General features: G+C 69.7%; 108 protein-coding genes, 2 pseudogenes and 1 riboswitch (1 of these 111 only partly in view). Of the genes and pseudogenes, 57 read left to right on the top strand and 53 right to left on the bottom strand.

Features of this window, described 5'->3' with window-relative positions; translation table 11 throughout:
* The 3 genes in view from ACYVO6_RS12055 to ACYVO6_RS12045 are tightly spaced (at most 50 nt apart) and all read right to left on the bottom strand, a layout consistent with a single transcriptional unit that may run on beyond the window.
* Positions 1 to 297: the 5' portion of an MFS transporter gene (locus ACYVO6_RS12055; RefSeq protein WP_461060229.1), read on the bottom strand. The gene continues 966 nt to the left of window position 1, outside the view; only the first 297 of its 1263 coding nucleotides appear in the window; its start codon is at positions 295 to 297; its stop codon lies beyond the left edge, outside the window.
* Between the two features lie 50 nt (positions 298 to 347).
* A complete protein-coding gene (locus tag ACYVO6_RS12050; RefSeq protein WP_461060227.1) occupies positions 348 to 1694 on the bottom strand; it encodes an MFS transporter in 1347 nt (448 codons plus the stop codon).
* Positions 1695 to 1700: 6 nt separating this feature from the next.
* A complete protein-coding gene (locus ACYVO6_RS12045; protein WP_461060225.1) occupies positions 1701 to 2030 on the bottom strand; it encodes a hypothetical protein in 330 nt (109 codons plus the stop codon).
* Between the two features lie 96 nt (positions 2031 to 2126).
* On the opposite strand from ACYVO6_RS12045, the gene ACYVO6_RS12040 reads away from it, so the two are divergent.
* Complete coding sequence (locus tag ACYVO6_RS12040; protein ID WP_461060223.1) at positions 2127 to 3380, top strand: ATP-binding protein; 1254 nt, start codon at positions 2127 to 2129, stop codon at positions 3378 to 3380.
* A 190-nt stretch (positions 3381 to 3570) separates the two neighbouring features.
* On the opposite strand, the gene ACYVO6_RS12035 is transcribed toward ACYVO6_RS12040, so the two are convergent.
* Positions 3571 to 4185: a dihydrofolate reductase family protein gene (locus tag ACYVO6_RS12035; RefSeq protein WP_461060221.1), complete on the bottom strand. Its 615-nt coding sequence runs from the start codon at positions 4183 to 4185 to the stop codon at positions 3571 to 3573.
* 103 nt (positions 4186 to 4288) lie between these two features.
* Positions 4289 to 4816, bottom strand: coding sequence for a DinB family protein (locus ACYVO6_RS12030; RefSeq protein WP_461060219.1), 528 nt, complete (start codon positions 4814 to 4816; stop codon positions 4289 to 4291).
* A 58-nt stretch (positions 4817 to 4874) separates the two neighbouring features.
* Here ACYVO6_RS12030 and ACYVO6_RS12025 point away from each other — a divergent pair.
* The 3 genes and pseudogenes from ACYVO6_RS12025 to ACYVO6_RS12015 all read left to right on the top strand — a co-directional run.
* Positions 4875 to 4979 (top strand): annotated as a pseudogene (locus tag ACYVO6_RS12025) (NUDIX hydrolase); the annotation flags it as partial.
* A gap of 320 nt (positions 4980 to 5299) precedes the next feature.
* Positions 5300 to 5845, top strand: coding sequence for an ATP/GTP-binding protein (locus tag ACYVO6_RS12020; RefSeq protein ID WP_461060217.1), 546 nt, complete (start codon positions 5300 to 5302; stop codon positions 5843 to 5845).
* A 208-nt stretch (positions 5846 to 6053) separates the two neighbouring features.
* A complete protein-coding gene (locus ACYVO6_RS12015) occupies positions 6054 to 6590 on the top strand; it encodes a GrpB family protein (RefSeq protein ID WP_461061360.1) in 537 nt (178 codons plus the stop codon).
* Between the two features lie 170 nt (positions 6591 to 6760).
* Here the strand turns inward: ACYVO6_RS12015 and ACYVO6_RS12010 are convergent, their stop codons facing one another.
* Complete coding sequence (locus ACYVO6_RS12010) at positions 6761 to 7618, bottom strand: oxidoreductase (protein WP_461060214.1); 858 nt, start codon at positions 7616 to 7618, stop codon at positions 6761 to 6763.
* 74 nt (positions 7619 to 7692) lie between these two features.
* Here ACYVO6_RS12010 and ACYVO6_RS12005 point away from each other — a divergent pair, with 74 nt between their 5' ends.
* Positions 7693 to 8346 (top strand): DNA-binding response regulator, encoded by a 654-nt coding sequence (locus tag ACYVO6_RS12005; protein ID WP_461060212.1) that lies wholly within the window; start codon positions 7693 to 7695, stop codon positions 8344 to 8346.
* A gap of 45 nt (positions 8347 to 8391) precedes the next feature.
* Here ACYVO6_RS12005 and ACYVO6_RS12000 read toward each other — a convergent pair whose 3' ends face one another.
* Positions 8392 to 9360, bottom strand: a complete 969-nt coding sequence (locus ACYVO6_RS12000; protein WP_461060210.1) for an NAD(P)-dependent alcohol dehydrogenase — start codon at positions 9358 to 9360, stop codon at positions 8392 to 8394.
* Between the two features lie 208 nt (positions 9361 to 9568).
* Here ACYVO6_RS12000 and ACYVO6_RS11995 point away from each other — a divergent pair, with 208 nt between their 5' ends.
* From ACYVO6_RS11995 to ACYVO6_RS11925, 15 genes and pseudogenes are all read left to right on the top strand, one after another.
* A complete protein-coding gene (locus tag ACYVO6_RS11995) occupies positions 9569 to 10168 on the top strand; it encodes a TIGR03086 family metal-binding protein (protein WP_461060208.1) in 600 nt (199 codons plus the stop codon).
* Positions 10169 to 10426: 258 nt separating this feature from the next.
* On the top strand, positions 10427 to 11083 hold the full coding sequence (locus ACYVO6_RS11990; protein WP_393415311.1) for a GntR family transcriptional regulator: 657 nt from the start codon (positions 10427 to 10429) through the stop codon (positions 11081 to 11083).
* Positions 11080 to 11991, top strand: coding sequence for a dihydrodipicolinate synthase family protein (locus ACYVO6_RS11985; protein WP_461060206.1), 912 nt, complete (start codon positions 11080 to 11082; stop codon positions 11989 to 11991). The genes ACYVO6_RS11990 and ACYVO6_RS11985 overlap by 4 nt, the downstream gene beginning before the upstream one ends.
* The gene (gene araD, locus ACYVO6_RS11980) at positions 11988 to 13748 is read left to right on the top strand and encodes an L-arabinonate dehydratase (RefSeq protein WP_461060204.1); all 1761 of its coding nucleotides are present in this window, start codon (positions 11988 to 11990) and stop codon (positions 13746 to 13748) included. Before ACYVO6_RS11985 ends, araD begins: the two co-directional genes overlap by 4 nt.
* A gap of 114 nt (positions 13749 to 13862) precedes the next feature.
* Positions 13863 to 14798, top strand: a complete 936-nt coding sequence (locus tag ACYVO6_RS11975; RefSeq protein WP_461060202.1) for a carbohydrate ABC transporter permease — start codon at positions 13863 to 13865, stop codon at positions 14796 to 14798.
* A gap of 17 nt (positions 14799 to 14815) precedes the next feature.
* A complete protein-coding gene (locus tag ACYVO6_RS11970; protein WP_461061358.1) occupies positions 14816 to 15691 on the top strand; it encodes a carbohydrate ABC transporter permease in 876 nt (291 codons plus the stop codon).
* Between the two features lie 115 nt (positions 15692 to 15806).
* Positions 15807 to 16964 carry a Gfo/Idh/MocA family protein gene (locus tag ACYVO6_RS11965; RefSeq protein ID WP_461060200.1) on the top strand — a complete coding sequence of 386 codons (1158 nt, stop codon included), beginning with the start codon at positions 15807 to 15809 and terminating at the stop codon, positions 16962 to 16964.
* Positions 16961 to 17803, top strand: coding sequence for a DUF6807 domain-containing protein (locus ACYVO6_RS11960; RefSeq protein ID WP_461060198.1), 843 nt, complete (start codon positions 16961 to 16963; stop codon positions 17801 to 17803). Before ACYVO6_RS11965 ends, ACYVO6_RS11960 begins: the two co-directional genes overlap by 4 nt.
* Entirely contained in the window at positions 17800 to 19353 is a 1554-nt protein-coding gene (locus ACYVO6_RS11955) for a glycoside hydrolase family 43 protein (protein WP_461060196.1), read from the top strand. Before ACYVO6_RS11960 ends, ACYVO6_RS11955 begins: the two co-directional genes overlap by 4 nt.
* Positions 19354 to 19387: 34 nt before the next feature.
* Positions 19388 to 20464, top strand: a pseudogene (locus tag ACYVO6_RS11950) (pectate lyase family protein); the annotation flags it as partial.
* Positions 20465 to 20582: 118 nt separating this feature from the next.
* The gene (locus ACYVO6_RS11945) at positions 20583 to 21944 is read left to right on the top strand and encodes an ABC transporter substrate-binding protein (RefSeq protein ID WP_461060194.1); all 1362 of its coding nucleotides are present in this window, start codon (positions 20583 to 20585) and stop codon (positions 21942 to 21944) included.
* A gap of 108 nt (positions 21945 to 22052) precedes the next feature.
* The gene (locus tag ACYVO6_RS11940; RefSeq protein ID WP_461060192.1) at positions 22053 to 22853 is read left to right on the top strand and encodes a rhamnogalacturonan acetylesterase; all 801 of its coding nucleotides are present in this window, start codon (positions 22053 to 22055) and stop codon (positions 22851 to 22853) included.
* A gap of 154 nt (positions 22854 to 23007) precedes the next feature.
* Entirely contained in the window at positions 23008 to 24312 is a 1305-nt protein-coding gene (locus ACYVO6_RS11935; RefSeq protein WP_461060190.1) for a pectate lyase family protein, read from the top strand.
* 102 nt (positions 24313 to 24414) lie between these two features.
* On the top strand, positions 24415 to 25542 hold the full coding sequence (locus ACYVO6_RS11930) for a pectinesterase family protein (RefSeq protein WP_461060188.1): 1128 nt from the start codon (positions 24415 to 24417) through the stop codon (positions 25540 to 25542).
* Positions 25526 to 26755 carry a dienelactone hydrolase family protein gene (locus tag ACYVO6_RS11925; RefSeq protein WP_461060186.1) on the top strand — a complete coding sequence of 410 codons (1230 nt, stop codon included), beginning with the start codon at positions 25526 to 25528 and terminating at the stop codon, positions 26753 to 26755. Before ACYVO6_RS11930 ends, ACYVO6_RS11925 begins: the two co-directional genes overlap by 17 nt.
* Before the next feature lie 142 nt (positions 26756 to 26897).
* On the opposite strand, the gene ACYVO6_RS11920 is transcribed toward ACYVO6_RS11925, so the two are convergent.
* Positions 26898 to 29132, bottom strand: coding sequence for a family 43 glycosylhydrolase (locus ACYVO6_RS11920; protein WP_461060184.1), 2235 nt, complete (start codon positions 29130 to 29132; stop codon positions 26898 to 26900).
* Positions 29133 to 29356: 224 nt separating this feature from the next.
* On the opposite strand from ACYVO6_RS11920, the gene ACYVO6_RS11915 reads away from it, so the two are divergent.
* The gene (locus tag ACYVO6_RS11915; RefSeq protein ID WP_461060182.1) at positions 29357 to 30517 is read left to right on the top strand and encodes a right-handed parallel beta-helix repeat-containing protein; all 1161 of its coding nucleotides are present in this window, start codon (positions 29357 to 29359) and stop codon (positions 30515 to 30517) included.
* A 96-nt stretch (positions 30518 to 30613) separates the two neighbouring features.
* Here ACYVO6_RS11915 and ACYVO6_RS11910 read toward each other — a convergent pair whose 3' ends face one another.
* From ACYVO6_RS11910 to ACYVO6_RS11895, 4 genes are all read right to left on the bottom strand, one after another.
* Positions 30614 to 32296: a rhamnogalacturonan lyase B N-terminal domain-containing protein gene (locus ACYVO6_RS11910; RefSeq protein WP_461060180.1), complete on the bottom strand. Its 1683-nt coding sequence runs from the start codon at positions 32294 to 32296 to the stop codon at positions 30614 to 30616.
* A 30-nt stretch (positions 32297 to 32326) separates the two neighbouring features.
* Positions 32327 to 33154 (bottom strand): pectate lyase, encoded by an 828-nt coding sequence (locus tag ACYVO6_RS11905; RefSeq protein ID WP_461060178.1) that lies wholly within the window; start codon positions 33152 to 33154, stop codon positions 32327 to 32329.
* Positions 33155 to 33316: 162 nt separating this feature from the next.
* Positions 33317 to 34165, bottom strand: coding sequence for a hypothetical protein (locus tag ACYVO6_RS11900; RefSeq protein WP_461060176.1), 849 nt, complete (start codon positions 34163 to 34165; stop codon positions 33317 to 33319).
* A complete protein-coding gene (locus ACYVO6_RS11895) occupies positions 34162 to 34728 on the bottom strand; it encodes a SigE family RNA polymerase sigma factor (RefSeq protein WP_461060174.1) in 567 nt (188 codons plus the stop codon). The genes ACYVO6_RS11900 and ACYVO6_RS11895 overlap by 4 nt, the downstream gene beginning before the upstream one ends.
* A 276-nt stretch (positions 34729 to 35004) precedes the next feature.
* Between ACYVO6_RS11895 and ACYVO6_RS11890 the strand changes: the two genes are divergently transcribed.
* On the top strand, positions 35005 to 36453 hold the full coding sequence (locus ACYVO6_RS11890; protein ID WP_461060172.1) for an NCS2 family permease: 1449 nt from the start codon (positions 35005 to 35007) through the stop codon (positions 36451 to 36453).
* A gap of 73 nt (positions 36454 to 36526) precedes the next feature.
* On the opposite strand, the gene ACYVO6_RS11885 is transcribed toward ACYVO6_RS11890, so the two are convergent.
* The 3 genes from ACYVO6_RS11885 to ACYVO6_RS11875 all read right to left on the bottom strand — a co-directional run bounded on the left by ACYVO6_RS11885 (position 36527) and on the right by ACYVO6_RS11875 (position 39325).
* Positions 36527 to 37984 carry a peptidoglycan D,D-transpeptidase FtsI family protein gene (locus ACYVO6_RS11885; RefSeq protein WP_461060170.1) on the bottom strand — a complete coding sequence of 486 codons (1458 nt, stop codon included), beginning with the start codon at positions 37982 to 37984 and terminating at the stop codon, positions 36527 to 36529.
* 92 nt (positions 37985 to 38076) lie between these two features.
* Positions 38077 to 38550 (bottom strand): GNAT family N-acetyltransferase, encoded by a 474-nt coding sequence (locus ACYVO6_RS11880; protein ID WP_461060168.1) that lies wholly within the window; start codon positions 38548 to 38550, stop codon positions 38077 to 38079.
* A 1-nt stretch (position 38551) separates the two neighbouring features.
* Positions 38552 to 39325 carry an IclR family transcriptional regulator gene (locus ACYVO6_RS11875; protein WP_033317827.1) on the bottom strand — a complete coding sequence of 258 codons (774 nt, stop codon included), beginning with the start codon at positions 39323 to 39325 and terminating at the stop codon, positions 38552 to 38554.
* A gap of 152 nt (positions 39326 to 39477) precedes the next feature.
* Between ACYVO6_RS11875 and ACYVO6_RS11870 the strand changes: the two genes are divergently transcribed.
* From ACYVO6_RS11870 to thpD, 7 genes are all read left to right on the top strand, one after another.
* Complete coding sequence (locus ACYVO6_RS11870; RefSeq protein WP_461060166.1) at positions 39478 to 41007, top strand: aldehyde dehydrogenase (NADP(+)); 1530 nt, start codon at positions 39478 to 39480, stop codon at positions 41005 to 41007.
* 249 nt (positions 41008 to 41256) lie between these two features.
* Positions 41257 to 41865: a DUF1349 domain-containing protein gene (locus tag ACYVO6_RS11865; protein WP_461060164.1), complete on the top strand. Its 609-nt coding sequence runs from the start codon at positions 41257 to 41259 to the stop codon at positions 41863 to 41865.
* Between the two features lie 61 nt (positions 41866 to 41926).
* Entirely contained in the window at positions 41927 to 42475 is a 549-nt protein-coding gene (locus ACYVO6_RS11860) for a DinB family protein (protein WP_461060162.1), read from the top strand.
* Between the two features lie 326 nt (positions 42476 to 42801).
* A complete protein-coding gene (ectA, locus tag ACYVO6_RS11855) occupies positions 42802 to 43380 on the top strand; it encodes a diaminobutyrate acetyltransferase (protein WP_461060160.1) in 579 nt (192 codons plus the stop codon).
* A 140-nt stretch (positions 43381 to 43520) separates the two neighbouring features.
* A complete protein-coding gene (gene ectB / locus ACYVO6_RS11850; protein WP_461060158.1) occupies positions 43521 to 44792 on the top strand; it encodes a diaminobutyrate--2-oxoglutarate transaminase in 1272 nt (423 codons plus the stop codon).
* Between the two features lie 39 nt (positions 44793 to 44831).
* On the top strand, positions 44832 to 45230 hold the full coding sequence (locus ACYVO6_RS11845) for an ectoine synthase (RefSeq protein WP_033317823.1): 399 nt from the start codon (positions 44832 to 44834) through the stop codon (positions 45228 to 45230).
* A gap of 5 nt (positions 45231 to 45235) precedes the next feature.
* Positions 45236 to 46123: an ectoine hydroxylase gene (gene thpD / locus ACYVO6_RS11840; RefSeq protein WP_461060156.1), complete on the top strand. Its 888-nt coding sequence runs from the start codon at positions 45236 to 45238 to the stop codon at positions 46121 to 46123.
* 68 nt (positions 46124 to 46191) lie between these two features.
* Here the strand turns inward: thpD and ACYVO6_RS11835 are convergent, their stop codons facing one another.
* The 5 genes from ACYVO6_RS11835 to ACYVO6_RS11815 all read right to left on the bottom strand — a co-directional run bounded on the left by ACYVO6_RS11835 (position 46192) and on the right by ACYVO6_RS11815 (position 50384).
* Entirely contained in the window at positions 46192 to 47208 is a 1017-nt protein-coding gene (locus tag ACYVO6_RS11835; RefSeq protein ID WP_461060154.1) for a maleylpyruvate isomerase family mycothiol-dependent enzyme, read from the bottom strand.
* 48 nt (positions 47209 to 47256) lie between these two features.
* Positions 47257 to 47859, bottom strand: a complete 603-nt coding sequence (locus ACYVO6_RS11830; RefSeq protein ID WP_461060152.1) for an RNA polymerase sigma factor — start codon at positions 47857 to 47859, stop codon at positions 47257 to 47259.
* Positions 47860 to 47914: 55 nt separating this feature from the next.
* Positions 47915 to 48967 carry an aminotransferase class V-fold PLP-dependent enzyme gene (locus tag ACYVO6_RS11825; RefSeq protein ID WP_461060150.1) on the bottom strand — a complete coding sequence of 351 codons (1053 nt, stop codon included), beginning with the start codon at positions 48965 to 48967 and terminating at the stop codon, positions 47915 to 47917.
* 118 nt (positions 48968 to 49085) lie between these two features.
* Entirely contained in the window at positions 49086 to 49802 is a 717-nt protein-coding gene (locus tag ACYVO6_RS11820; RefSeq protein ID WP_461060148.1) for a DsbA family oxidoreductase, read from the bottom strand.
* Positions 49803 to 49877: 75 nt separating this feature from the next.
* Complete coding sequence (locus ACYVO6_RS11815) at positions 49878 to 50384, bottom strand: GNAT family N-acetyltransferase (protein WP_461060146.1); 507 nt, start codon at positions 50382 to 50384, stop codon at positions 49878 to 49880.
* Between the two features lie 316 nt (positions 50385 to 50700).
* On the opposite strand from ACYVO6_RS11815, the gene ACYVO6_RS11810 reads away from it, so the two are divergent.
* Positions 50701 to 51387, top strand: a complete 687-nt coding sequence (locus ACYVO6_RS11810; RefSeq protein ID WP_461060144.1) for an SMI1/KNR4 family protein — start codon at positions 50701 to 50703, stop codon at positions 51385 to 51387.
* 69 nt (positions 51388 to 51456) lie between these two features.
* Here the strand turns inward: ACYVO6_RS11810 and ACYVO6_RS11805 are convergent, their stop codons facing one another.
* Complete coding sequence (locus ACYVO6_RS11805) at positions 51457 to 52557, bottom strand: pyridoxal-phosphate-dependent aminotransferase family protein (protein WP_461061356.1); 1101 nt, start codon at positions 52555 to 52557, stop codon at positions 51457 to 51459.
* Positions 52558 to 52728: 171 nt separating this feature from the next.
* Here ACYVO6_RS11805 and ACYVO6_RS11800 point away from each other — a divergent pair, with 171 nt between their 5' ends.
* From ACYVO6_RS11800 to ACYVO6_RS11780, 5 genes are all read left to right on the top strand, one after another.
* Positions 52729 to 53571, top strand: coding sequence for a transporter substrate-binding domain-containing protein (locus tag ACYVO6_RS11800; protein ID WP_461060142.1), 843 nt, complete (start codon positions 52729 to 52731; stop codon positions 53569 to 53571).
* Positions 53568 to 54401, top strand: a complete 834-nt coding sequence (locus ACYVO6_RS11795; RefSeq protein ID WP_461060140.1) for an amino acid ABC transporter permease — start codon at positions 53568 to 53570, stop codon at positions 54399 to 54401. Before ACYVO6_RS11800 ends, ACYVO6_RS11795 begins: the two co-directional genes overlap by 4 nt.
* Entirely contained in the window at positions 54398 to 55210 is an 813-nt protein-coding gene (locus ACYVO6_RS11790; protein WP_461060138.1) for an amino acid ABC transporter ATP-binding protein, read from the top strand. Before ACYVO6_RS11795 ends, ACYVO6_RS11790 begins: the two co-directional genes overlap by 4 nt.
* Positions 55211 to 55235: 25 nt before the next feature.
* Positions 55236 to 56327, top strand: coding sequence for an amidohydrolase family protein (locus ACYVO6_RS11785; RefSeq protein ID WP_461060136.1), 1092 nt, complete (start codon positions 55236 to 55238; stop codon positions 56325 to 56327).
* Between the two features lie 88 nt (positions 56328 to 56415).
* Entirely contained in the window at positions 56416 to 57048 is a 633-nt protein-coding gene (locus tag ACYVO6_RS11780) for a mycothiol-dependent nitroreductase Rv2466c family protein (RefSeq protein ID WP_461060134.1), read from the top strand.
* 14 nt (positions 57049 to 57062) lie between these two features.
* On the opposite strand, the gene cobC is transcribed toward ACYVO6_RS11780, so the two are convergent.
* The 16 genes from cobC to ACYVO6_RS11700 form a co-directional block, all read right to left on the bottom strand.
* A complete protein-coding gene (gene cobC / locus ACYVO6_RS11775) occupies positions 57063 to 58139 on the bottom strand; it encodes an Rv2231c family pyridoxal phosphate-dependent protein CobC (protein ID WP_461060132.1) in 1077 nt (358 codons plus the stop codon).
* Positions 58129 to 59058: a sirohydrochlorin chelatase gene (locus ACYVO6_RS11770; RefSeq protein WP_461060130.1), complete on the bottom strand. Its 930-nt coding sequence runs from the start codon at positions 59056 to 59058 to the stop codon at positions 58129 to 58131. Before ACYVO6_RS11770 ends, cobC begins: the two co-directional genes overlap by 11 nt.
* The gene (locus tag ACYVO6_RS11765) at positions 59055 to 59684 is read right to left on the bottom strand and encodes a precorrin-8X methylmutase (RefSeq protein WP_461060128.1); all 630 of its coding nucleotides are present in this window, start codon (positions 59682 to 59684) and stop codon (positions 59055 to 59057) included. The genes ACYVO6_RS11770 and ACYVO6_RS11765 overlap by 4 nt, the downstream gene beginning before the upstream one ends.
* Complete coding sequence (gene cobJ / locus ACYVO6_RS11760) at positions 59681 to 61372, bottom strand: precorrin-3B C(17)-methyltransferase (protein WP_461060126.1); 1692 nt, start codon at positions 61370 to 61372, stop codon at positions 59681 to 59683. Before cobJ ends, ACYVO6_RS11765 begins: the two co-directional genes overlap by 4 nt.
* Entirely contained in the window at positions 61369 to 62637 is a 1269-nt protein-coding gene (gene cbiE, locus ACYVO6_RS11755; protein ID WP_461060125.1) for a precorrin-6y C5,15-methyltransferase (decarboxylating) subunit CbiE, read from the bottom strand. Before cbiE ends, cobJ begins: the two co-directional genes overlap by 4 nt.
* A complete protein-coding gene (gene cobM, locus ACYVO6_RS11750) occupies positions 62634 to 63452 on the bottom strand; it encodes a precorrin-4 C(11)-methyltransferase (protein ID WP_461060123.1) in 819 nt (272 codons plus the stop codon). Before cobM ends, cbiE begins: the two co-directional genes overlap by 4 nt.
* A 67-nt stretch (positions 63453 to 63519) precedes the next feature.
* Positions 63520 to 64269: a precorrin-2 C(20)-methyltransferase gene (cobI, locus tag ACYVO6_RS11745; RefSeq protein WP_461060121.1), complete on the bottom strand. Its 750-nt coding sequence runs from the start codon at positions 64267 to 64269 to the stop codon at positions 63520 to 63522.
* Positions 64266 to 65756, bottom strand: coding sequence for a cobyrinate a,c-diamide synthase (locus ACYVO6_RS11740; protein WP_461060119.1), 1491 nt, complete (start codon positions 65754 to 65756; stop codon positions 64266 to 64268). Before ACYVO6_RS11740 ends, cobI begins: the two co-directional genes overlap by 4 nt.
* On the bottom strand, positions 65750 to 66349 hold the full coding sequence (gene cobO / locus ACYVO6_RS11735; protein ID WP_461060117.1) for a cob(I)yrinic acid a,c-diamide adenosyltransferase: 600 nt from the start codon (positions 66347 to 66349) through the stop codon (positions 65750 to 65752). The genes ACYVO6_RS11740 and cobO overlap by 7 nt, the downstream gene beginning before the upstream one ends.
* Positions 66349 to 68373 (bottom strand): putative cobaltochelatase, encoded by a 2025-nt coding sequence (locus tag ACYVO6_RS11730; RefSeq protein WP_461060116.1) that lies wholly within the window; start codon positions 68371 to 68373, stop codon positions 66349 to 66351. The genes cobO and ACYVO6_RS11730 overlap by 1 nt, the downstream gene beginning before the upstream one ends.
* A 169-nt stretch (positions 68374 to 68542) precedes the next feature.
* Positions 68543 to 72196, bottom strand: coding sequence for a cobaltochelatase subunit CobN (gene cobN, locus ACYVO6_RS11725; RefSeq protein ID WP_461060114.1), 3654 nt, complete (start codon positions 72194 to 72196; stop codon positions 68543 to 68545).
* Complete coding sequence (locus ACYVO6_RS11720) at positions 72193 to 73704, bottom strand: cobyric acid synthase (RefSeq protein ID WP_461060112.1); 1512 nt, start codon at positions 73702 to 73704, stop codon at positions 72193 to 72195. Before ACYVO6_RS11720 ends, cobN begins: the two co-directional genes overlap by 4 nt.
* Positions 73701 to 74672 (bottom strand): cobalamin biosynthesis protein, encoded by a 972-nt coding sequence (locus tag ACYVO6_RS11715; RefSeq protein WP_461060110.1) that lies wholly within the window; start codon positions 74670 to 74672, stop codon positions 73701 to 73703. The genes ACYVO6_RS11720 and ACYVO6_RS11715 overlap by 4 nt, the downstream gene beginning before the upstream one ends.
* A 125-nt stretch (positions 74673 to 74797) precedes the next feature.
* Positions 74798 to 74940, bottom strand: a riboswitch (cobalamin riboswitch).
* 70 nt (positions 74941 to 75010) lie between these two features.
* Complete coding sequence (locus tag ACYVO6_RS11710; RefSeq protein WP_461060108.1) at positions 75011 to 75232, bottom strand: hypothetical protein; 222 nt, start codon at positions 75230 to 75232, stop codon at positions 75011 to 75013.
* Between the two features lie 12 nt (positions 75233 to 75244).
* Positions 75245 to 76450: an inorganic phosphate transporter gene (locus ACYVO6_RS11705; RefSeq protein WP_461060106.1), complete on the bottom strand. Its 1206-nt coding sequence runs from the start codon at positions 76448 to 76450 to the stop codon at positions 75245 to 75247.
* Between the two features lie 181 nt (positions 76451 to 76631).
* Positions 76632 to 77393 carry a lysozyme gene (locus ACYVO6_RS11700; protein ID WP_461061354.1) on the bottom strand — a complete coding sequence of 254 codons (762 nt, stop codon included), beginning with the start codon at positions 77391 to 77393 and terminating at the stop codon, positions 76632 to 76634.
* Positions 77394 to 77589: 196 nt separating this feature from the next.
* Here ACYVO6_RS11700 and ACYVO6_RS11695 point away from each other — a divergent pair, with 196 nt between their 5' ends.
* The 3 genes from ACYVO6_RS11695 (at position 77590) to ACYVO6_RS11685 (ending at position 81071) form a co-directional block, all read left to right on the top strand.
* A complete protein-coding gene (locus tag ACYVO6_RS11695; RefSeq protein WP_461060104.1) occupies positions 77590 to 78288 on the top strand; it encodes a class II aldolase/adducin family protein in 699 nt (232 codons plus the stop codon).
* A 72-nt stretch (positions 78289 to 78360) separates the two neighbouring features.
* Positions 78361 to 79488, top strand: coding sequence for an alpha/beta hydrolase family protein (locus ACYVO6_RS11690; protein ID WP_461060102.1), 1128 nt, complete (start codon positions 78361 to 78363; stop codon positions 79486 to 79488).
* A gap of 179 nt (positions 79489 to 79667) precedes the next feature.
* A complete protein-coding gene (locus ACYVO6_RS11685) occupies positions 79668 to 81071 on the top strand; it encodes a hypothetical protein (protein WP_461060100.1) in 1404 nt (467 codons plus the stop codon).
* A 28-nt stretch (positions 81072 to 81099) separates the two neighbouring features.
* Here ACYVO6_RS11685 and ACYVO6_RS11680 read toward each other — a convergent pair whose 3' ends face one another.
* A complete protein-coding gene (locus ACYVO6_RS11680; RefSeq protein ID WP_461060098.1) occupies positions 81100 to 81513 on the bottom strand; it encodes a VOC family protein in 414 nt (137 codons plus the stop codon).
* A gap of 336 nt (positions 81514 to 81849) precedes the next feature.
* Here ACYVO6_RS11680 and ACYVO6_RS11675 point away from each other — a divergent pair, with 336 nt between their 5' ends.
* The 3 genes from ACYVO6_RS11675 to ACYVO6_RS11665 all read left to right on the top strand — a co-directional run bounded on the left by ACYVO6_RS11675 (position 81850) and on the right by ACYVO6_RS11665 (position 84999).
* Positions 81850 to 83448, top strand: coding sequence for an ABC-F family ATP-binding cassette domain-containing protein (locus ACYVO6_RS11675; RefSeq protein ID WP_461060096.1), 1599 nt, complete (start codon positions 81850 to 81852; stop codon positions 83446 to 83448).
* A gap of 406 nt (positions 83449 to 83854) precedes the next feature.
* Entirely contained in the window at positions 83855 to 84076 is a 222-nt protein-coding gene (locus ACYVO6_RS11670; protein WP_006123601.1) for a helix-turn-helix domain-containing protein, read from the top strand.
* A gap of 131 nt (positions 84077 to 84207) precedes the next feature.
* A complete protein-coding gene (locus tag ACYVO6_RS11665; RefSeq protein ID WP_461060094.1) occupies positions 84208 to 84999 on the top strand; it encodes an enoyl-CoA hydratase/isomerase family protein in 792 nt (263 codons plus the stop codon).
* Between the two features lie 345 nt (positions 85000 to 85344).
* On the opposite strand, the gene ACYVO6_RS11660 is transcribed toward ACYVO6_RS11665, so the two are convergent.
* Positions 85345 to 86064 carry a nucleopolyhedrovirus P10 family protein gene (locus tag ACYVO6_RS11660; RefSeq protein ID WP_461060092.1) on the bottom strand — a complete coding sequence of 240 codons (720 nt, stop codon included), beginning with the start codon at positions 86062 to 86064 and terminating at the stop codon, positions 85345 to 85347.
* Positions 86065 to 86231: 167 nt separating this feature from the next.
* Between ACYVO6_RS11660 and ACYVO6_RS11655 the strand changes: the two genes are divergently transcribed.
* The 5 genes from ACYVO6_RS11655 (at position 86232) to amaP (ending at position 88630) form a co-directional block, all read left to right on the top strand.
* Positions 86232 to 86723: an Asp23/Gls24 family envelope stress response protein gene (locus ACYVO6_RS11655; RefSeq protein WP_461060090.1), complete on the top strand. Its 492-nt coding sequence runs from the start codon at positions 86232 to 86234 to the stop codon at positions 86721 to 86723.
* Positions 86724 to 86784: 61 nt separating this feature from the next.
* A complete protein-coding gene (locus tag ACYVO6_RS11650) occupies positions 86785 to 86970 on the top strand; it encodes a hypothetical protein (protein WP_461060088.1) in 186 nt (61 codons plus the stop codon).
* A 5-nt stretch (positions 86971 to 86975) separates the two neighbouring features.
* On the top strand, positions 86976 to 87368 hold the full coding sequence (locus ACYVO6_RS11645) for an Asp23/Gls24 family envelope stress response protein (RefSeq protein WP_461060086.1): 393 nt from the start codon (positions 86976 to 86978) through the stop codon (positions 87366 to 87368).
* Entirely contained in the window at positions 87365 to 88045 is a 681-nt protein-coding gene (locus tag ACYVO6_RS11640; protein WP_461060084.1) for a DUF6286 domain-containing protein, read from the top strand. Before ACYVO6_RS11645 ends, ACYVO6_RS11640 begins: the two co-directional genes overlap by 4 nt.
* A gap of 6 nt (positions 88046 to 88051) precedes the next feature.
* The gene (gene amaP / locus ACYVO6_RS11635; RefSeq protein WP_461060082.1) at positions 88052 to 88630 is read left to right on the top strand and encodes an alkaline shock response membrane anchor protein AmaP; all 579 of its coding nucleotides are present in this window, start codon (positions 88052 to 88054) and stop codon (positions 88628 to 88630) included.
* Between the two features lie 37 nt (positions 88631 to 88667).
* On the opposite strand, the gene ACYVO6_RS11630 is transcribed toward amaP, so the two are convergent.
* From ACYVO6_RS11630 to ACYVO6_RS11595, 8 genes are all read right to left on the bottom strand, one after another.
* The gene (locus ACYVO6_RS11630) at positions 88668 to 89423 is read right to left on the bottom strand and encodes an SDR family oxidoreductase (protein ID WP_461060080.1); all 756 of its coding nucleotides are present in this window, start codon (positions 89421 to 89423) and stop codon (positions 88668 to 88670) included.
* Positions 89424 to 89427: 4 nt separating this feature from the next.
* The gene (locus ACYVO6_RS11625) at positions 89428 to 91242 is read right to left on the bottom strand and encodes a glycoside hydrolase family 15 protein (RefSeq protein WP_461061352.1); all 1815 of its coding nucleotides are present in this window, start codon (positions 91240 to 91242) and stop codon (positions 89428 to 89430) included.
* A gap of 108 nt (positions 91243 to 91350) precedes the next feature.
* The gene (locus ACYVO6_RS11620; RefSeq protein ID WP_461061350.1) at positions 91351 to 92142 is read right to left on the bottom strand and encodes an SURF1 family cytochrome oxidase biogenesis protein; all 792 of its coding nucleotides are present in this window, start codon (positions 92140 to 92142) and stop codon (positions 91351 to 91353) included.
* Between the two features lie 226 nt (positions 92143 to 92368).
* Positions 92369 to 92602: a hypothetical protein gene (locus tag ACYVO6_RS11615; RefSeq protein ID WP_461060078.1), complete on the bottom strand. Its 234-nt coding sequence runs from the start codon at positions 92600 to 92602 to the stop codon at positions 92369 to 92371.
* An 86-nt stretch (positions 92603 to 92688) separates the two neighbouring features.
* Positions 92689 to 93675, bottom strand: a complete 987-nt coding sequence (locus ACYVO6_RS11610; protein WP_461060076.1) for a DEDDh family exonuclease — start codon at positions 93673 to 93675, stop codon at positions 92689 to 92691.
* Between the two features lie 175 nt (positions 93676 to 93850).
* A complete protein-coding gene (locus ACYVO6_RS11605; protein ID WP_461060074.1) occupies positions 93851 to 94867 on the bottom strand; it encodes a CopD family protein in 1017 nt (338 codons plus the stop codon).
* A 215-nt stretch (positions 94868 to 95082) separates the two neighbouring features.
* Entirely contained in the window at positions 95083 to 96621 is a 1539-nt protein-coding gene (locus ACYVO6_RS11600) for a S8 family serine peptidase (RefSeq protein ID WP_461060072.1), read from the bottom strand.
* Positions 96622 to 96727: 106 nt separating this feature from the next.
* Complete coding sequence (locus tag ACYVO6_RS11595) at positions 96728 to 98251, bottom strand: S8 family peptidase (RefSeq protein WP_461060070.1); 1524 nt, start codon at positions 98249 to 98251, stop codon at positions 96728 to 96730.
* Between the two features lie 375 nt (positions 98252 to 98626).
* Between ACYVO6_RS11595 and ACYVO6_RS11590 the strand changes: the two genes are divergently transcribed.
* The 3 genes from ACYVO6_RS11590 to moaA all read left to right on the top strand — a co-directional run bounded on the left by ACYVO6_RS11590 (position 98627) and on the right by moaA (position 101780).
* Positions 98627 to 98983 carry a DUF485 domain-containing protein gene (locus ACYVO6_RS11590; RefSeq protein WP_461060068.1) on the top strand — a complete coding sequence of 119 codons (357 nt, stop codon included), beginning with the start codon at positions 98627 to 98629 and terminating at the stop codon, positions 98981 to 98983.
* Positions 98980 to 100629, top strand: coding sequence for a solute symporter family protein (locus ACYVO6_RS11585; protein ID WP_461060067.1), 1650 nt, complete (start codon positions 98980 to 98982; stop codon positions 100627 to 100629). Before ACYVO6_RS11590 ends, ACYVO6_RS11585 begins: the two co-directional genes overlap by 4 nt.
* 161 nt (positions 100630 to 100790) lie before the next feature.
* Complete coding sequence (moaA, locus tag ACYVO6_RS11580; RefSeq protein WP_461060065.1) at positions 100791 to 101780, top strand: GTP 3',8-cyclase MoaA; 990 nt, start codon at positions 100791 to 100793, stop codon at positions 101778 to 101780.
* Positions 101781 to 101901: 121 nt separating this feature from the next.
* Here moaA and ACYVO6_RS11575 read toward each other — a convergent pair whose 3' ends face one another.
* Together ACYVO6_RS11575 and ACYVO6_RS11570 are read right to left on the bottom strand one after the other, a co-directional pair.
* The gene (locus tag ACYVO6_RS11575) at positions 101902 to 102147 is read right to left on the bottom strand and encodes a hypothetical protein (RefSeq protein WP_461060063.1); all 246 of its coding nucleotides are present in this window, start codon (positions 102145 to 102147) and stop codon (positions 101902 to 101904) included.
* 230 nt (positions 102148 to 102377) lie between these two features.
* Positions 102378 to 102764 (bottom strand): DUF3099 domain-containing protein, encoded by a 387-nt coding sequence (locus ACYVO6_RS11570; protein ID WP_461060061.1) that lies wholly within the window; start codon positions 102762 to 102764, stop codon positions 102378 to 102380.
* 212 nt (positions 102765 to 102976) lie between these two features.
* On the opposite strand from ACYVO6_RS11570, the gene ACYVO6_RS11565 reads away from it, so the two are divergent.
* On the top strand, positions 102977 to 103252 hold the full coding sequence (locus ACYVO6_RS11565; protein ID WP_461060059.1) for a GlsB/YeaQ/YmgE family stress response membrane protein: 276 nt from the start codon (positions 102977 to 102979) through the stop codon (positions 103250 to 103252).
* Between the two features lie 53 nt (positions 103253 to 103305).
* Here ACYVO6_RS11565 and tyrS read toward each other — a convergent pair whose 3' ends face one another.
* From tyrS to ACYVO6_RS11550, 3 genes are all read right to left on the bottom strand, one after another.
* Complete coding sequence (gene tyrS, locus ACYVO6_RS11560; RefSeq protein ID WP_461060057.1) at positions 103306 to 104574, bottom strand: tyrosine--tRNA ligase; 1269 nt, start codon at positions 104572 to 104574, stop codon at positions 103306 to 103308.
* Between the two features lie 114 nt (positions 104575 to 104688).
* Complete coding sequence (locus tag ACYVO6_RS11555) at positions 104689 to 106083, bottom strand: metallopeptidase TldD-related protein (RefSeq protein WP_461060055.1); 1395 nt, start codon at positions 106081 to 106083, stop codon at positions 104689 to 104691.
* On the bottom strand, positions 106080 to 107603 hold the full coding sequence (locus tag ACYVO6_RS11550) for a TldD/PmbA family protein (RefSeq protein ID WP_461060053.1): 1524 nt from the start codon (positions 107601 to 107603) through the stop codon (positions 106080 to 106082). Before ACYVO6_RS11550 ends, ACYVO6_RS11555 begins: the two co-directional genes overlap by 4 nt.
* A 187-nt stretch (positions 107604 to 107790) precedes the next feature.
* On the opposite strand from ACYVO6_RS11550, the gene fabG reads away from it, so the two are divergent.
* The 3 genes from fabG (at position 107791) to ACYVO6_RS11535 (ending at position 109810) form a co-directional block, all read left to right on the top strand.
* Positions 107791 to 108495: a 3-oxoacyl-[acyl-carrier-protein] reductase gene (gene fabG, locus ACYVO6_RS11545; protein ID WP_461060051.1), complete on the top strand. Its 705-nt coding sequence runs from the start codon at positions 107791 to 107793 to the stop codon at positions 108493 to 108495.
* A 3-nt stretch (positions 108496 to 108498) separates the two neighbouring features.
* Positions 108499 to 109266, top strand: coding sequence for an enoyl-ACP reductase FabI (gene fabI / locus ACYVO6_RS11540; protein ID WP_461060049.1), 768 nt, complete (start codon positions 108499 to 108501; stop codon positions 109264 to 109266).
* 193 nt (positions 109267 to 109459) lie between these two features.
* Positions 109460 to 109810 carry a hypothetical protein gene (locus ACYVO6_RS11535; protein WP_461060047.1) on the top strand — a complete coding sequence of 117 codons (351 nt, stop codon included), beginning with the start codon at positions 109460 to 109462 and terminating at the stop codon, positions 109808 to 109810.
* Positions 109811 to 109814: 4 nt separating this feature from the next.
* On the opposite strand, the gene ACYVO6_RS11530 is transcribed toward ACYVO6_RS11535, so the two are convergent.
* A complete protein-coding gene (locus ACYVO6_RS11530; RefSeq protein ID WP_461060045.1) occupies positions 109815 to 110504 on the bottom strand; it encodes a FadR/GntR family transcriptional regulator in 690 nt (229 codons plus the stop codon).
* Positions 110505 to 110553: 49 nt separating this feature from the next.
* Between ACYVO6_RS11530 and ACYVO6_RS11525 the strand changes: the two genes are divergently transcribed.
* The 4 genes from ACYVO6_RS11525 to ACYVO6_RS11510 all read left to right on the top strand — a co-directional run bounded on the left by ACYVO6_RS11525 (position 110554) and on the right by ACYVO6_RS11510 (position 113085).
* Positions 110554 to 111927: a CynX/NimT family MFS transporter gene (locus ACYVO6_RS11525; protein ID WP_461060043.1), complete on the top strand. Its 1374-nt coding sequence runs from the start codon at positions 110554 to 110556 to the stop codon at positions 111925 to 111927.
* A 51-nt stretch (positions 111928 to 111978) separates the two neighbouring features.
* Positions 111979 to 112095 (top strand): SGM_5486 family transporter-associated protein, encoded by a 117-nt coding sequence (locus ACYVO6_RS11520; RefSeq protein WP_106972257.1) that lies wholly within the window; start codon positions 111979 to 111981, stop codon positions 112093 to 112095.
* 178 nt (positions 112096 to 112273) lie between these two features.
* On the top strand, positions 112274 to 112489 hold the full coding sequence (locus ACYVO6_RS11515; protein ID WP_189324530.1) for a hypothetical protein: 216 nt from the start codon (positions 112274 to 112276) through the stop codon (positions 112487 to 112489).
* Positions 112490 to 112566: 77 nt separating this feature from the next.
* Positions 112567 to 113085 carry a SixA phosphatase family protein gene (locus ACYVO6_RS11510; protein WP_461060040.1) on the top strand — a complete coding sequence of 173 codons (519 nt, stop codon included), beginning with the start codon at positions 112567 to 112569 and terminating at the stop codon, positions 113083 to 113085.
* The last annotated feature ends 177 nt before the right edge of the window (positions 113086 to 113262 follow it).

The following is a 113262-nucleotide window of genomic DNA, read 5'->3' as shown; positions in this document are numbered from 1 at the left end:
GGACAGAAGGAGCGCGGCCAGCCCCAGGTTCGTCCACACCAGCAGCGGTCTGCGGCGGGTGCGGTCGGCGAGCGTGCCCAGGAGGGGACCGATCAGTGTGGGCGCCCAGAGCGCGAAGACACAGAGGGCGGCCAGCCCGTCCGAGCCGGTCAGCTCCTTCACCCAGATCCCGGCCACCAGCCACATCGCCGACGTGCCGAACCCGGAGACCACGACTCCGCCCAGGTAGAGGCCCGCGTTGCGGTCCCTCAGGACACGGGTCACCGTCCATGGCGCATTCGATGCCGATGTCGTCATGGCTCGTCATCTTGGGGCTAAGGACCCGTGCAAGGGATCGGGCGACTGCCTTAATTGGGCAGCGATGGCGACTGAGCGCGCCCCGCGGGCGTGGCTGCCTCACGGGTCTGTCTCAGCCTTGCCGCGTGCTCGTTCGTTCGTACGTCGTAGGTCATGAGCTTCGGGAGGCACAGGGCCAGAGCCCCTACCGCTGCCACGCACAACACGCCGCCGGACCAGATCGAGGTTCGTACGGTCGTCCAGGCGGCCATGGTGCCTGCCCGGACCTGCCCCAGCTGGGGGCCGACCGAGTAGGAGAGGAGTTCGATGCCGGCCAGGCGGCCGCGCAGCTCGTCCGGGATCGTCTGGTTCCACATGGCCGCGCGGAAGATTCCGCTGATCATGTCGAAGCCGCCGGCCAGGGTGAGGAAGCCGAGCACCAGCCAGACGTTGGGGGCCGCGCCCGCGGCCACCATCGCCAGGCCCCAGCATGCCGCCGCCAGGACCACCATCCGGCCGTGGCGGTGGATCCGTGAGGTCCAGCCGCTGGTGAGGCTGACCAGGAGCGAGCCGGCCGGGAGCGACGCGTACATGAGGCCCAGGGACCACTCGGCGCCCAGGTCGTCCGCGAGGAAGGGGAGCACGGCGAGGGGGAAGGCCAGGAACATGGCGGCCAGGTCGATCGTGTAGGTGCCCAGGAGCTCCTTGCGGCTCCACGCGTAGCGTGCGCCCTCCGCGATGGACCGCAGGGAGGGTTTGGCCGCCTCGTGAGCGGCCGGTGACGCGGCCAGGCCGATGGCCAGGACGACCGAGATCGCGAAGGTGGCGAGGTCCGCGGCGTAGGCCCAGCCGAGCCCCGCGTACGCCACGACGAGGCCCGCGACGGCCGGGCCCGCGACGCCGCCGACCGTCCAGCGCAGGGAGTTGAGTGCGGCGGCCGCCGGGAGGTGCTCGTGCGCGACGATGCGCGGCACGAGCGCGTCCAGCGCGGGCCGCTGGACCGCGACGAGCGCGGCGGACAGTGCGGCCACCGCGTACAGCGGCCACACCATCGGATGCGGCAGCAGCGCGTTGAGCAGCAGACCGGCGCTGAGCAGTGCCTGCCCCGCCTCCGTCCAGAGGATCAGCTTGCGTTTGTCCAGGGCGTCGGCCAGAGCGCCGCCGTACAGACCGAAGACGATCAGCGGTACGAGTTCCGCGGCGCCGATCGCGCCGACGGCCACCGCGGATCCCGTGAGCTCTTTCATCTGCACCGGAAGCGCCACGAAGGTCAGGAAGCTGCCGAAGTTGGTGACGATTCCGGCGACCCAGAGCCGTCGGAAGTCGGGGGAGGTCCGCCATGGGGCCAGGTCCGGCAGCAGCGCGCGTAAGCGTCCGGCGGCGGACGGGGGAGAGGGAGCGTCGTCGGGAGTCGTCACGACCTGTCATGTTCCGGCGCGACTCCCCGCGGAGACAAACGCTTTTCCCGTGTGCGGCACGGGTAGGGAACCCGTCGAGGGTGCGGTGGCCGGATCGAACCGGGATCCGCACAGGGTGGTCGTCCGCAGGGCGCCGTCGGTCGGCGAGGTGTCGGCGTGCAGGCGGACTGCGGCCCGGGCGAGACCGAGTTGGCGCAGGTCCATGGTGAGGTGCTGGGCTTTGCCGGTGGAAGCGGTATGGCCGGATGCCGAGGAGTCCAGGCCTGGCCAGATGGGCGTCGTACGGCCGTTGACGCCGACGACGCACCAAGTGCGGTCGATTGATCGATGGGCCATCGCCCGTCCGAATGCCCATCACTCATCCGACTACATGTCCATCAGTAATCCGTCTAAGTGACCATTGATCTTGATGGTGGTGGCACTCTGTGATGCATGGCAACTCGCAATGATCTGGTTCGGCGCCATGCCGAGAACCTCGTCGCGGAAGCGCTCGACGACACTCGCGTGGTGCTGGTCAACGGCGCCCGTCAAGCGGGGAAGTCGACCTTGACCCGCCTGACCGCCGCGCACCGGGACGACCCCGTCCTGCGTCTGCTCGACGACGCAGCGACCCTGCGTGCCGCGAAGGATGATCCCACCGGATTCGTCGAGCACGACTCGATGATGCTCATCGACGAAATCCAGTTCGCGCCGGAGCTCCTCAGTGCGATCAAGGTGGCCGTCGACCTCGATCCGACACCGGGGCGCTTCCTGCTGACCGGATCCTCACGGATCCTTGCCATGCGGACGCTGCCGGACGCGCTGCCCGGCCGTATGGAGATCATCGAACTGTGGCCGTTCTCGCAGGGGGAGCTCAGCGGCGGGCCGGACCGGTTCGTCGACGCGGCGTTCACCCACGGCCCCGGCCTCAGCCGCACATCCCCTCTGCGTAAGCGCGACTATCTGGACCGTGCGGTCGTCGGCGGATTCCCCGAGGCCGTCAAGCGCACGCCCCGCCGCCGGACCGCGTTCTTCAACGCCTACCTTTCGACACTGATCGAACGTGATGTCCTGGAGCTCGCCAGCATCGAGCGGCACGGCGAGATCCTGAAACTCCTCGGTCTCCTTGCCGGGCGCACGGGAGGGTTGTTGGTTCCCGCAGCGCTCGCCAGCGCCTCCGGTATTCCCCGCACCACGCTGGTGCGCTACCTGGAACTGCTCGCCTCGGTCTTCCTGATCAAGACCATTCCCGCCTGGACCTCCGAGCTGACGGGAAGGGCTGTGGGTACGGGCAAACTTGCCTTCGTCGACACAGGGATTGCCTGCCATCTGACGGGCCAGGACGCTTCCCGGCTCGCCGAGCCCGACGGCGCCGCCGGTGCCATGCTGGAGAACCTCGTCGTCATGGAGCTCGCCCGCCAGCTGACCTGGTCCGAGCAGGAAGGCCGCCTCTTCCACTACCGGACCAAGGACAAGGTAGAGGTGGACGCGGTCATCGAGACGCCGCGAGGCGATGTGATCGGCGTCGAGGTCAAGGCAGGCGCCACCGTACGCACCGAGGACCTTTCGGGGCTGCGCAATCTCGCCAACCTGCTCGGAGACCGGTTCGTAGCCGGCTACGTCCTCTACACGGGACAGCAGACCCTGCCGTTCGGTGACCGGATCCGGGCTCTGCCCATGGATGCACTGTGGCAGCTGAGCCCCTGACGGACGGCGGAGGGCGGTGGGCGGCCCAGCGATCCCGTGCCCGTTGCTGGATCGACCCTGGAGCGTCCGGCCCGGATTCCGGGTTTCCGTAGGGGACTTGACCAACATCCAGAAACGGCCGGGACCGCCGAAAGCCCTCGGCCCCGGCAGCAGTAGCGGGCTGCCGGGGCCGAACCTCATCCGTGCCGGGTCACTTCACGAAGCGGTACTTCAGGTGGGTGGCGAGGGGCGTGTCGACCACCCTGACCGGCTCGAGGTTCCGCCGCCCGCCGCCCAGTCCCTCGAAGAGCCGCAGTCCCGCGCCGAGGAGCGCGGGCACCACGTGTAGCTGCAGCTCGTCGATGAGCCCCTCCCCGAGGTACTGCTGCACCGTGCTCGCCCCGCCCGCGATGTCGACGTTCCTGTCCCCGGCGGCGGCCTTCGCCTGGTCGAGGGCGCTGTGGATGCCGTCGGTGACGAAGGTGAAGGTGGTGCCGCCCTCCTTGACCAGGGTCGGCCGGGGGCGGTGGGTGAGCACGAAGACCGGGGCTCTGAACGGCGGGTTGTCGCCCCAGAACTCCTCGCCCGTGTCGTACATCATCCGACCCATGACCACCGCTCCGGTGGCATCGAACCACTCGCGCATCAGCTCGGAGTCGCGGTTCTCCTCCCCGCCGGTCATGCCCTGGCGCTCCCGCCAGCTCGCCAGGTTGTGGATCCACTCGAAGATCGCCTCGGCGCCGTCGCCTCCGGGGTTGTCAAGGGCGACGTTGGGGCCGGCGACGTAGCCGTCGAGGGAGATGGCCATATCCGCGGTTACGGTCACGATCGGGTGCTCCTCAAGTCCTGGGATGTGCTGCCTTCACACTCACGTCGATCGGGAACCGCCGTATTCGACATCCCCAGCAAGATTGGTGGCTCCTGCGGACTCAGGCGCCCACGGTCCCGTCGACACCCTCACGCAGAAAGTCCGCGTGCCCATTGTGGCGGCCGTACTCCAGGAGCACGTGCACCATCACCATCCGCAGCGACACCTCCTCGCCCCATCTCGGCTGATACCCGGCCTGGTCCAGGGACTCGGCCTCCCGCTCGATACGGCGCGAGTTCTCCACCTCGGCCTCCCAGGCCCCGAACGCCTCGTCCCTGGTCGACGAGCTCGCGTCGTACGCCGCCTGGAAGTCGATCTTGTCGGACCACACCATGGGCGCGTCGTTGTCCTCGAACACCCGCCGGAACCAGGCACGCTCCACCTCCGCCATGTGCCGCACCAGCCCGAGCAGCGAAAGCGTGGACGGCGGCATCGACTGCTGCCGCAACTCCTCGTCGGTCAGCCCCTCGCACTTCACGGCGAGGGTCGCGCGGTGATAGTCGAGGAAAGCCCGCAACATGTCGCGTTCGCTTCCAAACTTGGGCGGTCCTATGCGATTGCCGCTGGTCACTGGTCGTGTTCTCCTCATCCGAGACCGATCGAGAGGGGCCGCAGGCATGGAGTGGAAAACCCACGGTGAGTGACAGATCTACACGAACCCTTGGGTGAATCTCTGTCTGGTGGACGTCCAGCAGCCGGATGGGCGTCGCTGGGAGTACCACGTCGTTCGCCTCCGGCACCTGGCCGTGGCCCCTCAGACCCCGCCTCTGCGCGAACATATGTGGACGCCTACGTCTGATTCTGAACCGTTCGTACTGACCGGTCGCCGAGAGGTGGTTGCCGAGACCGTGGTCAGCAGGCTGTACTGAAGGCACGCATGACGTTGAGCAACCTGGCCATGGCCGCCTTGCTCAACGCCTCGGGTATCAGGCATCTCCGGCATGTGAGCCGTTCGAGGATCCGCCTCTGCCCCACCCTCCATCCCCAGGGCTCCACTGGCTCGACGCCTCCACCTGAGACCCGGTCGGGGACCAGTGGGGCCTGTCTCGACACGCACGAAAGGCTTTCGATCATGCGGCGGTACGTTCTCACCGGCACGCCGGGCGCGGGCAAGACATCGATCCTGCGGCGCCTGGCCGAGCTCGGCCACGGGGTCGTCGAGGAGGCGGCAACCGCGGTCATCGCACAAGCACAGGGGCAGGGCGAGGACGAGCCATGGACACGGGCGTCCTTCATCGACGAGATCGTCGCTCTGCAGCGACAGCGACAACTGGAGGCCACCGCCACCGACTCTGTCCAGGTGTTCGATCGGTCACCGGTCTGCACCCACGCACTCGCCACCTACTTGGGGTGGCCGGTGTCCCGGGCACTGGCCGCGGAGCTCGAACGGATCACCTCGGAAGGGGTCTACGAGCGACAGGTGCTCTTCGTCCGCAATCTGGGGTTCTGCGAGCCCACCACGGCCCGGCGGATCAGTTTCCAGGAGTCGCTGGTCTTCGAAAAGATCCACGAACAGAGCTACCGCACGTTCGGCTACGAGCTCATCGACATCCCCGCCGGCGACCTGGCCCACCGCATCGCCGCAGTCAGCTCAGTGATCTCGCGACCCGCTTCGTGAACGACGCCTGCCGCCACTCATCCGCCGGAGTCACCTCATGTCGCCTGCGCGAGCAGTTCCGGTGTCACGGTCGGCTGCGCGGGACGCTTCCGCTGACCGTGACGTTTTGCGGTGGCCCCGGCCAGGACTGGATCGCGATCTCTTTTCAGCTTCCAGAGGGCAGCGCGGGGGCCGGAGTCTGCGCGGTTAGGTTCTGGGCGTGGCTGACATGGCGGTTGGGATTGTCGATCACGATCCACGGTGGACAGAGCTGTTCGAGGTACAGCGCGGCAGGGTCTCCAGGGTGCTCGCGCGGTGGCTGGTGGCACCGGTGGAGCACATCGGGTCGACGGCGGTCCCCGGGCTGCGGGCGAAGCCCATCGTGGACATCCTCGCGCCCGTTGGCTCGCTCGGTGAGCGTGAGGCGATGGTGCAGGTTCTCTCTGCGGACGGGTGGCTCGCCTGGCCGGACGATCCGAGAGGAGACAGCCGGTTGTGGTTCCTGCGACCACGACCTGAACTACGGACGCACCACCTCCACGTGGTCCCGCACGGCCATCCACACGCTCGTGCCCTGACCGCCTTCCGAGACGCGTTGCGACGGGATCCTGAGTTGGCCACCGAGTACCAAGAGCTCAAGGAGCGTCTCGCCCGGGAGAACCCCACAAACCGGAACGCCTATACCAACGGGAAGGCCATGTTCGTTACGCGAGTACTGCGAGACGCAGGGATGAAGGACCCTGCCACAGAAGATCTGCCTGAGTGACTCGACCTGCACGTTCTCGTGCGTCCACGGGCGGAGCCGCAGCAAGCCAATACCCGAGGCCACTTCAACTGGTGCCGAATCCGGCCGGTGGCGCGCGGTCCGGGCATGCGCGGCCCGGAAAGGGCGTGGCGGCATCCTGCGGAGCCGAGGAGGGTGGAGTGGTCCTCGCGTCAGGTGAGGTCGGAGAGATCCTCTTGGGTCAGGGAGATCGACCCGGCGGCGGTGTTCTCCTCCAGGTGGGCGAGGGAGCCGGTGCCGGGGATGGCCAGGGTGACGGGGGAGGAGGCGAGCAGCCAGGCCAGGGCGATCTGAGGGACCGTGGCGCCATGCCGTTCCGCGACCTTAGCGATGCGGTCATCGGCGAGGTCGCTCAGGCCGCCGCCCAGCGGGAAGAACGGTACGTAGGCGATGCCGGCCTCCTCGCAGGCGTTCAGGACCTCCGTGTCATCGCGCTTGGCGGTGTGGAAGTGGTTCTGGACGGCTGTCACGGGTGCGATCGCACGGGCCTCGGCGAGGTGGCCGGTGTCGACGTTGCTCAGGCCGAGGTGGCGGATCAGGCCCTCCTCGCGCATCGCGGCCAGCGCCTCGAAGCGTTCGGCGACGGATTCGCCGTGCGGCGGCGGCGCTATGCCCCCGATGCGCAGGTAGACCAGATCGAGACGGTCCACGCCGAGGGTTTCGAGGTTCTCTTCGACCAGCGGTCGCAGGCCTGCGGGGTCGGTGGTCTCGGCCAGGCCGCCGTCGGGGGTGCGGGCCGGACCGACCTTGGTGGCGATGACCAGGTCAGCCGGGTAGGGGTGAAGGGTTTCTCGGATCAGGGCGTTGGCGCGAACGGTGCCGTCGCCGCTGGTGTAGAAGGCGGCGGTGTCGATGTGGTTGACGCTGAGTGCAACGGCTCGGCGCAGGACGGCGCGACCGGTCTCGGGATCGCGGGCCGGGCCACGGAAGCTGTTCGTGGGCAGGCGCATGGCCCCGAAGCCGATCCGGTTGGTCAGAAGATCGCCACCAAGGCGGAAGTCATTGCTCATGAACTCAGCCTGGGTGGCGGGGCGTTCGGGCTGCGAGCCCGTGGCAGCTTGCTGCCATCGGGCAGAATGGCGGCGTGGCAGAGATCGTGACGATCCGCGGTGAACTGGAGCTCCTCGCTCGCACCGAGCACCTGTTCTCCTCGGTCCGCGAGGAGTTCATCTGTGCCGCCCGCGATCTCAACACCTGGCCTCGCCCGGACGCCCGGCAGGCCGCCCGCGCCCGGATGCGGAACGGTGGCACACGGCAGATCCGCAAGTTGTTGAGTCCGGCCGCGCTGGCTGACGAGCGCAGCCGCGAGCACTTGGGCGAGCTCGTCGGCAAGGGCGCCCTGGTGCGGATCGCCGTCACCGCTCTCCCGCACGAGACGATCATCATCGACCGTCGGTTCGCGATCCTCGCCGGCCTGAACGCCCCTGGCGGCCGTGAGTACACCATGACCACCGCACCCACCCTGGTCGGCGGGGTGTACGCGCTGTTCGAAGCAGCCTGGGAGACGGCCACCGACCTCAAGGCCTTCCTGCGCGGCGAGCAGCCCCAGCTCGATGTTGAGAGCCGGGCGGTCCTGCGCGCGCTGGGATCGGGCGCCACCGACGAGACGGCCGCGCGAGAGCTCGGCATGTCCGTGCGGACCTACCGTCGCCGCGTCGCCGAACTGCTCAACGCCCTCGACGCGGGCTCGCGGTTCCAGGCCGGGGTGCGCGCGGGTGAGCTGGGCCTGAGCGGCTGAGAGCCGGCCAGGCATCCGTGCAGGAGCGACCTTCTGATCGGGCCGTCAGACGGTGACGACCAGCTTGCCCCGAGGATGCCCCTTCTCCAGGTGGCGAAGGGCAGCAGCCGCCTCGGACAGCGGATACGTGCGGTCGATCGCCGGAGTGATCTTGCCCTTCTCGGCGAGGTCCTTCAGGGTCAGGAGGTCCTCGCGGCGGGCGATGGAGATGAGGTTGCGGAGGTTCTGGGCGATGAAGGGGGAGAGCAGGACGGCCCGGAGGCCGCGGCTCATGCCGCCGAAGAAGCCGGTGCCGCCCTCGCCGCCGACGATGACGAGGGTGCCGCGTGGGGTGAGGGCGCGGCGGAGGACAGGCAGGGGGCGGAGGCCCGCGTTGTCGATGATGACGTCGTAGCGGTGGGGGCTGTCGGTGATGTCCTCGTGGGTGTAGTCGATGACGTGGGCGGCGCCCTGGGAGCGGACGAAGTCCGCGGCTGTGGGGCCGCAGACGCCGGTGACCTCGGCGCCGTACATCGTGGCGAGCTGGACGGCGTACGTTCCCACGCCGCCGGAGGCGCCGATGACCAGGACCCGTTGGCCGGGCTGCGGGCGGGACTTGCCGCTCAGGGCCTGGAGGGCGGTCATGCCGGAGACGGGGAGGGCGGCGGCCTGCTCGAAGCTGAGGTTGGCGGGCTTGAGCGCGAGCTTTTCGGCCTTGGCGCACGCGTACTCGGCGAACGAGCCCTCGCAGTTGCCGAAGACCTCGTCGCCCGGCTTGAAGTCGGTCACCTTCGCACCGACCGCCTCGACCCGTCCGGCGCCGTCCCAGCCCCGTACGGGATTCTTGGGCTTACGGACTCCCAGGGCGACGCGGGCCACATAGGGCCGACCCGTCATGAGGTGCCACACCTCGGGGCCGACGCCGGCCGCGCGTACCTCGACCAGCACCTCGTCGTCGCGGGGTACGGGGCGGTCGATGTCGCGCAGTCGCAGAAGGTCTGCTGATCCGTACGCATCCTGAACGATCGCCTTCATGGCGTGGCTCCCCTTCGCGGTCCCGGACACCGAGCGTCCCGGATACCCCGAGCATCGCGGCAGCTCGAAGGCCTGACCAGCTTCCTGAGCATGATCTCGGGAGCGGGTGCGATGACTTTTCGTACGGCCGACGGTCTACATGACGGGGCTACAAGTCGGACCGCAACCCGGCGACCCCGTGACCCCGTGACCAGAAGAGGAGCCGAGCATGGCTGGTAGGACATCGACGACCCTTGATCTGGGGCCGCAGGCCCTCATCGTGGCGCGTCTCGCGGAGGGCGTGGGCGAGGAGCAGCTGGGCGCTCCGACGCCCTGTCCGGAGTACGCCGTACGCAATCTTCTGGGCCACCTGGTCGGTCTGACGCGGGCCTTCCGGGACGCCGGCCGAAAGGACCTGGGACCGACGACAGACACGGACCCCGGCTCCTCCCTGCCGGACGTCACGCCCGACTGGCGCGCCGAACTCCCCAAGCTCCTCGCCGAACTGGCCGAGGCCTGGCGGGATCCGTCCGCCTGGACCGGCGACACCCGGGCAGGCGGCGTCGACCTCCCCGGCGAGATCGCGGGCCTCGTCGCCACCAACGAACTCGTCATCCACGGCTGGGACTTGGCGCGGGCCACCGGCCAGCACTACGCCCCCGACACCGCGGCCCTCCAGGCGTCCCACGACTTCCTCGCCCCCGCAGCCGAGGAACCGGACGGCTCCGAAATCTTCGGCCCGCCGGTGCCCGTACCGGACGAGGCCCCTCTCCTTGACCGGGCGATCGGCCTGAGCGGCCGCGATCCGAGTTGGACGGCAAGGGGCTGAGCGTCTGAGCTGCACCGCAGGGGCCTGAGCGAAAGGTTCCGCACCCCAGGGCGAGCCCGGCCTCGGTATCTCTTGAGCGTCAACGCAAACAACTTCTGTCAGAACCGTTGACGAAACATCAGCGCGCTCCTACCTTCAACGCGTCGTACTTCGTACGTCATATATGAGACGCGATACGCGAGATCAGATACGTGAGATACGCGTATCCGATCCCGTGATCCGACACGTGAAGTGATCGATGAGATCCGAGAGGCGCGCATGACCTCTGTGCCCACGCCGATCCCGTCCCGCACGCAGTACGTGCTGGAGGGGATCAAACACCGCATCCTCACCGGGCAGTTGACGCCCGGTCAGGCCCTGGTCGAGACGGAGCTGGCCGCGCAGTTCGGGGTGTCCAAGACCCCGGTGCGGGAGGCGCTGAAGACCCTGGCCGGCACGGGGCTCGTCGTGATGAACCAGTACAAGGGCGTCACGGTGCGCATGGTGGACGCGGACATGGCGCGCGAGGTGTACGACGTGCGGCTGCTCCTGGAGCCGGAGGCCCTGCGCCGTTCCGTGCAGCGCGGCGCCTCCCTCGACACGGCGCGCGAGGCGCTGGAACGCGCGGACGCCGCCACCGACACCGCCCAGCGCTCCCTGGCCAACCGGGAGTTCCACCGCGCCCTGTACGTCCCCTGCGGCAACCCGCTGCTCGGCCGGATGCTCGACGAGGTGCGCGACCAGGCCGCACTGGTCTCCGCGGTCGCCTGGGCCGCCAACCCCTCCTGGGAGCGGGAGGCCGGCGAGCACCGGGAGATCCTGAGGCTCGCCCTCGAGGGCGACTCGGACGGCGCGGCCCGCGCCCTGCACTCGCACATCGCGTCGTTCGTGCACCGGGCCTTCCCCGAGGCCCAGGGAGAGGGTGAGCAGAAGTGAGCAGCGCGACGTTCGAGACGGAGCGGGCGGCGCTGGCCGATGTGGTGGCGATCCCGGTGACCCCGTTCGCCGAGGACGGCACCGTCGACCAGGACAGCCACCGCGCCCTGCTGCGCCGCCTGATCGAGGGCGGCGTACGCACCCTCACGCCGAACGGCAACACCGGCGAGTTCTACGCACTGAGCCCACAAGAGCGCCGCCTGGTCACGGAGTTGACCATCGACGAGGCGGGCGAGCGGGCCGTCATCCTGGTCGGCGTCGGGCACGATGTACCGACCGCCGTCGCCTCCGCGCGGCACGCCCGCGACTGCGGGGCCCAGATGGTGATGGTCCATCAGCCGGTGCACCCGTACGTCGCGCAGGGCGGCTGGGTCGACTACCACCGGGCGATCGCCGAGGCCGTCCCCGAGCTGGGCGTCGTCCCGTACATCCGCAACGCGCAACTCCTCGGCGCCCGGCTCGCCGAACTGGCCGACGACTGCCCGAACGTCATCGGCGTGAAGTACGCCGTGCCGGACGCGGCCCGCTTCGCCGCCTTCGCGCGGGACGCGGGACTCGACCGCTTCGTCTGGGTCGCGGGGCTCGCCGAGCCGTACGCGCCCTCGTACTTCTCGGCGGGCGCGACCGGCTTCACCTCGGGTCTTGTGAACGTCGCCCCGTCCGTTTCGCTGAACATGATCGAAGCGCTTCGATCAGGCGACTACGCAGGCGCCATGAAGGTGTGGGAGCAGATCCGCCGGTTCGAGGAACTGCGCGCGGCCAACGGCTCCGCCAACAACGTGACGGTGGTCAAGGAGGCCCTCGCCTCGCTGGGCCTGTGCCGTCGCGAGGTCCGGCCGCCGAGCCGCCTGCTGCCCGAGCCCGAGCGCGCCGAAGTCGCCGCCATAGCGGCGGGGTGGTCCATATGACCGACAGAAGCCCAACAGCAGGCCCGGACGAAACAGCCGACGGCGCAAGGGAGTTGCGCAGCCACCAGTGGTACGGGACCGAAGGCCTGCGGTCCTTCAGCCACCGGGCCCGCACCCGCCAGCTCGGCTACCTCCCCGAGGAGCACCTGGGCAAGCCGGTCATCGCGATCCTCAACACGTGGTCCGACATCAACCCCTGCCACGTCCATCTGCGGGACCGCGCCCAGGCGGTCAAGCGCGGAGTGTGGCAGGCCGGCGGCTTCCCCCTCGAATTCCCGGTCTCCACCCTCTCCGAGACCTTCCAGAAGCCCACCCCGATGCTCTACCGCAACATGCTCGCGATGGAGACCGAGGAGCTGCTGCGGTCCTATCCCGTGGACGGGGCCGTGCTGATGGGCGGCTGCGACAAGTCCACGCCCGCCCTGCTCATGGGCGCCGCGTCCGTCGATCTGCCGGCCGTCTTCGTGCCCGCCGGGCCCATGCTGCCGGGCCACTGGCGCAACGAAGTCCTGGGCTCCGGCACCGACATGTGGAAGTACTGGGACGACAAGCGGGCCGGGCTCATCGGCGACTGCGAGATGACCGAGCTGGAGAGCGGCCTCGCCCGCTCGCCGGGCCACTGCATGACCATGGGTACGGCGTCGACGCTGACGGCCGCCGCCGAGGCCCTCGGTGTCACCGTGCCGGGTGCGTCCAGCATCCCCGCCGTCGACTCCGGGCACGACCGGATGGCCGCCGCCAGTGGCCTGAGGATCGTCGAACTCGTCCGCAAGGACCGGAAGTTGTCCGACCTCCTCACCCAAGAGGCCTTCGACGACGCCGTGACGACCGTCCTGGGTCTTGGCGGTTCCACGAACGCCGTCATCCATCTGATCGCCATGGCCGGGCGGGCAGGCGTACGGCTCACGCTGGACGACTTCGACCGGATCGCCCGTACGGTGCCGGTGCTGGCGAACGTACGGCCCGGCGGCCGGACGTACCTGATGGAGGACTTCCACTTCGCGGGCGGGCTGCCCGGCTTCCTGTCACGGATCACCGATCTGCTGCACCTGGACCGGCCGACGGTGTCCCACGACAGCATGCGCGAGCAGCTCGCATCAGCTCAGGTGCACAACGACGACGTGATCCGCCCGCGCCACAACCCGGTCGCGGACGAGGGCGGGGTCGCGGTCCTGCGCGGCAACCTCTGCCCCGACGGCGCCGTCATCAAGCACATCGCCGCTGAGCCGCATCTGCTCAAGCACACCGGTCCGGCAGTCGTCTTCGACGACTACAAGACCATGCAACGCACCATCAACGACCCGGAGTTGGGCATCACCGCCGACAGCGTGCTGGTGCTGCGCAACTCCGGTCCCAAGGGCGGCCCGGGCATGCCCGAGTACGGCATGCTGCCCATCCCCGACCATCTGCTGAAGCAGGGCGTACGGGACATGGTGCGGATCTCCGACGCCCGGATGAGCGGCACCAGTTACGGCGCGTGTGTGCTGCACGTGGCGCCCGAGTCGTACATCGGCGGACCGCTCGCCCTCGTACGGACAGGGGACACCATCACCCTCGATGTAGAGGCGCGGACCCTTCAACTCAACGTGAACGACGACGAGTTGGAGCAACGCAGGGCGGCCTGGACGCCGCCGCCCGAGCGGTACGAGCGCGGTTACGGAGCGCTCTACAACGAACAGATCACCCAGGCCGACACCGGCTGCGACTTCGCCTTCCTGGCCAAGCCGGGCAAGGTGCCGGACCCGTACGCGGGCTGAGCGAAGCACAGCGCACAAGAAGTACAGCGCACCAAGCCGCAGAAGCACAACGCACCAAGCGCAAAGGACGAGCGCGCACAGCACCACCCGCACCCCCGAGAACGGAGAACAGTCATGGCCCAAGCCGCAGCCGTGGCGAAAAAGCCCGCGCCACCCCGGCGGCGCCGCGGCTCAGCCACGCCACGCAGGCTCCCGTATCTGCTGATCGCCCCGGCGGGACTGCTGATGCTGGGCTTCATCGCCTACCCGGTGCTGAGCGTCTTCTACTACAGCCTGCAGGACTACAACCCCACCAAGCCCTGGCGGAACGGCTACGCGGGCTTCGAGAACTTCGTGTACGCCTTCACCGAGGACCCGCTGTTCTGGGACACGCTGATCTTCAGCGCCAAGTGGGTCGTCGTCGAGGTCGGGCTGCAACTGCTGTTCGGTCTGGCGCTCGCGCTGATCGTCAACCAGACCTTCGTGGGGCGGTCGCTCGGCCGTGCCATGGTGTTCTCGCCGTGGGCCGTCTCCGGGGTGCTCACCTCCGCGATCTGGGTGCTGCTCTACAACTCCCAGACAGGCATCACCCGTTATCTCGCCGACATGGGGATCGGGGAGTACGGCACGAGCTGGCTGTCCGACACCTCAACCGTCTTCCCGGCGGCGGTGGTCGCCGATCTCTGGCGCGGCGTCCCCTTCTTCGCGATCCTCATCCTCGCCGACCTCCAGTCCGTCTCGAAGGACCTGTACGAGGCCGCCGAGGTCGACGGGGCCAGCCGCTTCAAGCAGTTCCTCCACATCACACTGCCGCACCTCAAGGACGCCATCATCCTGTCCACGCTGCTGCGCGCGGTGTGGGAGTTCAACAACGTCGACCTGCTCTACACCCTCACCGGCGGCGGACCCGCGGGCGAGACGACGACACTCCCGCTCTACATCGCCAACACCAGCGTCGACGCCCACAACTTCGGCTACGCATCGGCCCTGACCACGGTGGCATTCGTGATTCTGCTCTTCTGCTCGATGGTCTATCTGCGGCTGAGCAAGTTCGGAGGTGACGACAAGTGAGCACCACACAGGCCACCATGGCGGCGCCCGCTCCCGAGGACGAGGCCCCCGCACCGCAGCGCCCGGCCAAGCGACGCCGCGCCTGGGACGAAGTCCCACGCTGGCAGATCTACTTCCCCCTCGGCATCTACCTGGTCTTCACGCTCGTCCCCTTCTACTGGATCCTCCTGTTCGCCCTGCGCGAGCCCGGCTCGACCTCCCTCGTGCCCTGGCCCATGACCTTCGAGCACTTCGAGAAGGTGTGGACGGAGCGCAGCTTCGGGACCTACTTCGAGAACAGCGTCTACGTCGGCATCGCCACCCTCGTGATGACCACGCTGGTCGCGCTCGCCGGCGGCTACGCGCTCGCCCGCTTCAACTTCAAGATCAAGCGCGCCTTCATGCTGGCCCTGCTCTGCTCCCAGTTCGTGCCCGGCGCGCTGCTCCTGGTCCCGCTGTTCCAGATCTTCGCCGAGCTCCAGATGATCAATTCGCTCGGCAGCGTCATCATCGCCGAGACCGTCTTCCAGCTGCCGCTGTCGATGATCCTGATCAGCGGCTTCATCCGGAACGTCCCGTACTCCCTCGAAGAGGCCGCCTGGGTCGACGGCTGCACCCGTCTCACCGGCTTCCGCGTCGTCGTCCTGCCGCTGCTGCGGCCCGGGTTGATCGCCGTCGGCTCCTTCGCCTTCGTGCACTCCTGGAACCACTTCCTGTTCGCCCTGATGTTCCTCAGCAACCAGGACAAGCAGACGATCCCCGTCGGACTCAACAGCCTGATGAGCGCCGACAGCGTCGACCTGGGCGCACTCGCCGCGGGCGGCATCATCGCCGCCGTACCCGTCGTGATCGTCTTCGCCTTCATCCAGAAGTGGCTGATCACAGGCTTCAGCGCCGGGGCGGTGAAGGGATGAGGGAAGTACGCACCTTGCTGCCGCGTACGAGAAGAGGGCGCCGCGTCCTCCAAGTCGCCCTCGCCTGCGGGCTGTTGGCCGCCCAGGCACGCGGTGCGGGAGCGGGGAGGATCCCATGACCACACCCGTGCCGATCGTCCTCGCGGGCGCGCGCGGCCACGGCTCCTGGCATCTGCGGAACATCCGCCGCCTCCAGGACAAGGGCCTCGTACGCCTCGCCGGAATCTGCGAACTGACGCCGCTCACCGAGGAGGAGCTGGACACCTTCGCCGCCGCGGGTCAACTGCCGGAGCAGTCCGCCGACTTCGGGGCCCTGCTGGACTCCACCGGTGCCGCGATCGCCGTGATCTGCACGCCGATCCACACCCACACCGACCTGGCACTGATCGCCGCCGGCAAGGGCGTACACCTGCTGCTGGAGAAGCCGCCCGCGCCGTCGTACGCCGAGTTCCGCCGGATGGCCGACGGGGTCGCGGCGGCCGGGGTGGTGTGCCAGATCGGGTTCCAGTCGCTCGGCTCGGGCGCCGTGCCCGCGATCCGGGAACTGGTCGCCGAGGGCGCGATCGGCGAGGTGACCGGGATCGGGGCGGCCGGTGCCTGGGCCCGCGCCGAGGAGTACTACCGCCGCGCGCCCTGGGCGGGACGCCGCACGCTGAACGGCGCCGATGTCGTCGACGGCGCGCTGACCAACCCCCTCGCACACGCCGTCGTCACCGCGCTCGCGCTCGACGGCGCCACCCGCGCCGAGGACATCACCGCCATCGAGGCCGAACTGCTGCGCGCCAACGCCATCGAGTCCGACGACACCTCGTGCGTACGCGTCACCACCGCGGCCGGCCGGCGGGTCACCGTCGCCGCGACCCTGTGCGCCGAGCGGCCCGACGAGCCGTACGTCCTCGTGCACGGCACCAGCGGCCGGATCACCTTCTGGTACAAGCAGGACCGCGTGCTCGTACAGCGGTCGGGGCACGGCCCGGAGGAGACCGAGTACGGCAGGACCGACCTGCTGGAGAACCTGGTCGAGCACCTCGAAGGCCGGGCCGAGCTGCTGGTCGCGCCCGACTCGACGGGCGCGTTCATGCGGGTCGTCGAAGCGATCCGGCAGGCGCCGGATCCCATCGCACTCGCCGAGGACGACTGGTACCTGCTGCCCGAAGAGAACCGCCGGGTCGTCCGCGGCATCGACGCACTGGTCAGGGCCGCCGCCGACACCCTCTGTCTCTACTCCGAGCTGGGCGCCTCCTGGGCGCTCCCGAACGAGGTGAGCACATGACGAACGACTCCCTGGTCCTGCGTATCGCGGGCCGTCCCGTCGGCCGTTACATCACCCGGCCCGAACTGCCGCCGAAGCTCTCGCCGCGTCCGTATCTGCACCCGGTCACCACCCTGGCGGGCACGGCGGTCACCGAGCTGAGCCCGGCCGACCACGTACACCACCTCGGCGTCGGTGTCGCCGTTCCCGACGTCGAGGGGAACAACTTCTGGGGCGGACGCACCTTCGTCCGCGACCAGGGCCCCACCGAGCTCGACAACCACGGCGCCCAGCGGCACGCGGGCTTCCAGCTGAGGGACCCGGACGGCTTCGTGGAGGAGCTGCGCTGGGTGGCCGCGGGCGGCGAGCTGCTGCGCGAGCGGCGTACCGTCGCCGCCACCGAACTCACCGACGCCGCCTGGGCGTTGGACTTCACGTTCTCCCTCACCAACACGACGGACGGGTCCCTGTCGATCGGCAGCCCGGCCACGAACGGACGCCCCGGCGCGGCATACGGCGGCTTCTTCTGGCGCGCCCGCAAGGAGGCCGAGTCGCCCGCCGTGTTCACCCACGACACCGAGGGCGAGGACGCGGTGCACGGCCAGCGCGCCGACTGGCTCGCCCTCGCGGGCGCCACCTGGACCCTGGTGTTCGCCGGCGCCACCGAACAGACCCGCCGCGACCCGTGGTTCGTGCGCACCGCCGAGTACCCGGGCGTCGGCTCGTCCCTCGCGCACGACGAGCGCCTGGAGATCGCGGCAGGCGACACCGTCGTACGCCGGATCGTCACCGTCGTCGCCGACGGCCGCCTCGGCCGGGGCGAGACGGCCGCGCTCGTCCGCAAGGCGGTGAGCCCATGAGCATCCAGAGCGCACCCGCCCTCACCTCCGACCTCGGCGACGGGACCTACCGCAACCCCGTCCTGAACGCCGACTGGTCCGACCCCGACCTGATCCGCGTCGGCGACGACTACTACATGACCGCCTCCAGCTTCGGCCGCGCCCCCGGCCTGCCGCTGCTGCACTCCCGCGACCTGGTCAACTGGACGCTTGTCGGACACGCACTCCAACTCCTCGAACCGGCAAAGGAGTTCAGGACTCCCCGGCACGACTGCGGAGTGTGGGCGCCGTCCTTACGGCATCACGACGACCGGTTCTGGATCTTCTGGGGCGACCCCGACCACGGCATCTACCAGATCAATGCCCCCCAGATACGCGGCCCTTGGACCCGCCCCCACCTGCTCAAGGAGGGCAAGGGACTCATCGACGCCTGCCCCCTGTGGGACGAGGAGACCGACGAGGCATATCTCGTGCACGCCTGGGCCAAGTCCCGCTCCGGCATCAAGAACCGGCTCACCGGCCATCGCATGCGGCCCGACGCCACCGGCCTGCTCGACGAGGGCAAGGTGATCGTCGACGGCGACCGCATCCCCGGCTGGTTCACCCTCGAAGGGCCGAAGCTGTACCGGCACGACGGCTGGTTCTGGATCTTCGCGCCCGCCGGGGGAGTGACGACCGGCTGGCAGGGCGCCTTCCGCTCACGCGGCTTCTTCGGGCCGTACGAGGAACGGATCGTGCTGGAGCAGGGCGACACCGACGTCAACGGCCCGCACCAGGGCGGCTGGGTGCGCACCCCGCCCGGTGAGGACTGGTTCGTCCACTTCCAGGAGCGGGGCGCGTACGGGCGGGTCGTCCACCTCCAGCCGATGCGCTGGGGTGCGGACGGCTGGCCCGTACTGGGCGACGAGGGCGCCCCCGTCGACGTACACAAGAAGCCCGACCTGCCGCCTCAGCCGCCGTCCGCGCCGGCCACCGACGACGACTTTCCCGGCGGACGCTTCGGGCGCCAGTGGCAGTGGACCGCCAACCCGCAGGACGGCTGGGCGACTTGGCACGCGGGCGACGGGCTACGGCTGACCTGCGTACGGACGGCCGACGCGCACGATCTGCGCAAGCTGCCGAACGTGCTCACGCAACGCCTGCCCGGGACCCCCGCCACCGTCGAGGTCGAACTCGCCCTGTCCGGCGAGGCGCCCGGCGCCCGGGCCGGACTCGCCGTCCTCGGCGACGCGTTCAGCTGGATCGGGCTCCAGCGGGGCACCGACGGGATGGTGCATCTCGTGCACCGGTTCGCCGAGTCCGTCGCGGAGCGGGAGCGGGACGCCGCGCATCCACGGCTCGCCCCCGAGGGACGGGCGCGGCTGCGGATCGAGCTCGGCGAGGGGGCGCGCTGCCGCTTCTCGTACGACGTGGGGGAGGGGTGGCAGCCCTCCGGGCCGGTCTTCACCGCCACGCCCTGGCGCTGGGTCGGCGCCCTGCTCGGCCTGTTCGCACTCGCGCCGACCGGCGGGGGACACGCTGGCGCGGCCACGTTCACGCAGTTCCGCATCACCGCACGACCGACTTCCTGAACTCACTTCATGTGTACGCCTGTTGGGAGCCGCAATGACGCACCTCCGTAGCAAGCGCTTGCCGGGACCGGAACCGGGGTCGAGACCGGGCCTGGGCAAGGCCCTGGTCACGGTCGCCGCCCTGGTGGCCTCACTGGGGCTGGGAGCCATCACCCCGGCCGAAGCCGCGACCGATGCGGCGACCAGTGGCACGGCAGCGCCTCGCTGGACCGACAAGGCGCACGGTTTCGCCTCCCTCGACGGCGGTACGACGGGAGGCGCCGGCGGCAAGGTCGTCACCGTGACCACCCAGGCCGACCTGGAGCGGTACGCGGCGGCCGAGGAGCCGTACGTCATCCGGGTCGCCGGCACGATCAAGGCCGAGCCGTTCGGCGCGAACGTCGTCGTCGCCTCGGACAAGACCATCATCGGCGTGGGCACCACGGGGGAGCTCGTCCAGGGCGAGCTGAACCTCAAGCCCGGCACCCACAACGTGATCATCCGCAACCTGACGATCCGCGACTCGTACGTCGAGGGCAACTGGGACTGCAAGGACACCGACTTCGACGGCATCCAGATGGACACCGTCCACCACGTCTGGGTCGACCACAACCGCTTCTCGCGGATCTGCGACGGCCAGTTGGACGTCCGCAAGGACAGCGAGTACGTCACCGTCTCCTACAACCGCTTCGAGAACAACAACAAGACCATCGGCATCGGCTGGACGACGAACGTCAAGACCCAGATCACCATCGACCACAACCTGTTCAGCGGTACGAAACAGCGCAACCCTTCCGCCGACAACTGCGCCTACGCGCACCTCTACAACAACTACCTGACCGCGCAGGCCGATCCGGGCGACCCGGTGTGGACGTACGGCAACTGGTCGCGCGGCAAGACCAAGATGGTCATCGAGAACAGCTACTACAAGGACGTCCAGCATCCCTACCAGGCCGATGCCACCGCCGAGTTGGTGCAGCGCGGATCGATCCTGAAGAACACCAGCGGGCGGCATGAGGCGTGGGGCGCGGCCTTCGACCCGCAGGACTTCTACAAGTACGAGCTCCACCCGGCCGTCGCCGTGCCCGCGCTCGTGAAGAAGTTCTCCGGACCTCAAGCGCGGATCGGCACATGAAGGGCCGGTACGTGAAAGGCCGCCACCTGAACCCGATGCTCACGGTCACCGAGCCGTGTGCCCACAAACCCCCACAACTTCACAGCTCGACGGATCCAGAAGAAGAGAGCCGACCATGAAGATCAGTATTCGCAGGAGCAGCAGGGGCGGACGGCGTATCGCCACGGCCGCCGCCGTGAGTGTCGTGCTCGCGCTGACCGCCACCGCCTGCGGTGACGACGGCAGCGGGGCAGCGGGCGACAAGGGTGAGGAGGGCAGCGGCAAGGGCGAGATCGTCTTCTGGGACAACAACGGCGGTGTCCGCACCGACATCTGGAAGGAGATCATCGCCGACTTCGAGAAGGCGAACCCGGACATCAAGGTCGAGTACGTCGGGGTCGCCGCCACCGAGTACCAGTCCAAGGTCGACACCTCCATCCAGGGCGGAGGCCTGCCGGACGTCGGCGGCGCCGGCGCGGCCATGCTCGCCGGTTTCGCCGCCCAGAACGCGCTGGAGCCGCTGGACGACCGCCTCAGCAAGTCCTCCCTCAACGGCAAGCTCAACGAGGACATGGTCAAGTCGCTGAAGTCCGCCGGCGGCGACGACGACAAGCTGTACTCGATCCCGACCTCCGCCAACAACGGTGTCCTCTACTACCGGACCGACCTGTTCGAGAAGGCAGGCCTGGACGAGCCGAGCACCTGGGACAAGTTCTACGAGGCCGCGGAGAAGCTCACCAACAAGGGCAAGAACGAGTTCGGCTACACCATCCGTGGTGGCGCCGGGTCCATCGCCCAGGCGCTGGACGCGATGTACGGGCAGTCCGGCATCACGTCCTTCTGGGACTCCAGCGGTGAGAAGACCACGGTCAACGACCCGAAGAACGTGGAGGCGCTGGAGAAGTACGTCGGCCTCTACAAGAAGGTCACTCCGGCTGCCGACCTCAACAACGACTTCACCAAGATGGTCTCCCAGTTCGACTCCGGCAGCATCGGCATGCTGAACCACAACCTGGGTTCCTACCAGGACCACGTGAAGGCGTTCGGCGTCGAGAAGTTCCGGGGCATCCCGCAGCCGATCGGTCCCGGCGACAAGCGGGTCCAGGTCTCCAACCCGGTCGACGGCCTCGGCCTGTTCAAGAGCTCCAAGAACAAGGAGGCCGCCTGGAAGTTCATCGAGTTCGCCACCTCGCACGCGGAGAACTCCAAGTTCAACCAGTCGGCGGGGCAGGTGCCGGCCAACACCGATGCCGCGAAGGACGCGTGGGTCTCCGAGGCCGAGCCGACCAAGCTCGCGGCCGACGCGCTCAGTGACGGTTCCACGACCATCGTTCAGCTGCCGTACTACCTGCCGGACTGGAACAACCTCAGCAAGGCCGACAACGAGCCCGCGTTCCAGAAGGTGATGAACGGGGACACGAGCGCCAAGGAGTTCCTGGACACGTTCGCCGAGCAGCTCAATGAGGCTCAGGCGGAGTGGAACGAGCAGAAGGGCTAGTACTCGCATAGTTCCCCGCGCCCCTTTGGGGCGCGGGGTAGCCCCCCACGTTGAAAGGCACCGCTGAACGTACTTATCCCGCAAGCCTGTTGAGAAAGGCACACCGTCGTGTCGCTCACCCGTAGACAGGTCAGTACGGCTGCTCTTGCCGCCGTTCCGCTCGCCGTTGCCGCGAGCGGGCCCGCCGTTGCCGCTACGCCAAAGCGTGGTGCTGGGCGGACCCTCTTTATCGCCGGTGATTCCACCGCCGCTCAGAAGTACGCCGACGCCGCGCCCGAGACCGGGTGGGGTATGGCCCTCCCGTTCTTTCTGCGCCGTGACCTACAGGTCTCCAATCACGCGGTGAACGGCCGGAGTTCGAAGAGCTTCGTCGACGAGGGGCGCCTCGACGTCATCCTCGGGGCGATCCGGCCCGGAGACCTCCTTCTCGTGCAGTTCGGTCACAACGACTCGAAGACCGCCGACCCCACGCGGTACACGGAGCCCTGGACGACGTACCAGGACTACCTCCGTCAGTACGTCGACGGGGCGCGGGCCCGTGGAGCGCGGGCCGTGCTCGCCACCTCCGTGGAGCGCAGGAAGTTCGACGCCGACGGGAACACCGTGCCCACGCACGGCGACTATCCGGCCTCGATGCGGGCTCTCGGCGCCCAGGAGGGCGTCGCTCTACTCGACATCGAGGCGTTGTCGCTCGCGCTGTGGCAGAAGCTCGGCGTCGAGGAGACGAAGAAGTACTTCAACTGGACCGCTTCCGAGCAGGACAACACACACTTCAACCCTCCGGGGGCGATTGCCGTGGCTCGGCTCGTGGCCGCTGAGCTGCTGCGCCGCCGGGTGCTTGCGCACCGGGACGTGCGTCGTCTGGGCGACGAGATTCCGGAGGCGTGGATCACTTGGCCGAAGGCGTAGGCCCTCCGCTGTAAGGCAGGTCCACTGCGGCCGGTTTGTCACCGCGGGTCCGTTGTGGCTTGTCGCGCCCGCGCGGCGGAGCCGCATATTGACCCAGCCCCGCGCCCCTGAGGGGCGCCCCCCGTACCCGCATATTTGGAAGGAACCCGCACTCATGCGTACCCGCAACTGGCATGCCCATGCCATTACCGCTGTCGTGGGCTGCACCGCCCTCGTTCTCACCCTCACCGGCCCCACCGCCCAGGCCAAGCCCCGCGACCTCGGTCGCGAGACCCTCGCCGCCGGCGACGGGTGGGGCTCGGAGGGCGCCGGCACCACCGGTGGATCCGCCGCCGACGCCGCGCACGTCTACACCGTCACCACCTGGGCGGAGTTCAAGGCCGCGCTGAAGGACGGTGGCGACGCGCCCAAGATCATCAAGGTCAAGGGCATGATCGACGCCGTCTCCGAGGGCTGCGAGGCCTTCGTCACCGGGGGGTACGACCTCCAGCAGTACCTGAAGGACTACGACCCGGCCGTCTACGGCAACGACGAGATCGCCAAGGGCCCGCAAGAGGACGCGCGGGTCGCATCCATGGCCAACCAGGACTCGGCGATCAAGGCCTTCATCCCCAGCAACACCACCATCGTCGGCGTCGGCAGGAACTCCGGCATCCTCGGCGGCAGCCTCCAGATCCTGGGCGTCTCGAACGTCATCATGCGCAACCTCACCATCGAGGCCCCGCTCGACTGCTTCCCCAAGTGGGACCCGACCGACGACAACAAGACCGGCAACTGGAACTCCGAGTACGACACCGTGGTCGTCTACGGCAGCGACCACGTGTGGCTCGACCACAACACGTTCACCGACGGGCGCTACCCCGACAGCGAGCGGCCGGTCTACTTCGGCAAGGTCTTCCAGCAGCACGACGGCCTGACGGACATCGTGCGCGGCTCCAACTACGTGACCGTGTCCTGGAACCGCTACGAGAACCACGACAAGAACATGCTGATCGGGAACGGCGACGGCCTCGCCGCCATCGACGCCGGCAAGCTCAAGGTCACCATGCACCACAACCGCTTCGACGGGATCCTCCAGCGGTCCCCGCGTGTGCGGTTCGGACAGGTCGACGTCTACAACAACCACTACGTGGTGACCGAGGAACAGAAGGACGACTACTACATCTTCGGCGTCGGCATCTCCTCACAGCTCCACGCCACCGACAACGCCATCTCGCTGCCGCCCGGCACCAGCGTCGGCAAGGCGCTGAAGAAGTGGAGCGAGGCCCCGCTGACCGCCGAGAAGAACTACGTCAACGGGAAGCTGACGGACCTGATCGCCGTGCACAACGCGGAGATCCCCGAGGAGACGTTGCAGCGGGGCGCCGGCTGGACGCCGACGCTGCGTAAGAAGGTCGACTCGCCGCGGGCCGTGCCGGGGATCGTCGGCCACGGCGCGGGTGCGGGACGCATCCGCTGACGTTCCCGAAAAACGGCCGGGGTCGCCCGCACCGCACCGTCACCGTGGGGTGCGCCGCCCCGGCCGGCCCCCGCACGAGCCGCACATCGAAGGAGCACCCGCATGCCCGCGCCTTACGTCCAACTCCCACTGTCCAGAAGGGGCTTCCTCCTTGCGGCCACCGGAACGGGCGCCGCCCTCGCCCTCACGGCGGCTCCCGCTCGGGCCGACGGCAGAAAGCGCCCGTTCGGCCGGTACGGGTCACCGGCCGCCCGCCGCACCCCGAAGACCCTGTACGTCGACCCGCGCGGCCAGGGCGACTTCACCTCCGTACAGGCCGCCGTGACCGCCGCGACCGGCAGCGGCTGGACACTGGTCCTGGCACCCGGCACCTACCGGGAGACGGTCGCCGTCGACCGCACCCGGACGGAGGCGACCTGGATCGGCGCCTCGGAGGACCCCCGCGACGTCGTGATCGTGTACGACAACGCGGCCGGCACGCCCAAGCCAGGCGGCGGCACCTACGGCACCAGCGGGTCCGCCACCACCACCGTGCAGGCCGACGGGTTCACCGCGCGGGACATCACCTTCGCCAACGACTGGCTCCGCGCCGACCACCCCGAGATCACCGGCACCCAGGCCGTCGCCATCAAGGTGCAGGGCGACCGCTCGGCGTTCCTGCGGTGCCGGTTCCTCGGGCATCAGGACACGCTGTACGCCGACTCGATGGCGCTCGGCACCTTCGCCCGGCAGTACTTCGCGCACTGCTACGCCGAGGGCGACGTCGACTTCGTCTTCGGTCGGGCCACCGCCGTGTACGAGCACTGCCGCTTCCACACGCTGGACCGGGACGTCGGCTTCACGCCCAAGGGCATGGTGTTCGCGCCGTCCACGGCCGGTGCCAACCCGTATGGCTACCTGGCCGTGAAGTGCCGTATCACCAGCGGCGCGGAGGACGGGGCGTACAAGCTGGCCCGGCCCTGGGTGCCGAGTTCCGACACCACGGCCCGGCCTGCCCTCGTGGTCCGCGACACCTGGATGGGCCCGGGCATCGACGCGGCCGTGCCGTACACCAACATGTCCTCCGGCTTCCCCTGGCAGGACCAGCGGTTCGCCGAGTACCGCAACACGGGACCCGGTGCCGAGATCCTCGTTCCGGGGAACCGGCCCCAACTGACGGATGAGCAGGCTCAGTTGCACACCCGTGAGACGTACCTCGGGGACTGGAGGCCCTATGCGCGGCGACGGTGACCGGGCTCCGGTCGGGAGGCGGGCCTTCGTCGCGGGAGCGGGCGCCGCGCTGTGGAGCGCACAGTCCGGTATGTCCGGGCCCGCCCTCGCCGCCGAGTCACCGGTCGGCGCAGCGGCGGCGGGCCCGGCGGCGACAGGCACAGCAGGAGGCATCGTCGAAGGCAACCTCCCCGACTTCTACCCCGCCCTCAAGGACGAGCTCCGCTTCCCCCTCGCCTGGGGCAACTCCCCGATCCGCGACTTCCGGGCCTGGCGCCGCACCGCCCGCGCCAAGGTCGAGGAACTGCTCGTCGCCGGTCGCGACGACACCGCGTACGCGCCCGAGTTCGGCGATCGCACCGAGGCCGACGGGTATACGCGCGAGCTCGTCACCTTCGGCCTCACCCGGTACGGCCGGGTGCGCGGCGCCCTGCTCACCCCGCACGGCACCGGCCCCTTCCCCGCCGTGCTGCTCCTCCACGACCACGGCTCGAAGTTCGACATCGGGAAGGAGAAGCTGGTCAGACCCTGGTACGACGGCGAGGCCCGGCTGCCGTCCGCGCTGGAGTGGGCGGACCGGTGCTTCAGCGGGCGGTTCGTCGGCGACGAGCTGGCCCGGCGCGGGTACGTCGTACTCGCCGTGGACGCCCTCGGCTGGGGCGACCGCGGACCCCTCGTCTACGAGCAACAGCAGGCGCTCGCCAGCAACTTGTACAACCTCGGCTCGTCCCCCGCCGGGCTCATGGCCCGCGAGGACGTACGCGCCGCCCGTTTCCTGGCCGGCCTCGACCGCGTGGACCGGCGGCGCGTCGCGGCCCTCGGCTTCTCCATGGGCGCCTACCGGGCCTGGCAGACCGCCGCGCTCAGTGACGACATCGCGGCCGGGGTGAGCGTGTGCTGGATGACCGGGCTCAAGGAGATGATGGTGCCCGGCAACAACACGCTGCGTGGGCAGTCCGCGTTCCACATGCTCCACCCCGGGCTTGCCCGCCACCTCGACATCCCGGATGTGGCGAGCATCGCCGCGCCTAAGCCGTTGTTGTTCTTCAACGGCGGCTTGGACACGCTGTTTCCTCCGGAAGGGGTGCGGGTGGCGTACGGCAAGATGCGCTCCGTTTGGCGCGCTTGCCGGGCCGAGGAGCGGTTGCGGTTGAAGACGTGGCCCGAGTCGGGCCACGTCTTCAACGACCGTATGCAGGACGAGGTCTACGCGTGGCTCGACGCCGTCCTGTGACAAAGCGCTCCGCTGGGAGGCCGGTTCGAAACTGCGGGTTCGTTGTGGCTTGTCGCGCCCACGCGGCGGAGCCGCAAATTAATACAGCCCCGCGCCCCCAAAGGGGCGCGGTACTGCACTGGACCTAACTTCCCTTGCTCCGTTACTTCCGTACCGGCCTGATCGACTCCAGCGTCGGCACCACCGGCTTGATCGTGCCGTCGGCCGCGAACTCCATGCGGTCGATGGTGGTCTCGCGGTGTGTGCCGTCGCCGCCCGACTTGCCGGGGCCGTTCAGGGCGAAGCGGTGGTAGACCATGTACCAGTCGTCCGTGCCGGGGGCGTTCACCACCGAGTGGTGGCCGGTGGCCTTGATGCCGTACTCCGGGCGCTTGGACAGGATCGTGCCCTTCTTGGTCCACGGGCCGAGCGGGGAGGGGCCGGTGGCGTACGCGACGTGGTAGTTCTCGCTGCGTGTGTCGTCCTCGGACCACATGTAGTAGTACGTCCCCTTCCGTTTCACCACGAAGGCGCCCTCGCGGAAGTTCTCCGGGGTGATGTCCTTCGCCTTCGTCGCGTCGAACGACACCATGTCGTCGTTCAGCGGGACGACGTATCCGCGCCCGTTGCCCCAGTAGAGGTACGACTGCCCGTCGTCGTCCGTGAAGACCGAGGGGTCGATCATCTGGCCCTGGAACTGGCCCCCCTTGGCGACCAGCGGCTTGCCCAGCACGTCCTTGAACGGGCCGGCGGGGGAGTCCGCGACCGCGACGCCGATCTGCTGCTCGGCGCAGAAGTAGAAGTAGTACTTGCCGTCGCGCTCCGCGATCGCCGGCGCCCAGGCGTTCTTGTCGGCCCAGGACACGTCAGGGCCCAGGTCGAGGATCTCGCCATGGTCCTTCCAGTGCACCAGATCCTTTGATGAGAAGGCCTTGAACTTGGTCCCGCTCCAGCCCGGGAAGCCGTCTGTCGTCGGGTAGATCCAGTAACGGCCGTTCATGTACTTGACGTCGGGGTCCGCGTAAAGGCCGGGCAGGACGGGACTGCGGGTCGGTACCGCCTCGACCGTCCACTTGCGGCTCGTCCCGTCCGCCGCCGTCACGGTGTACGTCTGCGGCTTGCGGAAGTCGCGGCGCGTACCCGAGGCCGGGCTGACCTTGGCGCCCGCGCCGACCGCCAGCTTCGGGGCGAGGCGCCTGAGATCGGCGTCCGGCTCCATCGGCAGGACGACCTTGTTGGCGCCCTCCGTGACGATCGCGTACCCCTCCTGGTTCTTCGCCGTCACGTCCACGATCGAAGTGGGACTCGCGGGATACGCGGCCAGCAGCCGGTCGTACTCCTTCTGCGTCACCGGCATGACCGTGCCGTGCCGCGGGCTGGTGGGCAGCTGGTAGTTCTGCGACGGGGTCCACTTGCCCGAGTCGAGGTCGGTGGTCTCGAAGGGGAGGTAGCCCCGGCCGCCGTACTCGTCGATGAACAGGTACCACTTCTCCTCGGTGTTGGACTTGAACACCGTCGGGCCCTCACCGCGGTCCATCGCCCCGTTGCCGATGCAGTCCGCGACGAAGTCGTACTTCGTGGAGGTCAGCGTCTTCGACTTCTCCCCGGTGATGTACTTCGCGCAGGGGCTGGAGGAGTTCGGGTCGCGCTCGTCCTTGGTGTAGCGGTAGTAAGTGCCCTTGTGGTTCACGACCGTTGAGTCGATGACCGAGTAGCCCGGGTCGTTCCAGACCTTGGGCTCGCTGAAGGTGCGGAAGTCCTTCGTGGTCGCGTACATCATTTTGTTGTACGTCGAGCCCGTGTGGTCCGGGTCGTCGTCGGCGTACAGCTTCGAGGCCCAGAAGACGACGAACTCGCCGAGCGTCTCGTCCCAATAGGCCTCAGGGGCCCAGGTGTTGCCCGCGTTGTCGGGGGAGACCTTCACCAGGCGCTGGTCGGTCCAGTTCACCAGGTCCGTGGACTCCCAGACCATGATGGACTTGCTGCCGTGGCGCTGGACGTCGTCCCAACTGCCGCTGCTGTTCTGGTACATACGCAGATCGGTCGCGATCATGTAGAACTTGTCGCCCTCGGGGGCGCGGATCACGAACGGGTCCCGCAGGCCCTTCTCACCGATGGTGGAGGTGAGCACCGGCTTCCCGGCGTTCAACTCCCGCCAGTGCAGCGGGTCGTTGCCGCGGCTGAGGGCATAGCGGATCTGCTCGCCGTCGGCCGTGCCCTCACCGGTGAAGTAGGCGAAGAGATAGCCCGCGTACGTCTGCTTGGCCTTCTGCGTGGCTCTCTCCGTGGGCTGTGCTCCGGTTTGTGCTGGACTTGGCGGGGCTGCCAGCAGGCTCAGGAACAGGGCGAGCAGCGCTGTCAGGGATGTCAGGAGCGTGCGGGCGGTGCGGGGTCGCATGACACATCCTGTGGGAGTCTGGTGGTTTCTGTTGGGCTGAACTGCCCTGGAGTTTCACCAGTGGGGGACGGTGCGTCAATCGGTGCGACCGGGACCGGGGTGATCGAAAGTTTCGATTGCTTTTCGCGTGGGCCCGGCAACCTTTTCCGGCCATGGCGGCGACTTGGTTTCAAAGGCGGGCCCAGCTCGCCGCCAGTCCTCGACTCCCCGGAAAGGAACGCCCCGTGCTTCAGAGCACTGGACGCCACCGCAGGACCCGCACCCTCTCCATCGCCGCCGCGGTGTCCGTCGCCGCGGGGGCGGGCGGCGTCCACCTCGGCCTCTCGGAGGACGGAGCCAGCGCCGCCGCCCCCACCAAGACGGTCACCGTGTCCAGCACCGCTCAGCTGGAAGCCGCCGTCAAGACCGCCACCGCCGGCACCGTCATCCAGGTGCGCGGCGGCACGTACTACCCGACGCGGACCCTCAAGTCCTCGGCGAACGGCACCAGTTCGGCCCGTATCACGCTCCAGGCCGCGGCCGGGGCGAAGGTGCGGATCGACGGCTCGAAGCTGCCCGACGGCTCCTGGCTGGCCGGGATCCACGGCGACCACTGGACCGTCGCGAACATCACCTGGCAGAACTCGCCGGCCCAGGGCTTCGTCGCCACCTCCTCCGTCGGCGGAGTGTTCAAGAACCTCGTCACCGCGCACAACGGCGACTCCGGCTTCACCCTGCGCGGCGACGGCACCACCAACAACCTCGTGCGGAACCTGGACAGTTACGGCAACTACGACCCGTCGGGCCACGGCCAGAACGCCGACGGGATCGCCGTCAAGTTCGGCTCCGGCACCGGCAACAAGATCACCGGCGCCCGCCTCTACAACAACTCGGACGACGGACTCGACCTGTGGCAGTTCTCCAGCCCGGTCACCATCGAGCACTCCTGGGCGTACGGAAACGGCAGGAACCGCTGGAAGGACCCGGACTTCGAGGGCAACGGCAACGGCTTCAAGCTCGGCGGCGGAGGCGCCTCGGTCGCCCACGTCGTCACCTACAACGCGGCCTGGAACAACACGAAGCACGGCTTCACCGAGAACTCCAACACCGGTGCCATGAGCCTGAACCGCAACACCGCGTACGCCAACGCCGGCTCCGGCTACTACTTCGCCACCGGCAAGGCCCGGCTCGGCAAGAACCTCGCGGTGCGCAACAAGGGCGGTCTGAGCAAGCTCGGCCCGTCCACCGTCTCCGCGGGCAACAACTGGGACAAGGGCATCGCCGGCCCGGCCGTCAAGTCCACGAAGGCGTCCACCGCGTACGGCACCCGCAAGCCGAACGGCTCGCTGCCCGCGACGACGTTCCTGACGACGGGCTCCACCACCATCGGTTCGACGATGAACTGATCCCCGCACTCCCCCCACGGGCCCATGAGAACGCCCCCGCCGAGACCTCCCAGTCCGGCGGGGGCGTTCCCCTTGCTACTGGCCCGCGTGGGGGGCTCAGGCCAGCAGATCCATGCAGTCGAACGACGTGCCCGGGCTGAGGAAAGCGGACCCGGTGGAGCCGCTGACGATGTTCAGCTTCAGCACGTTGTACTGACTGGTGTCCGACTTCCACGCGCTCGCCGGCACGTTGTACGTGAACGTGTGGTTGTTGCCCCGGTACGAACCCGTGGTGAGTGACCGCGTCGCGGGCTGCTTCGGCGCCGAGGGGAGCGCCGACACCCAGTCGTTGACCGTCACACGCGGACGCCCGTTGATGAGGGCGGTGGTCACACCGATGCGCAGGGTGTGCGCGGCGGCGGCCTGGGCGGCGGTCAGCTTGAAGTACACGAGAATGCCGTCGTTGACGTCCTTCCACATGTACGCCGGGAACGACGCGGCCGCGTCACCGCTGCCGATGGTGACGTTGCCCGTCCACTTCGACGCGCGCACGTCGGACGGATGCGCGTACGTCATCAGCTTGGCGTTCTTGAACTCGCCGGGCGTACCGTCCCAGTTCCCGAGCCGCCAGATCGTGTCGGCGCTGCTCGGGTCGTCGCTGACGGTGAGGGTGTTCAGGGCCGTGGTACCGCCCGCCGTCACCTTCACCTCCCGGGTGTGCACGGCCAGTTCACCCTTGAAGACAGTGAGCGTGTACGTCCCCGGCAGCATGCCCGCGCAACTGAAAGCACCCGTGCCCGAAGCGGCCTTCGCCCAGTACTGCGCGTCGTCGTTGGCGAAGCCCACGGTGTACGCGTAGTCGGCGTCCATGCCCTTCAGACCGACGCCCGACACCTTGCCGCGGCCGGACCTGCCGACCCAGCCGGAGATGCCGAGACCGTCCACCCACGAGGTGTCGAGGTTCTTCGCGAACAGCGACGACGCCGGCGTACCACCGTCGGTGAAGGACAGGACGTACGGACCCTGCAGACCGAAGCGCATCGCCTCGGTCTGCGACTGGTTGTAGTGCAGGATCTCGTACAGGCCCACGCCGCCGTCGTTCGAGTGGCGCAGCAGCGAGCGGTAGAACGGGCCGCCCGACGCCTTCTCGTGGTTGGAGCGGACCATCCAGAGCCCCACCGAGCCGGTGGTGTAGCCGACGTAGTCGTAGTCCATGACCCGCATGCCCGAGTAGTGCTTGGAGCGGGTCTGGCCGTTCGACTTCTTCCACACGTCACCGGCCTCGATGACCGTATCGGCCGCCTCCACCCAGGAGTCGGGACCCTCGTTGGGGAAGATCCCGGCCTTGATCCGGGCGATGTAGCGGGTCGCCGTGAACGACGTGTCGGCCTTGTTCGTCCACATGTAGACGTTGTTCTGGCCCTTGCGCGCCGCGTAGTAGTGCTTGAGCGTGCCGTGCACCACGCTGACCAGGATCGTGTTCCCGGACTGCTTGATGGTCACGGTCGACGCGCCGAGCCCCGACTCCACGTGGGAGTGCTTGCCGCCGTAGCCCTCGTACTCCTTGCCCTTGTAGGCCAGCGAGGTCAGATCGCCGGTCGACTTGGAGACCTTGAAGACGAGGGAGGCGCCGGTGTCGATCACATGGTTCTTGCCGTCGTCGGAGTGGCCGAAGGTCGCGGCCGACGCCGAGGAGAGCAAGCCGGTGCCGGCCGCGACCGCCGCGCCGGAACCGGCCACGCCCACGGCGGACGCGGCAAGCAGCCGGCGACGGGTGAGGTGCTTTCTGTGCGTGCTCAAGAGTGGTGCTCCAGGTGCTGGGTCACGTGGCTACTTGTACGTGATGTCTGATGGCTTGTAGTTGCAGTGCGTTCCATCCGCGTCCGAGCCCGCTTCCTGAGGCTCGTCACCGGAGTTGTTGCCCTTGTACTTCTGGCACGGCACGATCTTCTTGCCGCTGTCGCCGGTGATCGTGACCTTGCGCAGGGCCGCGGAGTCGCCGTAGTTGCTGTTGATGCCGACCAGACGCCCGCCGGGAGCGGTCACATCCAGGCCGTTGAAGATCACGCTGCGCTTGTACTGCGTCGAGCAGTTGCCGCAGGAGCGGTAGAGGGTCTTGAAGTCCTCCACCACGAAGTTCGAGACGACGAGCTTGCCGCCGCCGTTGTGCTGGAGGACCTTGTCCGCGGCGTGCTTCGCGCCGCCGCCCTTGACGATGAAGGTGGCCGAGTTGCCGCCGCGGAACGTCGCGGCGTCCTCGCCGACGTCCTCCCACCAGACGTTCTGCAGCGTGCAGGTGCCCTTGCAGTGGACGCCGTCGGCGCCGGGCTTGCCGATGACGACGTTCTTCAGCGTCGCGCCGTCCGCGAGCTCGAAGATCGGGTCCCCGCCCTCTTCCTGACCGTCACCGGCCAGATCACCGCTGCCGTAGAAGCGCTTCATGCCGCCGTCCCGGACACCGCTCACCGAGATCGTCTTGGAGACCGCCTGGCTGCCGTTGGGGGTCGGCCACTCGGCGGCCGCGTTCGCCGACGACATTAAGGCGCTGGCGAAGACCGCGGCCCCGGTCAGGCCTAACGCGGACAGGCCGCCGATCACGGCGTGTGTCCGGTTGAGCTTGCGGCGGTGGCGTGCGCGCTGCTGTGTTTCTGAACTCATGTCCCGTTCCTTGAGTGGGGGGAGAGACCTTGCGTCTCTCTGGTTGCCACCCGGTAGGAAGGGGTTGCCGGTCCTCGGAACTTTTTTGCAGCGGCCGCTCGTTATGAGCTTTCCGAACCGCCCGTCATGAGCTGCCGGTCATGAGTCGTCGTCAGCCGCCGGTCATGAGTCCTCGTCATCGGAGTCCTGGCTCGCGAAGTCGCCTTGCACGGCCACCTGTTGGCCGTCGGACACCGCGGTGGCCGCGTACCGGTCGTCGCCGGCGTCACGGCCGCCCCGGTCATGGTCGTACTGCCCGGCGAACACGAACTCACCGGCCGGGACCGTACGGCCCTCCTTGAGCACCCATGTGTAGACGAGGAAACCGTCCCGCTCACCGACCGTCAGCTCGAAGTCGCCCTCGGGCAGCGAACGCCAGGCACCCGCCGAGTTGACCCCGCCGGTCTGCTTGATGCGCAACTCGACGGTCAGCGAGGTGAGTTGCTCCTCCGACTTCACGGTCACATTGCTCTGCGCCCAGAAGTCGTTGCTGTGCGGATCGACCGAGCCGTCCGACCACAGCGGGCCCTCCTCGGTGCCCGCGTCCGCGGGCGGAGTGACGGCCGGGGGCGGCTCGGGCGGCTTGACCGGCGGTGACTCGGCCTCGGTCGGCTGCTCGGGACGCGGGGAACTCGTCGCGTCCGGGGAGATCTCGCCACGGCTTGACTCCTCCGGCGACGGCTCGGGAGTCGGCGTGACCGCGACGGTCTGCTGGGCCTTGTCGTCCTCCTTCAGCGCGGACGCCGCCGCATAGCCGCCCACCGCGAGCACGCCCGCGACAGCGGCCGTGGCGCCGACGACCCGCGCCCAGCCGAGCACCTGGGGCCGCTGCGCAGGGCGCCGGGAGGTCTCGGCATCCGCCATGCCGCGCTCGATGCGGGCCAGGATGCGCGCCCGGTCGGGCTCATGAGCGCCGGCCGCATCACGCAGCCGGGCGCGCACCTTGTCATGCGTATCGCGCCGCCCGGTCACGGGTTCCTCCCTCCGGTGCCACCGGTGCGCAGCACCGCCGCGTGCACGTGGCTCGGGCCGTCCGCACTGCCCAGCAACCGCTGCAACTCGGCCATCCCCTTCGACGTCTGGCTCTTCACCGTACCGACCGAGATACCGAGGGCGAGCGCGGTGTCCTTCTCCGAGAGGTCGAAAGCATGCCGTAGCACCACACATGCCCGCTTGCGGAACGGCAGACTGCGCAGCGCCCCCTGGACATCGACCACGGTCGGCACGTCCGGGTTCTCGCTGCTCTCCTCGCGCTGCGACCAGAACAGCGTGATGCGTCTGCGCTCGCGCACCGCGCTGCGGATCCGGCTGCGCGCCAGATTGGCGACCACTCCGCGCGCGTACGCCACCGGATGGTCCGCCGCCCGCACCCGGTCCCAGCGGTGCCACATGGCGAGCAGCGCGTCCGCCGCCAGATCGTCGGCGGCGTCCGACTCACCGGTCAACAGATGGGCCAGCCGCGCCAGTTCGGCATAGTGCCGCTCGAAGAAGTCGTGGAACTCCACGGAGGCTGCGTCGTCGACGACCGTGCCCACGGGTGACCTCTCCCCTGCTGAATCCGGACAGTACGGTTGACCTGCGTGCGCTGTGCCTGCGAGTGCGTATACGGACCCCGTGTGTCACCCGTGAAGGAATAGTGCTCCTGTGGGGTGAGATTCGAGAGAGTAGCAGGCGTCCGTACGGGACTTCGAAGGTCGTGCGGTAGGCCGAACCCCATTCCGTAACACGGAGAAAACCCGAACGCGGATCAATACGAGGAACAATCCAGCCAGCATCCGCACACCCAGCACGCAGTAACGAGGAGCATCCGCATGTCCGGAGCACAGAAGGTGACCGACCGGCCGAGTGCCGCACCACCCCCGGCGAACAGCGTCGACCGGTTCTTCAAGATCTCTGCCAGGGGATCCACCTTCGCCCGGGAGATCCGCGGCGGTTTCGCCACGTTCTTCACGATGGCCTACATCCTTGTCCTGAACCCCATCATCCTGGGCAGCGCCGAGGACAAGTTCGGGCAGCGGCTCGACAGCGTCCAACTGGTCACCGCCACCGCCCTGGTGGCCGCCGTGATGACCGTCATCATGGGCGTCGGCGGCAATCTGCCGCTCGCGCTCGCGGCCGGGCTCGGCCTCAACGCCGTCGTCGCCTTCCAGATCGCCCCGCTGATGAGCTGGGCCGACGCGATGGGCCTGATCGTCCTCGAGGGCCTGCTGATCTGTGTGCTGGTGGTGACGGGCCTGCGCGAGGCCGTCATGCACGCGATACCCCAGCCCATGAAGCAGGCGATCAGCGTCGGCATAGGCCTGTTCATCGCGTTCATCGGCTTCGTCGACGCCGGGTTCGTGACCCGCATCCCGGACGTGGCGAACACCACGGTGCCCGTGCAGTTGGGCGCCACCGGCGCGCTGACCGGCTGGCCGATGCTCGTCTTCTGCCTCGGGGTGCTGCTGACCATCGGGCTGCTCGCCCGCAAGGTCAAGGGCGCGATCCTGATCAGCATCGTCGCCATGACGATCCTGGCGATCATCATCAACTCGGCGGCCGACATCAAGAGTTGGGGCCTGACCACGCCCGACTGGCCCGAGAAGCTGGTCGACACCCCCGACTTCGGGCTGATCGGCGACTTCAGCCTGTTCGGCGCCTTCGGTGAGGCCGGCGCGATCACCGTCGTCCTGCTGGTCTTCACGCTGATCCTGTCGGACTTCTTCGACACCATGGGCACGGTCGTCGGCATCAGCGCCGAGGCCGGGCTGCTGGACGAGGACGGCAAGGTCCCCAACCTCGGCCGCGTGCTGCTGATCGACGGTGCCGCCGCGGTCGCGGGCGGTGCGGCCTCCGCCTCCTCCTCGACCTCGTACATCGAGTCGGCGGCGGGCGTCGGCGAGGGCGCGCGTACGGGCTTCGCCAACCTGGTCACCGGCGGACTGTTCGCCCTGGCCCTGTTCATGACCCCGCTGCTGACCATCGTCCCGCTCCAGGCCGCGGCCCCCGCCCTCGTCGCGGTCGGCTTCCTGATGATGACTCAGGTCAAGCACATCGACTGGGACAAGTACGAGATCGCCATCCCCGCGTTCCTGACGATCGCCGTGATGCCGTTCACGTACTCGATCACCAACGGCATCGGGGCGGGCTTCGTCGCTTACGTCCTCATCAAGAGCGTTCTGGGGAAGGCGCGCGAGGTCCACTGGCTGCTGTGGGGCGCGTCGGCACTGTTCCTGGTGTACTTCGCGATCGACCCGATCGAGCAACTGCTGGGCGTCTGAGGCCCCTGAGGCCCTGACATGCGAAGGCCCCGGCCCGGAGGATTCAACGGGCCGGGGCCTTCCCCGAGGCCGCTTAGTTCTGCTGCAGCGCCGCCTCCATCATGGCCTTCGCGACCGGCGCGGCCAGCCCGTTGCCGCTGACTTCTGACCGAGCCGCATTCGACTGCTCGATGATCACGGCGACGGCGACTTCCTTGCCCGTGGAGCCGTCCTTGGCGTACGACGTGAACCAGGCATACGGCGTCTGGCTGTTGTTCTCGCCGTGCTGGGCCGTACCCGTCTTGCCGCCCACCGTCGCGCCGGAGATCTGCGCGTTCGTACCCGTGCCCTCGTCGACGACCGTCTGCATCGCGGACTGCAACTGCTCGGCCGTGGACGAGCTGACGATCTCCTTCGTGTCCGTGTTGTCGTCGTAGTTCTCCAGCACATTGCCGCTCGCGTCGCTGATCTGCGACACCATGTGCGGCGAGACCAGCTCACCGCCATTGGCGATGGCCGCCGACACCATGGCCATCTGCAACGGCGTCGCCGTGACGTCGAACTGCCCGATGCCCGACAGCGCCGTCTGCGCCTCGTCCATGCCGGACGGATAGACGCTCTCGTACGCCCGCACCGGAACGTCCTGCTCCGCGTCGTTGAAGCCGAACTTCTCCGCCATCTCCTTGACCTTGTCCTGGCCCAGGTCGACGGCCATCTTCCCGAAGACGTTGTTGCACGAGTACTGCAACGCCACCCGGATCGTGGCGTCCTCACAGGGCGCCGACGGGTTCTCGTTGTCCAGCACGCTGGTCGAGTTCGGCAGCGGGTACGGGTTCGGGCTGTCCGTCTTCTCGTCCACCGACGAGTACAGCCCGTCCTCCAGCGCGGCAGCCGCCACGACCAGCTTGAACGTCGAGCCCGGCGGCAGCGGCTGGCGCAGCGCCCGGTTCGTCATCGGCTTGTCGGGATCCTTCGTCAGCTTCTCCCAGGCGGCGGAGTCGTCGGAGCCGCTGATCTCGGAGGGGTCGTACGAAGGGGTCGACACGACACCGAGGATCTTGCCGTTCGTCGGGTCGATGGCGACGGCCGCGCCCTTCGTGTCGCCCAGCGCGTCGTACGCGGCCTTCTGCACATCCGGGTCGATCGTCGTGACCACGTCACCCGGGTCGGCACGCTTGCCGGTGACCGTGTCCACCGGGTTCTTCAGCCGGTTGTCCGTGCCGTCGAGCAGGTCCTGGTAGACGCCCTCCAGCTGCGTCGCCCCGTACACCTGCGAGCTGTAGCCCGTGACCGCCGAATACAACGCGCCGTCCTTGTACGTCCGCTGGTACTTGAGGTCGCCGCTGTCCGTCTCCTCGGATCCGGTGATCGCGTCGCCGGCCACGATGATGTTCCCGAGCGGGTACGCGTACTGCTCGATCACGTTCCGCCGGTTTTCCTTGTTCTCCGCGAGTGCCGTGCCGTCGTAGAACTGCACCCAGGTCGCCCTGACCAGCAGAGCGAACACGAGCAGCAGCGTGAAGACGGAGGCCCGTCTGATCGTCGTGTTCATCGCGTTCTGAAAGACGAGCGGGATGCGGGGATTCGTTCCCGTCGGCCCGGTTTTCTCATCCGAGCTTCATGAACCGCGCGAGGGTGCGCGGATCAGCCGTCCAGGGTGAGGACCACCTCGTCGATTTCCTCCCCACGCGCGTTCGCATACCCCCTGGCCTGCGCGGTCACGCGGAAGCCGCACTTCTCCAGGACACGGCGCGAACCCGCGTTGTCCGCGGCGGCGCGGGCGTGCAGCGGGCGCTCGGGGACCTCGGCGAGCAGGGCCCGCAAGGCGCGCGTGGCGATGCCGCGGCCCCAGTACATGCGGTCGATCCAGTACGTCACCTCGCGCTCGCCCGGCTCGCCGTACACCGACGCGCTGCCCACGACGTCGCCGTCGGCGAGGACCGTGCGAGGGACCACGTCGGAGGAGGCGCGGATCCGCTTCCAGTGGGCGTCGAAGGCATCCCAGTCGGCCGGATCCTTGACCGTGAACGCGGCCATCCGGGCGGCCTCGGGATCGTTCATCTGCCGGAAGAACACCGGCAGATCGCTGTCGTGGACCTCGCGGAGCACGATCTCCATGTCAGAGCCTCCGGGTGGCGAGCGTCAGCCGGTCGCGGGCGTCGAACAGGGCGTCCTTCACCATCTGCTCGTGCGCGGGTGTCAGCCGCGCCACCGGTACGGAGCAGCTGATGGCGTCGCGCGCGGGCGTACGGTACGGAATCGCGACGCCGAAGCAGCGCAGCCCCAGCGTGTTCTCCTCGCGGTCCACCGCGAAGCCCTGCTCCCGTACCTGATGCAGCTCCTCGATCAGCTTCTCCCGGTCGGTGATCGTGTGCTCGGTCAGCGCGGGGAGTGTCTCCGGCAGCAGCTTGCGTACCTGTTCGTCCGTGTGCGTGGCCAGCAGCGCCTTGCCGAGCGAGGTGGAGTGGGCGGGCAGCCGGCGGCCCACGCGCGTGAAGGGGCGGAGATAGTGCTGGGACTGGCGGGTGGCGAGATACACCACATTCGTGCCGTCGAGCCGCGCCAGGTGGATCGTCTCCGTAGTGTCGTCGGAGAGCCGGTCGAGGGTCGGTCTGGCCACGGCCACCACCTCGTCGCCGTCGATGTAGGACGTACCGACGAGGAGGGCGCGCACTCCGATGCCGTACCGCGTGCCCGTCGCGTCCGTCTCGACCCAGCCGAGCTCGACGAGCGTACGGAGCAACATATACAAACTGGACTTGGGGTAACCTACGGCCTCCTGTACGGCGGCCAGGGAATGCATTCCTGGTCGGCCGGCGAAGAACTCGAGTAGTTCCACAGTCCGCACTGCGGACTTGACCTGCGCCCCGCCGCCTGTCTCGCCTGCCGACATCGCCCTTGACCCCTTCGTTCGACGGGAAATAGTCTCCGAGACATATTCACCATCAGAGACAGTGTTCAACATATCGAACGCCCTGGTGAGTGACACAAGAACTGCGGCATCACATAAGAACTGCGGCATCACATCTTCTGGAGGAACCCGCGGTGGCAGCAGCACCAGTCTGGAGTGTCGACCCCCGAACCGGGAAGCAGCGTGAACAGGTTGCGGTGGAAGCCACAGCCCAGGAGGTGGACACGGCGGTCCGCGCGGCTCACGCCGCCCGGGGAGCCCTTGCCGACCGCACGGTCCGCTCGGCCTTCCTTCGCAGCGCCGCGGAACTGCTCGAAGGCGCCAAGGAGCACCTCGTGGAGGCCGCGGACGCGGAGACCGCGCTCGGCCCGGTCCGGCTCACCGGTGAACTCGCCCGTACCTGCTACCAGTTGCGGGCCTTCGCGGACATCGTCGACGAGGGCGCGTTCCTCGACGTCGTGATCAACCACCCCGACGACACCGCGACGCCGCCGATCCCGGACCTGCGCCGCTACAAGGTGCCGCTGGGTGTCGTCGCCGTCTACTCGGCCTCGAACTTCCCCTTCGCCTTCTCGGTCGCGGGCGGCGACACCGCGAGCGCGCTCGCCGCGGGCTGCCCGGTCGTCGTCAAGGCGCACCCCGACCACCCGGGGCTGTCCGAGCTGGTCGCGGCGACGCTGCGGCGGGCCGCCGAGCAGCACGACATCCCCAAGGGGGTCGTCGGGCTCGTGCACGGCTTCGAGGCGGGCGTCGAGCTGGTCAAGCATCCGCTGGTGTCGGCGGCCGGTTTCACCGGTTCCGTACGGGGCGGTCGTGCCCTCTTCGACGCGGCTGCCGCCCGGCCCGTGCCGATCCCGTTCCACGGCGAGCTGGGCTCGCTGAACCCCGTCGTCATCACCGAGGCCGCCGCCGCCGAGCGTGCCGAGGCGATCGGTACGGGGCTCGCGGGCTCCATGACGCTGGGTGTCGGCCAGTTCTGCGTGAAGCCGGGGCTCGTTCTCGCGCCGACGGGCGCGGCGGGTGACCGGCTGCTGAAGTCCCTCACCGACGCGGTCAGCGACACCGACGCCGGTGTGCTGCTGGACCACCGGATGCGCGACAACTTTGTCGCGGGGGTCGCCGAGCGGGCCGAACTTCCGGACGTGGACGCCCCGGTGACGCCGGGCGCGGGGAGCGAGCACACGGTGAGCCCCGGGTTCCTGACCGTGCCGGCGCGCAGGCTCGCCGCCGAGGGGGAGCACGATCTGCTCCTGGAGGAGTGCTTCGGGCCGATCACGGTGGTCGCGCGGTACGAGGACGACTCGGAGGCCGAGGCGGTGCTTTCGCGGCTGCCGGGGAACCTCACGGCGACCGTGCACCTCTCTGCCGAGGAGGCTGCGGGGGAGGGGCGTGGTGCAGAGCTCCTCGCCGAGCTCACGCCGCTCGCGGGGCGTGTGCTCGTGAACGGCTGGCCTACCGGTGTCGCTGTGGCTCCGGCCCAGCATCACGGTGGGCCGTACCCCGCGACCACGTCGACGTCCACGTCTGTGGGCGGTACGGCTATTGAGCGGTGGCTGCGGCCGGTGGCGTATCAGAACGCGCCTGAGGCGCTTCTGCCCGCCGAGTTGCGCGATGACAACCCGCTGGGGCTGCCGCGGCGCTTCAACGGCCGCCTCGAGCGGTAGCGCTCCGCTGGGTGCGGTTGCGCTCCGCTGGGTGCGGGGGCTGCGGGTAGCGCCGTAGGCGGTGCGATTGAGTGCGGGCTGCGGGCCCGCTGTGGCTGGTCGCGCAGTTCCCCGCGCCCCTGACGGGGCGCTGTTGTGGCCGCATGCTGTCACAGTGTCGAGCCCCTGACGGGGCGCTGCCTGTGCCGCATGCTCTGACAGTGCCGCGCCCCTTTCGAGGTGCGGTCGTGGACCTGGGAGACTCACCGCATGGACCTCGAAATACCCGAACTTCCCTTCCCGCTCCGCAGTTACGGCCCCGACGGGCACTGGTCGTACGAGGACGGGGTGCTCACCGGATGGGCGGGGGCGCGGCAGGATCGCTTCGTGCCGCCCACCGGTGAGGCGCTGGACCCCGCGGCCGACGCGCCTCGGCTGCTCGGGGCGCCGGAGGGGGACTTCCAGCTGATCGCCCGTGTCACGGTCGGCTTTGCCGGGGCCTTCGACGCGGGCGTGCTGTACGTACACGTCGCCGAGCGGGAGTGGGCCAAGCTCTGCCTGGAGAACTCGCCGGATGTGCCGACCGTGTGCACGGTGGTCACCCGTGGCCACTCCGACGACGCCAACTCCTGGCCCGTGGAAGGAAGTTCGGTCTGGCTGCGGATCAGCCGCACGGGCCGTGCCTTCGCCTTCCACGCCTCTAAGGACGGCAAGCGCTGGACCTTCGTGCGCCTGTTCACCCTGGCCGACGAGAAGGCCTCCGGAGCGGCCCTCGTCGGCTTTATGACTCAGTCGCCGATGGGGGAGGGGTGTGTGGTCACGTACGACAGCATCGAGTTCCTCCCGGACTGGCCGGCGGATCTGCGGGACGGCAGCTGATTCCTGTCGGCGGGATTTCGCCCCTCCCGCATCGCCGGGCCCCCGTGCCATGCTGCCCAGCATGGCCACCGACACACATCAGACCCAGACCCTGCCCGACGGCCGCCCCATCCCGCTCCTGACCGGGCCGGAGCGGCCCATGCTGGAGAGCTGGCTCGCTTTTCACCGGGCCACGCTGGAGCTGAAATGCCGAGGGCTGGACGACGAGCAGCTGCGACTGGCCTCCGCCGAGCCGTCGGAGCTGACTCTGCTCGGGCTGGTCCAGCATCTTGCCGAGGTCGAACGGAACTGGTTCCAGCGGGTGTTCGCCGGCCTCGACGTGCCGGCCGTGTACGGGGACAAGCTCGGAGCCGTGTCCGGCGGCTACGCCCTCGCACCGGAGCGCAGGCTCGACGAGGCGCTGGCGAACTGGCGGCGGGAGATCGCCCGGGGGCAGGAGCTGTGCGTGGGGCGGTCGCTGGACGACACCGGACGGATCGCCGGCGGCCCGATGGCCGGGCTGGAGGTCAGCCTGCGCTGGATCCTCATCCACATGATCGAGGAGTACGCCCGCCACAACGGCCACGCGGACATTGTCAGAGAGCGTATCGACGGAGTCACCGGCGCGTAATTGAAGAATTCATTCCGCCTTTATTTCGCCGTCCACCCAGTGCTTGTTCGAGTGCAGCTTCCCGTCTTCTTCTGCCCGCTTTTTCCGAGGCTAAACACTAAGATTCCGTGAACGTCAACCTCGTAATTCGGGCAGGTCTCGTGGTGGTTACGTATCTGTGACGCAACACACAAGGCGCCCGCTTCCTCCCGTATTTTCCGGACAAACAGGTTGTTCCTGCCGTCTCAACGCGCGGCATCCGCGCCCGCGCGATAACATAGAAGCGGCGCTCATGTAACCCCATCCGGCGATGCGATTTCAGCTTTCTCTCGGTAAATTTAATCCGCATGACCGCCGCACAAGCAGACCTGCAAGCGGAATTCCTGGAAATGCCGGAGGGGCTGCGGATCGACCGTCCGGAGGTGGTGGACGGGGCCGCGCTCTGGCGCATCGCCAAGGACTCCAGAACCCTCGACCTGAACTCCTCGTACAGCTACCTGCTGTGGTGCCGTGACTTCGCCGGCACCTCGGTGGTGGCGCGCGACAAGGAGGGGATGCCGGTCGGTTTCATCACCGGGTACGTCCGGCCCGACCAGCCGGGCACCCTGCTCGTCTGGCAGGTGGCCGTCGACGCCGCGTACCGCGGACGCGGCCTCGCCGCCGCCCTGCTGGACGGACTCACGGCACGAGTAGCCCACGACCGCGGCCTCGAAACCGTCGAGACCACGATCACCCCGGGCAACACGGCCTCCGAGCGCCTGTTCACCTCGTACGCCGCACGCCACGGAGCGAACGTCGAGCGTGAAGTGCTGTTCGACACAGCGCAGTTCCCGGACGGCCCGCACGACCCCGAGGTGCTGTACCGCATAGGACCGCTGAACCTCCGACCGGCTGACCGAGCGCTCAGAGCCGACCAGGCCGACTGAGCGACCGGCCAACCAGCCGGCCTACGGACCGAACCGACCGACCACGGCCGATCCGACCAGCAGATCCAGAAGATCCGAACGACCGGGCCTGACCACCCGGTTCACCCCCCAAGACTTCATCTCCCAGGAGGAGATTCGCTGTGACCATCACCCAGCCCGATCTGAGCGTCTTCCAGACCCTGGAGTCGGAGGTGCGCAGCTACTGCCGCGGCTGGCCCACCATCTTCGACCGCGCGCAGGGCAGCCGCATGTACGACGAGGACGGCCACGAGTACCTGGACTTCTTCGCCGGTGCCGGGTCACTCAACTACGGCCACAACAACGCCGTACTCAAACGCGCCCTCATCGACTACCTGGAGCGCGACGGCGTCACCCACGGTCTCGACATGTCGACGACCGCCAAACGCGCCTTCCTCGAGTCGTTCCAGAACATCGTGCTGCGCCCGCGCGACCTGCCGTACAAGGTCATGTTCCCGGGCCCGACGGGCACCAACGCCGTCGAGTCCGCGCTGAAGCTCGCCCGGAAGGTGAAGGGCCGGGAGGCGATCGTCTCCTTCACCAACGCCTTCCACGGGATGTCGCTCGGTTCGCTTGCCGTGACCGGCAACGCCTTCAAGCGGGCCGGGGCGGGCATCCCGCTGGTGCACGGCACGCCGATGCCGTTCGACAACTACTTCGACGGCCAGGTCCCGGACTTCCTGTGGTTCGAGCGACTCCTCGAGGACCAGGGCTCCGGTCTCAACCAGCCCGCCGCGGTGATCGTCGAGACCGTGCAGGGCGAGGGCGGCATCAACGTCGCGCGCCCCGAGTGGCTGCAGGCCCTGGCCGAGCTGTGCGAGCGTCAGGACATGCTGCTCATCGTCGACGACATCCAGATGGGCTGCGGCCGTACCGGCGCGTTCTTCTCCTTCGAGGAGGCGGGCATCACGCCGGACATCGTGACCGTCTCCAAGTCCATCAGCGGCTACGGACTGCCCATGGCGCTGACCCTGTTCAAGCCCGAGCTGGACATCTGGGAGCCGGGCGAGCACAACGGCACGTTCCGCGGCAACAACCCCGCTTTCGTGACGGCCGCGGCGGCCCTTGAGACGTACTGGTCCGACGGGCCGGCCATGGAGAAGCAGACCAGGGCCCGCGGCGAGCAGATCGAGCAGGTGCTGATCGCCGTATGCGAGGAGAACCTCGCCGACATCAAGGAGTACCGGGGCCGCGGCCTTGTCTGGGGCATCGAGTTCCACGACAAGGAGCGCGCGGGCCGCATCGCCCAGCGGGCTTTCGAACTCGGCCTGCTCATCGAGACGTCGGGCCCGGAGAGCGAGGTCGTCAAGCTCCTCCCGGCGCTCACCATCACGCCCGACGAGCTGGACGAGGGCCTGCGCACCCTCGCCCGCGCCGTCCGCGAGACGGCGTAACCGCAACTGCCCGCAGCCTGAAGGAGGCACTGCACCACCGTGATTGTCCGTTCGTTCAAGGACCTCGAAGGCACCGACCGGCACGTCAAGTCCGCGTCGGGCACCTGGGAGAGCAAACGCATCGTCCTCGCCAAGGAGAAGGTCGGCTTCTCCCTGCACGAGACGATCCTGTACGCCGGTACGGAGACGTCGATGTGGTACGCCAACCACATCGAGGCCGTCGTCTGCGTAGAGGGCGAGGCCGAGCTCACCAACGACGAGACCGGGGAGAAGTTCACCATCACCCCCGGCACCATGTACCTCCTCGACGGCCACGAGAAGCACACGATGAAGATCAAGGAGGACTTCCGCTGCCTCTGCGTCTTCAATCCGCCGGTGACCGGACGGGAGGACCATGACGAGAACGGCGTTTACCCACTGCTGACCGAGGAGGTCTGAGAACCATGACCACGCTCACCGACCTGTACCCGAGCCGCGGCGCCACCGAGACGGCCGTACCCCGCCAGGACCCCGTGGTGTGGAGCGAGCCGGGCACGCCAGGACCGATCGAGGCGGCCGACCTCCAGTCGTACGAGCGCGATGGCTTCCTCGCCATCGAGCAGCTCATCGGCGACGAGGAAGTGGCCGTCTACCGGGGCGAGTTGGAACGCCTGGTGAGCGACCCGGCGATCCGCGCCGACGAGCGCTCGATCATCGAGCCGAAGTCGCAGGAGATCCGTTCGGTCTTCGAGGTCCACAAGATCAGCGAGGTCTTCGCGCGGCTCGTGCGCGACGAGCGGGTCGTGGGCCGCGCCCGGCAGATCCTCGGCTCGGACGTGTACGTCCACCAGTCGCGGATCAACGTCAAGCCGGGCTTCGGAGCGAGCGGCTTCTACTGGCACTCGGACTTCGAGACCTGGCACGCTGAGGACGGCCTGCCGAACATGCGCACCGTGTCCGTCTCGATCGCACTGACCGAGAACTACGACACCAACGGCGGCCTCATGATCATGCCGGGGTCCCACAAGACGTTCCTCGGCTGTGCGGGTGCCACGCCGAAGGACAACTACAAGATGTCGCTGCAGATGCAGGACGCGGGCACGCCCTCCGACGAGGCGCTCACCAAGTTCGCCCAGGCGCACGGCATCAAGCTCTTCACGGGGCGGGCCGGCTCGGCGACCTGGTTCGACTGCAACTGCATGCACGGATCGGGGGACAACATCACCCCGTTCCCGCGGTCGAACGTCTTCATCGTGTTCAACAGCGTGGAGAACGAGGCGGTGGAGCCGTTCGCGGCACCGGTGCGCCGGCCCGAGTTCATCGGGGCGCGGGACTTCACGCCCGTCAAGTGACGTACAGGTGAAGTGACGTACGGCTGATGGGGCGGCACCCTCGCTGAGGGTGCCGCCCCCTCGTGCGTCTACAGCCAGGACAGCGAAGCGGCCCGTTCCAGTACGTTCCGTACGGCGCCCTCGTCGCCCGTCGCACCCCTCGGGACCTCGGCGGGTGCGTACCGTCCGCCGACGAGGAGGCAGAAGTCGACGGGTTCCAGGACGAGTTCGGCCCGTACGGGTTCGTCCTCGGAGCCGAGCACCCACTGGGCGTTCTCGCCGCCGGCCACCGCGAACAGCACCGGGGGCGCCGTGGTCCCCAGCGCCATGCCGAGGATACGGACGGCGAGCCGGACCAGCCGCCAGAGGTGCTCCTCGGGCGGCGGCGGTACGGCGAGACCGAGCGCGCGGCCGATGTCGTCCGTGTGGATCCACGCCTCGAAGGCCCGCACGAGGAAGTGATCGGCGACGGGCAGCCGGATTCCCATCAACGTCGTGGCGAGCGCGGCGCGTTCGGGATCCCGGGCCTCGGGCGTGGCCAGCAGCGCGGCGGCCTGCGCGGCCCACGCGGTCACTGTCTCCTCGGGGCTGCGCTGCCGCTCGTACGCGATGACGTCGGCGGTACGCGCGTTCCAGGCCTCCTCCCAGCTCGTCCCCTCCGGGACCGGCGAGGCGGGCACGCGCGCGTCGAGGCCAAGGCGCAGCGCCAACGGCTCGTCGGCGGCGAGGAGATGCGCGAGTGTCGCGTGCGCGTCCCAGTCGTGCACGACCGGCGTGCCCCAGCGGCCGTCCAACTCCCGCACCAGCGCCTGGAGTCCGGCGACGGCGGCGGCGTACGGGGCCGCGTGCGCGGCGACCCGCGGCACGGCGGGCCGGGCGCGCAGCGCGAGGGCGAGTACGCCCCCCGACTCTCCCGAACCGTTGCTCATGGCCGTTCCTCGTGGCCCGTCCAGCAGCCGTACCGTCTCCCGCAGCCGTTCCGCCTCCGCCGCGCAGCTCGCGCACTCGGCGAGATGCGGCGGCACCGCCTTCTCCTCCTCCGGCCGCAACGCGCCGAAGGCCCAGGCCCCCAGGAGCTCACGTACACCATCGTGATCAGTGGTCACCGCACACCTCCCTTCCCAGCTTTCCGCCCTGCTTCCCGGCCGCATCCATCATGCGCCCCTTTCCAAGGCCGGATCCGGTGGGTCCGCCATGGACTCGGCCAGCTTGCGCAAGGCGGAGCGCAGCCGGGTCTTGGCGGTGCCTTCCGGAATGCCGAGTTCGACGGCGGCCTGGCGGTAGGTGCGGCCCGCGAAATACGCGAGGTGCACCACCTCCCGCTGGGACTGCGGGAGTTCGGCGAGCGCGGAGTGCAGCAGGAGCGAGCGCTCGCGGTCGACGACCGTCTCGTCCGGGCCCGGCGCCGTGTCGGGGATCGCCTGCAGTGCCGAGTCGTCGGCGCCGGCGGCCTTGCGATGCCGGGCCTCGCTGCGCACCCAGTCCACGGCCCGCCGGTGCGCCAGCACGGACAGCCAGGTACGCAGCGAGCCACGGCGCGCGTCGAACCCGTACGGCCTGCCCCACAGCTGGGCGAAGACCTCCTGCGCCACATCCTCGGCGGCGGCCGGGCTGCGCGTCACCCGGACGGCCACTGCGCGGACGAGCCCGCTGTACGCGGCGTACGCCTCGGTCAGCGCGGACTCGTCGCCGTACACCAGCCGCCGCTGCAACTCCACGTCGGCGGCCGGTTGGACGGACGTCCCCGTGGTCTCCAACGGCACCACCCCCTGATGCCCTTCCTAGCGTCCCCGCCGGGCCCGCGCCAGTGGTTCAGGAAGACAGGACGTCCAGCAGGCGGTCGACGTCGGCGGGCGTGTTGTAGAGGTGGAAGGAGGCACGCAGGTTGCCCGCGCGGTTGGAGACCTGGATCCCGGCCTTGTCCAGCTCGGGCTGACGGTGGCCGAGGCCGGGCACGGACACGATCGCCGAGCCGGGCGCGGGCAGGGCTTCGTGGCCGAGGCCGGTGAGCCCCGCCCGGAAGCGGTCGGCGAGGGCGAGGTCATGGGCGTGTACGGCGTCGACGCCGAGTTCCTCGATGAGCTCGAGGGAGCGGCGCAGCCCGGCGTAGCTGAAGAGAGCGGGGGGCAGATCGAACCGCCGGGCGGAGTGGGCGAGTTCGGTCACCGGGCCGTAGCAGCTGTCCCAGGGGTTCTCCCCGGCGACCCAGCCGGCCAGGATGGGCGTGAGCCCGCCGAAGTCCTCCGGCACGACGAGGAAGCCCGCGCCGTGCGGGCCGAGCAGCCACTTGTAGCAGACGGAGGCGGTGTAGTCGTACGCCCCGGCCTCCATCGGCAGCCAGCCGGCCGCCTGCGAGAAGTCGACGTACGTCCGGGCCCCGTGCTCCCGGGCCGCCTCGCGCAGCGCGGGCAGGTCGGCGATCCGGCCGTCGGCGGACTGCGCGGCGCTGACCGCGACGAGCGCGGTGCCGGGCCGGACGGACTCGGCGAGCCGTTCCAGGGGTACGGCCCGCACCTTGAGGTCCGCGCGGACATGGAAGGGGTTCACGACGGACGCGAAGTCGTCCTCGGCGGTGAGGACTTCGGCGCCCGCGGGCAGCGAGGCAGCGACAAGCCCGGTGTAGGCGCTGACCGAGGCCCCGGCCGCCACCCGCCCGACCGGGACGCCGGCCAGCCGGGCGAAGGAAGCCCGGGCAGCCTCGACGTCGGCGAACAGCGGGTCCAGCGGACTGCCGTCAGCCCGGAGCGCCACGGCCTCCTGGAGGGCGGCGACGGTACGGGCGGGCAGCAGCCCGCTGCTCGCGGTGTTCAGAAAAGTGTTCTTCGGGGCGAACTCGGCACGGACGAGGCTCTCGAAGGTCTCCATGGAACCACTGTGGGCCCTCGGCATCCCCTCGTCCATTGCGTATTTTTACGTGATCCCGCTAAGGAACGCTTATACGTAGGCCCCGACCTGCGCGGTTTCTCAGCGCTGCCGCGGTCTCTCAGGGCTGCGGCACCGCGCATCCGTCAGGACCGCAGGCGTCCGCGTCGCCGTCCTGGATCAGCTTCAGCGGCGAGCGGTTGCCCCACGCCTGCTCCAGCGCCTGCCCGAAGGCCTCGACGGGCTGGGCGCCCGAGACACCGTACTTGCGGTCGAGGACGAAGAAGGGAACGCCGTTCGCGCCGAGCTCGGCGGCCTCACGCTCGTCGGCCCGGACCTCATCGGCGTACGCGTCCGGGTCGGCGAGCACCTTGCGAGCGGCGTCCGCGTCGAGACCCGCCTCGACGGCCAGCTCGATCAGATACGCGTCGGCGTCCACGTACAGGGACCGCTCCTCGACGAAGTTCGCCCGGTACAGGATCTGGAGCAGCTCGTCCTGCCGGCCCTGCTCCTTGGCGAAGTGCAGCAGCCGGTGCATGTCGAAGGTGCTGCCGTGATCGCGACCCTCGGTGCGGTACTCCAGCCCCACGGCGGCGGCCAACGAGCCCAGGTTCTCCTCGCCCGCCCGAGCCTGCGCCTCGCTCATCCCGTACTTCTTGGTGAGCATCTTCAGAACGGACTCGTTGTCACCCTTGGCCCGCTTCGGGTCGAGCTCGAAGGAACGATGCACCACCTCGACCTCGTCCCGGTGCGGGAAGGCGTCAAGCGCCTTCTCGAAGCGGGCCTTGCCCACGTAGCACCAGGGGCAGGCGATATCGCTCCAGATCTCGACGCGCATGACTTCGGCTCTCCAGGTCGCACGGGTACGCGAAGACTCCCTCCGCTCGGTGTGTGAACGTTCAACCGGCGGGCTTCATTCCCCGTTCACCGCGTAGGTCAGCGACAGGTGGTGGTCGCCTTCGCGGGGCGGCTGCTCCGGATCGGGGACCCAGCCCTGGCGGGCGTAGAAGGCTTGAGCGCGCTGGTTGTCGACGTGCACCTCGAGAGTCGCCGTCCGTCTGCCGTCGGCCCGCCACTGCTCGACGCAGGCCGCGTGCAGCTCGGCGCCGATACCGGAGCGCCAATGGCCGGGGTCGACATGGAACTGGAACAGCTTGACCGAGTCGGCCGGGGCGCCTTCGGCGGTGCGGAAGGAGGCGATGCTCACCAGACGGGTGGCGCGTAACGCGCACAACACGTGGCCGTCAGGGCGCTCGATGGCGTCGCGCCAGACGGCGGGCCAGTCGGTGCCGTCGTCGGGCAGGCCGTCCGGGTAGTACGTGGTGCGGGCGCGCCCGTGCAGCTCGGCCACGTCCGCGGCTTCGGCGGGCAGGGCGGTCCTGATCACCAGGGTTTCGACGGTTCGGTGCGTTCTGATCATGCCGCGGAGGACGTGTCCGCATCAGCCGCAGTTCCGGTCTGGGGGCGGAGCCCAAGAACGGATGCGCACCACAGGCGTAGGTCTCTGGCCCTCCATGAGTCCCACGGCGTGAGCATTTCTCCCGGTGGTGTTCAGGGCAGCACTGCATGACCCCCATCGACACCCCAACGACGCGGACAGCAGCTGCTGCCAGGCGCACCCCGACGTGGCCACGAACCCGATCGCGGCCGGCACTTCCCGGTCGCCGTGGGCGTCGGCCACCGCCCTGCGGCCGTGTCGGCGACTCCGGCACCACTCCTGGTTAGTGTGGGTCGGCATGGTCGACACTCAGAACGTAGACAGGGACGTGGCGCGGGTTGTGGCGGCGTGGGGGCGGATCGAGGCGTGGCTGCGGGAGCATGCGCCGGTCTCGCACGAGGCGTTACGGCGGGGCCTGCAGAAGGAAGACATCCAGGCGGCACAGGATCGACTGCAGGAACTTTGCGGACACGGCTTCCCGGCGGAGCTGAAGGGGCTGTGGCAGCTGTGCGGCGGGGTGGACTGGGTCGACGTCCCAAACGATGAAGATGGCGATCTGCGGGCGGACGCCTTCTTGGACGACTACGTGCTGCTGGGTCCCGATGAGGCGATACAGGTCCGGGACAGATGGGAAGCCCTCGCCGAGGGGGCCACGGGTGTTCCCCGGCCCGTCACAGAATGGATTCCTTGGCTCGGACCGGACAACGACGTCCCGGACACCGGCCTGTATGCGGCTGCCGAAGGTGTCGGCCGATGGGCCTCTTACGAGGGCCTGGAACTCGACGCCCCGGTCGAGTTCTCATCCGTAGCATCGTTTCTGGCGGCGGTCGCAGATGCCCTGGAGCATGGGACCGGTCCGCTGATGACACGGCCGAGCCCGAACAGAGAAATCCCTGGGCTGGTGAACGGGGCGCTGCTGTGGGCGCATTTGGACCATCCATACGGGGTTCCTGACGGGTGGGAGCCGATCCACCCACGCACCTGAATAGGCGGTGTGTTCCCGAACACTGGACCGTTCGAGAACAAGTCGACATCCCCCGGCGCTCCTGAAGGGCTAGGCCCAAGCCTCCGTCACCGTCCGACGCGCTGCCTCCACATCCACCGAAACCCCCGACTCGGCCAGCGCAGCGCCCAGTGCCGCCAGGCTGGAGGTGACCGCGTCCGGTGTCGCGTCCGGCCCGTAGTGGTTCACCCGGATCATCTCCTTCGCGAGGGCGCCGCCGCCCGCGGCCAGTGGGGCAGCCGGATCGGCGGCCAGGGCCTTGGCGACCAGTTCCGAGGCGTCAACCCCCGTAGGCGTACGCAACGTTGTGGCAACCGGCGCCGCGTCCCCGGCCTCGTACACGTAGGGTTCAAGTCCGCCGCCCAGAGCGAGAGCCCCCGCCCGGGTCGCCGCCGCGGCCGTGGCATGCCGGGCCATCACCGCTTCCAGCCCCTCCACCTCGATCCGCTCCACGCACGCTTCGAGCGCGAGCATCTCCAGCTGTGCCGGCGCGTGCAGCAGTGCCTTGCGGCCGCCGTCGATCCAGCGCTCCTTCCAGTCCAGGAGGGAGAGGTACGAGCGGCGCGGCGCCCGCGGGTTCGCGGCCATCCGTGCCCACGCCCGCGAACTCACCGACACCGCCGAGACCCCCGCGGGCCCGCCCATCGCCTTCTGCGCCCCGATGACGCACAGATCGACACCCCACGCATCCGGCAGCGACGGCTCGGCGCCCACCGAGGCCACGGCATCGAGCATGAACAGCGCACCGTGCTCCCGTACGACCTCACCTATCTCCGCCACGGGATTGGTGTTGCCGGTCGCCGCCTCCGCGTGGACCAGCGAGACGAAGTCGATCTCCGGATGCGCCGCGAACGCCTCCCGTATCTGCGCGGCCGTGACCGCCGTGTGGAACGGCACGGCGAGATCGATCACGGTCGCACCGCAGTCACGCAACCAGTCTCCGAAGGTCTGCCCGTACGGACCGGTGATCACGTTCAGCGCCGTCGTCCCCGGCCCTGCCGCACCCCGGATACAGCCCTCCAGCGGAAGCAGCGCCTCGCCCTGCATGATCACGACGTCCTGCTCGGTGGAGAGCAGCCGCGCCACGCGATCCTCTATCGCCGCGAAGCGCTCGGCGGTCAGCGGCGCCAGGTCCAGGAACGGGTGGGTCATGGCGGTGCTCTCTTCGCTCACGGGGGTAGGTCGTTGAGAGCGTAACCGGCGGCCCTTGCGCCCCCGACCGGAGAGTTCTGAGGCTGGACCGCCCAGCGACCATGGGAATGGTTTGGGTGACTCAAAGCTTTCCTTATAATCGAACCCTCAGTCCCCTCACAGGAGGTCTCCGTGAACACGGTCCCCGGACGCCGGACCCGCATTCTGGCCGCCACCACCGCGATGGCCGGGCTGCTGCTCGTGGCCGGCTGCTCCTCGGGCGACGGGGGAGGCGAGACCGTCAAGGGGGTCGGCCTTGTCAAGGCGGGGCAGCTCACGACCTGCACGCATCTGCCGTACCCGCCCTTCCAGTCGGAGATCGACGGCAAGGTGCAGGGCTTCGACGTCTCGCTGATCGACCTGGTCGCCAAGGACCTGGGTGTGAAGCAGGAGATCCTCGACCAGCCCTTCGAGAACTTCAAGACTGGCGGGTCCCTCAACTCCGAGCAGTGCGACCTCGCCGCGGCCGGCATGACGATCACCGAGGAGCGCAAGAAGAACGTCGACTTCTCCGACCCGTACTTCGACGCCACCCAGGCCGTCCTCGTCGACAAGAAGAGCGGCATCGGCTCCTTCGACGCTCTGAAGGGCAAGAAGCTGGGCGCCCAGGCGCAGACGACGGGCGAGGAGTACGCGAAGAGCAAGGGCTTCGACCCGGTCTCCTTCGAGAGCTCCGACGCGGTGCTCAACGGCCTGCGCACCGGCCAGGTCCAGGCCGTCGTCATCGACTACCCGGTCGTCCAGGGCTGGCTCAAGGACAAGGCGAACGCCGACGCCTTCGAGGTCGTCGACAACCTCAACACCGGTGAGCAGTACGGCTTCTCGGTGAAGAAGGGCAACACCGAGCTCGTCGAGGCCATCAACAAGGCGCTGGGGGACGCGAAGGCCGACGGCACGTACAAGAAGCTGTACGAGCAGTGGATCGGCCCGTACGACCAGAGTGCCGCCTCCGCTTCCCCGTCCGCCGCCTCATGAGCAAGGCCGACACCCAGGTCCAGCCCCGCAAGCAGGGCCTGACCAGACGTCAGAAGCGCGTCGTCTCGCGAGGCGTCCAGTACGCGGTCTTCGTCGCCGCCCTGGTCGCCCTCGGCGTCACGGCCGACTGGGACCGGCTGCAGAACCAGTTCGCCCAGGCCGACCTGGCGAAGGAACTGTTCCCGGACATCATCACGCTGGCGCTGCGCAACACCGTGCTCTACACGTTGTCCGGCTTCGCCTTCGGCCTCGTCCTCGGCATGGTCATCGCGCTCATGCGGCTCTCGCCGGTGGGTCCGTACCGCTGGCTCGCCGGCATCTACATCGAGATCTTCCGCGGACTGCCCGCCCTGCTGATCTTCATCTTCGTGGGCGTCGCCGTGCCGCTGGCCTTCCCGGGCACGGAGATCCCCGGTGGTACGTACGGGAAGGTCGCCCTCGCGCTCGGTCTGGTGGCCGCCGCGTATATGGCGGAGACGATCCGTGCGGGCATCCAGGCGGTGCCCAAAGGGCAGATGGAGGCGGCTCGTTCGCTGGGCTTCTCGCATACGCGCGCCATGGCCTCGATCGTCATCCCGCAGGCGTTCCGCATCGTGATCCCGCCGCTCACCAACGAACTCGTCCTTCTCTTCAAGGACTCCTCGCTGGTGCTGTTTCTCGGCGTCACCCTCGAGGAGCGCGAACTCGCCAAGTTCGGCCGGGACTTGGCGAGCGAGAGCGCCAACTCCACGCCGATCCTGGTCGCGGGCCTGTGCTATCTGCTGGTCACGGTCCCGCTCGGTTTTGTCGTACGCCGTCTTGAGGCGAAGGCCGGGGAGGCCACCAAGTGAGCAGCACGAGCGGTACGAGCGGTACGCCAGAGATCCAAGTCCGCGGTCTGCACAAGTCCTTCGGCGACAACGAGGTGCTGCGCGGCATCGACCTGGAGATCGGCCGCGGCGAGGTCGTGTGCGTCATCGGCCCGTCCGGCTCCGGCAAGTCCACGCTGCTGCGCTGCGTGAACCTCCTGGAGGAGCCCACCAAGGGCCAGGTCTTCGTCGGTGGCACCGAAGTCACCCACCCCGACGTGGACATCGACGCCGTACGCCGCCGGATCGGCATGGTCTTCCAGCAGTTCAACCTCTTCCCGCATCTGTCGGTGACCGAGAACCTCGCCCTGCCGCAGCGCCGCGTACTGGGCCGCGACAAGGCGCAGGCGGCGAAGGTGGCCGCCGACAACCTGCGGCGCGTCGGCCTCTCCGAGAAGGCGGACGCGTATCCCTCCTCCCTCTCCGGCGGGCAGCAGCAGCGCGTGGCGATCGCCCGTGCGCTCGCCATGGGCCCCGAGGTGATGCTCTTCGACGAGCCCACCTCCGCGCTCGACCCCGAACTCGTCGGCGACGTGCTCGCGGTGATGCGCATGCTCGCGAACGAGGGCATGACGATGATGGTCGTCACGCACGAGATGACCTTCGCGCGCGAGGTCGCCGACCGGGTCGTCTTCATGGACGACGGCGCGATCGTCGAGGACGGCACACCCGAGCAGGTCATCGGCAACCCGGCCCACGAGCGGACGAGGCACTTCTTGTCCCGGCTGCTCGATCCCGCGATGGCCGATGTGGAGGAAGAGGTCTCCGAGCAGGTGGGCAAGGGGGATTAGCACCCGGCTGACTAAAGTGCAGCACATGAGCGACCACGCGGTGCTGCATGTGAAGGGGCGGGTGCTCGTCGGCCCCGACGACGCCCGGGACGAACTCTGGGTGATCGACGGCAGAGTCTCGTACGAGCGTCCCGTCGGCGCCCGTGATGTCCGTACCGTCCAGGGCTGGGCGCTGCCCGGACTCGTCGACGCGCACTGCCACGTCGGGCTCGACACCCATGGCCCGGTGCCGGACGACGTCTCCGAGAAACAGGCCCTGACCGACCGCGACGCCGGCACCCTCCTCATCCGGGACGCCGGTTCGCCCTCCGACACCCGCTGGATCGACAACCGCGACGACCTCCCGAAGATCATCCGGGCCGGCCGCCACATCGCCCGCACTCGCCGCTACATCCGTAACTTCGCGTGGGAGATCGAGCCCGACGACCTGGTCGCCTACGTCGCCCAGGAGGCCCGGCGTGGTGACGGCTGGGTGAAGCTGGTGGGCGACTGGATCGACCGCGGAACGGGAGACCTGAGCGCCTGCTGGCCGCGAGACGCGGTCGAGGCGGCCATCACCGAGGCTCATCGCCTCGGCGCGCGCGTCACCGCGCACTGCTTCGCCGAGGACTCCCTGCGGGACCTGGTCGAGGCGGGCATCGACTGCATCGAGCACGCCACGGGCCTGACCGAGGACCTCATCCCCCTCTTCGCCTCGCGCGGCGTAGCCATCGTCCCCACCCTCGTCAACATCGCCACGTTCCCGCGCCTCGCGGACGGCGCCGAGTCCAAGTTCCCGCGCTGGTCCGCCCATATGCGACGGCTCCACGAGCGGCGCTACGACACCGTGCGCTCCGCGTACGACGCGGGCATCCCGGTGTACGTCGGCACCGACGCCGGCGGTTCACTCGCCCACGGGCTGGTGGCCGGGGAGGTGGCGGAGCTGGTGACCGCCGGGATTCCGCCGGTCGAGGCGCTGTCGGCCACGTCGTGGGGGGCGCGTGCGTGGCTGGGGCGGCCCGGGCTGGAGGAGGGGGCGCCTGCGGACTTTGTGGTGTACGACGGGGATCCGCGGGCGGATGTGCGGGTGCTGGCCGCTCCGCGGAGGGTGGTGCTGAACGGGAAGGTGGCGGGCTAGGGGTTGAACGCCCGGGGCACCCTACGAAGGGTCAAGAGTGAGCGACGCCGTCATCCGAGCCCGAGCCGGCCACCGAGGAGCCGAATAGATGACCGAACCGCGGACCGTCGACTTCTGGTTCGACCCCGTTTGCCCGTACACGTGGATCACCTCACGGTGGATGGTGGAGGTGACGAAGGTCCGACCGGTGATCATCCGCTGGCGGTTGATGAGCCTCTCGGTGCTCAACGAGCATCGGGACGACAACCCGGAGGGCGAGTGGGAGGAGTACATGTGGGCGCCGGTGCGGGTGTGCGCCGCGGTGGATCAGCGGTTCGGCCAGCAGGCGCTCGGTGACCTCTTCACCGCGATGGGCACTCGCTTCCACCTTCAGGGCGACTGGGGCGGCCTCGAGGCGGCCCTCGCTGACGCCGGGCTGCCGCAGGAGATCGCCGAGGTCGCCGAGTCCACCGCTTACGACGAGGCGGTCCGCTCCTCACACGCCCAGGCCATCACTCTGGCCGGCGGCGATGTCGGCACCCCGGTGGTCTCGGTCACCGGGACGGACGGCGAACGGGTCGGCTTCTTCGGTCCGGTCGTCTCCCCGGCACCCACCGGGGAGACGGCCGGACGGCTATGGGACGGCTTCCTGCTGATGGCCGGTGTGCCGGGCTTCTACGAGGTCAAGCGCACCCGCACCGAGGAGCCCCGTTTCGACATGGCCGACCACCGCCGCGTCTGAAGAGCTCTCCACCGTCAGCGGCCCGCCAGCGTCATCGCCCGGTCCAGCGCCTGCAGGAAGCCGTTCACCGTAGCCCGGTCCCGTACCGCCAGCCGCAGCCACTCCTCGCCCAGCCCCGGGAACGTGTCCCCGCGGCGCACCGCGTAGCCGAGGGTGCGCAGGTGGTGGCGTACGGCCGCCGCGCGTGGGAGTCGTACGAGGACGAAGGGACCCTCCGCGGGCTCGGCCACAGCCAACCCGTCGGAGGCGAACTCCTTGAGCCCCGCGACGAGATGGGCCCGGTCCGCAGCGACCCGGCGGGCCGCGTCGGACTGTTCCGCGAGGGCCCGCGGGGACATGCAGGACTCCGCCGCCGCGAGGGCCGGCGTGGAGACTGGCCAGAGAGGCTGGGCGCGTTCCAGGTCCGCGATCATCTCCGGAGGAGCGAGCACGTAGCCGATCCGTAGCCCGGCCAGACCCCACGTCTTCGTGAGGCTGCGCAGTACCACCAGGCCGGGGACATCGACACGTCCGGCAAGGGCCTCGCGCTCACCCGGTACCGCGTCCATGAACGCCTCGTCGATCACCAACGTCCGCCCGGGGCGGGCGAGTTCGGCGATCGTGGCCGCCGGGTGGAGGACGGACGTGGGGTTGGTCGGGTTGCCGATCACCACCAGGTCCGCGTCCTCGGGGACGGCCGACGGGTCGAGGCGGAAGCCGTCTTCCTCCCGCAGCAGCACCCGGTCCACGGTGTGACCCGCGTCCCGCAACGCCGCCTCCGGCTCGGTGAACTGCGGGTGCACCACCACCGGCTGACGTACCTTCAGGGAGCGGGCGAGCAGCACGAAGGCCTCCGCCGCGCCCGCCGTGAGGAGTACGCGTTCCACGGGGAGCCCGTGCCGGGCGGCCACCGCCGCGCGCGCGGCCCGGCCGTCCGGGTAGGCGGCCAGCCCGGTCAGCGACTCGGCGATTCGCTCGCGCAGCCACGTCGGGGGCGTGTCGGCGCGGACGTTGACGGCGAGGTCGACGAGGGCCGAGCCGTCGTCGCGTACCTCGGCGTCACCGTGGTGACGGAGGTCGTGCGCCCGGTCCTCGGTTCCCTCAGTGGGCATGGGAGTGTGCATGGCCGTGGTGGTGATCACCGTGGTGGTGATCGTCGTCGTCCGGGTGGAAGTGCGGCTGCTGCGGCATGCCCACCTTGTCCTCGAAGCCCGGCAGCGCGATGCGGTAGACGCAGGAGTCGCAGTTCATCCGGAGGTCGCCGGCCACGGCCTCCCGGTAGCGCTCCATCACCAGGTCGAGCAACTCCGGTTCCGGGCCGATGACTTCGGCCGACCGTACCTCGATCTCCGGGTGCGCCGCCGCCCAGCCCTCGGTCTGCAGCCGCACCCGGTCCGGCAGGATGCCGGTGAAGAGGAAGTAGGGGAGCACGACGATCCGGCGGGCGCCCAGCCTCACGCAGCGGTCGAGGCCGGACGGCACATCCGGCGCCGCAAGCGACACGAACGCCGTCTCCACGCCCGCGTACCCCCGCCCCTCCCACAGCAGCCGCGCCGCCTTGTGGACCTCCGCGTTGGCGTCCGGGTCGGTCGAGCCGCGCCCGACGAGGAGGACGGTGACATCGGCCCGGTCGAAGGGCGTGCGAGCCGTAGCCCCGAGCGCCTCGTCGAGCCGTCGCTCAAGGACGGTGAGCAGCGCGGGGTGCGGGCCGAGCGGGCGCCCGTACGAGTACGAGATCCCTGGGTGCCGTTCCTTCTCACGGGCCAGCGCCGCCGGAATATCGCCCTTGGCGTGCCCGGCGGACACGAGCATCAGCGGTACGGCGGCGAAACGGCGTACCCCTCGCTCGACCAGCTCCGTCACGGCGTCACCGAGCGGCGGCGGGGACAGCTCGATGAAGCCGCCCGCGACGGGGAGTTCAGGGGAGCGGCGGCCCAACTCCCGTACGAAGTCACGGAAGGCCTCGGCGCCCGCGTCGTCCCGGGTGCCGTGTCCGGCGATGAGCAGGGCGGGCGGCTGGGACGTGGTCACGGTTTCTCCTTCAGGGGCGCAGAGGCCTCGGATACGGGGTGTACGGGGTGCGATGGGGGTACGGGGTGATACAGCAGGGCGTTCAGCGCCGCCGCGGCGACCGCCGAACCGCCCTTCTCGGAGACGTTGCTGACGGCGGGCAGCCCGCTCTCCCGCAACGCGGCCTTGGACTCGGCCGCGCCGACGAAACCGACGGGCAGACCGATGACGAGCGCCGGAGCGGCGTCCAGCGTCAGCAGCTCCTCCAGCGCGGTCGGAGCGCAGCCGATCACCCACAGCGCACCGGGCCCGACCTGCTCGTACGCCAGCCGGATCGCATGCGCCGAACGGGTCAGCCCAGGACCGGACCCGGCGTCCTTCAGCCGGCACACGGTCTCGCGCCGGGTGATTCCCGCCGCGACCATTTCCACGTCCACCACGACGGGCGCCCCGTCGTGCAGCGCGCCATGCGCCTTCTCCAACGCGGCCTCGTCCATGACGAGATCGTCCGCGTACGCGAGGTCGGCCGCCGAGTGGATCACCCGCTCCACGACCGCCCGCGTCAGCGGTGGGAAGTGCGAGGTGTCGAGCCGGGCGCGCAGCCGCCGGAAGGACTCCGCCTCAATGGGGTGTACGACGCGGTTCACCTGGCCTCCTCCTGCCAGCGGTAGCCGCGCGGCGTGACCATGCGGCCCGCGATCTCACGGGTCGCCGTGTTGCCCACCGTCACGACCGTCATCATGTCGACGGTGGCCGCGTCGAGTTCGGCGAGCGTGGTGAGGCGGCTGGACTCGTCCGGGCGCGAGGCGTTGCGTACGACACCCACGGGCGTCGTCGGCTCCCGGTGTTCGCCGAGGACCGCGAGCGCCTTGGGAAGCTGCCAGTCACGGCCCCGGCTACGGGGGTTGTAGAACGTCACCACGATGTCCGCCTCCGCGGCGGCCCGTACCCGCCGCTCGATGACCTCCCACGGCGTGTGCAGGTCGGACAGGCTGATCGACACATGATCATGGCCGAGCGGCGCCCCCAGGATCGCCCCGGCCGCGAGCGCGGCGGTCACTCCCGGCACTCCGACCACGTCGATGTCGTCGGACGCCTCCGCGAGCGCGGGCGAGGCCATCGCGTACACACCCGCGTCCCCGCTGCCGATCAGCGCCACCGCATGACCAAGTCGGGCCTCCGCCACGGCGGTTCGGGCCCGTTCCTCCTCCGCACCGAGCCCGGACTGAAGGATCCGGGTGCCGGGGCGGAGCAGGTCGCGGATCTGGTCGACGTACTGGTCGAGGCCGACGAGCACAGAGGCGCGGCGCAGTTCGTCCCTGGCGCGTGGGGTGAGGAGGTCGCGCGCTCCGGGACCGAGCCCGACGACGGCGAGTCGGCCGCGGGACGGACGCCGTACGACGGCACAGGTCGCCATCGCGGGCTGTCCGGCCTGTCCGGCCGACTTCCGCTTGGGTACGAGGAGTTCGCCGCCCCGTACGAGCGCGGCGGCCTCCGCCACGGAGGGCGTACCGACGGCGGCAAGCGGGGCGTCCGACGGGTTGGGCACGGCCACGGCCGCCAGCTCCTCGGCGGAGTACGTGACCAGGGGAACGCCGAGGCGGGCGGCTGCCTCCACGATGCCGGGCTCGTCGGCCTTGGCGTCGACGGTGGCGAGTTCCGCGAGGGACTTCGCGGAGAGGCCGGCATCGCGCAGGGCGTCCTCGATGTTCGCCAACACCTCGTCCATGGGCACGCCCTTGGAAGCGCCGACGCCGACGACGAGGGACGGCGGGCGGAGGACGACTTCGTGCGCGGCGGGCTCGGCCAGCCGGTCGCTGACGCGGATCGTGTACTGACCTGCCGGGGTGATGGGAAGCGGTGGCAGGGGCCACGGCACCTCCGCCTCCAGGGCGACGGGCTCCCCATCCAGCAGGGCCCGCGACACGGCGGCGACCTCCCCCTCGACCGGAAAACCGAGCGTGTCGAGGCCGGGCACCCCGACCGCGTCCGTCGCCGTCGTCACCACGGGCTGCGCGCCGAGCAACTCACCCACCGCGCACGCGAGTTCATTGGCGCCGCCCCCGTGCCCGCCGACGAGCGAGACGGCGAACCGTCCGCCCTCGTCGACGCACACGATCCCGGGGTCGGACGCCTTGTCCTCCAACAGCGGCGCAACGAGCCGCACAACAGCCCCCGTTGCCAGGAAGCACACCAACTGCTCGCACTCCGCGAAGGCCCGCCGCACGGCATCGCCCACCGGGCCGTCGTACACCCGGGTGCGATCCGGCCAGGCCGCGGCCACCCGTTCACGGGCCCTGGCACCCGCCACCGTCGCCGAAATCAGGCCGATCACTGAGCAACTCCCTCGGTACGCGCCGGGGGCCTGACGCCCCACAGCAGAAAGACGGGATTGGTCGCCGCGAGCCGGGTCACGTCCCCAGGCAGCGGCGCGAGCCGGGACGACTGCAGGAGTACGCCGTCACAGTCGAACCCGGCGGCCAGCAGCGCCTCCCGTGCCGCCGGAACCCGGTCGAGCGCGGCCATCGCCACCACGACTGCCCGCCGCGCCCGCCGTGCGCAGTCCGTCACGATCGCGGGCAGCTCACGCCCGCCGCCGCCGATGAACACGGCGTCGGGATCGGGGAGTTCGGACAGTACGGCGGGCGCGACGCCCTGCACGGCGGTCACGTCGACGCCATGCGCGGCTGCGTTGGCCCGTACGCGCTCCACGCCGTCCCCACTCTTCTCTACAGCGGTCACGGCGGCCCCGAGCCGCGCGCACTCCACGGCGACCGAGCCGGAGCCCGCGCCGATGTCCCAGACGTGATCCCCGAGCCGAGGCCCGAGCCGGGCCAGCGCCAGGGCCCGTACCTCGAACTTGCTGATCATCGAGTCGCGGTACGTGAACTCGCCCTCGTCCAAGGCCCATTGGGTGGGCCCGGGCGGTGGCCCGGCGATCGTGCGTACGGGGGAGAGGGCGCGTGACTCGTCGAGGCACAGCACGACGCTGACCGCCGTTCCCCAGTCGCGGGCGGCGGCCTCGGCGGGCGTGACCCGCTCGACGCGCTCGTCCGGGCCAGAGCCCAGGGCCGAGGCCACGACGAGGACGCGCTCGCTCGACTGCGATTGCAGCGCGGCGCCCAGTTCCGCGGGCCCGGCGCCCGGGCCGGTCAGCACCGCCACCTTGGGGTGGGCCCGGCAGACGTTCACCGCGGTTCGTGGGTCCCGGCCGTGGGCGCTCACCACGACCGCGTCGTCCCAGGTCAGACCCAGGCGCGCGAAGGCGGTCGCGACGGACGAGACAGCGGGGCGCACGTCCAGGGTGTGGGCGCCGAAGCGGTCGGCGAGCGCTCGTACGATGCCGAAGAAGCCAGGGTCTCCGGAGGCCAGTACGACGACCCGCTGTTGATCAGCGTGGTGCGCGGGCTTCTTCAGGTGCTGCTCGATCGCGTCGAGGGCGGGGGGCAGCGGACCGAGGGTGATCCGTTCCGCCGTGTCCGGCAGGCGGGCCGCCGCCAGATGCCGACGGGCGCCCACGACGAGCGTCGCCCCGGCCAACTTGGCCTCGGCGTCCGGAGGAAGGGGCGACCCCGTTCCCGTACCGACGACTGTGATCATGGTGTGGCACCTCGCGTACGCAGCGCCTTACGGGCCTCGGGGTCCGCCTTGCGGAAGCCGTGGAAGTGGCCCGGGTGGTAGAGGTGCGAGCGTGTGCCGTGCGCGTCGAGGGCCGGGCCGACCAGGAACAGCGTGTGCTTCCACAGCTTGTGCTCCTTGACGGTCTCCTCCAGCGTGCCGATCGTGCACTTGACGATCAGCTCCTCGGGCCAGGTCGCCTGGTACGCGACCACGACCGGCGTCGTCGTCGGGTAGCCGCCCTCCAGCAGCTCCCGTACGAGCTGGCCGCTGCGGGCGGCGGACAGGAACAGCGCCATGGTGGTGCCGTGGCGGGCGAACTCGCGTACCTCCTCGCCCGGCGGCATGGGCGTCTTGCCGCCGCCGAGGCGGGTGAGGATCACGGACTGGGCGATCTCGGGGATGGTCAGCTCGCGTTGCGCCAAGGCGGCGACGGCGGAGAAGGAGGAGACGCCAGGGATGATCTCGGTCTCGATACCGATGTTCTTGCACCGGTCGACTTGCTCCTGCGTGCCGCCCCACAGGGCCGGGTCGCCGGAGTGGATGCGGGCCACCTTCAGGCCTTCCGCTGCGGCCCGCTCGTACACGGCCACGACGTCCTCGAGCGACATGGTCGCCGAGTCGAGGATCTCCGCTCCTTCGCGCGCGTGCTCCAGGACCTCCTCCTGCACCAGGCTGGCCGCCCAGATGACGATGTCGGCCTCGGCGATGGCGCCGGCCGCGCGGAACGTGAGCAGGTCGGCTGCGCCGGGCCCGGCGCCGACGAAGGTCACCTTGGGGGTGGGGGCGTCGGGCATGGGGTGGGTCCTCTCCATGGGTTCTGCGAGTCCTGCGAGGGCTACGAGTGATCAGCGACTGCGGTTGTCACAGCTTGCCGCCGCGTTTGCCGTTGCGTTGAGCTGGGGCGATGAGGGTGGACAGGTAGGGCAGGGGAGTGCCGTCCAGGTCGGCCGCGGGGCGGATCGACTCGTCGGGCAGGCCCAGTGCGGAACCCCATACCGCGTCATCGAGCCGCCCGGTCTCCCGCAGCGCGGCGGCCACTTCCTCCGCGAGGCGGCCGAACTTGTACGCCACCACCGTGCCCGGACCGCCCAGCGCATCCTTCAGCACGGCGGAGCCGGCCGTGACGGGGACGAGGGTGAGCGGCTCGGTGCCCTCGGTCAGTACGGCACCGGAGCGGGCGGCGAGATCCTGCATGGCGGTGATACCGGGCACCGTTTCGACGACCGTACCCGGGACCAACTCCTCGATGGTCTGCGCGAGATAGGTGAACGTGGAGTACACGTTCGGATCGCCGATGGTCGCGAAGGCGACCGTTCCGTGGGCGCGCAACAGCTCGGCCACCCGTGCACCGGCCGCATCCCAGGCAGCCTCGCGCCGCGCCCGGTCCGACCGCTCGTTGAGCGCGAACACGACCCGTACGACCTTCTCCTCGGGCACGTAGTGCAGCACGGTGGCCTCGGCGCGCCCGCGCTCGCCCCCGTCTTTTCCATCAAATGCAGCCATGACGGGAACGACGACCACGTCCGCCGCGCGGAGAGCGTTGACCCCCTTGACGGTCACGAGCTCCGGGTCCCCGGGCCCCACTCCGACTCCGATCAGTCTGCTGCTCATGACGTCCGGCACCTTTCCACGAACCGACGGGCGACGCCGGGTGCGGACGCCCAGTGCGTGTGCAGATAACTCGCGTGCACACCTTGTTGTACGAAACCTTCGACCCGCCGCTGCGGAGCGTGGAGCCCCCAGGCGGGAGCGACCCCCGCGCCGGGCTCGACGACGGTGCGGTGAAACTCGTGCCCGCGCATCCGTGTCCCGGCTACGGCGAGCACGCTGTCGCTCACGGCCACGGCGTCCCGATACCCGAGGGTCAGCCGCTCGTCCATACGGGCGGTCGCGTCCAGCACGCCGCACATGGGCTGACCGTCGAGCTCACGGGAGAGGTAGAGGAGACCGGCACATTCGGCGGCGACGGGAGCGCCGCTGAACGCCAAGTCGGCTATGGCTTTGCGCAGGGGTTCGTTGGCGGACAGCTCGGCGGCGTACACCTCCGGAAACCCGCCTCCGATGACCAACCCGGCCGTTCCGTCCGGCAGTTGCTCGTCATGAAGCGGGTCGAAGGTGATGACTTCGGCTCCGGCGGCGGCGAGCAGTTCGGCGTGCTCGGCGTAGGAGAAGGTGAAGGCGGGGCCTCCGGCGACGGCGACGGCGGGGGCCTTCGACTTGGCCGGGTCTTTTGAGCCCAGGCCGGCACCAATCAGCCCGTCCGGCGCTTGAGGACGAGGCCGTTCAGGCCGATACGGGGGTCTGGGGGCAGAGCCCCCAGTTTCGGGAAGGGGCGGGGCTGGGGAGAAGGCGCCGCAGGCCACCACCTCAGCCGGATCCCAACCCGCACCCGACAACGCAGGCGCACTACGCGCCACCGCAAGCAGCGCAGACAGATCACACCCCTCCCGCACCAGCGAGGCCATGGCACCGACCGCCTCAACAGCCTCCGCCCGCCGCTCGGCAACAGGCACCAGCCCAAGGTGCCGAGAAGGAGTGCCCACCTGCCGAGCCCGCCGCAGGACGCCAAGCACCGGCACCCCCGACTCGTCCAACGCCTCCCGCAACATCACCTCATGCCGCTCGGACCCGACCTTGTTGAGAATCACCCCGGCAACCCGCACCTCGGGATCCCAGGAAGCAAACCCATGCACCAACGCAGCCACCGACCGAGCCTGCGAAGACGCATCCACGACCAACACCACCGGCGCCCGCAGCAACTTCGCCACCTGAGCGGTGGAGGCCAACTCCCCCTCCCCGGCGGCCCCGTCGTACAGCCCCATCACACCCTCGACAACAGCGACATCACACCCACGCGCACCATGGGCGAACAACGGAGCCACCGACTCCGCCCCACACAGATACGCATCGAGATTCCGCCCCACCCGCCCAGCGGCAAGCGAGTGATACCCGGGATCGATGTAGTCGGGCCCCACCTTGTGCGGAGACACGGCAAGCCCCCGCGAGGCGAACGCCGCCATCAGCCCCGTAGCAACAGTGGTCTTGCCGCTGCCGGAAGACGGCGCGGCAATGACCAGCCGAGGGACGGAAATCACCACTCGATGCCCCTCTGTCCCTTCTGACCGGCGTCCATCGGATGCTTCACCTTGGACATGTCGGTGACGAGATCGGCGAAGTCGAGGAGCTTCTCGGGCGCGTTCCGCCCGGTGATCACCACATGCTGCGTCCCCGGCCGATCCCGAAGCACCGCCAGGACCTCATCGACATCCACCCACCCCCAGTGCATGGGGTACGCGAACTCATCAAGGACATACAGCTTGTACGTCTCGGCAGCGAGGTCCCGCTTGACCTGCGCCCACCCCTCGCGGGCCTTCTCCTCGTTGTCCATCTGGAAGTCGCGCTGCACCCAGGACCAGCCCTCACCCATCTTGTGCCAGTCGACGGACCCGCCCTCACCGGAGGCACCGAGGACCCTGAGCGCGTTCTCCTCGCCGACCTTCCACTTCGCCGACTTCACGAACTGGAACACCCCGATCGGCCACCCCTGATTCCAGGCCCGCAACGCGAGCCCGAAGGCGGCGGTGGACTTGCCCTTGCCGATCCCCGTATGCACGACGACGAGAGGACGATTCCTCCGCTGACGAGTCGTCAATCCGTCATCCGGTACGACACTCGGCTGTCCTTGCGGCATTACGCGGCCCTCCTGCCATTGCCCCTGCTGCCCTGAACGTCCCTGACAAGCCCGGCGATCGAGTCGGCCCGCAGCTCGTCCAACGTGACTGCCGTACCACCGAGTTCACCCGCGAGCTGCCCCGCGAGCCCGAGCCGCACCGGCCCCGACTCGCAGTCGACGACCACGGACGCGACCCCGTCGGCCGCGAACAGCCGCGCCGCGCGACCGGCGAGCGCGACCGGCTCGGTCCCACCTGTGGCCCGCCCGTCCGTCACCACGACGACGAGTGAACGCCGCGCGGGATCCCTGAGCCGCTCCACCCGCAGCACGTCATGGGCCCTCAACAACCCAGCGGCCAGCGGTGTCCGCCCACCCGTCGGCAGCGACTCCAGCCGGGCCGCCGCCGCGTCCACCGACGAGGTCGGCGGCAACGCGACCTCGGCGTCCTTCCCCCGGAAGGTCACCAGCCCCACCTTGTCCCGCCGTTGATACGCGTCGAGCAGCAGCGACAGCACGGCCCCCTTCACCGCGCTCATCCGCTGCCGCGCGGCCATGGATCCGGAGGCGTCCACGACGAACAGGACGAGATTGGATTCGCGGCCCTCTCTGGTTGCCTGCCGCAGGTCGTCGCGTCGTACGACAAGGCCGGGCCCCGACCGTCCCCGAGCCCGCTGATGCGGGGCCGCGGCCTGCACGGTCGCCGCCAAGTGCAGCTTGGTGAGCGCCCCTTGGGGCCGCCGGGCCCCGGTGGTCCGCCCGTGCTCGGTCCGCGCCCGGGACCGCCGCCCGGCAGCACCCTCGCCGAGTCCGGGCACGCTCAGCGCCTTGGTACGAAACGGCTCGGCAGCGCGTGCGGGAGACTGCTCACCGCCGCCGGGTGCTGTCGGCGCCTGCCCGTCGCCCTCCGAGGGTTCGCCCTGCACCGGAACATCCGCGGCGGGGGAGTCATCCCCGTCCGGGCCGTCCTGCGGCGGCTGCCCGCCACCGCCGGGCCCGTCCGGATCCGGATCCTCGTCGCCGGAGTCGTCCCCGCCGCCGAACTCCTCCAGCGTTTCGTCGAGCTTGTCCTCGTCGAGACCGGGCGCGTCGAAGGGCGACCGGCGCCGACGGTGAGGCAACGCGAGCAGTGCGGCCTGCCGTACGTCCTCCGCGAGTACGTCGGTACGGCCGGCCCACGCGGCCAGCGCCGTGGCCGTCCGCGCCATCACGATGTCGGCCCGCATGCCGTCCACTTCGAACGCGGCACACGTCGCCGCGATTTGCCTCAGCGCCCCGTCGCCGAGCCGTACGGACGGCAGCAGCTCACGCGCGGCCACGATCCGCGCACGTACCGCGGATTCCTCGTCGGCCCAGCGTGCTGCGAATCCGTCCGGATCGTCGTCGTGCGCGAGCCGCCTGCGCACGACCTCCACCCGCTGATCGGGCTCCCGAGAGGCCGCCACTTCGACCGTCAGCCCGAACCGGTCGAGCAACTGTGGCCGCAGTTCGCCCTCTTCCGGATTCATGGTCCCGACGAGGAGGAACCGGGCGGCATGCCGCACGGAGACGCCCTCTCGTTCCACGTACGAGGCGCCCATTGCGGCCGCGTCCAGCAGCAGATCGACCAGGTGGTCGTGCAGAAGATTGACCTCGTCGACGTACAGAATCCCGCGGTGAGCCTGAGCCAAGAGACCGGGTTCAAAGGCTTTCACACCCTCCGCGAGGGCACGCTCGATGTCCAGCGCGCCGACGAGCCGGTCCTCGGAGGCGCCAACGGGCAGTTCGACCATCCAAGCCGGGCGCCAGGCGCCGGAGCCAGCCTCGTGCGGCCCATCGGGACATGCAGGGTCGGGGGAGCCTGGGGCACATGAGAAACGGCACCCAGGGACGACGTCCACCTCGGGCAGCAGTGCCGACAACGCGCGTACAGCCGTGCTCTTCGCAGTCCCCTTCTCACCGCGCACGAGCACGCCACCAACCTGGGGTGAAACCGCATTGAGCAGCAGCGCCAGCCGCAGGTCCTCCTGCCCGACAATTGCGGTGAACGGGTAGGGCGTGCTCATGTGCGGATCACTCCTTCGAGTGGCTGGCGCGAAGACGGTGTGCCGAGAGCCACGGCTTTGACCAGGCTGTTGCTCTGGTCCCCGCCGACGCGGGGGTGGTCCTGGATTACGCCGACGGCGTTGCGGAAGCGCCAGGTTGTCCCCGCCGACGCGGGGGTCCCCAGGGAGATCACTCGTCTCCCTCCAGATCGCCCTCGAGCTCGAGGTAGGTCTGCCGGAGCCGGTCCAGGGTCTCCTGGTCCGGCTCCGCCCACAGCCCCCGGTCGGCTGCTTCGAGCAGGCGTTCCGTGATGCCCCTCAAGGCCCAGGGGTTGGACTGCTTCATGAAGGCCCGGTTCTCCGGATCGAAGACGTACTCGGCCGACAACTTCTCGTACATCCAGTCGTCGACCACGCCAGCCGTGGCGTCGTACCCGAAGAGGTAGTCGACGGTCGCCGCCATCTCGAACGCGCCCTTGTAGCCGTGCCTTCTCATTGCGCTCATCCAGCGCGGATTGACCACCCGGGCCCGGAAAACGCGATGGGTCTCCTCGCCGAGAGTCCGCGTCTTCACCTGGTCCGGGGTCGCCGAATCACCCACGTACGCCTCGGGACTGGCCCCCGTCAGATGCCGCACCATGGCGACCATCCCGCCGTGGTACTGGAAGTAGTCGTCCGCGTCGACCAAGTCATGCTCACGCGTATCGACGTTTTTCGCCGCCACAGCGATCCGCTTGAACGACGTCTCCATGTCCCCGCGCGCGGCCCGCCCCTCCAGCCCGCGCCCATACGCATAACCGCCCCACACCGCGTACACCTCGGCGAGGTCCGCGTCGCTCCTCCAGTTCCGCGCATCGATCAACGGCAGCAACCCCGCCCCATAAGCCCCCGGCTTCGACCCGAAAATCCGAGCCGTGGCCCGCCGCCGATCCCCGTGCTCGGCGGCATCCTCCTCCACATGCGCCCGTACGAAGTTGCTGTCCGCGGGCTCATCAAGCTCCGCCACCGTCCGCACCGCGTCATCGATCAGCCCCACCACATGCGGGAACGCATCCCGGAAGAACCCGGAGATACGGACCGTGACGTCAATCCGCGGCCGGCCCAGTTCCTCCACCGGAACCACCTCGAAGCCCGTCACCCGCCGCGACGCGTCGTCCCACACCGGCCGACACCCCAGCAGCGCCAGGATCTCCGCGATGTCATCGCCCTGCGTGCGCATCGCGGACGTACCCCAGACCGTCAGGCCGACCGACTTCGGGTACTCACCGGTGTCGGCCAGATACCGCTGCACGAGCGAGTCCGCGAGCGACTGCCCGACCTCCCAACTCAGCCTGGAAGGAATGGCCTTGGGGTCGACCGAGTAGAAGTTGCGGCCGGTCGGCAGGACGTTCACGAGCCCGCGCGTGGGCGAACCCGACGGCCCAGCCGGGACGTAACCGCCGTCCAGGGCCCGGAGGATGTGGTCGATCTCGTCCGTCGTACGGGCGAGACGCGGCACGACCTCACGGCACGCGAACTCCAACACCGCCACGGCGTCGGGGAGTTCGGAGCCGACGACCTCGCGTACGAGAGCGGGGACGGCCGTGACGTCCCACCCGCGCTCCTCCATGCCCTCCGCGACTCGGCGGCACAGGATCTCCAGGAGGTCGATCGCGTCCGAAGCCGTGCGGGACGGACCCTCGACGAGGTCCGTCAGCTCGACCGGCACCTTCATCGGCGCGCCCGGCTCGGCGAGCAACTCCTTCTCGATCAGGCCGAAATGAGACGCGAACGAGGCGCGTAGGCCCGGCAGCGCGTTCGCGGCGCCGCCCCACACCTGTGAGGCCCGCAGCACGGCGAGTACGAGATTGACGCGCGGTTCGCCCTCCGGACCGCCGCCCAGGATGTGCAGCCCGTCCCGGATCTGCACGTCCTTGATCTCGCACAGATAGCCGTCGATGTGCATGACGAATTCGTCGAATGCGTCGTCGTCCGGCTGATCGTCCACATGCAGGTCGTGATGCAGCTCGGCCGCTTTGACCAGCGTCCAGATCTGCGCGCGCACCGCGGGCGCCTTCGTCGGGTCCAAGTCGGACACGAGCGCGTACTCGTCGAGGAGCTGCTCCAGCTTCGCCAGATCCCCGTACGTGTCCGCTCGCGCCATCGGCGGTACCAGGTGGTCGACGACCGTGGCGTGACCGCGGCGCTTGGCCTGGGTGCCCTCGCCGGGGTCGTTGACGATGAAGGGGTAGATCAGCGGCAGGTCGCCGAGCACCGCGTCCGGTGCGCAACCACCGCTCAGACCGAGTCCCTTGCCCGGCAGCCATTCCATCGTGCCGTGCTTGCCCATGTGCACGATCGCGTCGGCGCCGAAGCTGTTTTCCAGCCACCGGTACGCCGCCATGTAGTGGTGCGACGGCGGCATGTCCGGGTCGTGGTAGATCGCGATCGGGTTCTCGCCGAAGCCGCGCGGCGGCTGGATCATCACGACGACGTTCCCGAACTGGAGGGAGGCCAGCACGATGTCGTCCCCGTCGACGTACAACGACCCCGGCGGCTCACCCCACGCCTCCAGCATCCCCTCCCGCAGCGCGGGGTCGAGCTTGTCGAACCACGCCTGGTAGTCGGCGAGCGGTACGCGCGCCGGCGCGGCGGCCAGCTGATCCTCCGTCAACCACTCGACGTCGTGACCGCCGGCCGCGATGAGCCGGTGGATCAACTCGTCGCCGTTGTCCGGGTATCCGCTCACCCCGTACCCGGCGTCCCGCAAGGCATCCAGCACCCGTACCGCCGATGCGGGTGTGTCCAGGCCCACCGCGTTCCCGACCCGCGAGTGCTTCGTCGGGTAGGCGGTGAAGACGAGGGCGAGCTTTTTCTCGTCGTTCGGCTTGTGCTTCAACTGCGCGTGCCGTACGGCGATTCCGGCCACCCGCCCGGCCCGCTCCGGATCGGCGACGTACACCGGAACGTCGTCAGGGCCTTGCTCCTTGAAGGAGAACGGGACCGTGACGATCCGACCGTCGAACTCCGGGATCGCGACCTGCATCGCCGCGTCCATGGGGGAGAGGGCGGCATCGGAGTCATCCCATGCCTGCTTCGACGATGTGAGGCAAAGCCCTTGCAGCACAGGGATGTTGAGATCGGCCAGCGCCCCGATGTCCCAGGCCTCCTCGTCACCGCCCGCCGAGGCCTGCGAGGCGTGCGTGCCTCCCGCCGCGAGCACCGTGGCGACCAGCGCGTCGGCTCGCCCGAGGATCTCGTACAGGCCCTCGTCGGCGCCGCGCAGCGAACCGCAGTACACGGGAAGGGCGTTGGCGCCGCGTGCCTCGATCGCGTCGCACAGGGTGTCCACGAAGGCGGTGTTGCCGGACAGTTCGTGGGCCCGGTAGAAGAGCACGCCGATGGTGGGGCGGCCGTCGGCGTACGGACGCTCGCCGTGGACGCCGTACTCGGCCATCTTCCGTGGTTCTTCGAAGCCCTCTCCCGTGAGCAGCACGGTGTCGGAGAGGAAGCGGGCCAGCTCGGCGAGGTTCCCGGGGCCACCCTCGACGAGGTACCGCAGCGCCTCCGCCACGACACCGGCCGGCACCGATGACTCGGCCATCAACTCCGCGTCGGGGACGGCCTCTCCGCCGAGCAGAACCGTCGGGATCCCGGACGCCTTCAACGCCGCGAGCCCGTCCTCCCAGGCGCGTTTGCCACCCAGCAGGCGTACGACGGCGATGTCCGCGCCCTCGAGCAGCGCGGGAAGGTCCTCCGCCACATCCACCCGGGTCGGATTGCCGATCCGGTACGAGGCGCCGGAAGCGGCCCGGGCCGCCAGCAGATCCGTATCGGCGGTCGACAACAACAGCACTGTGCTCATGCGGGCGCTCCCGGTGGAATGAAGGGCAGTCCTGACGGCGCGCCCGACTCGATGAGCCGCCACAGCGCGTCCGTGTCCGCGTGGTTCTCGATCAGATCGCCGAGCCGGTCCAGCTGTTCCTCGCGCAGCGCGGCGAACGAGGTGTCGGCGGCCGGTACGAAACGGCGGCCCGCGGCGACCGCCACCTCGCGCAGGAAGGCCCGCCGGAAACCGTCCGACTCCAGCGAGCCGTGCCAGTGCGTCCCCCAGACCTCGCCGACCCGGCAGCCGTCCAAGAAGGGGGCTCCGCCGGTGACTTCGGCGACGCCGTGATGGATCTCGTACCCCTCGACGTGCTCGCCGAGCGCCTCGCCGACGGGCCGGGTGAGGGTCTTCTCGCGCTCGAACCGGACGCGTACGGGGAGGAGTCCGAGTCCGTCGACATGACCCGCGCGTGACTCGACCTCGTCCTCGATGTGCTTGCCGAGCACCTGGAAGCCGCCGCAGATGCCGAGGACGGGCCGCCCCTCAGCGGCTCTGCGCATCAGCGCATCCGCGAGGCCGCGCTCCCGCAGCCACTCCAGGGCGCGCACCGTCCCGCGGGTCCCCGGGATCACCACGAGGTCGGCGTCGGTCAACTCCTCGGGGCGGTCCACGAACCGCACCACGACGCCGGGTTCGGCGGCCAGAGCGTCCACGTCGGTGAAGTTGGACATCAGGGGGATCGCGCAGACGGCAACCCGTAGGACGTCCTCCCCGACGGGCGGAGCGACCACGGACTCGCGCACCGCGCCCCGCAGTGACACGCGCAGCCCGTCCTCCTCGTCGATGCCGAGGCCATGCTGGAAGGGGAGTACGCCGTATGTGGAGCGACCGGTGAGGTTGTGGAGCATGTCCAGCCCCGGCTCCAACAGCGACACATCGCCGCGGAACTTGTTGACCAGGAACCCGGCGACAAGTGCCTGATCCTCCTGCGACAGCAGAGCGACCGTCCCGAAGAACGACGCGAAGACCCCGCCACGGTCGATGTCACCGACCACCAGCACAGGGAGCCGGGCATTCCTGGCGATCCCCATGTTCACGATGTCGGTCCGCCGCAGATTGATCTCGGCGGGACTGCCCGCCCCCTCGCAGATCACCGCGTCATACGTGCCCCGCAACTCGGCCAGACACTCCAGCACGGTCCCGAGAAGCTTCTCCTGCCTGCCACCGTGGTAGCCGCGCGCGCTCAACTCGCCCACGGGCTTGCCCATGAGGACGACCTGACTGCTCCTGTCACTTCCCGGCTTCAGCAGTACGGGGTTCATGAGCGCTGTCGGCTCGACGCGTGCGGCCTGTGCCTGCATGGCCTGTGCGCGCCCGATCTCGGCGCCCTCGCGTGTGACGAACGAATTGAGGGACATGTTCTGCGCCTTGAAGGGGGCGACTTTCACCCCTTGGCGCACCAGCCACCGGCAGATCCCGGCGGTGATGACGCTCTTGCCGGCGTCGGAGGTGGTTCCGGCGACGAGCAGCCCGCCGCCACTCATGACGTACGTCCCTTTGCGATGAGCCGACCGGTGAGGAGCCGTCTCATGACGAGCCGCCCGGCGACGGTCGCACCGAGTGCGAGCCGGCTCACGCGCCGCGAGAGCCGCACAGCCTGCTCGATGTCGTCGACCCGCACGGCCCGCCCCTCGCCGTTGAGTACCGGCCGGTGCTCAACTCGCCCCCCGTACGACAGCGTTCCGCCCAGCCGTACTCCCAACGCCCCCGCGAACGAGGCCTCGACGGGCCCGGCGTTGGGGCTCGGGTGCCGTTCGGCGTCAGCGCGCCAGGCGCGTACGGCCCCGCGTGGATCGCTGCCCGCGACGGTCGCGAGCACGGCGGTCAGGCGGGCGCCCGGCCACCCCGCCACGTCGTCGAGCCGTGCCGAAGCCCAGCCGTACCGCCGGTACTTGGGCGACTTGTGCCCGACCATGGCATCCAGCGTGTTGACGGCCCGGAAGCCGACGAGCCCGGGCACACCTGCCGCGGCGCCCCACACCAGCGCGCCGACCACCGCGTCGGAGGTGTTCTCGGCGACGGACTCGACGACGGCCCGGGCGATCCCGTCGGCGTCCAGCGCCTGGGGGTCCCGTCCGCACAGGTGCGGCAGCCGTTCCCGGGCCGTCTCGATGTCTCCTGCGGCGAGTGCCTCGCCGATAGCACGGGCCTCGCGGCCGAGCGAAGTCCCGCCGACCACGGCCCAGGTGGCGGCGGCGGTCAGCGCTATGGAGGCGGTACGGGACGTACGTACGGAAGTGGCGGCGAGGGCCGCAAGAGATACGGCACCGCCGGCGCACACGGCGGTGTGCAGCGCGCCCCACCCGCGGTGGTCCCGCCACAACACCCGTTCCACGGCGCCCGCGGCCCGCCCGAACGCGGCGACCGGATGCCCACGGCGTGGATCGCCGAGGAGTTGGTCACCGAGGAGGCCGGCGGCGGCGCCGTACGCGAAAACGCGATCGGCACGCATGGGGTCAGCCTGTCGCTACGTCAGGCAGAACCCTTGGGGCCCTCGAAACCCTCGTACTCGGCAAACTGAACCGCAACAGGCAGCCGCACATGGCGATATGTCCTCACTCAGGGTGTCCGCGCCCTGGTTCGACGAGACCGACGGCGAGAGTTCCTGGCTCCCGGGACTTGCTTCCCCGGTGACAGTGGCGGGACCGCGCCGGACTCACACCGGCTTCCTCTTCTGCCGCCGTACTTGGCTCGGGCAGTCCACCACGCCCATCAGCAGCCGTCAACTTGCCGCTGACCTGCGAAGGGAGAGTGTGCGAAGGCCCACACAGGCGGGTGGGTTGCGGGACGTCAGGCCACGATCAGGTAGATGCCGTACGCCACCGCCGCCGTGCATGCCGTGAAGCAGGCGTACGCGCCGGTCGTCGCGAGGGTCGCGGAGTTGCCGTGGGCGGACGCCGACTCGCGCTTGGAGAGGCCGGCGATGCCGAGGGTGAAGAGGCCCACGAGGGCGACGGTGACGATGAGGCTGACTCCGAAGACGGAGCCGAGGGCTGCCCAATCGATCTTCATGCTGTTCGTTCCTTAGACCGTGGCGGTACGGGCGGGCTCGGTGTCCGGCTCTTCGACGGTGCCCGTCGGGGGCGGGGTGACGGCGGTGATGGCCGTGGTCACCACGTCGGCGGGCTCCTCGACCTCGTTGACGTTCGTGTGGTCGATCACCTGGCGGCGGGAGACCACCCAGATCGCGGCGCTGGACGCGACCAGGAAGACGGCGACGAACGCGGTGCCCCAGATACCGAAGGAGGTCACGTACTCCGCGATCGCGGCGACCAGAGCCGCGGCCGGCAGCGTCAGGCCCCAGGCGACGAACATCCGGGTGGCGGTGGACCAGCGGACCACACCGCCCTTGCGGCCGAGACCCGCGCCCATCACCGAGCCGGAGACCGAGTGCGTGGTGGACAGGGAGAAGCCGAGGTGCGAGGAGGCCAGGATGACGGTGGCCGCGCTGGTCTGGGCGGCGAAGCCCTGCTGCGGCTGGAGGTCGGTCAGGCCCTTGCCCATCGTGCGGATGATGCGCCAGCCGCCCAGGTACGTGCCGAGCGCGATCGCGAGACCGGCGGAGAGGATGACCCAGACCGGCGGGTCCGAGTCGGGGGCGACGGCGCCGCCGGCGACCAGGGCGAGAGTGATGATGCCCATGGTCTTCTGCGCGTCGTTGGTGCCGTGAGCCAGTGAGACGAGTCCTGCGGAGGCGATCTGACCCGTGCGGTAGCCCTTCTTGGCGGCTTCGCCGTTCGCGTTCCTGCCGAGCTTGTACGTCAGCCGGGAGGCGAGCATCGCGGCGAGGCCCGCGACCAGCGGGGCGGCGATCGCGGGGATCAGCACCTTGGTGACGAGGACGTCGCCGTGCACCGCGCCGACGCCGGCCGAGGCGATGGTGGCGCCGATCAGGCCGCCCATGAGGGCGTGCGAGGAACTGGACGGCAGGCCGACGAGCCAGGTCAGCAGGTTCCAGAGGATGGCGCCGACGAGCGCGGCGAAGATCACCTCGGGTTGTATGCCCTCTTCGTTGACCAGACCCTTGGAGATCGTGTTGGCGACCTCCACGGAGAGGAACGCGCCGACGAGGTTGAGTACGGCGGACATGGCCACCGCGGCCTTGGGCCGCATGGCGCCGGTCGAGATGGTGGTGGCCATCGCGTTGGCGGTGTCGTGGAAACCGTTCGTGAAATCGAACGCGAGGGCAGTGACCACCACTATCGCGAGGATCAGCGAGAAGTTCTCCATTTACCCGGTCTTCTATCGGACGTCAGCGGCTTGTGGACCGTAGGCAACCTGGATGAACGGAAGATGAACTTGACAGGACAGTGAGGTGTACCGAAACGGGGCGCCGCCCCTCCGGGTGTACCGGAGGGGCGGCGCGGGAGTCGAACTGATGCGGAGTGCTGGGCTCCGCTAGCCCTTGCTTCTAGCCCTTCGCGAACTTCTTGAGCCGGCTCATGGACCCGTTGAAGAGATTCTGGTCACCCGGCAGGCTCCCGCCGTTGTCGTACTGCCAGAACGTCCATGTCCTCCAGCCCGCCGGCAGCGACCCCGCCGACGAGCTGTAGCGGGCCAGCCAGAGCGCGTGGTTCGAGGCGAACGCGGAGCTGTTGCCGGTGCAGTTCTTCCACCAGTGCGTGGTGGTGTAGATCACCGGGCGACGGCCGGTCTGCCGCTTCACCTCGTTGCTGAACGACTTGATCCAGCCGACCATCTTGGCCTTGCTCAGGCCGTAGCACTTCTTCTTGCCGTACGGGTTGTACTCGATGTCGAGCGCGGGCGGCAGCGTCCAGCCGTCCGCTCGCCAGTCGCCTCCGTTGCGTACGAAGTACGCCGCCTGGGTCTTGCCCGACGACTTGTGCGGCAGTGCGAAGTGGTACGCCCCGCGGACCAGGCCCGCGTTGCGCGCGCCGTGGTACTGCTGGCCGTAATAGGGATTGCGGTACGTGTGGGACTCGGTCGCCTTCACATAGACGAACCTGGCGCCTTTGCTCTTCGCCTTCGACCAGTTGACGCTCTTCTGGTGCGAGGAGACGTCGTGCCCCTTGGGCTTGGCGGCTGCCGAGACCGGCATCTCGACGAGGGCGGTGGTGCCGATGGTCAGTGTCGCCACGGAGAGCACGGCGAAGCGGGCATGGCGACTACGGGACAGTTGGCGACTTCGGGACGGTTTGCGATCACGGGCCACAGTTCCCCCCGGAATGGCGGCGTGCACGACAAATCTCCCTGAGGGTATGGGAAGAACCGCGAAACTCCGTCGCTCGTCGGCCAATTGCTCCGGGCGGGCGTTCTGTTCGTATATGCGCCCTTTCGGAGGTGCGTGTTCCGCCCTAAAGTGCCCTCGCCCGCGCCGGGTCGGTGTACGTGGCTGGCAGGATCGCGGCATGGCTGAACAGCGGTGGGACGCGAGCGACGGGCGGGACGTGGCGGGGCAGGGCGCGCGGGACGCGACGGAACGGGCCTGGCGCGAGCTTGTGGCGACGGCCCGCCGGACGGTGTCCGAGGGTCTGGTCGTCGGTACGTCGGGCAATGTGTCGGTCCGGGTGGGGGACACCGTCCTGGTCACGCCGACCGGAGTCCCGTACGACGAACTCCGCCCGGAGGACGTCTGCGGGGTCGGTCTCGACGGCCGACAGGTGCTCGGTTCACTCGTTCCGACCAGCGAACTGCCCATGCATCTGGCGGTCTACCGCGCCACCGACGCCCGCGCCGTCGTCCACACGCACGCCGTGCACGCCACGGCCGTCTCCACGCTCGTCCCGGAGCTGCCGCTCATCCACTACATGGCCGCCGCGCTCGGCGGCCCGGTCCGCGTCGCCCCCTACGCGACCTACGGCACGGAAAAGTTGGCCGAGAACATGCTCCGGGCGCTGCAGAACCGCACGGCCTGCCTCCTCCAGAACCACGGCACCCTCACCTACGGCACCACCCTCCTCCAGGCCTACGACCGAACGGCCCAGCTGGAATGGATGTGCCGCCTGTGGCTGACGGCGTCGTCGCTTCCGGGCCACTCGCCGTCGCTGCTGAGCCCGGAGCAGGTGGCGGAAGTGGGGGAACGGTTGAAGGGGTACGGCCAGCCGTAACCGTCCCTGGCCCGTACTTTTCACGGGCCCCTTCGGCTGGCCGACAGCGCACTCCGTCGGGAGACTGGACCCGTGCGCACCGTGAAAGTGACGGCCGCGGCCGTCACCGCCGCCCTGGCCGCCGGAGCCGCCACCGTCGCGGCCGGCCGCTTCGCGAGCGACGCCGCCCTGAGGGCGTCGCCGGACAGACCGCTGCCCACCGAACCCCGGCTCACCGTGCACGCCACGGCCGCCGGGCAGATCACGCTCACCCGCGCCCTCGCCTCCCTGCGACCAGGCATGTACGGCCTGAGCGGCAACGGGAGCCACGCCGTCATCGGTACGGTCCTTCAGGCCGCCCCGCACCCCGCCGACACGGTCGTACGCCGACTGGAACGCGTCACCCACGGCACCCTGGAACCGGGTGACAAGGTGTGGTTCACCCCGAACGTGCACATCGGCGACCCGAGCACCGCGCTCGGCCTCGACCACACCGACGTCGACATCCCCGGCGAACTCGGCGCGCTGCCCGCCTGGTTCGTGCCCGGCGCCCGCGAGCCCTGGGTGATCACCGTGCACGGTCTGGGCACCACCCGCGAACACCCCATGAACGTCATGGAGTTGCTGCACCGCCTCCGCTTCCCCGTCCTCGACCTCGCCTACCGCGGCGACCTCGGCGCACCCCGCCCACCGGACGGCCTGAGCCACCTCGGCGAGACCGAGTGGCCCGACCTCGACGCGGCGATCCGCTACGCCGTGCGCTCCGGCGCCGAACAGGTCATCCTGTACGGCTGGTCCACCGGCGCCACCATGGCGGTGCGCGCCGCCGCGCATTCCGCGCTGCGCGACCGGATCTCCGGGCTCGTGCTGGACTCGCCCGTCCTCAGCTGGGAGGACACGCTGCGTGCCCTCGCCGCGGCCCGCCGCACGCCTGGTGCCCTGCTGCCGCTGGCCGTCCGCGCCGCCCAGGGCCGCACGGGCCTGCACGGCGACCGGATCCAGGGCGCGACCGACCCCGACCTGCTCAAGGTGCCGGTGCTCGTCCTGCACGGTCCGGATGACGCGGTCGCCCCCTGGGCGCACTCCCGCCGCCTCGCCGACCGCCGCCCCGACCTGGTCACCCTGCACACCGTCCGGAACGCTCCGCATGGCGCCATGTGGAACGCCGACCCGGCCGGTTACGAAGAGGCCCTGCGCCGCTTCCTCACTCCGCTGATGTAGCCCTCGCCTCCCCCCTCCTTCCTGTTCCTTCCTGCTCCTTTCTGGCTTCCGGTTGGCCCCGAAGCGCCTGGTGGTTCGGGGCCTGCGAGCGCCCGTGAAGCCCGGTGCGTTGGCCTCCCCTGTCGCCCTCCGCGACATTCCGTTTGGGTTTTCGGACCGTCAACCGGAAGACTGCCCCCGTGACGTCCCGTATCCCGCGCGACTCCAGGCTCCGACTCGTCCGCTCACGACCCCTGGCCGCCGCACCCCGAGCGATGAACCAGCGGCGTACGCGCCGACCCGCACCGCGCCCGCCCGAGGGCACCCCGGCACCCGCGGAGCTGGCCCGTATGGCGCGCGCCCAGCTCGCCGGCGCGGCCCGTGTCGCCCGCTGGGCCGACGCCGCGCTGAGCCCTGGCCGGGACCGCGACGGCACGACCCCCGACGGCACGGGCACGCTCTCCGAGACCTCCGCCCAACAGGCGGCCGGCGACCTGGCCCTGACTCCGGCTCAGGTCCGCGCGGACTGGGACACCGCACGTCTCGCGGGCCTCATCGAGGTGCACGGCGACAGCGCACGCCCCGGCTGGCGGCTGCGCGCCTGGAACCGCGACGACAGCGCCGTACTCCGCGGCTGGGTCGCCCTCTTCGACGCCTGGTCGCTCGCCTGCCCGGAGCCCGAGGACCAGGAGCACGCGGCCGTCGCCGAAGTCGTCTCCGCGATGCCCCAAGTGCTCTCCTTCCTCCAGCTCTCGGCCGGCCCCGTCCCCGTCACCCAACTCCTCGACCTGCTCGAACAACGCGTCACGGAACTGCGCACCGAGCGCTGCGAGATCCCCTACGGACCGCAGCCCGAACCTGTCGAGGACCCGGCCCAGGACACCCCGCTGGCGCCCCTGCTCGACTGGGCCCTGCACGCCCTCGCCTCCGTGGGTGCCCTCACCTGCGACGACGGCCAGGCCACGCTCACCCCGCTGGGCAGTTGGGCGGTGTGGGTCAAGCTGGAGCAGATCTGCGTCGCCGCGCAGAGCCCCGCCGGGAACATCGAGCAGCCGGCCGAGGACATGCTCCGCGGCTGCGCCCAGCTGCGTCCGAACGCGGCCCGTGCCGAATACCGCGCCTGGCTCGCCGCCCGCCCCGTCGGCAGCGCCGTCACCGAACTCCTCGACGCCGCCCGTGGCGAGGACGCCCTGCTGCGCGGGCTCGCCTTCGAAGCGCTGCGCGTCGTCGGCGCCCCCGCCGAGCCGGACGTACGCGCCGTCGTCGACGAGGTCCACCTGCGTCCGTACGCCCTGCTGTGGCTCGCCGTGCACGACGGTCACGATCCCGAGGACGCCCACGAGATCCTCACCCGCGAAGAGGCCACCTGGCTGTGGGTGGACACCGCCGCGGCCGTCGCCGACCACGGCGAAGCCCCGCTGCTCGTACGGCACTTGGAGTCCGCGGTGCAGCCCACCGTGCCCGCGCTCCTCGACGAGGTCCGCGCCGTCGGCCACCCCCGCACCGTGCAGGTCCTGGTGGCACTCGCCGCCGCTCACCCCGACCCGGCCCTGGCCAGGGCCGTACGCCGCGCCGCCTTCCAGGTGCACACCGGAGGCAACTGAGAGCGTCGGCCGAAGGGCAGGCGGGGCGTCAGGCCTGTATCTCGGGGGCGTATGTGCCGAAGCTCCAGATATTGCCCTCGAGGTCACGGGCCATGTAGTCCCGCGATCCGTAGTCCTGGTCCGTCGGGGGCATGAGGATCTCCGCCCCGTGGTCGACGGCCCGCTGGTGGTGTGCGTCGACGTCGTCCACGACGACATACACCCCGGTGTGCGTCGAGCCCTTCATCGCCTCGTCGAAACGGCCGCCGCGGCCCCTGGAGCCGAGCATCACCGCGCCGTTGCCCTGCACCAGCTCCGCGTGCAGCACCGTGCCGCCCTCGCCCTCGTACACCGACGCCTCGATGAAGCCGAAGGCCTCCGTGAGCTGCCTGATCGCGGCCTTCGCGTCCCCGTACAGCAGCGTCGGAAAGATGCTCGGGCGTCCGCCCACCGTGCCCGCCATGGCCACCACTTCCTCTCGCCTCGTCGCCGGATGAACCTGCTGAATGTGACCTGTTCCTCAGTCTTGCACCCGGCACTGACATCGCCCTCGGAGCCGGAATCCCCCGGGAGACCTTCGGGGCAGCGAACTGCCGGGCCGCAAAGGTGACGTAGAACATGCGCGCGCAGAAAAACTGCTTGCAAGCCCCCGTTAGACTGGCCCCATGGCCATTCTCCTCGCGCATTAGACGGCGTGATCGCCCCGCCCGTCGCCCGCCACCACCCTTCCAAGGGCGCGCTACGCGCGGAACCACCTCATTCGCCCACCCCGTCATCGACCCTGCCCTGGAGTCTGTCCGTGATTTCCGCCTCTGGTATCGAGCTGCGCGCCGGTGCCCGCATCCTCATCGAGTCCGCCACCTTCCGCATCGCCAAGGGTGACCGCATCGGCCTGGTCGGCCGCAACGGCGCGGGCAAGACCACGCTCACCAAGGTCCTCGCAGGTGAGGGCATGCCGGCCGCGGGTACCGTCACCCGCTCCGGCGAGGTCGGCTACCTCCCGCAGGACCCGCGTACCGGCGACCTCGACATGCTCGCCCGCGACCGCATCCTGTCCGCACGCGGCCTGGACACCCTGATCCGCAAGATGCGCGACAACGAGCAGCGCATCGCCAACGGCACGGGTGCCACGCGCGAGAAGGCGCTCAGGCAGTACGAGCGCCAGGAGACGGAGTTCCTCACCAAGGGCGGCTACTCCGCCGAGGCCGAGGCCGCCACCATCGCCGCCGCGCTCAACCTGCCGGACCGGGTGCTAGGCCAGCCCCTGCATACGCTCTCCGGCGGTCAGCGCCGCCGTATCGAGCTGGCCCGCATCCTCTTCTCGGACGCGGACACCCTGCTCCTCGACGAGCCGACGAACCACCTCGACGCCGACTCGATCGTCTGGCTGCGCGACTACCTGAAGACCTACCGCGGCGGCTTCATCGTGATCTCCCACGACGTCGAACTCGTCGACACAGTCGTCAACAAGGTGTTCTACCTCGACGCCAACCGCTCCCAGATCGACGTCTACAACATGGGCTGGAAGCTGTATCAGCAGCAGCGCGAGGCCGACGAGAAGCGCCGCAAGCGCGAGCGGCAGAACGCCGAGAAGAAGGCTTCCGCCCTCCACTCGCAGGCCGACAAGATGCGCGCCAAGGCCACCAAGACCGTCGCCGCGCAGAACATGGCCCGCCGTGCCGACAAGCTGCTGGCCGGCCTGGAGGCCGAGCGCAAGTCCGACAAGGTCGCCAAGCTGCGCTTCCCCGAGCCCGCGCCCTGCGGCAAGACGCCGCTCACCGCCGAGGGCCTGTCGAAGTCGTACGGCTCCCTGGAGATCTTCACCGATGTCGACCTGGCCATCGACAAGGGTTCGCGCGTCGTCATCCTCGGCCTCAACGGCGCTGGAAAGACCACTCTGTTGAGGCTTCTCGGCGGTGTGGAGAAGCCCGACACCGGCCAGGTCACCGAGGGCCACGGCCTCAAGCTCGGCTACTACGCGCAGGAGCACGAGACCCTCGACCCGGACCGCACGGTGCTGGAGAACATGCGCTCCGCGAACCCCGACCTCGACCTCGTCGAGGTACGCAAGACCCTCGGCTCGTTCCTGTTCTCCGGCGACGACGTCGACAAGCCGGCCCGGGTCCTCTCCGGCGGCGAGAAGACCCGCCTCGCGCTCGCCACCCTCGTGGTGTCGTCCGCGAACGTCCTCCTCCTCGACGAGCCGACCAACAACCTCGACCCGGCCAGCCGCGAGGAGATCCTCGGCGCCCTGCGCACCTACAAGGGCGCCGTCGTCCTCGTCACGCACGACGAGGGCGCGGTCGACGCGCTCCAGCCGGAGCGGATCATCCTGCTGCCCGACGGCGTCGAGGACCTGTGGGGCGCGGACTACGCGGACCTCGTCGCCCTCGCCTGAGGCTCCTTGCGATCCGTATGGCCCGCGCGGCCGCTGCCCTGGAAGCCCGGGCCGGGGGCAGCGGTGCTTGATCGAAAGACTGATCAACTGCGTATGGATCATTCGGCTCATGCGTGATCCATCATCTGTGTGAGATCTCCTCGTACCGAGGTGTGTCGTACATCGATTTCGCGGCCGGGCCCTCGGCCCGCAAAAGCCCGGCCGCCCCGCTCCGCTGACCTGGACCTTCACCGGTGAACCCGTTCGGCCGTACGGACACGGCCGTCCGGAACTCTGGATTCCGGTCGTGAGGAAGACCTCCCGCGACTCAAAGCTTGTCCTACGGACCTTGCCGAATGGGTGGCCAGGAAGCTCTTGAGGGGTGATCATGAGAAGTCCAGAGCGCACTTCCCATGAGGAGGCACGGGTGGCCGAGACTCTGAAGAAGGGCAGCCGGGTGACCGGCGCCGCGCGCGACAAGCTCGCGGCAGACCTGAAGAAGAAGTACGACTCCGGTGCGAGCATCCGGGCACTGGCCGAGGAGACCGGCCGCTCGTATGGCTTCGTCCACCGGATGCTCAGCGAGTCGGGAGTCACGCTTCGAGGGCGTGGCGGAGCGACGCGCGGTAAGAAGGCCGCGTCGGCCTGAAGCCGGGCGCTTCTCGTTCTCCGACGGTGGCCACCCGGTCGGTCCGGTGACGGACCGGGTGGTTACTGTGCAGTCACTTAAGGGTGCCCTCGTAAGGCACCCACTCTGACCGCACCCATCGGAGGCGCCCCATGGCTTCGCTCGACCCGGTACTCGACAAGGACGGCGTACGGCTCACCGTCGACGAGGCGATCGCCACGGTGACGCTGACCAACCCGGCCAAGCGCAATGCGCAGAGCCCCGCCCTGTGGCGGGCGCTGGCCGAGGCCGGGCGGCTGCTGCCGGGCACCGTTCGCGTTGTCGTGCTGCGCGCGGAGGGCAAGTCCTTCTCCGCGGGGCTCGACCGGCAGGCGTTCACGCCCGAGGGGTTCGAGGGCGAGCCGTCGTTCATCGAACTCGCGCGCGGTTCCGATGCCGAGCTCGACGCGACGATCGCCGGGTACCAGGAGGGTTTCACCTGGTGGCGGCGCAGCGACATCGTGTCCATCGCCGCTGTGCAGGGGCATGCCATCGGGGCGGGCTTCCAGCTTGCGCTCGCCTGCGATCTGCGCGTTGTCGCGGACGATGTGCAGTTCGCCATGCGGGAGACCAGTCTGGGGCTCGTGCCCGACCTCACGGGGACGCATCCGCTGGTGGGGCTGGTCGGGTATGCCCGGGCGCTGGAGATCTGCGCGACGGGGCGGTTTGTGCCGGCCGAGGAGGCGGTGAGTACTGGGCTTGCGAACCTTGCTGTGCCTGTGGGGCAGCTTGATGACGCGGTGCGGGATCTGGGGGCGGCGTTGGTGGCTGCGCCGCGGGATGCGCTGGTCGAGACCAAGGCGTTGCTTCAGGGTGCCGTTGACCGTACGTACGAGGACCAGCGGGTCGCGGAGCGTGCGGCGCAGGCTCGGCGGCTGCGGGACCTTGCTGGGGTCGGCGACTAAGCGCTCCGCTGGGGGCGCGGTTTGAAGCTGCGGGTGCGTTGTGGCTGGTCGCGCCGTTCCCCGCGGGGTGCCTCCGGCGGTTGGGCGGCTGCGGGTGCGTGGTGGCTGGTCGCGCCGTTCCCCGCGCCCCTGGGTGCGTGGTGGGTCGGGGCCGTGGGCCGGTGCGTCAGCCCGTCGCAGGGCGGGCGTACGGCCCTGGGCTGGTACAGGGTCCTGGTTCTCCGAGACAGAACCTAAGCGACGGGCATAGGACGCACCGGCCCACGGCCCCTCCCGCCGGTGGGAGGCTGCGGGTGCGTGGGGGTGCGGGCTTTCAGCGAAAAGGGCGCTCCTAGCCTGGCATGCTCAGGCCCTGATCCTTGTGATCAGTACCGCCACTGACGGGTGGTCCGGGAGTGCCTCGCTCGCTGCACCTCGGACCTCGCGGGCCACGTCCAGGGTTCGCCGGTTCGCGTGGGCCTCGAGCTCCACGCGGACGTGACGGCGCGGCAGGGCAGCTTCACCTGCGCGCTCCTCGATGTGCACCGCGTGGCCCAGGCCGGCGAGTGTGCCGGTCAGGCGGGCTACCCCTGGGACAGCCAAGGCTGCGGCGGCTACTCGGGACTCGTCGTCGTCCCGTTGCCGCTCAGGCTCGGGTTCCCTGGTCTGCTGCTCGTCATCAGGGCGTGCGTCGGGCTCGTCGCCCTCCTCCAGCAACCCCGTCACCCGTAGATCCACCTCCGTGACCGTCAGCCCGAGCCGCTCCGTCGCCGCCTCGGCGAGAGCGGCTCGCAGGCGGGACGCGAGGGTGGGGAGGGGTTCGCCGGTTGTGAGGGTGGCCGTGAACTCGCCGCTGATCCGCAGCGGGCCGGGCGGCAGCGCGCTCGGCGGAGGCGGTACGGCTGCCTCGTACGTCTGGTCCGGCTCGGCGAGTGCGAGCCGGAGCGTGCCGAGGTGTACGCCGGGTACATGGCGTGCGGCGCGGCGCAGTACGGAGTCGGCCGCCCTCTCCGTGATCCAGGCGCCGTCGCGCGGGCCGCCCAGGGGCACGATTCTGCCGAGGCCGAGTTGGTGTCGTACGCTCACCCGTCTCCCACCACCGCCCTATTCGAAGGCGCTTCGCGCCGCCCTTCATTCTTAGCCCACCGGTCCGTCATTGCTCCAGCCTGCCGCATCCCCGGCGCGCAGCCGGGGAACCCCGCTTAGTGTGGGCGATGGAGGTCAAATGGAGGCCAATCGGAAGGGACACGGCGATGACCGACATGACTCAGCGGAAGCCGGAAACTCCCGAGGGCGAGCAGCAGCCGGACGCCCAGCAGCCCCGGAAGACCGGCATGACCAAGCGCGGCGGAGGCGACCCGGCCACCCGGGGGCGTACCACCATCGCGGACGGTGTGGTCGAGAAGATCGCCGGACTCGCCGCCCGCGACGTCCTAGGCGTGCATGCGATGGGCAGCGGGCTCTCCCGGACCTTCGGTGCCGTACGCGACCGGGTTCCCGGCGGTTCGAGATCGGCCACGCGGGGCGTCAAGGCCGAGGTCGGCGAGGTGCAGACGGCACTCGACCTGGAGATCGTCGTCGACTACGGCGTATCCATCAGGGATGTCGCCAGTGCCGTACGGGAGAACGTGATCACGGCCGTCGAGCGCATGACGGGGCTCGAGGTCGTCGAGGTCAATATCGCGGTGAGCGACGTCAAACTGCCGGAAGAAGAGGACGAGGAGCCGGAGCCCCGGCTTCAATGACGCCACACCACTGATGACTCACTGAGGGCCTCGCACCAGTGACCTGCTGAGGAGCGCACCAATGAGCATGGCCGTGATCGGCATGATCGCCGGAATGGCGCTGGGTTTCGCCGGGTACTTCGGCGGCTTCGGTGCCTTTCTCCTGGTGGCGGCGCTGGGCGCCGTCGGCTTCGTCGTGGGCCGGTTCCTGGAGGGGGACCTGGAAGCCGGTGACTTCTTCCGTAGCCGTGACAACCGGCGGCGGTGACGCACGTGACCGGTGAGCCCGCCGCGGCCGGAGCACCCATCCGGTCCGGCAGCCTCGGCCGGACCGTCGCACCGGCCGAGCGCGGTGCGACCCGCATCGCCGACCGGGTCGTCGCGAAGATCGCCGCGCAGGCGGCACGTGAGGCCCTGGACGTGCTGCCTCCGGACGCCGGGCCGCCGCACGCCACCGTCGTCGTCCACCACGACGTCGCCCGGGTCCGGGTCGGCCTCGAACTCGACTACCCCTCCGACATCGGCGCCCAGTGCGCCGCCGTGCGTCGCCAAGTCACACAGCGGGTAAGGATGTTGGCGGGTATGGAGGTGCCCGAGGTCGCCGTCCAGGTGGAGCGCCTGCACTCCGCGCAGGCACGCGGCGCGGCACAGGGGAGGACCCAATGAGCGAGTCCCAGGGCTCCGAGAGCACCCGTCAGCTGCCCGTCATCGAGAAGGCGGCCGAGAGCGAACTCGGCCAGTCCGCGTCCGCGGCGGCGTACGACCCGCTGCCCACCTCCGACGCCGCGGAGGACGGGGACGGTCGCTTCTGGTCTGTACGTCGTGTCCCCGCGGGCATCCTCGCGCTGCTGGTCCTGGCCGGCGCGGGCCTCCTGCTGTACGACGTCGTCGCCGTGCGCTTCGACCGGCCCGCCATGGCGTGGCGCAGGTCCCTCGCGCGGGAGCTCGCCGAGCGGCCCCTCGACGACACCTGGGTGCTCGTCGGCGCCGGCGTCGCCGCTGCTCTCGGCGTCTGGCTGCTCGTGCTCGCCGTGACGCCCGGCCTGCGGGACGTACTGCCGATGCGTCGCCCGCACGCCGACGTACGGGCCGGCCTGCATCGGGGCGCCGCCGCCATGGTGCTGCGCGACCGGGCCATGGAGGTCTCCGGGGTGCGCTCGGTACGGGTCCGGGTGGGGCGTACGAAGGTCGACGTGCGGGCGGTGTCGCACTTCCGTGAACTCGACGACGTACGCGCCGACTTGGACACCGCGCTCGCCGACGGCATCAAGGGACTCGGGCTGGCCCGGCGGCCCGCCCTGTCGGTGCATGTCGCGCGGCCGAGCGGGAAACGGAAGGGGTGACGGCCGGTGCTGAGGATCGTGAACCGTGTTCTGGTGGGGCTCGCGGGCCTGCTCCTGGTCGTGGGCGGCGGCTCCGTGCTCGCCGTGGGCCTCGGCCTCGATCCGCCCTCGTGGTGGGTCCATGACGGGCAGCGGGACGTGCTGCTGAGCGATGCGGACCGTACGCGCTGGCGGGACGACGGCTGGTGGTGGCCCACCGTCATCGCCGTACTCTCCGTCGCCGTGCTGCTCGCCGTGTGGTGGCTGACGGCGGTGCTGCGACGGCGCCGGCTCGCCGAGGTGCTCGTCGACACCGGCGACGGCGAGGGCGCGTTGCTGCGCGGGCGGGCCCTGGAGGGCGTACTGGCCGGTGAGGCGGGCGCGCTGGACGGCGTGCAGCGCGCACAGGCGGCGCTGACCGGCCGGCGCAGCACCCCTCAGGCGCGGGTCCAGTTGCTCCTCGAACCGCACGCCGACCCCGGCGACGCACTCCACCGCCTGACGACTCAGGCCCTCGCCCACGCCAGGGACTCCGCCGGCCTGGCCTCGCTGCCCGCGCAGGTGCGCCTGCGCGGGGTCAAGCACCGGGCGGAACGGGTGACTTGAGTACGAAGCCCGGCCAGAAGCCCTGGACTCCGTACCCCTAGAAGCCGCGTCGCGCCCCGCCGTCCACCGGCAGCATGATTCCCGTGAGGTACGACGCCGCCGGTGACAGGAGGAAGGCGGCCGTCCGCCCGAACTCCTCCGGCGTGCCGTACCGACGGAGCGGAATCCGCGCCTCGTTGGCCGCGCGGGTGGCCTCCGGGTCGGGGGACAGGCCGTCGAGCTGGCGCATGCGATCCGTGTAGATACGGCCCGGAAGCAGGCCCACGACGCGGATGCCGCGCGGGCCGAGCTCGTCCGAGAGCGACTTGGCGAAGCCCGCGAGGCCCGGGCGCAGGCCGTTGGAGATGGTCAGGCCCGGGATCGGCTCGTGCACCGAACCGGAGAGCACGAAGCCGATGACCCCGCCCTCGACCAGCTCCGCGGCAGCCGCGCGGGCCAGCCGGACCGCGCCCAGGAAGACGGACTCGAACGCCGACTGCCACTGCTCGTCCGTGTTGTCGGCGGCGAAGCCGGGCGCCGGGCCGCCGACGCTGATCAGGATGCCGTCGAAGCCGCCGAAGCGCTCGCGCGCGGCCGCCATCAGGTTCGCCGAGGCCGCGGGGTCGGCGTTGTCGACGGCGACTCCGTGGGCGTTCGGGCCGAGTGCCGCGGCGGCCTCGGCCACCGTCTTCTCGTCCCGGCCCGTGATGATCACCTTCGCGCCGTCGGCGAGGAGTTCCCGCGCGGAGGCGTTGCCCAGGCCGCGGGTGGCCCCGGTGACGACGTAGACACGGTCCTTCAGTCCAAGATCCATGCCCCTATCCTGCCCCCTCCTCGCCGAACAAGGTGAGGGCGGTGCCCACCAAGCCGATATGACTGAACGCCTGCGGGAAGTTGCCGAGCTGACGGCCCCCGACGGGGTCGTACTCCTCGGACAGCAGCCCCACGTCGTTGCAGAGCGCGAGCAGGCGCTCGAACAGCTCGCGCGCCTCTTTCGTACGCCCCGTCAGATGCAGCGCGTCCGCGAGCCAGAACGAGCAGACCAGGAACGCGCCCTCACGGCCCGGCAGCCCGTCGATCAGCGTCTGCTCCGAGGAGTACCTGCGCAGAAAGCCGTTGTGCGCGAGCTCGTCGCGGATCGCGTCGATCGTGCCGGTCACCCGCGGATCGTCCGGCGGCAGAAAGCCGATACGGGGGATGAGCAGCAGCGAGGCGTCCAGTTCGCGGGAACCGTAGGACTGCGTGAAGGTGTTCCGCTCCGGGTCGTAGCCGCGCTCGCACACCTCGCGGTGCACCTCGTCGCGCATCGCGCGCCAGTGGTCCGGGTCGCCGGGCAGGCCGGGGTTCTCCTCCAGGGCCCGGGCGGTGCGGTCGGCGGCCACCCACGCCATGATCTTCGAGTGGACGAAGTGGCGGCGCGGACCGCGTACCTCCCACAGCCCCTCGTCGGGCCTGCGCCAGTTCGAGCGCAGGAACTCCATCAGGGCCTCCCGCAGCCGCCACATGTGCGGCTTGGTCGGCAGGCCCGCGCGCAGCGCCAGCGCCAGGGAGTCGATGACCTCGCCGTACACGTCGAGCTGCAACTGACGTACGGCGTCGTTGCCGACCCGGACCGGACCCGTGCCGCGGAACCCGGGCAGCCACGGCAGCTCGTACTCGGGGATCCGCCGCTCGCCCGCGAGCCCGTACATGATCTGCAGATCCGCCGGGTCGCCCGCCGCCGCGCGCAGCAGCCAGTCGCGCCAGGCCTCCGCCTCCTCCTGGTAGCCGCAGGCCAGCAGCGCGCCCAGGGTGAGCGTGGAGTCGCGCAGCCAGCAGTGGCGGTAGTCCCAGTTGCGTACGCCGCCGATCTCCTCCGGGAGCGAGGTGGTGGGCGCCGCGACGATGCCGCCGGTCGGCGCGTACGTGAGGGCCTTGAGGGTGATCAGGGAGCGGACGACCGCGTCCCGGTGCGGGCCCCGGTAACGGCAGCGGGCCGCCCACGCCCGCCAGTCGTCGACGCTGGAGGCCAGCGCGTCGTGCGGGTCGACGAGCGGGGGGCGCGGCTCGTGCGAGGGATGCCAGGTCATCACGAAGGCGACCTTTTCGCCCTCGGCGACCGTGAACTCCGAGTGCGTGCCGTAGTCCTTGCCCCAGGTGCGCACTTTGGGTTCGCTGCGCAGCCACACCGAGTCCGGGCCCGCCACGGCCACCCGATGGCCGTCGGACTTGCGCATCCACGGCACGATCGAGCCGTAGTCGAAGCGCAGCCGCAGTGTGCTGTGCATGGTCACGCGGCCCTTGAGCCCCTCGACGACGCGTACGACGTCGGGGGCGCGGTCGCGCTGCGGCATCAGGTCGGTGACGCGTACCGTCCCGTCGGCGGTCTCCCACTCCGTGTCGAGCACGAGCGACTGAGGCCGGTACGCCCGCCGCGTGCAGGCCCCCGCCCCCTTCGGCGCGAGCCTCCAGTGACCGTTCTCCTCGTCCCCCAGCAGCTTCGCGAAGCAGGCCGCCGAGTCGAACCGGGGCAGGCACAGCCAGTCGATCGATCCGTCCCGCCCGATCAGGGCGGCGGTCTGGTGGTCGCCGATCAGCGCGTAGTCCTCGATGGCGGGGACGGCCTCGTCCGCCTCCTCGGCTTCGCGGGGCACGTCGGACCCGTCGGATGCGCCGGGCTCGTTCGATGCGTGCACGGGTGGTGGGTTCCCGTGACGTCGGGTGACCAATCCCGGCGGGTGCCGCCGGGTCGGCGGTTACGGCTATACGGCGGCCGGTGTCGCCTCCGGCGCTTCCGCCTTCGCCGTGGCCTCCGCCCGGTCCCGGCGCTCACGGCGGACCAGGATCACCCAGCCGACGGGGACGCCCGCGGCGAAGAGCCACCACTGGATGGCGTACGCGTAGTTCAGTGCGGCGTCCTCGTTGCCGGGCCTGCCGATCAGCTCCGGGGTGTTGCCCTTCGGCGCGGGTGCTGTCTGCACGATGAAGCCGCCGAGCACCTGCTCGCCGAGGCGGCGGGCCTCCTGCTCGCTGTTGATCAGCATGATCTGCCGGTCCGGCAGCCCTTCGAGGTTCTTGATGCCGCTCGCCGCGGTCGTCTCGTCGGGCATGAGCCGCCCGGTGACGGTGATCTCGCCGCGGGGCGGTGCGGGGATCTTGGGGAACGCCGTCTGGGTCGGGGCCCCGGGGATCCAGCCTCGGTTGACGAGCAGGACCTTGCCGTCGTGGAGGACGAAGGGGGTCAGGACGTGGTAGCCGACCTCGTCGTCGGAGTTGGTGCGGCGGCGGACGACGACCTCGTCGTCGGTGGCGAAGCGGCCCTTCGCGGTCACGCTGCGGTACCGCTCGTCGGTGGTGACGGTGTGTCCGGGGGAGGTGAGCTTCTCCACGGGCACCGGCTTGGCGTCCAGCGCCTCGGAGACCAGCTGGTTCCGGGCGGTGCGCTCCTCGTAGCGGTGCATCTGCCAGATACCCAGCCTGATCATCGTGGGGATGAGGAGGAGGGCGGCCAGCGTGAGGATCACCCACTGCCGGGACAACAGGAAGCGGTACACCCCATTGACGTTACCTCGCATGAATCGGCCCTCGACGGGAGGGTCCCGCCGAGGGCTGTGTCGATCGTGCGCCTGCGGAGCGCTACAGCCGGTGTCGAGGGCGCGACCGTGCTCAGCCCTCCTTCGTCGGGCCTCCGCGCTCCCCCCAGACTTCGTCCGGGGGACCCCCACGCGCCCTCGACACCGTCGCGCTCCTCCGGCGCACCGAACGTGCGCAAAGGGCGCCTCATACTTTGTCGATGATCCCCACCTTCCCCTCCGAGCGGGCGCAGTGCGCCCCGCAGAACCACTGGCCTCCGACCTCGACTCCCTGGCCGATGATCTGGACGCGACAGTGCTCGCAGATGGGTGCCATACGGTGGATGGCGCAGGCGAAACAGTCGAAGACGTGAATCGCGCCCTGCGCGTGCACCTCGAAGGACATCCCGTAGTCGTTTCCGCAGACCTCGCAACGTGCCATGCGCCACAGGGTGGGCCGCCGCGACGGCACGGGCGAGCGGCCGCGGGGCGAGTCGCCCGCCAATCACCCGTACGCCCCGTCACGCTCTAGGCCGGCTCCACATCCAGAAGCAGCTGTCCGAAGGCCGCCTCGTCGACGACCGGTGTGCCGAACTGGCGGGCCTTGACCGCCTTGGACGTACCGGAGTCCGGGTCGTTCGTGACGAGGAGGCTGGTGAGCCGGGACAGGCTCGTCGCGACATGCAGTCCGGCGTCGACGGCCCGGTCCTCCAGGAGCTCGCGGTCGACGGAGGTGTCCCCGGAGAACGCGATCCGCATGCCCTGCTTGAGCGGCTTGCCCGGTTCGTATCGGCCCGGGTTGGGGTAGGGGCACGCGGGCCGCTTGCGGGAAGGGCGCCAACTCCCGGGCCCGTAACCGCCGTAGCCCCCACCGCCGGACGGCCGGCTGCTGCGCGGCGCGGATCCGTCCGCCCACTCCGTGAGCGGCCGGCACTCCAGCAGAGGCAGCCGCAGACCGTCGCGCGCGGCGGCGTGCAGGCTCGGCCGGAACGCCTCGGCGAGCACGCGCGCGTCGTCCAGCGCGTGGTGCGCGCGCTGCTGTACGACGCCGAAGTGCGCGGCGAGCGACTCCAGCTTGTGGTTGGCCAGGGGCAGGCCCAGCTCCTTGGAGAGCGCGATGGTGCACAATCGCTGCCGGACCGGCGCCTCGCGCTCCGCGCGCGCGTACTCCCGCGCGATCATCGACCAGTCGAAGACGGCGTTGTGCGCGACGAGCACCCGGCCGTCGAGCCGGGCCGCGAACTCCTCGGCGATGTCCGGGAAAAGGGGTGCCCCTTCGAGCGCCTCGCTCGTCAGACCGTGGATCCACACCGGCCCGGGATCCCGCTCTGGATTGACCGTCGTGTACCAGTGGTCCTCGACCTCGCCGCGCGCGTCCAGCCGGTAGACCGCGGCCGACACTATGCGGTCGTCGCGGGCCAGGCCGGTGGTCTCCACGTCGACCACCGCGTATCCCTGCGGATACGCGGCCGGCCACGAGGCTGCGGACGCTGCGGTCGTACGGTCTTCGAGCATGGTCACCGAGGATAAAGGGCACGACTGACAGCCCGTTCGCCGGAGTCCGCTCTTCCGGCCCTCGAGCCGCCGGAGTCTGCCGGCGCCGAGGAAGTGGCCGATCCGGTCTCGGAGACGGTCACGGGGACGATCGTGTGAGCCCAGGCCGCCGCGAGCGCCACGCGCGCGTGCGCGGTCACCAGCGAATCGGCACCGGCAGCGCCGTAAGCACGGCGGACACCGCGACCACCGCCCCCAGGGCGACGACCTCCGCACGGGCGGGGGAGTAGGCGCTGAGCGGGTCGGCGGCCCTGCGCAGACGCCGCCGTGCGCACAGGGCGAGGACGGCGACGGCGGCCACGAGGAGCAGCTTGGCGAGCAGGGTGCGCCCGTACGCCGTTGTCGTCAGCTGTTCCAGGACCGTGCCGGCCGGCATCCGGCGCAGGGTGCTGCCCACGCCCGTCATGGTGATCGCGGCGAACAGAACGGCCGCCACGCGCGCGTAGAGCCCGAGAAGCGCGGCGCCCGCCTCCGGGTCACGCCAGCGCCGCAGCAGGCGCAGAACGTGCAGCAGGCCGCCCGCCCACAGGGCCGCGCACGTCACATGAACGAGCGTCAGGCCCGAGCCGAGCAGTGGGCTGTACTCCGTGGTGGGATGGGCCCGCAGCGCCTCCGCGACGGCCACCGCGGCGAGCGGCCACACCTGGGTCGCCGGGCGCCGGGACAGGGCGCACAGGCCCGCCACGACGAACGCGTTGACCTCCAGGAGCGCGAGCACGCCGTCCCGGGTCTCGTACAGGCCGCCGATGTCCATGTCGGAGAAGCGACGCGGCAGCAGGTTGCCGGTGGCCACGACCGAGGCGAGGCCGAGCGCGGCGACGAAGCCGGCGGCCGCCGCGGCAGGGGCCCAACTGCGGGGCGTGTCGTCCAGGGGAGCGCCCGGCACACGGCGGGCCAGCCGGGCGGCGAACAGTTCGCCCGCCGAGACGCACACCGCCGCGAACAGGACCGTACGCAGCAGGGCGACCTCCTCGCCGGCGGGTGCGGCGGCCTCGCCCGTGCCGCGCAGGGCGGTGGGTGGCCCGAGCAGCGGGATCAGCGCGGCGAGGCCCACCAGGGCGATGGCGGCGACGGCCCGTCGGCCTCCGGCCGCGGTCGCCCGGGCGGCGCCGACCTCACCGCCCGCGTCGGCACTCGGTCTTATCGAACTCACCTCAGGATCTTCACCAGTCGTTCAGATCCGGGCAAGCCCTGGAGAACAACTGGTGCGGAACAACATTCCATCCCTGCATACGCCTCCGGCCGCCCGTACGACTCAGCGCCACCGGCCGCCCGCGGCGGCCTCTCGAACCGACCACCGCGTACGAGAGCCGGGCGACCCCTGGGTCGCCCGGCTCAACTCCCCGCAGGGAGGCACTGCTTGGTCTGCTACTTCGTCACCGCGTCCAGCGCGTCGGCGGTGCCCCAGCCATAGAACCCGTTGCGGTTCTTGCCGCCCTCGCAGACCGCGTCGATCTTGCCGTCGCCGTCGATGTCGTACGGGTCGGTGCACGGTGTGGCGTCGGCCTCGGCGTACAGGAGGGCCTTCACCAGTGCCGCCGGGGCGTACGGGTGCGTCGACTTGATGAGCGCGGCCACGCCCGCGACGTGCGGGGAGGCCATCGACGTACCGGCCATGTAGCCCCACTTGCCGCCGGGCACCGGGCCCAGGATGAGGCCGCTGGTGGCGGGCGGGGCCGGGGTCTGGAACGCCGTCGAGTCGCCGCCGGGAGCGGCGATGTCGATGACGCCCAGGCCGTGGTTGGAGAAGGACGACTTGAGGCCCTTCGCGCCGGTCGCCGCGACCGTGACGACACCCGGCAACTGGGTCGGGATGTCAAGGCACTCGGACGGGTCGATCACGCGGTCCGAGGGCGTGGAGTCGTTCGGCGAGATCGTGTCGGTGATCTCGTCCGCCGCGAGGTCGTTGTTGTCGTTGCCCGCCGCAGCGACGTTGACCACACCCTTCCTCTCGGCGTACCGCGTGGCCCGCGAGTGGGCCTCGACGAGGGCCTTCTGGTCCGGGTCGTTCGTGCAGTTGAAGAGCCACGGGTCGGTGAAATAGCTGTTGTTGGTGACGTCCACACCGTGCTCCGCCGCCCACATGAAGCCGCAGACGACGGCTTCCGTGTAGAAGAACCCGTCCGGGTTGGACACCTTGATGCCGGAGACCTTCACGCCCGGCGCGACACCCGTGACACCGACGCCGTTCTTGGCGGCCGCGATCTCACCCGCGACATGCGTGCCGTGCGGGCTCTCGGAGGCGCTCGGCCGCCACGCCCCGTCGGCCGTGTCGGGCTTGCCCGACACGCAGTTGACCGACGCCTCGCGGTCGAAGTTCGGCGCGATGTCGGGGTGCGTGTCGTCCACGCCGGTGTCGATCACGGCGACCGTGACGTCCCGGCTGCCGAGCGACTTCTCGTGCGCCTTGTCCGCCTTGATGGCGGGCAGATCCCACTGCAGGGGCTCCAACGGGTCCTGCCCGGCCGCCGCTTCGACGTCCGCGACCTGCTCCGAGGTGAGCACCTTGGGCGTACCGACATCGGTCGTGGACTGCGCGGGCAGCGGCGCCGTACGCGTCGAGCCCGCCGACTCCACACCGCGTACCTTGCGGATGGTCTTCGCGAAGTCGGCGTTCGACGAGTGGACGACGATCACGCCGATCTTGTCGTACGACGTCACGACGGTGCCGCCGGCCTTGGTGATGGCCTTCTTCACGTAAGAGGAAGTGCCGTGACCGGGACGGACGTTGACGACATAGCTGAGCGAGGTCGCCTTCGCCGAGGGGGCCGAGGCCGACGGCGCGTCGTCCTCTCCCGAAGGGGCCGCCGTGGCGCTGGTGTTCGGCAGGAAGGCGAGTGCCGTCGCCATGGCCATCCCGAGCGGGATCGCTGTGACACGGCGGGAGCGCGTATGAGGCGCTGTCATGGATGTCTCCAGTTCGTTCGCTGTACGAGCGGTACGGGCCGTGCGGGGCCGGGTCCGAGGAGGCTCTACGGAAGTGTCGTACGTCCGAAGTGGCCTACAAACCCGTCTACTTGACCGCTCGCAGCGCGTTGACGATGCCGTAACCGTAGAAGCCGTTCACGCGCTCGCCGCCCTCGCAGGTGGCGTCCACGACACCGTCGCCGTTACCGTCGTAGTCCGTCGGGCAGGCCTGGCTGTCCGCCTGCGCCTTCAGCAGCGCCTGGAGCTGGCCCGGAGTCGCCCACGGGTACTTGGACTTGAGCAGCGCGGCGACCCCGGAGGCGTGCGGCGCCGCCATCGACGTGCCTTGCAGGTAGCCGTACGCGTTGTTCGGCATCGTGGACAGGATCCGGCCGTTCTTCGACGGGGTGTCCGGGATCTGGTACCGGTCTCCGCCCGGCGCCGCGATGTCGACGACGCCCTTGCCGTACGTGGAGTAGTACGACTTGAGGTTCTGCACGCCGGTCGCGCTGACCGTGACGATGCCCGGCAGCTGGGTCGGCACGTCGAAGCACTCGTGCGGATCGATGGTGCGGGTGACCGGGGTCGTGTCGTTGGGGCTGGTGTCGTCGACGATCGCGTCCGAGTCGAGGTCGTGGTTGGAGTTGCCCGCGGAGGCGAGGTGGAGGGTGCCCTTCTTCGTGGCGTACTGCTGGGCCCGGTTCACCGCGTCGACGATGGCCCGCTGGTCGGGGTCGTCCATGCAGTTGTAGAGATACGGGTCCACGTAGTAGCTGTTGTTGGTGATCTCCACGCCGTGGTCGGCGGCGAACACGAAGGCGCAGACGACGCTCTCCGGGTAGAACAGGCCGTTCTCCCGGTCGGTCACGTTGATGCTGGAGACCTTCACGCCGGGCGCGACACCGGCCACGCCGACGTCGTTGCGGGCCGCGGCGATCTCACCGGCCACGTGCGTGCCGTGGTAGTCCTCTGGGGTGTACGGGCGCCAGGCGCCCTCGCTGGTGTCCGCCACGCCACCGGCGCAGTTGGCCGACTGGGACGCGGAGAAGTTCGGGGCGAGGTCCGGATGGGTGTCGTCGACGCCGGTGTCGATCACGGCGACTGTGACCTTCTTGCTGCCCGGGTTGATCTCCGCGGCCTTGTCGGCGCCGATCGCGCGCAGGTCCCACTGGTCGGCCTCGAGGGGCTCCTCGGCGGCCGTGCCCCTGGCCTCGACCTTGGCGGCTTCGGCGGCCGACAGATACTGCGCCGCGCCCTCGTCCGTCGTCCCCGCCGGCGTCAGAGGCGCGGTGCGCGTCTGACCTGCGGACTGCACCCCGCGTACGGCACGAATCTGCTTGCCGAAGTCCGGGTTGGTCGAGTGGACGACGATGACGCCGATGTTCTTGTACGTCGCGACAACCGTGCCATCGGCCTTGGCTATCGCCTTCTTCACCGACTCGATCGTGCCGTGGTCCGTCTTCTTCGTGTTGACCACGTACGCGAGGTTCGGGCCCTCCTCCGCAGCCACGGCGGGGGCGTCGACCGGGGCGGCCGACGCGACGCCCGGCAGGAAGCCGAGCGAGGCGGTGAGGGACAGCACGAGCGGCACGGCGAGCGCAAGACGGCGTCTGGAGCGCAGATGAGCCATGGGGTCTCCACATCATCCGGAAAAGGAACCGGCCCGAACACAGGTGGTGCTCGGGCAGGTACATGACTTGAGTGGTGCAGTGGCGAAGCTATCCCCCGTGATCCCTGGCCAGCAACGACTTACAGGAAATGACTTCCGAAAGAACGGCCGGGCGTTGAACCGGTCTTCGCGTCGCCCCGTGACCTTGGGCAGGGGCGAGAGCAACAGCGAGCCCCTGTTGGATCACGCCCGTAAGGCCCTAGCATCGCCACTCGGCCCACGTGATCCACACCTCCGTGAGGTCACAACACAGCCATGTCCAGAGCCAGTTCAACCCTTTACCCCCATCCGCCCGCTTCCGATTCGGACGCCGCAACCGCAACGCGAGGAGACTCCGTGGCTACCGACGCACCGCCCCCCTCGAAATCCCAGCCTCACCTCCCCACCACCGAGGAGTTCGTCGAGGTGCAGGAGAGCGCTGAGTTCGGTGAACTACGCCGCTCCCACCGCTCCTTCGCCTTCCCGCTGACCGTCGGCTTCATCAGCTGGTACCTGCTGTACGTCCTGCTGTCGAACTACGCGGGCGGCTTCATGGGCACCAAGCTGTTCGGCAACATCAACGTCGCCCTCGTCTTCGGTCTCGCCCAGTTCCTCACCACGTTCCTCATCGCCTGGTGGTACGAGCGGCACTCCTCCAGCAAGCTCGACCCCAAGGCCGAAGCGATCAAGTCCCGAATGGAGGGCGGCGAATGAGCCCCGCGATCACTCAGGTCCAGCTCGCCGCGAGCGAAGTGCAGCTCGCCGCGAACGAGGCCAGCGAGCACCGGCCGCTGATCATCTCCCTGTTCGCCGCCTTCGTCATCGCCACCCTCTTCATCACCGTATGGGCGGGCCGGCAGACCAAGGACGCCTCCGACTTCTACGCGGGCGGACGGCAGTTCAGCGCCTTCCAGAACGGACTCGCCGTCTCCGGTGACTACATGTCCGCCGCGTCCTTCCTGGGCATCGCGGGCGCCATCGCCCTCTTCGGATACGACGGCTTCCTGTACTCCATCGGCTTCCTGGTCGCTTGGCTGGTGGCCCTGCTCCTGGTCGCCGAGCCGCTGCGCAACTCCGGCCGGTACACGATGGGCGACGTCCTCGCGTATCGCATGCGCCAGCGCCCGGTGCGTACTGCGGCAGGCACCTCCACGATCGTCGTCTCGATCTTCTACCTGCTGGCTCAGATGGCGGGTGCCGGCGTCCTCGTCTCGCTGCTGCTCGGCATCACCTCCGACGCCGGCAAGATCCTCATCGTCGCCCTCGTCGGCGTCCTGATGATCGTGTACGTCTCCATCGGCGGCATGAAGGGCACCACCTGGGTCCAGATGGTCAAGGCCGTGCTGCTCATCAGCGGCACCATCCTGATCACCTTCCTGGTGCTGCTGAAGTTCAACTTCAACATCTCCGACCTGCTCGGCACGGCCGCCGAGAACAGCGGCAAGGGCACCGCCTTCCTGGAGCCCGGTCTCCAGTACGGCGCGACCGGCACCACCAAGCTGGACTTCATCTCCCTCGGTATCGCCCTGGTGCTCGGCACCGCCGGCCTGCCGCACATCCTGATCCGCTTCTACACGGTGCCCAACGCCAAGGCCGCCCGGAAGTCCGTGAACTGGGCGATCGGCATCATCGGCGGCTTCTACCTGATGACCATCGCGCTCGGCTTCGGCGCCGCGGCGCTGATCTCGCAGGAAGAGATCATCGCGTCCAACAAGTCCGGCAACACGGCGGCGCCCCTGCTCGCTCTGCACCTGGGCGGCGTCGACTCGGCCTGGGGTGCGATCCTGCTCGCCGTGATCTCGGCGGTGGCCTTCGCGACGATCCTTGCCGTGGTCGCCGGCCTCACCCTCGCCTCGTCGTCCTCGTTCGCCCACGACATCTACGCGAACGTCATCAAGAAGGGCAAGGCCACCGAGAAGGAGGAGGTCAGGGCGGCCCGTCTGGCGACCATCGGCATCGGCGCCGTCTCCATCCTCCTGGGTTCCCTCGCCCGCGACCTGAACGTCGCAGGCCTCGTCGCCCTCGCCTTCGCGGTCGCCGCCTCCGCCAACCTGCCGACGATCCTCTACAGCCTGTTCTGGAAGCGGTTCACCACCCAGGGCGCCCTGTGGTCGATCTACGGCGGTCTGATCGTGGCCGTCGGCCTGGTGCTGTTCTCGCCCGTCGTCTCCGGCGACCCCACGGCGATGTTCCCCGACGTCGACTTCTCCTGGTTCCCGCTGAAGAACCCGGGCATCATCTCCATCCCGTTCGGCTTCCTGATGGGCTGGCTCGGCACCATCCTGTCCAAGGAGGAGCCGGACACCGGCAAGTACGCCGAGCTGGAGGTGCGCTCCCTCACCGGTACCGGGGCCCACTGAGGTTCCCGTCCTCGCGGCCGCGTCGTAGATCTCTGGAGGTCTCTACGACGCGGCCGCGTCGCGTTTGGTGTGATCCGGCTGCCGTCGTTGTCGGTCCTGTCACGTAGGCTCGCTGGTGACTGGGATTCATATGAGTGTTCGCGCGAGTGGAGGGGGCCCACGTGCTCATCGACACCTATGGCCGTGTGGCCACCGATCTGCGTGTGTCGCTGACGGACCGTTGCAATCTGCGGTGCACGTACTGCATGCCCGAAGAGGGCCTGCAGTGGCTCGCCAAGCCCGACCTGCTCACGGACGACGAGATCGTCCGCCTCATCGACATAGCCGTACGGCAGTTGGGCATCACCGAGGTCCGCTTCACCGGCGGCGAGCCTCTGCTGCGCCCCGGGCTCGTCGGCATCGTGGAGCGCGTGGCCGCGCTTGAGCCACGCCCTCAGATGTCCCTGACCACCAACGGCATCGGCCTCAGGCGTACGGCGACGGCCCTGAAGGCGGCGGGCCTGGACCGGGTGAACGTCTCCCTGGACACGCTGCGCCCCGACGTCTTCAAGACCCTCACCCGCCGCGACCGCCACAAGGACGTCATCGAGGGCCTCGAAGCCGCCCGCGAGGCGGGCCTGAACCCGGTCAAGGTCAACACCGTCCTGATGCCGGGGCTGAACGACGACGAGGCCCCGGACCTGCTGGCCTGGGCCGTGGAACACGACTACGAACTGCGCTTCATAGAGCAGATGCCGCTCGACGCCCAGCACGGCTGGAAGCGCGAGGGCATGGTCACCGCCGGCGACATTCTCGCCTCGTTGCGCACCCGCTTCGAACTCACCGAGGAGGGCTCCGAGAAGCGGGGCGCGGCCCCGGCCGAGCGCTGGCTGGTCGACGGCGGGCCGCACCGCGTCGGTGTCATCGCCTCGGTCACCCGCCCGTTCTGCTCGGCCTGCGACCGTACGAGGCTCACGGCCGACGGCCAGGTCCGCACCTGCCTCTTCGCCCAGGAGGAGACCGACCTGCGCGCCGCCCTGCGCTCGGACGCGCCGGACGAGGAGATCGCCCGCATATGGAAGCTGGCGATGTGGGGCAAGAAGGCAGGCGCCGGCCTGGACGACCCGTCGTTCGTGCAGCCGGAGCGACCGATGTCGGCCATTGGTGGCTGATTGCTCAGCCTTCTGTCTTCAGCCTCGAGCGGGGGGGACCCCCATCGCGGCGGAGCCGCACAATGTCACAGCCCCGGGCCCCTATGGGGCGCGGTAGTGCACGCGCGTCAGCGCGACGTGCTCAGGTCTCCGGGGACTCCGGGGGCTCCCAGTCCGCCAGGAGCACGACGTCCTTCAAGAAGCCCCGTACGCCAAGAAACTTGGACAGATGCTCGCGGTGCTCCTCGCACGCCAGCCATGTCTTGCGGCGGTCCGGGGTGTGCAGCTTCGGGTTGTTCCAGGCGAGCACCCACACCGCCTCGGCCCGGCAGCCCTTGGCGGAGCAGATGGGCGAGGCCGGATCGGAGCCGGGGACGTTCAGGATCACGCCCCGACCCTAACGCCTCGACCGCATCCGAAGAGCTGCGGAAAAGGCGACGCCGAGCAGCCACGGGGGGAGCTGCCCGGCGTCGGTCTGTCGCTCCGACGGGGGATGCGGAGCGCGTACGAAGTATGTCACGGGTAACCCGCTGCCCGGCACCGGAACAGCATGATTGATCTGAGCTTTTCTTGAGCTTGGTGCCGCCGTGAAGGTCCGGCGCCACGGATCGGCGGTGGTCAGGTCCGCTCGTGCGGCTCGTCCTGGGCGCCGGCCGGGGAATCGGCCGCGACGTCCTCCGGGACGGATTCCGCGGCGTCGCCCGGGCCGGGCGCCGTGAGCATCGGCCGGGTGGGCACGGTGACGAACGTCGACGGCAGCGACGGCGCGTTCTCCCGGCCCGCGTTGGCGATCACCACGGCGATGTACGGGAGGACGGCGCCGAGCACCAAGGCGACGACGGCGACGTGTCGTTCGACGTTCCAGAGGGTGGTCGCGAGGATCACGGCGACCGTACGGACGGACATCGAGATGATGTAGCGGCGCTGCCTGCCGCGTACGTCGTCGGCGAGCCCCTGCCTGGCCCCGGTGATCCGGAAGACCTCGGCTTCGCTGTGCTTCCGCATCACGTTCCACCACCCGCCTGTATCGGACGCGCACCGGTCCGTACCACCTCCCACGGTACGCCGCGCATGCGCCGCGTTCGAGACCGGGTCCCGTCCCGTCCGGGCCGGGGGCCGCTGCGTCGTACCGCGTATGGCGGTGCCCGGCATGCGTCGTACGACGGCCAGGCCGAAGCTGGGCGAAACGCTCGCGTAGAGCCGTACAGGAGGCAGCCATGGGCTGGTTGTGGGCGATCATCGTCGGCTTCGTGCTTGGTCTGCTGGCCAAGGCGATCATTCCGGGCAAGCAGCACAGCCCGCTCTGGCTGACCACGATCTTCGGGATGGTAGGCGCCATCGTGGGCAACTCGATCGCCCGCGGTATCGGCATCGACGAGACCCGTGGCATCGACTGGGGTCGCCACGGCCTCCAACTCGCCGCCGCGGTCGTCCTCGTCTTCCTCGGCGACATGCTGTACACGGCCGTACGGGGCGGCAGACAGAGAGCCTGACGGTACGACGAAGGGGGTGGCCGGTCGGCCACCCCCTCCACCGTGCACTGTGCTCAGCCGCCCGTGACCTCCACCGCCGCAAGGTTCTTCTTGCCGCGCCGCAGCACCAGCCACCGCCCGTGCAGCAGGTCCTCCTTGGCGGGGACGGCGTCCTCGCCGGCGACCTTGTCGTTGTTCACGTACGCCCCGCCCTCCTTGACCGTCCGGCGCGCGGCCGACTTGCTGGCCACCAGGCCGACCTCGGCGAAGAGGTCCACCACCGGGCCCAGCTCGGCGACCTGGATGTGCGGCACCTCGGACAGCGCCGCACTCAGCGTCGCCTCGTCCAGCCCACCCAGCTCACCCTGACCGAAGAGGGCGCGCGACGCGGCGATCACGGCGGCCGTCTGCTCGGCGCCGTGCACCAGCGTCGTCAGCTCCTCGGCCAGCGCCCGCTGGGCGGTCCGGGCCTGCGGACGCTCCTCGGTGACCTTCTCCAGCTCCTCCAGCTCCTCGCGGGACTTGAAGGACAGGATCCGCATGTACGCCGAGATGTCCCGGTCGTCCGCGTTCAGCCAGAACTGGTAGAACGCGTACGGCGTCGTCATCTCGGGGTCCAGCCAGATGGCACCGCCCTCGGTCTTGCCGAACTTCGTGCCGTCCGCCTTGGTCATCAGCGGTGTCGCCAGCGCATGGACCTCGGCATGCGGCTCCAGGCGGTGGATCAGGTCCAGGCCCGCCGTGAGGTTGCCCCACTGGTCACTGCCGCCCTGCTGGAGCGTGCAGCCGTACCGGCGGTAGAGCTCCAGGAAGTCCATGCCCTGGAGCAGCTGGTAGCTGAACTCCGTGTAGCTGATGCCCTCCTCGGACTCCAGGCGCCGGGCGACCGAGTCCTTCGTGAGCATCTTGTTGACGCGGAAGTGCTTGCCGATGTCCCGCAGGAACTCGATGGCCGACATCCCGGCCGTCCAGTCCAGGTTGTTCACCATCACCGCGGCGTTCTCACCCTCGAAGGACAGGAACGGCTCGATCTGCCCGCGCAGCCGGTTGACCCAGTTCGCGACCGTCTCCGGATCGTTCAGCGTGCGCTCCGCCGTCGGGCGCGGGTCGCCGATCTGGCCGGTCGCCCCGCCCACCAGGGCCAGCGGGCGCAGGCCCGCCAGCTGAAGGCGGCGCATGGTGAGGACCTGCACCAGGTGGCCGACGTGCAGACTGGCCGCCGTCGGGTCGAAGCCGCAATAGAACGTGACGGGACCGTCCGCGAGCGCCTTGCGCAAAGCGTCCTCGTCAGTGGACAGGGCGATCAGCCCGCGCCACTTCAGCTCGTCGACGATGTCCGTCACGGTTCTCGTATCTCCTTGGATGATCTTCGGGCGGTCGAGTGACAGCCGACTACGAGGTTATACGTCCCGACTGACAGAGCCCACGCCGTAATGCGCCCTGCGTCAGCCCTGGCGTCATACGCCCTGACTGACGGAACTCATGTTGAAGTCCGGGATGCGCAGAGGTGGCATCGCGGCCCGGGTGAACCAGTCGCTCCACTCCCTCGGCAGCGTCTTCTCCGTGCGCCCCGCCTCGCCTGCCCGCCCCAGCAGATCCACCGGCGACTCGTTGAACCGGAAGTTGTTCACCTCGCCCGTGACCTCGCCGTTCTCGACGAGGTAGACGCCGTCGCGGGTCAGGCCGGTCAGCAGCAGCGTGGCCGGGTCGACCTCGCGGATGTACCAGAGGCAGGTCAGCAGCAACCCGCGCTCGGTCGCGGCGACCATCTCCTCGAGGGACTTGTCCTCCCCGCCGTCGAGGATCAGGTTGCCGATGGCGGGAGCCACCGGCAGTCCGGTCAGGCCCGCGCTGTGCCGGGAGCTGATCAGATGCGCCAGCTCGCCCGCACGGATCCACTCGGTGGCCTGGAGGGGCAGCCCGTTGTCGAACACCGAGGAGTCGCCTCCGGAGGAGTGCGCGAGCTCGAAGGGCGCGCACTCCAGGCCCGGCTCGTTCGGGTCGCTGCGCAGCGTCAGGGGCAGCTCGGCGAGCTTCTCGCCGATGCGCGTACCGCCGCCGGGCTTGCTGAACACCGTCCGGCCCTCGGCCGCGTCCCGGGCCGACGACGCCCACATCTGGTAGATCAGCAGGTCCGCGACGGCGGTCGGCGGCAGCAGCGTCTCGTACCGCCCGGCCGGCAGCTCGACGCGCCGCTCGGCCCACCCGAGCCGTGTGGCCAGCTCCGCGTCCAGCGCCGCCGGGTCCACGTCCTTGAAGTCCCGCGTCGACCGCCCCGCCCACGCGGAGCGTGTACGGTCCGGCGACTTGGCGTTCAACTCCAGCGTGCCGTTGGGCTGGTCGTGCCGCAGGCGCAGCCCCGTCGACGTACCGAGGTAGCTGGAGACGAGTTCGTGGTTGGCGAAGCCGTACAGCTCGCGTCCGCCCTCACGCGCGCGGGCGAAGGATTCGCCGAGCGCCGGGGCGAAGTCCGCGAAGACGCCCGACGAGGTCTCGGCGGGCGCGTCCGTGAACTCGGGGGATTCCGCGACCCCGGTCACCAGCGGCTGCGCGTCCTCGGCCGGGCCCGTGCCCCGGGCCGCCGCCTCGGCGGCCCGGACCAGCGGCTCCAGCTCGTCCGCCGTCACGGCCGAACGCGAGACGACCCCGGAGGACGTGCCCTCCTTGCCGTCGACGGTCGCGATGACGGTCAGCGTGCGCCCGCGCGTGACCCCGTTCGTGGTCAGCGCGTTGCCCGCCCAGCGCAGATTGGCGGTCGAGTGCTCGTCGGCGATCACGACGCAGCTGTCGGCCCGGGACAGCTCGAGAGCGCGCTCGACGACCTCGTGCGGCTTGTTCGTACGCGCGCTCATCGACCGGCCTCCTGGGTGGTGTTAAGGATGTTGACGCCCTTGAAGAGGGCGGACGGGCAGCCGTGTGAGACCGCCGCGACCTGGCCCGGCTGGGCCTTGCCGCAGTTGAAGGCACCGCCCAGGACGTACGTCTGCGGGCCGCCGACCGCGGCCATCGAGCCCCAGAAGTCGGTGGTCGTCGCCTGGTACGCGACATCCCGCAGCTGGCCCGTGATCCGCCCGTTCTCGATCTTGAAGAAGCGCTGCCCCGTGAACTGGAAGTTGTAGCGCTGCATGTCGATGGACCAGGACCGGTCGCCGACGACATAGATCCCGCGGTCGACGCCGCCGATCAGGTCCTCGGTGGAGAGCCCGCCGGGATCCGGCTGGAGCGACACATTCGCCATGCGCTGCACCGGCACATGGCCGGGGGAGTCGGCGTACGCGCATCCGTTGGACCGCTCGAAGCCCGTCAACTTCGCGATTCTGCGGTCGAGTTGATAGCCGACCAGCGTCCCGTCCCTGACCAGGTCCCAGGACTGCCCTGCGACGCCCTCGTCGTCGTACCCGATCGTCGCGAGCCCGTGCTCAGCGGTCCGGTCGCCCGTGACGTTCATCAGCTCGGAGCCGTACCTCAGCTTGCCCAGCTGGTCGAAGGTGGCGAAGGACGTCCCGGCGTACGCGGCCTCGTAGCCGAGCGCGCGGTCCAGTTCGGTGGCGTGCCCGATGGACTCGTGGATCGTCAGCCACAGGTTGGACGGGTCGACGACCAGGTCGTACGCCCCCGCCTCGACGCTCGGCGCCCGCATCTTCTCGGCGAGCAGCTCCGGGATCCGCTCCAGCTCGGACTCCCAGTCCCAGCCGGTGCCCGTGAGGTACTCCCAGCCGCGCCCGACCGGCGGCGCGATCGTCCGCATCGAGTCGAACTCGCCGCTCGACTCGTCGACCGCGACGGCGGTGAGCTGCGGATGCAGCCGCACGCGCTGCTGCGTGGTGACGGTCCCCGCCGTATCGGCATAGAACTTGTTCTCGTGCACGGTCAGCAGAGAGGCGTCCACATGGCTGACCCCGTCGGCCGCGAGCAGCCGCGCACTCCAGTCCGTGAGCAGCCCCACCTTCTCGTCGTCCGGCACGGAGAAGGGGTCGATCTCGTACGAGGAGACCCAGGTCTTCTCGGCGTGCACGGGCTCATCGGCCAGTTCCACGCGCTCGTCCGAACCCGCCGCCTTGATCACCTGCGCCGACAGCTTCGCCATCGCCACGGCCTGCGAGGCGACCTTCGCGGCGGCGTCCATCGTCATGTCGACACCGGAAGCGAACCCCCAGGTCCCGCCGTGCACCACCCGCACCGCGAACCCCAGATCCGTCGTGTCCGACGACCCGGACGGCTTGCCGTCCCGCAGCCGCCAGGCCGCACTGCGCACCCGCTCGAACCGGAAGTCGGCGTGCTCGGCGCCGAGTGCGCGGGCGCGGGCCAGCGCGGCGTCGGCCAAGGACCTGAGCGGTAGTGCCGTAAAGGCTTCGTCGATGGAATGAGGCACGGAGGTCTCCCTGCTGTCGTCGCCCTGTCAGGTCCGATCATGTCGCGCCGAGGGTCCTGCGGCCACACCTTTCTGTAGGGATCCGACAGTGAGTCCCGTACGCCACTGTTGGTGCTCGATTCCCCGTAAGGGGGGCGGCAACGATAGGTTTTCGAGGTACCAGACCGGCTATCGAAAGGGTGATCCGTTGAGCCGCTCGGTTCTCGTCACCGGAGGAAACCGGGGCATCGGCCTCGCCATCGCCCGCGCTTTCGCCGACGCGGGCGACAAGGTCGCGATCACGTACCGCTCGGGCGAGCCGCCAGCCGGCTTCCTCGCGGTCAAGTGCGACATCACCGACACCGAGCAGGTGGAGCAGGCCTACAAGGAGATCGAGGCCGAGCACGGCCCGGTCGAGGTGCTGATCGCCAACGCCGGCATCACCAAGGACCAGCTCCTGATGCGTATGTCCGAGGAGGACTTCACCTCGGTCATCGACACCAACCTCACCGGCACTTTCCGGGTCGTCAAGCGCGCCAACCGCGGCATGCTGCGCGCCAAGAAGGGCCGCGTCGTCCTCATCTCGTCGGTCGTCGGGCTGTACGGCGGTCCCGGCCAGGCGAACTACGCCGCCTCCAAGGCCGCCCTCGTCGGCTTCGCGCGCTCCCTCGCCCGCGAGCTGGGCTCGCGCAACATCACCTTCAATGTCGTCGCGCCGGGCTTCGTCGACACCGACATGACCAAGGTGCTCACCGACGAGCAGCGCGAGGGCATCGTGAAGCAGGTGCCGCTCGGCCGGTACGCGCAGCCCGAGGAGGTCGCCGCGACGGTGCGGTTCCTCGCTTCGGACGGCGCCTCGTACATCACTGGAGCCGTCATCCCCGTAGACGGCGGACTGGGAATGGGTCACTGAACCATGAGCGGAATCCTCGAGGGCAAGCGCGTCCTGATCACCGGTGTGCTGATGGAGTCCTCCATCGCCTTCCACACCGCCAAGCTGGCCCAGGAGCAGGGTGCCGAGATCATCCTGACCGCGTTCCCGCGGCCCACGCTGACCGAGCGCATCGCCAAGAAGCTCCCCAAGCCGACCAAGGTCATCGAGCTCGACGTCACCAATGACGAGCACCTCGGGCGGCTGGCCGACATCGTCGGCGAGGAGCTGGGTGGTCTCGACGGTGTCGTGCACTCCATCGGCTTCGCTCCGCAGGACGCACTCGGCGGCAACTTCCTCAACACGCCGTTCGAGTCCGTGGCCACCGCCATGCACGTCTCGGCGTACTCCCTGAAGTCGCTGACCATGGCCTGCCTGCCGCTGATGCAGAACGGCGGCTCGGTCGTCGGCCTCACCTTCGACGCCCAGTACGCCTGGCCGCAGTACGACTGGATGGGCCCGGCCAAGGCCGCGCTGGAGGCCACCAGCCGCTACATGGCGCGTGATCTGGGCAAGCAGAACATCCGCTGCAACCTGATCTCGGCCGGCCCGCTCGCCTCGATGGCGGCCAAGTCCATCCCGGGCTTCGCCGAGCTGGCCTCCGTGTGGGACAACCGCTCGCCCCTGGAGTGGGACCTCAAGGACCCCGAGCCGACCGGCCGCGGTGTCGTCGCGCTGCTCAGCGACTGGTTCCCGAAGACCACCGGCGAGATCATCCACGTGGACGGCGGTCTGCACGCGATCGGTGCGTGACGCTGCCGCTGTGGCTTGACCGGCTTGACTGATGGGTGAGGGCCCGCGACCTGCCGACCGTCTGGCAGGTCGCGGGCCCTCACCCATCACTCGTTCGGCCTACCCGGCCGGGCGGTCAGGGGTGGCAACTGCGCACTCTGGATCAGGCGTTCACCACGCGTCCCTCCCCGGCACGGCAGAGGAGGTCCCCCTTGTGCGCCTTTCCCCGCGCTTCGCTCCGCTGCTGGTCGTTCTCGCTCTCCCGCTGATACCGGCCTACGGCGATGCCCCGGACAACGCGAAAACGGCCCTCCACGCGCGCGTGCCCGTCGACAGGCCCTTCGGGGCGGAGTGCCGGATCAGGGTCGAGGGCTCGTATGTGACCGCGTACTGCCATAACCCGTATCCGGAGATCGACCGGGTCGCCCTGCACATCGAGTGCGACCGGTGGTGGGACATCGACAGCGACGGGACCCAGGTCGCGGTGGGGCCTACGCAGACCGTGCGTCTGGCCGGCCGGTGCTGGAAGGAGGTCCGCTCGGCGTGGGTCACGCACCGGAGGTGACGCGTCAGTCCCGGGAAGGGGCAGGACCCTTCGGGCGGCACAGGAACGGATAGCTCGCGGCCTCCGTGGCGGCGGACTCCGCGTCGCCCGCGCGGATCGCGTCCACCAGGCGTGTGTGGTCCATGTGCGTCTCGGGCGTCAGCTCCTCGCCCACGTCCTCGCGCAGCCAGTCGCGCACGACCTCGCCGAGGTCCGCGTACATCGCCGTCATGACGTCGTTGTGGGACGCGGCCACCACCGCCATGTGGAACGACGTGTCGGCGATGACGAAGGCCTCCGCGTCGCCCGACTCCCAGGCCTCCTCGCGGCGCACCAGGAGCGCGTCCAGCTGCTTCAGGTCGCGTTCGGTGCGGCGCTCGGCGGCCAGTTTCGCGGCGCTCGACTCCAGCGTGGAGCGCAGCTCGGCGATGTGCCGGGGGTCGGCGTCCGCGAAGCGGCGGTGCATCACGCCTGCCAGCTCGCTAGTCGCCACGACGTACGTGCCCGAGCCCTGGCGGATGTCGAGCAGGCCGTTGTGCGCGAGCGCGCGCACGGCCTCGCGAACCGTGTTCCGGGCCACGCCCAGCTGCTCGACCAGCTCCGGCTCGGTGGGGATGCGGGAGCCGACCGGCCATTCGCCCGAGGTGATCTGGCCGCGCAGCTCGGCGATGACCTGCTCGGACAGCGCCGATCGTCGGGGGTGGCTCAGGGGCATGGCATTTCTCCGTGGACAGGCGGTGGACAACCAATCATCCCATGATTCTATGATGGGCGGCATGGCAAGCGAGGAAACCCGTACGGAAACCCGGACGCCGACGTCCACATCCGAGCCCATGTCCCTACGCAGTTCCTCCGGAGCCGACGATTCCCCGAAGCCTGCGGCCCCGCGCGCGTGGGGGACGCGCCTGGTGATCGTCGGCCTCGTCCTCACGGCCCTCAACCTGCGGCCCGCGATCACCAGCCTCGGTGCCCTCCTCGAAGAGGTGCGCGACGGACTCGGCATGAGCGCCAGCGTCGCCGGACTGCTCACGTCCGTACCGACGCTCTGTTTCGCCGTCTTCGGTGTGATGGCACCGCGCCTCGCCCGCCGCTTCGGACCCGGCACCGTGGTGTGCGCCGGCATGGTGGCCATCACCGCGGGCCTGGCGATCCGGCCCTTCGCCGGGAACACGGCTGGCTTCCTCGCAGCCAGCGCCCTCGCGCTCATGGGCATCGCGGTCAGCAACATCCTGATGCCGGTGATCGTCAAGCGCTGGTTCCCGGACAGGGTCGGCTCCATGACCGGCCTGTACTCCATGGCCATGGCCCTCGGCACCGCCGCCCCGGCCGCCGTGACGGTGCCCATGACCGAGACCCTGGGCGGCAGTTGGCAGTCGGGGCTCGCCGTGTGGGCGGGCCTCGCGGCCGTTGCCGTGGTGCCGTGGATTCTTCTCGTACGCGAACGGGGGGCGCCCTCGGTTCCCGCTGCGGCCTCGGCTTCTGGCACGGCTTCGGCTTCTGGTGTGGCCGCGGCTCCCGTGGCACACCAGGAGCCGGACGCGCTGCGGATCACCCGGAGCCGTACCGCCTGGGCGCTCGCCGTCTTCTTCGGACTCCAGGCCACCGCCGCGTACATCACGATGGGGTGGATGCCGCAGATCTTCCGTGACGCGGGCGTCCCGGCGGACACGGCCGGACTGCTCCTCGCCGTCACGATGGTCATGGGCGTGCCGCTGGCGTTCGTCATCCCGCGCGTGGCCACGCGCCTGCCCCACCAGGGACCGATCGCGATCGCCCTCGGCCTGTGCGGCCTCACCGGATACGCGGGCCTCTACTTCGCCCCGGCCGGCGGCGCCTGGGTCTGGGCGCTACTGCTCGGCGTCGCCAACTGCGCCTTCCCGCTGGCCCTCACTCTGATCGGCATGCGGACCCGGTCCAGCGCCGGGGTCGCGAAGCTCTCGGCCTTCGCGCAGAGCACCGGTTACCTGATCTCGATCCCCGGACCGCTCCTGGTGGGCGTGCTCTACCAGCACAGCGGCGGCTGGGGGCTGCCGCTCGCACTCATGACGGCCCTGATGATCCCGCAGATCGTGGTGGGCTTCCTGGCCGGCCGCGATCGCACCGTCGAGGAGGAGGCCGCGCGCCGGGCCCGCCCTTGAGCGGCGGACCCCACCGGTGAGAGGGCGTACGAAGGGTGCGAGACTGGCCGTATGCCCGTGCTCGACCCGAACCCCAAGAACGGCCAGAAGAAGATGCTGCTCGTCTTCGGCGCCTTCTTCGCCATCTTCGTGATCATCGGCGTCATCGCGTCGATCGCTTCGCCGTGATGCCGTTGCCCCACCCCGGCAGGGGATGGTGGGGCTAGCCCCACCATCCCCTAGGGGGTGAGTGTCAGGGTCAAGTGGGTGGATCACCGGATGGGTTGAGGGCTCTTCATTCCGTAGCTTCGAAGTGTGGCCGCGAGGACGCGGATCCACGGATCGCTCGAAGACCCACGGAGGCGGCATGTCGGCCCGTACGCACACCCGGCACAGCTCGGCGACCAGGGGCGGCGTCGAGGCCCGGCTGCCCTGGTGGGCCGTCGCCCTGCCCGCGCTCGCCTTCGTCGCACTGCTGTTGCTGATACTCAACCCCGCGGACGCCCATGCGGCGAGCGGCGACCCCGCAGTCGGCGAGCTCATCGAGCGCATCCAGCAGACGGTGCTGCCCCAGGGCTCCTGAGCTGGAAGATCTGCCATGTCGGGGCAGCGTGCCAACTCTCTGCGCCCCATGGCGTGTTTCATGCGAAGCTGGGTTCCATGAGCGTCGCAGAACCCCGCAGGATTGTCCTCTTCCGGCATGCGAAAGCCGACTGGCCACAGGTGTCCGACCACGAGCGGCCGCTCGCTGAGCGGGGCCGCAAGGACGCCGCCGTCGCCGGACGCAAGCTGGCCGACACCGGCATCCCCTTCGATCTGGCCCTCTGCTCCACCGCGACCCGCACCCGCGAGACATGGAAACTCGCCGTTCAGGAGTTCCCACAGCGGCCGAAAACGGTCTACGAAGAGCGGCTGTACGAAGCCTCGCCAGGCGAGCTGATCGCCGTGCTCAACGAAACCCCGGACGACGTGCGGAACGTACTCCTGATCGGTCACAACCCCGGAGTGCAGGGCCTCGCCGACATCCTGGCCGGCCAGTCCGAGGGCGACGCCCGTGAGCGGATGAGCAGCCGCGATTTCCCCACCGCAGCGTTCGCCGTGCTCAGCTTCTCCGGCTCCTGGAAGACCCTGGAGCCTGGCCTGGGCACGCTGCTCGACTACTGGGCGCCGACCGAATAACCCGCCCCTACGTGGACGGGCCCGGCACCGCGAAGGCGCCGGGCCCGTCTGTGTCCGGTGCAGTACACCGCGCACCTAAGGAGGCCGCAGGCCTCTTAGTGCCTGTCCGCGAACTGATCATTTCGGGGCTGTGCGCGCGTGGGCGCGGGCGAGTCTGCGCCGCATGAGGATGGTCAT

The organism is Streptomyces pseudoechinosporeus (genome assembly GCF_054783935.1).
Note: the sequence above shows the minus strand (reverse complement) of the source record. Positions and strands in the feature narration are given on the sequence as shown.

What these genes read in the sequence shown, in the direction of transcription:
- ACYVO6_RS12045 (WP_461060225.1), bottom strand. Translation starts at nt 2,030, where the DNA reads ATGGCCCATCGATCAATCGACCGCACTTGGTGCGTCGTCGGCGTCAAC.
- ACYVO6_RS12040 (WP_461060223.1), top strand. Translation starts at nt 2,127, where the DNA reads ATGGCAACTCGCAATGATCTGGTTCGGCGCCATGCCGAGAACCTCGTC.
- ACYVO6_RS12030 (WP_461060219.1), bottom strand. Translation starts at nt 4,816, where the DNA reads ATGAGGAGAACACGACCAGTGACCAGCGGCAATCGCATAGGACCGCCC.
- ACYVO6_RS12020 (WP_461060217.1), top strand. Translation starts at nt 5,300, where the DNA reads ATGCGGCGGTACGTTCTCACCGGCACGCCGGGCGCGGGCAAGACATCG.
- ACYVO6_RS12015 (WP_461061360.1), top strand. Translation starts at nt 6,054, where the DNA reads ATGGCGGTTGGGATTGTCGATCACGATCCACGGTGGACAGAGCTGTTC.
- ACYVO6_RS12010 (WP_461060214.1), bottom strand. Translation starts at nt 7,618, where the DNA reads ATGAGCAATGACTTCCGCCTTGGTGGCGATCTTCTGACCAACCGGATC.
- ACYVO6_RS12000 (WP_461060210.1), bottom strand. Translation starts at nt 9,360, where the DNA reads ATGAAGGCGATCGTTCAGGATGCGTACGGATCAGCAGACCTTCTGCGA.
- ACYVO6_RS11995 (WP_461060208.1), top strand. Translation starts at nt 9,569, where the DNA reads ATGGCTGGTAGGACATCGACGACCCTTGATCTGGGGCCGCAGGCCCTC.
- ACYVO6_RS11990 (WP_393415311.1), top strand. Translation starts at nt 10,427, where the DNA reads ATGACCTCTGTGCCCACGCCGATCCCGTCCCGCACGCAGTACGTGCTG.
- araD (WP_461060204.1), top strand. Translation starts at nt 11,988, where the DNA reads ATGACCGACAGAAGCCCAACAGCAGGCCCGGACGAAACAGCCGACGGC.
- ACYVO6_RS11975 (WP_461060202.1), top strand. Translation starts at nt 13,863, where the DNA reads ATGGCCCAAGCCGCAGCCGTGGCGAAAAAGCCCGCGCCACCCCGGCGG.
- ACYVO6_RS11970 (WP_461061358.1), top strand. Translation starts at nt 14,816, where the DNA reads ATGGCGGCGCCCGCTCCCGAGGACGAGGCCCCCGCACCGCAGCGCCCG.
- ACYVO6_RS11965 (WP_461060200.1), top strand. Translation starts at nt 15,807, where the DNA reads ATGACCACACCCGTGCCGATCGTCCTCGCGGGCGCGCGCGGCCACGGC.
- ACYVO6_RS11960 (WP_461060198.1), top strand. Translation starts at nt 16,961, where the DNA reads ATGACGAACGACTCCCTGGTCCTGCGTATCGCGGGCCGTCCCGTCGGC.
- ACYVO6_RS11955 (WP_461060196.1), top strand. Translation starts at nt 17,800, where the DNA reads ATGAGCATCCAGAGCGCACCCGCCCTCACCTCCGACCTCGGCGACGGG.
- ACYVO6_RS11945 (WP_461060194.1), top strand. Translation starts at nt 20,583, where the DNA reads ATGAAGATCAGTATTCGCAGGAGCAGCAGGGGCGGACGGCGTATCGCC.
- ACYVO6_RS11935 (WP_461060190.1), top strand. Translation starts at nt 23,008, where the DNA reads ATGCGTACCCGCAACTGGCATGCCCATGCCATTACCGCTGTCGTGGGC.
- ACYVO6_RS11930 (WP_461060188.1), top strand. Translation starts at nt 24,415, where the DNA reads ATGCCCGCGCCTTACGTCCAACTCCCACTGTCCAGAAGGGGCTTCCTC.
- ACYVO6_RS11925 (WP_461060186.1), top strand. Translation starts at nt 25,526, where the DNA reads ATGCGCGGCGACGGTGACCGGGCTCCGGTCGGGAGGCGGGCCTTCGTC.
- ACYVO6_RS11920 (WP_461060184.1), bottom strand. Translation starts at nt 29,132, where the DNA reads ATGCGACCCCGCACCGCCCGCACGCTCCTGACATCCCTGACAGCGCTG.
- ACYVO6_RS11905 (WP_461060178.1), bottom strand. Translation starts at nt 33,154, where the DNA reads ATGAGTTCAGAAACACAGCAGCGCGCACGCCACCGCCGCAAGCTCAAC.
- ACYVO6_RS11890 (WP_461060172.1), top strand. Translation starts at nt 35,005, where the DNA reads ATGTCCGGAGCACAGAAGGTGACCGACCGGCCGAGTGCCGCACCACCC.
- ACYVO6_RS11885 (WP_461060170.1), bottom strand. Translation starts at nt 37,984, where the DNA reads ATGAACACGACGATCAGACGGGCCTCCGTCTTCACGCTGCTGCTCGTG.
- ACYVO6_RS11880 (WP_461060168.1), bottom strand. Translation starts at nt 38,550, where the DNA reads ATGGAGATCGTGCTCCGCGAGGTCCACGACAGCGATCTGCCGGTGTTC.
- ACYVO6_RS11875 (WP_033317827.1), bottom strand. Translation starts at nt 39,325, where the DNA reads ATGTCGGCAGGCGAGACAGGCGGCGGGGCGCAGGTCAAGTCCGCAGTG.
- ACYVO6_RS11865 (WP_461060164.1), top strand. Translation starts at nt 41,257, where the DNA reads ATGGACCTCGAAATACCCGAACTTCCCTTCCCGCTCCGCAGTTACGGC.
- ACYVO6_RS11860 (WP_461060162.1), top strand. Translation starts at nt 41,927, where the DNA reads ATGGCCACCGACACACATCAGACCCAGACCCTGCCCGACGGCCGCCCC.
- ectA (WP_461060160.1), top strand. Translation starts at nt 42,802, where the DNA reads ATGACCGCCGCACAAGCAGACCTGCAAGCGGAATTCCTGGAAATGCCG.
- thpD (WP_461060156.1), top strand. Translation starts at nt 45,236, where the DNA reads ATGACCACGCTCACCGACCTGTACCCGAGCCGCGGCGCCACCGAGACG.
- ACYVO6_RS11825 (WP_461060150.1), bottom strand. Translation starts at nt 48,967, where the DNA reads ATGGAGACCTTCGAGAGCCTCGTCCGTGCCGAGTTCGCCCCGAAGAAC.
- ACYVO6_RS11820 (WP_461060148.1), bottom strand. Translation starts at nt 49,802, where the DNA reads ATGCGCGTCGAGATCTGGAGCGATATCGCCTGCCCCTGGTGCTACGTG.
- ACYVO6_RS11815 (WP_461060146.1), bottom strand. Translation starts at nt 50,384, where the DNA reads ATGATCAGAACGCACCGAACCGTCGAAACCCTGGTGATCAGGACCGCC.
- ACYVO6_RS11810 (WP_461060144.1), top strand. Translation starts at nt 50,701, where the DNA reads ATGGTCGACACTCAGAACGTAGACAGGGACGTGGCGCGGGTTGTGGCG.
- ACYVO6_RS11805 (WP_461061356.1), bottom strand. Translation starts at nt 52,557, where the DNA reads ATGACCCACCCGTTCCTGGACCTGGCGCCGCTGACCGCCGAGCGCTTC.
- ACYVO6_RS11795 (WP_461060140.1), top strand. Translation starts at nt 53,568, where the DNA reads ATGAGCAAGGCCGACACCCAGGTCCAGCCCCGCAAGCAGGGCCTGACC.
- ACYVO6_RS11785 (WP_461060136.1), top strand. Translation starts at nt 55,236, where the DNA reads ATGAGCGACCACGCGGTGCTGCATGTGAAGGGGCGGGTGCTCGTCGGC.
- ACYVO6_RS11780 (WP_461060134.1), top strand. Translation starts at nt 56,416, where the DNA reads ATGACCGAACCGCGGACCGTCGACTTCTGGTTCGACCCCGTTTGCCCG.
- cobC (WP_461060132.1), bottom strand. Translation starts at nt 58,139, where the DNA reads ATGCCCACTGAGGGAACCGAGGACCGGGCGCACGACCTCCGTCACCAC.
- cbiE (WP_461060125.1), bottom strand. Translation starts at nt 62,637, where the DNA reads ATGATCACAGTCGTCGGTACGGGAACGGGGTCGCCCCTTCCTCCGGAC.
- cobM (WP_461060123.1), bottom strand. Translation starts at nt 63,452, where the DNA reads ATGCCCGACGCCCCCACCCCCAAGGTGACCTTCGTCGGCGCCGGGCCC.
- cobI (WP_461060121.1), bottom strand. Translation starts at nt 64,269, where the DNA reads ATGAGCAGCAGACTGATCGGAGTCGGAGTGGGGCCCGGGGACCCGGAG.
- cobO (WP_461060117.1), bottom strand. Translation starts at nt 66,349, where the DNA reads ATGCCGCAAGGACAGCCGAGTGTCGTACCGGATGACGGATTGACGACT.
- ACYVO6_RS11730 (WP_461060116.1), bottom strand. Translation starts at nt 68,373, where the DNA reads ATGAGCACGCCCTACCCGTTCACCGCAATTGTCGGGCAGGAGGACCTG.
- cobN (WP_461060114.1), bottom strand. Translation starts at nt 72,196, where the DNA reads ATGAGCACAGTGCTGTTGTTGTCGACCGCCGATACGGATCTGCTGGCG.
- ACYVO6_RS11720 (WP_461060112.1), bottom strand. Translation starts at nt 73,704, where the DNA reads ATGAGTGGCGGCGGGCTGCTCGTCGCCGGAACCACCTCCGACGCCGGC.
- ACYVO6_RS11715 (WP_461060110.1), bottom strand. Translation starts at nt 74,672, where the DNA reads ATGCGTGCCGATCGCGTTTTCGCGTACGGCGCCGCCGCCGGCCTCCTC.
- ACYVO6_RS11710 (WP_461060108.1), bottom strand. Translation starts at nt 75,232, where the DNA reads ATGAAGATCGATTGGGCAGCCCTCGGCTCCGTCTTCGGAGTCAGCCTC.
- ACYVO6_RS11705 (WP_461060106.1), bottom strand. Translation starts at nt 76,450, where the DNA reads ATGGAGAACTTCTCGCTGATCCTCGCGATAGTGGTGGTCACTGCCCTC.
- ACYVO6_RS11695 (WP_461060104.1), top strand. Translation starts at nt 77,590, where the DNA reads ATGGCTGAACAGCGGTGGGACGCGAGCGACGGGCGGGACGTGGCGGGG.
- ACYVO6_RS11680 (WP_461060098.1), bottom strand. Translation starts at nt 81,513, where the DNA reads ATGGCGGGCACGGTGGGCGGACGCCCGAGCATCTTTCCGACGCTGCTG.
- ACYVO6_RS11665 (WP_461060094.1), top strand. Translation starts at nt 84,208, where the DNA reads ATGGCTTCGCTCGACCCGGTACTCGACAAGGACGGCGTACGGCTCACC.
- ACYVO6_RS11655 (WP_461060090.1), top strand. Translation starts at nt 86,232, where the DNA reads ATGACCGACATGACTCAGCGGAAGCCGGAAACTCCCGAGGGCGAGCAG.
- ACYVO6_RS11650 (WP_461060088.1), top strand. Translation starts at nt 86,785, where the DNA reads ATGAGCATGGCCGTGATCGGCATGATCGCCGGAATGGCGCTGGGTTTC.
- ACYVO6_RS11640 (WP_461060084.1), top strand. Translation starts at nt 87,365, where the DNA reads ATGAGCGAGTCCCAGGGCTCCGAGAGCACCCGTCAGCTGCCCGTCATC.
- ACYVO6_RS11630 (WP_461060080.1), bottom strand. Translation starts at nt 89,423, where the DNA reads ATGGATCTTGGACTGAAGGACCGTGTCTACGTCGTCACCGGGGCCACC.
- ACYVO6_RS11615 (WP_461060078.1), bottom strand. Translation starts at nt 92,602, where the DNA reads ATGGCACGTTGCGAGGTCTGCGGAAACGACTACGGGATGTCCTTCGAG.
- ACYVO6_RS11610 (WP_461060076.1), bottom strand. Translation starts at nt 93,675, where the DNA reads ATGCTCGAAGACCGTACGACCGCAGCGTCCGCAGCCTCGTGGCCGGCC.
- ACYVO6_RS11600 (WP_461060072.1), bottom strand. Translation starts at nt 96,621, where the DNA reads ATGACAGCGCCTCATACGCGCTCCCGCCGTGTCACAGCGATCCCGCTC.
- ACYVO6_RS11595 (WP_461060070.1), bottom strand. Translation starts at nt 98,251, where the DNA reads ATGGCTCATCTGCGCTCCAGACGCCGTCTTGCGCTCGCCGTGCCGCTC.
- ACYVO6_RS11585 (WP_461060067.1), top strand. Translation starts at nt 98,980, where the DNA reads ATGAGCCCCGCGATCACTCAGGTCCAGCTCGCCGCGAGCGAAGTGCAG.
- ACYVO6_RS11570 (WP_461060061.1), bottom strand. Translation starts at nt 102,764, where the DNA reads ATGCGGAAGCACAGCGAAGCCGAGGTCTTCCGGATCACCGGGGCCAGG.
- ACYVO6_RS11565 (WP_461060059.1), top strand. Translation starts at nt 102,977, where the DNA reads ATGGGCTGGTTGTGGGCGATCATCGTCGGCTTCGTGCTTGGTCTGCTG.
- ACYVO6_RS11555 (WP_461060055.1), bottom strand. Translation starts at nt 106,083, where the DNA reads ATGAGCGCGCGTACGAACAAGCCGCACGAGGTCGTCGAGCGCGCTCTC.
- fabI (WP_461060049.1), top strand. Translation starts at nt 108,499, where the DNA reads ATGAGCGGAATCCTCGAGGGCAAGCGCGTCCTGATCACCGGTGTGCTG.
- ACYVO6_RS11530 (WP_461060045.1), bottom strand. Translation starts at nt 110,504, where the DNA reads ATGCCCCTGAGCCACCCCCGACGATCGGCGCTGTCCGAGCAGGTCATC.
- ACYVO6_RS11525 (WP_461060043.1), top strand. Translation starts at nt 110,554, where the DNA reads ATGATGGGCGGCATGGCAAGCGAGGAAACCCGTACGGAAACCCGGACG.
- ACYVO6_RS11520 (WP_106972257.1), top strand. Translation starts at nt 111,979, where the DNA reads ATGCCCGTGCTCGACCCGAACCCCAAGAACGGCCAGAAGAAGATGCTG.
- ACYVO6_RS11515 (WP_189324530.1), top strand. Translation starts at nt 112,274, where the DNA reads ATGTCGGCCCGTACGCACACCCGGCACAGCTCGGCGACCAGGGGCGGC.
- ACYVO6_RS11510 (WP_461060040.1), top strand. Translation starts at nt 112,567, where the DNA reads ATGAGCGTCGCAGAACCCCGCAGGATTGTCCTCTTCCGGCATGCGAAA.